This window comes from Nonomuraea fuscirosea (genome assembly GCF_035917475.1).
In the GTDB taxonomy this organism is placed as follows: Bacteria; Actinomycetota; Actinomycetes; order Streptosporangiales; family Streptosporangiaceae; genus Nonomuraea; species Nonomuraea fuscirosea.
The window spans coordinates 341,716-453,851 of the sequence record NZ_CP109074.1 but is presented as its reverse complement, the minus strand read 5'-3'; the positions used below and the strand labels follow the sequence as shown (position 1 = coordinate 453,851).

The following is a 112,136-nucleotide window of genomic DNA, read 5'->3' as shown; positions in this document are numbered from 1 at the left end:
CATGCGGTGCCCGAGCCCCACCCGTTCCAGCGCGACCGCCGCGCGGCGGCGCCGCTCGGCCCGGCCGAGGCCGGTGTAGACGAGGCCGTCTGCCACGTTGTCCAGCGCCGGCACCTTCGCGGCCAGGTGGAAGGACTGGAAGACGAACCCGATGGTGGTCGCCCGCAGCGCCGACAACTGGTTGTCGGACAACGCCGAGACGTCGTACCCGTCGATGTGCAGGGTTCCGGAGGAGGGCCGGTCGAGGGTGCCGACGACGTTGAGCATGGTCGACTTCCCCGACCCGGACGGGCCGGCGATGGCGACGAGCTCGCCGTGGCCGATCCGCAGCGACACCGACCTGAGCGCCGCCACGCCGCCGGGATACGTCCGTGACACGTCCCTCAGGGCGATCATGGGGTACGTCATTTCGCCAGCCCCACGGTCATGCCCTCGCTCAGCCCGTCGCCCGAGACCTCGACCCGGCCGCCCGCGTACAAACCGGTCTCGACCCCGACGTAACGGGACTTCCCGCCCTCGACGACCTCAAGGCCGAACCCGCCCTCCTGCAGCGCCACGAGCGCCGCGATCGGCACGGTCAGCACGTTCTTGCGCTGCGCGGCGGTGAAGGTCACGTCCACCGAGGCCTTGTCGAGCCCCTTCGCGGCCTTGGCGGCGCCGATCGAGATCAGCGCCTCCACCCGCGTCTGCGGCTCCTCCTGCCCCTCCCCCGGCACGATGACCGTGGCCACCTCGGTGACCTTGCCCTTGACGTCCTTGCCGTCCGGCAGCGTGACCTCGACCTTGGCACCCTTCCTGGCCATCCGCTGGTCCTCGGCGTCGAGCTGAACCGTGATCACCTTGGCCGTCCCCGTGTACGTCAGGACCTTCATGCCCGGCGTGACCGGCGCGCCCTCCTCGGTGTCGAGGCTCTCCACGCGCACCTTGCCCGGGGCGAACACGACCCGCCCCAGCTCGACCACGCCGGTCTCCGCCAGGCCGCGATCCTCCTGCCACTCCATGACGGCCTGGGCGGTGTCCCAGGTGAACTCGTCGTCCACGGTGAACCCGTCGTAGCCGAGCTTGTCGAGGTTGCGTTCCAGGTTCTCGACGTCCTTGCCCTCCATGCCGGAGCGCAGGTCGCGGTAGGCGGGCCGGTCGCCGTACATGAGCACGACCGGCTTGTCGTCCACCCGGAACAGCGACCGGCCGCGGCTGATCGTCGCGCCGCTGACGGGCAGCCAGGTGACGGTGCCGGGCTGCCTGCTCACGGCCGTGGTGACGGGGCCGTAGCCGAGCTCGCCGTCGGCGTCCCTGGTGTCGTTCAGCGTCTGCCTGGTCACCGTCGTGGTCGCGGGCGGCAGCACGGCGGCCGCCCTGGTCGGTCCTGCGCCCGCCTCCAGCACGCCCGCGCCGTTCACCGCGACGAGCGCGCCGCCCGCGAGGGCGGCCACCGCCAGCAGCCCGGCCACCAGCCTGCCTCTGCCGCGGCGGCGCCGGCGCGGCGGCGGGGCCGCGCGCTCCGCCGTGCCGTCGAGGGTGCTCCCTTCGGTCACCGGGCCCATCAGGAACCTCCCATACCGGCCTCGGCGGACTCCTTCTGGCACTTCTCCTGCGCGGACTTGAAGTCGGGGTCACCGCCGACGTCGGGGGTGATGCGCATCATGCCGCCCTCGGGGTCGGGGTAGTTCTCGACGCCGTTGTCACGCATGCACTGGGCGAGTTTGCGCAGGTTCTCGCCCATCTTGGGGTCTCCGCCGCCCTTCCGCTGACCGCTCGGGGCGTACTGCTTGCACGCGTCCTGGGCCGCCTGGACCTTCTCCTGGGGCGTGTTCTTGTCGAACCTCATCGTGAACCTGCCGCTGGAGTCGGGGTCGGGCACGTCGATGCCGTTCTCGCGCATGCACTGGGCGAACTTGAGCGCCTTCTCCTGCGGGTCCTCGCTCGGCTTGGCCGCGGCCGTGCCCTGGCTCGCCGCGCCCGTGCTCACCGAGGCCACGTCCGCTCCTCCTCCCCCGCCGTCCGAGCCGCAGCCCGCCAGGACCAGGGTGAGTGTGAGCGGCGCCGTGACCAGCGCGCCGAGGATTCGTCCTCGCATGACAGTTCCCTCCGTCGGACGCCGGCGGGTGAATGCCGGCGGATGAATGCCGTTCGAGGGGAGATGCAATAGCTCCGGGCGTTTCCTCAGCGTTTCCGCCTGGCGGATTATCCGGAACGCGGCGGCTTATCCGGAACGGATATCCGTTCCGTCACACTCGGCTTCGTAAGCAGACGGAAAGGACCTGAGAACGCCATGCGGGTGCTGGTGGTTGAGGACGAGCCGATGCTCGCCGACGCGATCGCCGAGTGGCTGCGCGAGGAGACACACGCGGTCGATCTGGCGCACGACGGCGCGGCCGCTCTGGAGCGGATCGCGGTCAACGACTACGACGTGGTCGTGCTGGACCGCGACCTGCCGCGTGTGCACGGCGACGAGGTCTGCCGGGAGATGGTGGCCTCCGAGTGCGCCGCCCGGGTGCTGATGCTCACGGCCGCCGCCCAGCTCGACGACCGGGTGAGCGGGCTGTCCCTGGGCGCCGACGACTACCTGCCCAAGCCGTTCGCCTTCCCCGAGCTGGCCGCCAGGGTCCTCGCGCTCGGCCGGCGCTCGCGGCCGGCCGTGCCTCCCGTGCTGCGCCGGGCCGGGATCACGCTCGACCCGGCGCGCAGGGAGGTGTTCAGGAACGGGCGGTTCGTGCCGCTGTCGAAGAAGGAGTTCGCCGTCCTGACCGAGCTGCTGCGCGCGAACGGCGCCGTCGTGTCGGCCGAGCAGCTGCTGGAGAAGGCCTGGGACGAGCACGCCGACCCGTTCACCGGGGCGGTCCGGCTGACCATACTCAAGCTGCGCCGCAAGCTCGCCGACCCGCCGGTCGTGCAGACCGTGGCCGGGGTGGGGTACCGGATCGCATGAGACTTTCCCCGTCTGGTCCACCGCGGCCCACGCTCCGGCTGCGGCTCACGGCCGTGTACGGGGCGCTGTTCCTCCTCGCCGGGCTGGCTCTGCTGGGGGTCACGTACCTGCTGTTCAACCAGCAGCTCGACCGGACCTTCGAGGAGCGGTTCGCCTCCTCCGAGCCCGGCAGGACCAAGCAGGTCTTCCTGACCAGGGACGGCGTCACCGTCTACGGCGAGGAGGCGAAGGAGTGGCTGCGGCAGCAGGAAGCGGGGATCCAGTCCGCCGCGCTCACCTCGCTGCTCACACAGGGCGCCGTCGCGCTGGTCGTGGTCGGGGGCGGGGCCGTGGGGCTGGGCTGGGTGGTGGCGGGCCGCATGCTCGCGCCGCTGCGGCTGGTCACCGACACCGCGCGCAGGATCGCCGCGGCCCCCATGGCCGAACGCGGGCTGCACGAACGCATCGCGCTGAACGGCCCCGCCGACGAGGTCAAGGACCTGGCCGACGCCTTCGACACCATGGTGGCGCGGCTCGACCACTCCTTCGACGGGCAGCGCAGGTTCGTGGCCAACGCCTCGCACGAGCTGCGCACGCCGCTGACGCTGAACCGGGCGCTGGTCGAGCTGGCCATGCACCGCCGTACGGCCACGAGTGAGGTCAAGGAGCTGGGCGAGAGCCTGCTGGAGATCAACACCCGGCACGAACGGCTCATCAACGGGCTGTTGCTGCTGGCCAGGTCCGAGCAGGACGTCGCGGACCGCTCGCCGGTGGACCTGGCCGACGTGGTGACGCACGTGGCCGCGCAGAGCGCCGACGAGGCCGCCGACCGCAAGGTCACCCTGTACGAGGTCACCGCGCCCGCCCCGACGACCGGAGACGCGCTGCTGCTCGAACGGCTCGTGCACAACCTGGTGGAGAACGGCCTGCGCTACAACCTCGACGACGGCACCGGGTGGGTGCGGGTCGTCAGCCGGACCGTGTCCGAGCATCGGGTGGAGGTGGAGGTGAGCAACACCGGGCCGAGCGTGGCACCGTACGACGTGCCGCTGCTGTTCAAGCCGTTCCACCGGCACCGGCCCGAGCGGACGGTGACCGGGACCAGCGCGGGGCTGGGGCTGTCGATCGTGCGGTCGGTGGCGGTGGCGCACGGGGGTGACGTCAGGGCGCGGCCCAGGGAGGGCGGCGGGCTGATCGTGGTGGCGGCACTGCCCCGGGCGCGGGACTGACGTGGTCGGGCGCGGGCCTGGTGTGCTGGCCGTCGCTCTCGAACGAAGCTTCGGCGGGTGTGTGACTTCACCACAAATCCTGATCTGAGTCGCTATCGTACGTAAAGATCTACCGCACCCGTCTCAGGAGTCACTTCTCTCATGGCGAACGTCGAACCGCTGCGGGAGGACGACCCACCGGCGGCAGGGCCGTACCGGCTGCTCGGCCGCCTCGGCGCGGGCGGGCAGGGCACCGTCTACCTCGGGCAGGCGCCCGACGGCCGGCGGGTCGCGGTCAAGGTGCTGCGGGGCGGCGCCGGGTTCGGCGCTCGCTTCGCCAAGGAGATCGAGGCGGCGCGGCGGGTGGAGCCGTTCTGCATCGCGCAGGTGCTGGACGCCTCGCCGGACGACCGGCAGCCGTACATCGTCACCGAGTACGTCGAAGGCCCCTCACTCCAGCAGGCGGGCCGCCACACCGGAGCGGACCTGCAGCGGCTCGCGGTCGCCACGGCCACCGCGCTGGCCGCCATCCATCAGGCCGGGGTCGTGCACCGCGACTTCAAGCCCGCGAACGTGCTGCTCGGGCCCGGCGGGCCGCGCGTCATCGACTTCGGCATCGCCCGCGCCATGGACGACCCCGTCACGCACAGCGGCGCGATCGTGGGGACGCTCTCCTACATGGCGCCCGAGCAGCTCGCGGGGGAGCCGCTCGGGCCGGCGGCGGACGTGTTCGCGTGGGCGTCGGTGATGGTGTGGGCGGGGACGGGCGCGCCGCCGTTCGGGCAGGACACGATGCCCGCGATCATCAACCGGATCCTGCACAACGAGCCGCACCTGGGTGAGCTGCCGCACGGGCTGCGCGCGATCGTGTACGACTGCCTGGCCAAGGATCCGAGACGACGGCCGACGATGCGTGACGTCATCCTGCGCCTCCTCAGCGGCCAGAACCCCGGCCCGCCACCGCAGCCCGGGCCGGGGGCGGCGTCGGGCGACTGGGCACAGCACACTCCCCCACCGAGACCGCCGAGCACGGGATCCCAGGATGCGGGATCCCAGGGCGCGGGGTTCCAGGATGCGGGACCCCAGGGTGCGGGACCGGGTCCGTTGGGGCCGGGGCAGGGCCCGCCGATGGGGCCCGGAGTTGGGCCTGGGCATGCGCCGGGACCTGGGCCTGGGCATCGGGGGCGGCGGCCGGGGTCGGCGCTGGTGGCTGTGGCCGGCGGGGTGGGAGGGGTCTTGGTGGCGGCGCTCGTCGCCGGGGTCGTCTGGGCCGCCCCCTGGTCGGGCTGGAAGGGCGCGGCGTTCCTCTCCGCGGGCTCCCCCACCCCGGACGCCACGTCCGACGCGGACCAGGACTCCGACCCGGACTCCGACCCGGACGACACGGCGGACAGGACGGCCGAGCCCGGTCACAAGCCCACGAAGACCACGTCCAAGCCCCGTACCACCGCCCCTAAAACCCAGAAACCCACCCAGAAGCCCACCTCAACCCCCACCTCGACCCCCACCAGGACCCGCACACCGGCGCGCACGAGCGCCCGCCCGACCCCCGCCCCGACCAGGACCACCAGGAAACCGGCCACCAGCGCCAGGATCAGCATCCTGCAGATCGGCCTGTCCGGCGGCCCCGGCCAGTCGGGCGCGAGCGGCTGCTACATGCCCCCGGTGCACTTCCAGACGCAGGTGGAGTCGAGCAGGCCGGGCATCTGGATCTCGTATAAATGGGCCATCGACGGCCGGGTCCGCGTGAACAACAGATCGTGGGTGTCGGAGGGCGAATACACGGCTTTCGTGACGTCCGGGCAGTACATGCTGGACGCCGGCCGCCACACGATCACCCTGAACGTCACCGCGCCCGCCGCCACCAGCAAGAGCATCACGATCGACGTCTGCTCCATGGACGACTACCAATGACGCCCGAGGCCATCGGCCCCTACCGGATCGTCGGCACACTCGGGGAGGGCGGTCAGGGGATCGTCTACCTGGGCTCCGCCCCCGACGGCACGCGCGTCGCCATCAAGGTGCTGCGCGAGGGCGTGATCGGTGACGGCCGCTTCGCCAAGGAGATCGCCGCCGCGCGGCGGGTGGAGCCGTTCTGCATCGCGCAGGTGCTGGACGCCTCGCTGGGCGGGCGGCCGTACATCGTGACCGAGTACGTCGAGGGGCCATCGCTCCAGCAGGCCGGCCCGCACACGGGGGCGGACCTGCAACGCCTGGCCGTCGCCACCGCCACCGCGCTGGCCGCCATCCACCGGGCCGGGGTCGTGCACCGCGACTTCAAGCCGGCGAACGTGCTGCTCGGCCGCGACGGGGCGCGCGTCATCGACTTCGGCATCGCCCGCGCGATGGACGACGCGGTGACCCGTACCAGCAGCATCGTGGGGACGCCCGCGTACATGGCTCCCGAGCAGTTCCTCGGCGCGCCCGCCGGACCGGCCGTGGACGTGTTCGCGTGGGGGTCGGTGATGGTGTACGCGGCCATCGGCGCGCCACCGTTCGGCAACGACTCGCTGCCCGCGGTGCTCCGGCGGATCCAGTACGAGGAGCCGCGGCTGGACGGCGTGCCCGAGCCGCTGCGCTCGATCGTGCACACCTGCCTGGCCAAGGACCCCGCCGCCCGCCCGGCCATGCAGGACGTCCTCTTCCAGCTCATCGGCGCCTCCCCCGTGCGCCCGGCCCAGCCACCCCACCCGGCCCCCTTCCCCGCAGGACCGCCTTTCCCCGGCGCGACAGGCGGGCCCGGGGCGGTGCACGGATCCGGGGCGGGCGGCAGGCCCGGCGCGGTCCTTGGGCCCGGGGTGGCCGGCGGACCCGGCGCGATCCACGGATCCGGCCGTGACGGGGGCTTCGCGCATGGGAGGACCGGTCCCACGCGCACCTCGTCCCGCAACCATCTCGTGCTCGCGCTCCTGGCCGGCGGCACGGCGGTCGTCGTGACGGCGGGGGTGGCCGCGGCGGCGGTGTGGTGGCCTTCCTGGCGCGGCGGCCCCGGCACGAGCGCCGCCATCACCGGCCCGGCCTCCACCCCCGCCTCGACCCGTCCGACCGGCAAGGCCAAGCAGTCGGCCAAGACCCTGAGCCCTCCCAAGACCTCGAAGACGCCGAAGGTTTCGCGGACCCCCACAACCCCGAAGACTCCCAGACACACGCCCACCCCCACGTCCGTCCCCACGAAGAAGACCGCGACACCGACCGTGAAGCCGACCACCGCCAAGCCCACCACCGCCAAGCCGTCCACCGCCGGCGGCGTCAGGTCGGTGGCGTTCACCTATGAGGGCATCAGGCTGGGCGACTGCTGGCGCTACGACATGAACATCTGGGCCAAGGTCTCGGCCACCGGCACCTACAGCTACCGCTGGCTGGTCAACGGCCAGAACCAGGGCCGGCAGTCGGGCACGTCGGCGTCCCGTCCGCTGCTCCCGTCCATCACGTGGAAGCAGGAGGGCACGTACCGCGTGGTCTTCGAGGTGATCACCCCGGCCCGCAGCCAGAAGAGCGTCACGGTGAACATCTGCGACTTCGACAAGGGCTGGTGAGCTTCCCGCGGCGGCGGGTACCTAGTGATCATCTCGGAAAGGAGATTCCCCCTATGACCACGCCCGCACGTCCCCGGTTCCACCTCGCCGTCCCCGTGGACGACCTCGACGCGGCCCGCCACTTCTACGGCGATCTGATCGGTTGCGCCCAGGGCCGCAGCTCGGGCACCTGGATCGACTGGAACCTGCGCGGGCACCAGTTCGTCACGCACCTGGCGCCGTCGCGGGCGCAGCGGGCGCACAACCCGGTGGACGGCCACGACGTCCCCGTGCCGCATTTCGGGCTGATCCTCACGATTCCGGAGTTCCACCAGTTGGCCGGCCGGTTCCGGGAGGCGGGCATCGCGTTCGTCATCGAGCCGTACCTGCGTTTCGAGGGGCTGCCGGGCGAGCAGTGGACGATGTTCCTGCTCGATCCGGCCGGCAACGCCCTGGAGTTCAAGGCGTTCGCGGACGACTCTCAGGTGTTCGCCGTCTGAGGAGAGAGGTCGTGACCGGCGGTGAGACGGACGTCGGCGTCCAGAGCGGCGGCCAGGCGACGCGGCAGGGCCTTCCCGTGATGGAATCAGAGAAGACGCCAGAGTCCATGTTCACCCCACAGGGGAACGCGCCCTGAGTCTGGCGCCGAGACAGTCAGTCGCCGCCCGCACCAGCGTGGGCCCGGCCCACCCGTTTCGCCGACTCGGCCATCGCGCGACAGAGCCGGTCCGCGTCCCAGGCGGGCTCGCGGAGGTCGAGCCGGTTCGTGGGTCGGAAGCCGTCCAGGGCCAGGTGGACGTGGCGTCGCCACAGGGACGGGGCCACCTCCCGGGTGGCCTCGGCGACTCTGCTGCTCGCCCACAGCAGCAGGAGGAGGTCGGCGCCGGTGACGTCAGGACGTACGACGCCGGCCGCCTGCGCCCGTTCCAGCACCCCTTGCGCGAGCGCGCAGATCTCGCGGTGCGCGGTCTCGGTGCGGTCGTCACCGGGGAAGCGGCGCGCCAGGAAGTCGCCGAACGCCCGGTCCCCTGCCTGGGCCGCGCACAGGACTTCGAGCAGGCCGCGGAACGCCTCCCACGGATCCTCCAGGCCGAGAGCGGCCTCCACCTCGTCGATCACGCCGCGCAGTTTCGGTTCGAGCACGGCGCACAGGAGGTCGAGACGGGTCGGGAAGTGCCGGTAGAGGGTGCCGACCACCAAATCGGCGTCCCGTGCGATGCCGTCGAGGGCCGCCTCCGCGCCCTGGTCGGCGAACGCGCGACGGGCGCATTCGAGCAGCCGCTCGCGGTTGCGGCGGGCGTCGCGGCGAGCGGGCGACGGGTTTCCTCCTGATGGCATGAGGCCACCGTAGCAAGGTGCGACATGTCTCAACTTTGAGGGTGTTCTCATGTTCGCTACAGTGAGCAGCTCCAGAAGATGAGACAGCTCTCATTTTCCGACTGACACCAGGGAGACGACATGGCGAAGCTCGACGGGAAGGTCGCGGTGATCACAGGCGCGACCTCCGGGCTGGCACTGGCGACGGCGAAGCTGTTCGTGGCGGAGGGCGCGCACGTGGTCATCACCGGCCGGCGCCAGGACCGGCTGGACGCGGCGGTGGCCGCCATCGGCCACGACGTGACCGGGGTGCTCGGCGACGTCGGCCAGATCTCCGACATAGCGCGCCTGGCCGAGGTGGTGGCGGCCGAAGCGGGCCGGGTGGACGTCCTCGTCGCGAGCGCCGGCGCCTGGACGTGGAACGAGCCCGTCGAGGACGTGACCGAGGCGTCGTTCGACGCCGTGTTCGGGGTGAACGTGCGCGGGACGTTCTTCACCGTGCAGAAACTGCTGCCGCTGCTGTCGGACGGCGCCTCGGTCGTGCTCGTCGGGTCGGGCGCCGCGGACAAGGGCGATCCGGGCACGACGGTCTACGCCGCGAGCAAGGCGGCGCTGCGGTCGTTCGCCCGGACCTGGACCTCCGACCTGAAGGCGCGCGGGATCAGGGTCAACGTGCTCAGTCCCGCCGCGATCGACACCCCCGCGTTCGCCGACCTTCCGCCTGGGTTCAAGGAGCAGATCGCCGCGCGGGTCCCCGTCGGTCGCCTCGGCGACGTACACGAGATCGCCACCACGGCGCTCTTCCTCGCCTGCGCGGACTCGAGCTTCATCACCGGGATCGATCTGCCCGTGGACGGCGGGATCGGTCAGGTCTGAGCGGCTTCCGCGGTCGCGGCGGTCTCCGTCGCCCTCTCTTCACCAACCCTCATCCTTTACGGCGAAGCCGACGGCACCGCCACCCTCCGCACGTGGCTGAGGGCCTCCAGGAAAACGGCCGCTGACCCCGCACAGGGCCGGGCGCCGTCACGTGCGCAACGTTGACCATCCGCGTGGTCACCGGTTCACCACCTGGGGTCCCTCAGGGCGTATTCCGGTGAGGGCGAGGGTGAGCAGTCGGTCGGCCTGGGTGGTGCCGTCGGGGTCGTGTTCGACGGCCAGGCAGATGGCGTTGACGAGGGTGAGCAGGTCTGTGATCGAGACCTCGGGCCGTGCGGCGTTCGCCCGGCAGGCGCGGGCCAGCAGATCGGCTCCGGCGTCGGTGATCATCGTGTGGCAGGTGGCGCCCCAGGTGGGGTCGCCGTCGTGCGCTCCGCGCATCAGCGAGGCGGCCAGGCCCCTGTTGGACACGGCGTGCCGGACGACGGCTCCCAGCCAGGTCGCCAGCGCCCGCCCCGGGTCGGGGTCGGCGGCCAGGTCGGCGGCGACGGCGCACAGGGCCTCGACCTTGTCGCGGAAGACGGCCTCCAGCAGCCGCTGCCGGGAGGGGAAGTGGCGGTGCAGCGTGGCCGAGCCGACGCCGGCCCGCCGCGCGACCTCCTCCAACGACGCCTCGGCTCCCTGCTCGGCGATGGCCTCGGCGGCGGCGGTCAGGATGCGGTCGTAGTTGCGGCGGGCGTCCGCGCGCATCGGCCGCACGGACGCGGTCGTACGGCTGTCGGGCGGCATGTGTGCTCCGGCGGGCTTGCGTAAACGGGGTGGCCCTCCATATCGTACTCACCCATAACCGGGGGGCCACCCCACTTAGGGAGTTGGCCGCCGCGTGCCTAGCGTATGGAGACATTTCGTGAAGACCATCATGGTCGTGGGAGCGACCGGCCTGCAGGGCCGGGCCGTGACAGCGCAGCTGCTCGCCGGCGGCTGGCGGGTACGGGCGGTGACGCGCGATCCGGACGCCCCGGCGGCCCGCGCGCTGGCGCAGGCGGGCGCCGAGCTCGCCCGCGCCGAGATGGACGACCCCGCCTCCCTCGTCGCCGCCGCCGAAGGCGCCCATGGCCTGTTCAGCGTGCAGCCCACCGTCGGCTCCCCGGGCACCCCCGCGGGCTTCTCGGCCGAGGACGAGGTCCGCTGGGGCCGCAACGTCGCCGACGCGGCACACGCCGCCGGCGTCCGGCACCTGGTCTACGCCTCGCTGGCCGGCGCGGGCCGCCACGACACCGAGAGACTGCCGGGCAACGTGATCAGCAAGTGGCGGATCGAACAGCACATCACCCGGCTGGGCCTGCCCGCGACCTTCCTGCGCCCGGTCTCCTTCATGGAGAACTACACCGGCGCGTACCACCTGCACGACAACACCGTCGCGACCGCGTTCGCCGCCGACGTACCGCAGCAGATCATGGCCGTCGACGACGTCGGCGTCTTCGCCGCGCTGGCCTTCGCCGAGCCGGGCGAGTGGATCGGCCGCGCGGTCGACCTGGCCGGCGACGAACTCACCCCGCGCCGGATCGCCGCCGAGATCTCCGAAGCCGTCGGCCGGCCGCTGCCGTACGTGGAGATCCCGATCGAGACGATCGCGCGGATCGGCGAGGAGTTCGCCTACGCCTACACCTGGCTGAACGAACACGGCTACCGCGCCGACGTCGCCTTCACCCGCGCCCTGCACCCCGGCCTGATGGACCTGCGTACCTGGCTGCGACGGACCGGAGCGGCCCAGATCTCCGCCTTCCTGGCCGCCCAGGAAACCGCGGAACGCGCTGGGTGAATCCGAGCAGAAGCCGATCTGAATCGGGTCGTTGTTTGACTGGTCTGGTCCGAACGCTGAGAAAGGACCCGATCATGCGGAGCTTCATGAAGCGACGGCCCGGAGTCGCGTCGGCCTCTGTCGTCGTTCTCGCGCTCGTCACGGCGCTGTCCGCGGGCGCGCCGGCGGCGCAGGCGAAGGAGTCGGAAAGCCAGGGGGCCGGTGCCGGCACGGCGGCGTGGGAGCCGTGGATGCAGTTCTTCGGTCCGCACGAGACCGTGACCCCCGACGCGTCCACACTGCTCAGAGACACCATGCTGCACAACTGCGACAGCGAGTACGCGTGCCTGGCCGCCGGTGAGGGCGACGGCGAGCACACCGTCTTCGAGGTGACCTACTGCAAGCCGGACGACCGCTGGGTGTCCAACTTCATCGGCGACGGTGCCGTCTCCAACCACCAGGTCGACAACGCGAAGGTCGTCCTGATGGACAAGAACAAGAAGACGCTGCGGACCATCGACGCGGGCAAGATCGTCCGCGTCGACTGGGATCCGGTCTACTACATCGACGTATGCTGACGCACGCGTTGTATGTGATCGGTCTTCTCGCCCGGCCAGGACGACCGGCATTCTGTGACAACCGAGTGCACGTTCACCCCGTCTCCCTTGTGCACCGTCCGTCGCAGAGGAGCCGCCGTGCGTGTCCCGCTGGCCGTCTTAGCCGCCGCCATGATCCTGTTCTTACCGGCCCAGGCCGACGCGGCTGAGAAACGCCGCGTGCTCGCCACCGATGTCGTCGAGTACGCCTGCAAGGCCGGGTCGGAGACGCAGAACGTCAAGGTGCGGATCACCCTGACGATGCCGGCGAGCACTGCCGTAGACGATCAGCTGTCCATCGGCTGGCAGGGCGCCTATGAGGGCACCGCACTCAAGGCTCCCCTCGCCGGGCTCGACGACGGCACCAAGCTCTACGCCTATGCCGGCATCAGCAAGTATCCCGGCCTCACGGTCGCCATCGGCGTCGGCACCCTGGAGGCGATCACCCCTGGAGCGGACATCACGCTGCCCCCGACTCGCGTGGACCTGCTGACCACGCCGAACAAAGCCGGCACCGGCGTCGTGCGGCCGGGCGCCATCAACTTCGGCACCACCCCGACGTCGCCCGCCATCCGGTGCGAGGTGCGTAATCGCGCGGCCCTGACCACCTACACGCTCAAGGTCCCCACGAGCGGGCAGGACGACGAGCCCGATCCGGACGCCACCGACGGTGAAAGCCCCGAACCAACCGAAACGGAAACCCCAACGGAAACCCCCGCCGAAACCCCTGAGGAGACCCCCACCGGAGGGGTGGCGACGGGGGCCGGTGGGGAGGCGGGGCCGGATGGGCGGATGGTGGCGGCGGCGGGGCTCGTGATCACGGTGGCCGCGCTCGCCGGTCTCCGCCGGCGCAGGCCGAAGAGAGCCCTGTAGCGGCTCTGTAGTCACTTTGTAGGGCCTGAACTGATCGTTGCCGTGTGAGAGGGGGCGTCGAGCCCCGTCCTGGGAACGAGAGGGAGAGCCCATGATCAAGACCGCTCGCCGTTACGCCAAGTACGCCGTCAGCGCCCTGTCCACCGCGGTGTTCGTGCACATCGGCTGACCCGCCGGGCAGGTTCACGCCCCCCGGGGGATCAGCCCCCGGGGGGAACGGCGGAGGAAGGTGAGGCGTGTTCGGCACAGCGATGCGGCAACTGGGCTACGCGTGGACGATGATGTCCGGCCGGCGGTTCCGGATCCGGGACGTGCGCGCGCTGGTGGACGACACGCGGGCCACCATGGAGGCGTTCGGGTCGCCCGGTGAGGGCTCCGACGACATGCTGGCCGCCGCCGATCCGGAGATCCAGGAGGATCTCACGAAGCGGCGCCTGCGCAGGACGATGAAGCACGCGCTGGCGGAGGTCCCCTACTACCGCCGCCTCGGCGAGCCTGGCATGGCCCTCGCCGATCTGCCCCCGACGCCCAAGCAGGCGCTGCGCGGCATGCCGGCCGCCTTCGTGTCGGACCGGGCCCGTCCGGCCGTGCTGGCTCACACCACGGGGACGACGGGCAGCCCCACGCTGGTCTGGTTCTCCGCGTACGAGGTCGAGCTGATGTCCTCGATGGCGGCGCTGGCGCTCATGCTGACCGGCGGGGTGCGCGAGGAGCATCTCTGGGCCAACGCCATCAGTTCGCGGTCGATCGCCCAGGTGGTGGCCGAGCGGGCGGTGCCCATGACGGGCGCCGGGTTCGTGCATCTCGGCATGATCGATCCGCGCGCCGCCCTCGACCGGCTGGCCACACCGCTGCACGTGCCCGGCAAGCGTCCGCTGATCAGCCATGTCAACGTCACCGCGTCCTATCTCGCGGCACTCGTCCAGGAGGCCGAGCGGGGCGGCTGGAGCCCGCGCGACTTCGGGCTGATCGAGGTGTGGTCGGGCGGCGAGGTGCTGACCGACGCGCTGCGGGTGCGGGCCGAGGAGGTGCTGGGCGCCAAGGTCTTCGACGGCTACTCGATGACGGAGATCGCCCCGGTCACCGGGCAGGTGTGCGATGACGGGCACCTGCATCTGCCGGCCGACCAGGGGCTGGTGGAGGTGCTGGACCCGGTCACGCTGGAGCCGGCCGCGCCGGGCACGACCGGGGTCCTCGTCATCACCCCGTACTCCTCCTTCCGCGACACCACCCTCCTGCTCCGGTACGTGACCGGCGACCTGGTCAAGACGCTGCCGGAGTCCGCGCCCGCGACGTGCGCGATGGCGGCGATCCCCGCGACCTCCCGCGTCCTCGGCCGCCTCACCGGGACGGACGGCCTGACCACCCGCGACGTCCTCGACCTGCTCCAGGGGGAGCGGGCGCTGCCGCTGCCGACGAGGTACGCGGTCGAGGACGACGTCCTGTTCGTGGTGTCGGGCAAGGACGACCCGACCCTGCTCAGCCGGTTGGAGGAGCGGGCCGCCGAGCTGCCGATCAAGGGCATCGCCCTGGTCGAGACCCCCGACGACCTGCCTACCCCCTGCCAGGTCAGGGCGGACCTGATCGAGCACAGCTTCGAGCACGCCGCCCCCGTACCGCTAGGAGTCCGGTGATCCCGCACGTCCTCGGCCTGCACGCGCTCATCGCGCTGACGGTCGCGCTGTCCGCCTGGTTCCTGTCCCGTTACACGATCCCGCGCCCGCCGGTGGGCCGGTTCGTCCGCGCGGACATCGCCGTCATGGTCGTCGCGCTGGTGGCCATGCCGTTCGCGTACCTGCACGTGCCGGTCGCGATCGTGGTGTCGGTGTTCGGGGTGGTGGTGTTCACGTTCACCCAGCTGACGCTGGCCCCGGTGCTGGGCGGGCGGGTGGCCGGGTTCGCCGCGCTGGTGCTGTGCGGCGGGGACGTGGCGGCGTACTTCGCCGGGTGGAGCGGCGTCGTCCTGGTGCTGAACGACGTGGCGGTCGTCCTGCTGGTCGTGGGCGCGGTCAACCTGTGGGTGCAGACGGCCATCAGCCCCGCGCAGGTGGCGGCGCTGGCCGCGGCGCTGACCCTGTACGACACGCTGGCCACGGGGCTCACCTCGCTGACGCTGGAGTTCGTGGCGCGGCTGGACGGGCTGCCGTTCGCGCCGGTGCTGGCCACGCGGGGCGCTCCCGAGCCGTCGCTGGTCGGGCTCGGCGACTGTCTCATGCTGACGTTGTGGCCGCTGGTGGCGTACCGGAGTTACGGGCGGGTCGCGGGGTGGACGGCGGCCGGCGTGGACGCGGCGCTGCTGGCGGTCGTGGTGGCGGCCTTCCTCGGCGGGGGCGGCGCGGTGCCGCTGCTGACCACGCTGGGGCCGCTGATCGTGGTGCAGTGGCTGTACTGGCGGTCGCGTCCCGTGCCCGTGCCGAGCCGGCCCGAGGTGGAGCGGGCGCTGGAGTTCGTTCCCGAGCCGGCGCACGCCGCCGCGGCGCAGGGCCGGTGGGTGGCGCTGGCGGACGGCGGCGTCGTGGGCGAGGGGCCGACGCCGGGCGCGGCCCGGCGGGCGGCCAGGCAGTCGGGGGCCGAGACGGTGCCCGTGGTCACGTTCCTGCAGCCGGTGGAGCAGGGCGCCCGTACGAGTCACCCAGGACCGGCGAGGTAGGCGGACACCTGGGCGGCCTCCGGCCCGTGTTCGAACAGCCGCAGCGCTTCCCGCCACACCGCCTCCGCCCGCTCGCGTTCCCCCACCCCGGCGTGCGCCCGGCCGAGCTCCCTGAGCACCCGGGCCCGCCACACGGGCGGCCCGTCGGGCCCGAGCCGCTCGTACGCGCCGGCCAGCAGCGCGAGCGCTTCCGCCGCCCGCTCCTGACGCAGCCGCACCTCCCCGAGCGCGTACGTGGCCAGCGCCTCCCCCAGCCCGTCCCCGCTCTCGCGGAAGAGCGAGCGGGCCCCGTCGAGCGCGTCCACGGCCTCGTCGAAGCGCCCGAGCGCGCCCAGCGCCTCGCCCAGCCGGCGCAGCACCTTGCCGGCCGCCACCCGGTGCCCGATGACCTCGCTGATGAGCAGGCTCTCCCGGTAGTAGCGGACCGCCTCGGCCGCCTCACCGCTCAGGTAACAGGCCGTGCCCAGCGCCCGCAGCAGGTCGCCGCGCACCCGCCGGTCGTCGCCGGCCCCGGCCAGCCGGTCCTGGCAGAGCCGCCTGGCCTCGGCGTGCCGGCCCACCTCCATGTGGATCCAGATCGGCCAGGTCCAGGCGTAGTCCAGCCCGCCGGTGTCACCCAGCCGCTCCAGCAGGCCGATCGCCCGCTGGGCGTCGTCGAGCCCTTCGTCCATCAGCCCGGCCCCGTGGTGGCAGGCCGCCCGGTTGATCAGCGCGTACGCGGCCCCGTGCCGGTCCCCGATCCGCTGGAAGCCGTCGTACAGCCGGCTGAAGTGATCCCCGGCCGCGCCGAAGGCGCCACGTGACAGCGGCACCCCCGCCAGCAGCAGCTCAGCCCGCAGCGCGGTGCGCTCGTCGCGGGCGGCCGCGATCACGGCCCGCTGCGTCCGCTCGACGTCGTCGAGGAATCCTTCGAGGTTCAGGTACGCCGACAGGTGGTGCGCCAGCTCGGCCGCCTCCGCGACCAGCCCGAGCTCGACCGCGGCCGAGACGCTGTGGACGAGCGTCCTGCGCTCGGCCGTCAGCCAGCCGATGCCCGCGCCCTCCGGCAGCGGCTCGGGCTTCTCCAGCAGGTACGGCGGCGCGGTCGGGATGGGTAAGTCGCTGGTGGCCGCCCTGATCCGGCGCAGGCACTCCAGCACGTGACGTCCCAGCGCGGCCCGCCGCTCCTCGGGGGCATCCTCGGCCAGGGCGCGCTCCTCGGCGTAGACGCGCAGCAGGTCGTGCAGGCGGTAACGCGGCTGCCCGGCTTCGTCGATCTCCCTGGAGTCGAGCATGCCCGCCGCGACCAGGGTCTCCAGCGCCGCGTCCGCCTCCAGGCCGGTGCAGCCGAGCAGCGCGGCGGCCGACCATTCCGCGATGCTGCCCAGGTCCGCCAGCCCGATCAGCCGGAACGCGCGCCGGGCCGGCTCCGGCAGGGCGGCGTAGCTGCCGCCGAACGTGCCGCGGACGTCGAGCCCGCCCACGACCAGCTCGTCCAGCCGCCGGTCGGCGAGCCGGCCGGCGAACTCGCGGACCGGCCAGGCGGGGCGGATGGCCAGCCGCGCCCCCGCCACCCTGATCGCCAGCGGCAGCATGCCGCAGGCGCGCAGGATGTCCAGCTCGGCGTCCGGCGCGGCCCCCAGCCGGGCCCCGCCGGCGATCCGTTCGAGCAGCAGCCGGGCGTCGTCCTCGCCGGGCAGGTCCAGCGGTAACCGGGTGGCGCCTTCCAGCACGGGCAGGCGCGACCTGGAGGTGACCAGCACGCAGCACCGGGCCGTGCCGGGCAGCAGGGGGCGTACCTGGGTCTCGTCCTGGGCGTCGTCGAGCACGATGAGCACCGCCAGGTCGGCCAGGCGCTGGCGCAGCAGCCTGGCTCGTTCCTCCAGGTGCTCGGGGATGAGCGTGCCGTCCACGCCGAGCGAGCGCAGCAGCTCGCTGAGCAGGTCGGCGGGGCGGCGCGGCCCGGCGGCGTCGCGGCCGAGCCGCAGGAAGACCTGCCCGTCGGGGTAGTCGGCGCGTAACCGGTGGGCGGCGTGCACGGTCAGCGTCGTCTTGCCGACGCCGGGCAGGCCGGAGACGACGACGATCGGCGGTGAGCCGCGCTCCCGCCGCGCCCGCGCCGCCGTGAGCAGCACTTCCAGCTCGGCCTCGCGGCCGACGAAGTCGGAGGTGTCGGCGGGCAGCTGGCACGAAGGGCCCAGGAACGCCGGCGCGCCCGGGCGTACGCTCAGCGCCGGGTCCCCGGCCAGCAGCGCGGCGTGCAGCTCGGCCAGCTCGGGGCCCGGCTCGATGCCGAGTTCGTCGGCGAGCAGCGCGCGGGCCTCGCGGAAGGCGTCGAGCGCCTCGCTGCGCCGGCCGCTGCGGTGCAGGGCGAGCATGAGCTGCGCCCACGACCGCTCGCGCAGCGGATGGGCGGCGACCACGGTGCGCAGCTCGGCCACGAGGTCGTCCCGCCCGAGTTCGAGCCGTACGTCGATCCACTCGGACCTGGCCAGGACGAGCTGCTCCTCCAGCTCGGCGATCCTGGCGGCCATCACACCGCCGAGCCTGGCGTCCTCGGCCGGGCTGCCCTGCCACAGCGCCACCGCCTCGCCGTAGGCGCGCTCGGCGGCCTGCCGCTCCCCCGCCTCCCTGGCCCGTCTGGCCCGGCGCACCGCCTCCTCGAACGCCAGCAGGTCGAGCTGGTCGGGCGGCAGTTCGCAGGCGTACCCGGAGGACTCGGTGCGCAGGCGCAGCGAGGTGCCGCGCAGGGCGTGGCGGAGCTGGGAGAGGTAGGTCTGCACGTTGGCGACGGCGGACCTCGGCGGGTCGTCCCAGACGGCGGCGATCAGGCGCTCGGTGGAGACCACGACGCGGGGGTGCATGAGCAGAGTGGCGAGGACGGCCCGCTGCTTGGCGCTGAGGTGCACGGGTCCGTCGGGTCCGTGCGCGCGCAGGGGGCCCAGAACGGCGAACTCCATGGTGGCAGCCCTCCCGATGCTTCCGGTAGATCACCTTATCCGAGCGGCACGGCCGATGAATCGGCATATATCGGGTTACGTCATTGCATGTCCGTTGGTCAAACCATTGAACTCGCGCCACGCGGGGCGTTACGGTTCACTCCAACGGACTTTTGACCGTCTGTACTATTGTATCGATTGCTACGTGATGAGGTCTGCCCGAGCATGCCAAGACGAGTGACGATCCCCCTGGTGGCGGCCCTGCTGCTGGCCGGGGCACTCCCCGCACTCCCCGCCGCCGCCACATCCCCCGCTCAGACCGTCGTGTACGTCGCCAAGACCGGCAAGGACGACGCCACCGGCACCGAGAAAGACCCGTTCGCCACGATTGAACGCGCCCGCGACGCCCTGACCGGCCGGACCAGCGAACGCAGGCCGGGCGTCGTCCGCATCCGCGAGGGCGTCTACCAGACGTCCAGGACGATCGAGGTGACCGGCCCCGGCCAGTCGTACGTCACCTATGCCGCCTACCCGGGCGAGCGGGTCGAGCTCGCGGGCGTCACCACGCTCGCGCCGGAGAAGTTCCGCAGGCTGAGCGACGTGCCCGAGGGCGAGGCGAAGTGGTCGTCGCGCTCCCGCGTCCCCGCCGCCGCGGCCTCCAGCGTCTACGTCTACGACCTGGGCGCGGAGGGCATCCCCACCGGCACGCTGAACAAGAACGGCTTCAACTGGAAACCCCAGCCCTTCGCCCCCCAGCTGATCACCGACGACGTCGCCCAGACCCTCGCGCAGTATCCCAACGGTGACGCCAAGCTCGACCGCACCCACGTCACCGTCAAGGAGGCCCCGAAGGGCGCCCGCGACTACTTCTCGGACAAGACCGCCGACGGCACGACCCTGCCGTACGAGGACATGCTCAAGCTCCCCGGCCCCGTCTACACGGTCGCCGACCCGGCCGTCGCCGAGCGCCACACCACGTGGGCCAAGCCGGCCGGCGCCACCGAGCCCGACAGCACGCAGGTCGAGACGGACGGCTGGCTGGCCGGCTATTTCGGTAACAACTACGCCAACGACCGCGTCCGCATCGACCAGGCCGGCGGGAACGAGCTCAGGACGACCTACCCCACCATGTACGTCGCCACCGACAAGTGGACCTCGTTCGTGGCCCAGAACGTACTGAGCGAGCTCGACGCCGAGGGCGAGTACTACATCGACCGCTGGCAGGGCCACGACACCCTCTACTACTACCCGCCGGGCGGGACGGTCGAGGGCAGGACCATCAGCCTGACCTCCTTCGACGCCCCGTTCTTCGAGCTGGAGAACGTCAGGGGCGTCACGCTTGAGGGCCTGAAACTGAACGGCACCACGGGCACCGGCGTGCGCCTGCTCGACGCCGAGTCCTGCACGATCGACGGCCTGGAGATCCTCAACGTCAGCATGGACGCGGTCCAGATCGGCGAGGCCAACGACGCGATCACCGCCATCGCCGAATACCGCACGAGCCGGGGCGGCCACCGCAACCGCGTCGTCGACAGCAGGCTGCACGACCTGGGCGGCGGCGGCGTCTTCACCGCGGGCGGCGACCGCGACTCGCTCGAACGCGGTGACCACGTGGTGGAGCACAACGAGATCTACGACTTCTCGAAGCTGGCCACGTACACGCCGGCCGGCTACATGTACGGCGTCGGCAACACGTTCCGCTACAACGACGTCCACGACGCGCCGCACATGGCGATCCAGATCATGGGCAACGACATGGAGGTCAGCCACAACAGGTTCGAACGGCTGGTGACGCACGCGTCCGACCAGGGCGTCATCTACGCGGGCCGGGACTACACGTACCTGAACAACGTGATCTCCCACAACCTGTTCAGGGACATCGGCGCGGACGGCAACCAGGCCGTCTACATGGACGACGGGATGTCGGGGATGGTGGTGCACCACAACTTCTTCGACACCGTCCAGCACGGCCTGTTCTACCAGTCGGGCCACAGCAACGTCGCCGCGGACAACGTGTTCAAGGACGTGCGGTACATCGGCCACGACAAGCTCTACCACGAGGGCGGCAAGCGGCTGCCGGTGGCCAACGCGAAGGTCGTGGTCGAGCGGTTCAACGACATGCTGAAGGTCGGCGACGGCACCGGCTTCACCAACACCCGGCGCAACGTCGAGAAGTGGTACCGCCACTACGCCAGGCAGTATCCGAACATCCGCGCCTGGTACGTCCCGTCCACCGCCGACGGCCGGGTCTGCACCGAGGTCGGCGCCACGGAGTGCACGGACGAGCAGGTGTGGAGCAACCCCGACTCCGTCTACGTGCCGGCGAACAACGTGCTGACGCGGTCGGTGAGCATCGGCACCGGGGACTTCGCCTACACCGACGACGCCGGGGGCCTGAGCGTGAAGACGTTCAACCCGGACTTCGACTCCTACAACGTGAAGGGGGCCGGCGCCGCCGAGCTCGGCTTCGATCCGGCCACGGGCAGGTTCGACGCCCGTACCACGCCGCTGAACTCGGCCGAGGGGTTCGGCCGGGCGTGGGTGAAGGAGTGGAACAGGACGTTCACCCTGGACGGCATCGGGCCGGCCGCGAGCTGACAACGGTAAGGCCCAGGCCGTCCTGGCCTGGGCCTCTACCACGTTCGCGAGCCACCCCGAGGGGCTCGCAGGGTGCCGTGCCGATCAGCGGCCGTACGTCTCCAGCAGCCGCAGCCACACCTCGGAGATCGTGGGGTACGACGGGACCGCGTGCCACAGCCGGTCCAGCGGCACCTCGCCGACGACCGCGATCGTCGCGGCGTGCAGCAGCTCGGCGGTGTCCGGGCCGACGAGCGTGAAGCCGACGATCACCTTGCGATCCTCGTCGACGACCATGCGGGCGTGCCCCCGGTAGCCGTCGGCGTGCAGCGAGGAGCCGGCGACGGCGCCGAGGTCGTAGTCGACGACGCGGGTCCTGATCCCGGCGGCCTCGGCGGCGGCCGCGGTCAGCCCCACCGACGCGAGCTCCGGGTCGGTGAAGACGACCTGGGGCACCGCGCGCTCGTCGGCCGTGGCCACGTGCCGGCCCCAGCGGCCGTCGTCGACCGCCTCGCCCTTCGCCCGCGCCACGATGACGTCGCCGGCCGCGCGGGCCTGGTACTTGCCCTGGTGGGTGAGCAGTACCCGGTGGTTGACGTCGCCGGCCGCGTACAGCCAGCCGTCCCCGACCGGGGTCCCGTCCGCTCCGAGCACCCGCAGCGTGTCGTCCACCGTGAGCCAGGCGCCCGGCTTCAGTCCGACGGCGCCGAGGCCGATGTCCTGGGTGTTCGGCGTGCGGCCGACCGCCACCAGGACCTCGTCCGCCTCGACCTGACCGCCGTCGGCTGTGGTGATGCGCACCGTTCCGGTCTCGTCGCGGTGCACCGACGCGGCCTCCGCGCCGAGGCGCACCGAGACGCCGGCCTCACGCAGCGCCTCGGTGACCCGCTCTCCGGCGAACGGCTCGGCCTGCGGCAGCACGCCGTCGCGGGCCAGCATCGTCACCGTGGAGCCGAGGGCGGCGTAGGCGGTCGCCATCTCCGAGGCCACCACGCCACCGCCGATGATCGCGAGCCGGCCGGGGACCGCGGCCGCGGCGGCCGCCTCCCTGCTGGTCCACGGGGCGGCCTCGCGCAGGCCGGGCAGGTCCGGCAGCAGCGCGCCGGTCCCGGTCGCGACGACCACCGCGTGCCGCGCCCTCAGCGTGACCTGGACGCCGTCGGCGCCGGTGACCTCGACCGTCTTCTCGGCCACGATCCGGCCCTGGCCCCTGTGCAGGGCGATACCGGCCGATTCGAGCCAGGCCACCTGGCCGTCGTCCTTCCAGTGCGAGGCGAAGGAGTCGCGCCGGCCCAGCACCGCGGCCGCGTCGAGCTCACCGGTCACCGCCTCACGCGCTCCGGGCAGCTGCCGCGCCGCCCTTAACGCCGCCGCGCTGCGCAGCAGGGCCTTGGTCGGCATGCAGGCCCAGTAGGAGCATTCTCCGCCGACCAGCTCGCGTTCGACGATGGCGGCGCTCAGCCCGCCCTGCACCGCCCGGTCGGCGACGTTCTCGCCGACAGGACCCGCCCCGAGAACGATGACGTCGTAGGTGTGCTCGCTCAAGTCACTTGCCCTTCGCGGCGCGGCCGAGACGCAGGGCCGAGATGAGGAAGAAGATGCCGCCGGGGATGGCGTAGCCGGCCGCGTTGGCCAGCGTCGGGTTGGCCGCGGAGGCGCCGAGGATGAACGAGGAGCCGGCGAGGACGGAGATGCCGCCGCTGAGGATCATCGGCCACTGGCCGCCCATCTTGCGCCGGGGGACGGCCACGATGAGCTGGACCAGCCCGGCCACGATCGCCCAGGCGCCCCACACGCGCAGCACCGCGGGGATGCCGGAGGTGCTCGCGACGGCGACGGCGATGGCGGTGATCGAGCTGACCGCGACGTTCACGTACAGGAGCGTCGGCGATCCGGTGGAGCGGGACGAGCGGGCGTCCACGATGGCGGCGCCGACGTCGAACAGCGGGTAGAGCACCAGCAGGGTGACAGCGAGCGGTCCCAGGTTCATCGCGGTGGTGAACATCACGAGGGCCCAGATGATGGCGAACGCGAAGCGGACGAAGTAGAGCCGCCGCAGTGCGGACGCGGTGGTGGAGATGCCGGATGAAGCAGCGATGGCGCTCATGACGAGCCTTTCCGTGGGGGTTTCCACAAGACCGAACGTTCTATCGCCCCCGAGTATGGTCCCGTCGCGCGGACACTGTCAAGACCGAACGTTCTACCGCTAGAATGACGGACATGCGCAGCCCCACCGAAGCCCGGCCGTCCGAAGCCCGAAACCGGCTGCTCAGCACGGCCACGCGGCTCTTCTACACGGAGGGCATCCACTCCGTCGGCATCGATCGCATCGTCATGGAGGCGCAGGTCACCCGGGCCACCCTCTACCGGCACTTCACCGGCAAGGAAGAACTCGTCCTCGCCTACCTGAACGAGGCCGACCGGGCCCTGCGCGGCCAGGCGGAGGAGGTCATCGCCGCCGGCCTGCCCCCGGCCGACACCATCAGGGCCATCAGCGCGTCCATCGCCCAGGGCATCCAGTCCCCCGGCTTCCGCGGATGCGCCTTCCTCAACGCCGCCGCCGAATACCCCGACCCCGAGTCACCGGTGCACCAGGCCGTGCTCGCCCACCGCCAGTGGTTCCTGGACACCGTCACGGAGCAGCTGGCCCGGATCCAGAAGCCGGGCGCGGAGGCCGCGGCCCGCCACTTCGTGATGATGCGCGACGGCGCGATGGCGGCCGGCTGCCTGTTCGACCCGGACCTGATCTGCGAAACCCTCCTGCACGGCTCGGAACGCCTCCTGGAGGTCTACACCGCCACCGGCGAGCAGAACCCAGCCTCCTGAAACGCACCCCGGCGCTGGGGCGGACGAGCGCCGGCGGTGGCGGGCAACCCGATCTCGGTCTCCGGGTTCGCCGGCGCCCACACGGGCTCGGAGGCCGAGTCCATCGCGAAGAACCTGACACCGCCGAACTGGGCACCGGGCACCCATGGCCAGGTGGTCACCTTCATGCCCGGGCGTCTCTCGGCTACGGAGTGCATGACGCAATGCGGACGTGTGCCTCTGGCACGCCGAGGTGCCTCCGTGGGTGGCTCGGCGTTCAGGATGGGGTGATGTCGATGAGCTGGCCGTTGGAGACGCGAGCGTCGGAGCGCGTGACGTACACGTTGACGTTGCGGCCGGTCACGACGCCTGCCGGGAGCGTGGCGTTGATCTGGCCTGCCGACTCGTGCCACCACGGGCTGCCCGCTTTGATCTGGTAGGACTTCGCCCCTTGCTTGATCCACACGATGTTGCCCGATGCGGAGAAGCCCGAACCGAAGATGGAGATCACGTCGCCGGGATGGATGACGGGCTTGAACGTCTTGCCGTTGACCACACCGCCGGCGTTGATCGCGGCGCAGGTGGCCGCCGGGACGGTCGGTGTTCCGGTGGCGTACAGGTTCTCGAGGGTCTGGCCGGACAGCGAGAGCGAGCGGTCACGGCGGTAGGCGCCGAAGCCGTCGTAGATGCCGCTGGCTGGATCGTTGTCGAAGGCCTGCCAGAAGATCCCGTACGACGCGCCCCACGATTCAAGCGCCGCAACCGTGGTGCGGACTTGGGCAGCGGCCTTGCATTCGCCGTTGATGTCACGCGCGGCGCCGAATTCGCCGACGAGAAAGTTCGCGTGCGTCACGGCCGGACGTGTGGCCGACACCAGGTCGTAGGCGACGGTAAGGTCCCGGGTCAGGCGGCTGCCGTCGGAGCCGAGCGACTGCCAGGAAGAATAGGAATAGTAGTCGGCGTCCACCCGGGGCGCGACATAGCTGATGACGCACTTGTTGGTGGTCGTGTCGCACGCGGCGCCGCTGTCCAGGCGCTTGATCGCGTTGAATTCCAGCCCTGAAGAGATGCGGCTGGTGGCGGCCGGCACCGCGGCGCGCGCGTCCCTGACGCCGTCGATGCGGGCCGTCGCCCACTTCACATAGCCGTCCCACGCCGTAGCGTCGCTGCCGGGGAAGGCGGACAGCGCGTTGTCGCCCTCCCAGTTCAAGATGATGAACTTCTTGTTCTTGTAGGTCTTCAGCAGATATGTCCCCAGCTGGGCCATCTCAGCTCGTCCGGCGTCCTGCTCGGCCTTCGAGTACCCGTCGGACCAGTTGCCGGTGAGGTCGTCCGCCGAGTAGACGGTCAGCAGGTAGGTCGAGAAGCGTGAGTCGGTGAACAGCTTCGCGTACGCGGGTTGACCCGCGATCGCGCTCAGCGCGCTCTTGCCGTTGTTGACCTTGTAGTCATCGCGGGTGGACAGCGCGACGCGGATCGTCCGGCTTCCGAGCGCGGCGACGGCGTCGGCGCCCCAGGTCAGCTTGTCGGGCGTGCCCGGCCAGGCGGCGGTGGCCGGCCCCCAGTGGTAGACGCCGATCTGATCTCGTGGCGCGGGCACCACCTCGGCCGCCGCGGGCCTTACGGCGCCGGCCACCGTGATGACGGCCAGCAGCCAGCAGGCAACCCTTGACACCAGGCACCTCCGACCGGAGTACACGCAGTCGATCTTCCGCATGAGTGAAGGTCTGATCGTGCCGCACAGCGACAGAACCAAGAGGGAAGTTCATGTTTCCTCGAAATGATGGCTCGTGCGCCGCCACCACTTCCGCACTCGCGCGAAGGCTCGGCTGCGGATCGCGACCTCGATCGCGGGCTGCTCCGACGTCGAACGCAGGCACAGGGCCGACGACGGGCCACCGCTCTTCGAAAACCGAGAAGCCCCAGCTCAACATGGTGAGCTGGGGCTTTCGTCGCGGTGCGCCGCCAGGGACTCGAACCCCGGACCCGCTGATTAAGAGTCAGCTGCTCTGACCAACTGAGCTAGCGGCGCTGGCAGGAAGGAATATACCGGTGATCCGCATCCTGGTCGAATCGGATTCCCCTGGACATGAGCCGCTAGAATAAAGTTCGGCCCCAAGAACAGGAGCATCGATGTTCGACTCGCCCACCGATGTGACGGAGCGGCTCGCCGCCGTGGACTACCTCTCCGACGACGCCATCTCCACCTCGGTGTTCCTGGCCGCAGCGCTGGGCAAGCCGTTGCTGGTCGAAGGGCCGGCCGGGGTCGGGAAGACACAGCTGGCCAAGGCGGTGGCCCTGACGACGGGGGCCGATCTGATCAGGCTCCAGTGTTACGAGGGGCTCGACGAGGCCAGGGCCCTGTACGAGTGGAACTACAAGAAACAGCTGCTGCGGATCCAGGCCACCAGTGCCGACGACGACATCTTCAGCGAGGAGTTCCTGCTGGAGCGGCCGCTGCTCAAGGCGATCAGGTCCGAGCGGCCCACCGTGCTGCTCATCGACGAGACCGACAAGGCCGACGTCGAGGTCGAGGGGCTGCTGCTGGAGCTGCTGTCGGACTTCCAGGTGACGATCCCCGAGCTGGGCACGATCGCCGCGACACGCAAGCCGTACGTGGTGCTGACCTCCAACGCCACCCGCGAGCTGTCCGAGGCGCTCAAGCGGCGCTGCCTCTACCTGCACATCGAGTACCCCACGCCCGAGCGCGAGCGGGACATCGTGCTGGCCCAGGTGCCGGGGCTGCGGGCCGAGCTGGCCGAGCAGCTGGCCAGGACGGTGGCCACGCTGCGCGCCCTGGAGCTGAAGAAGGCCCCGTCCGTGGCCGAGACCGTCGACTGGGCCAACACGCTGCTGGCGCTCGGCCGCGACGAGCTGGACGAGGCGACCGTGGCGGGGACGCTCGGCGTCGTGCTCAAGCACGCCTCCGACCACACGCGGGCGGTCAAGGAGCTGGGGCTGGGCGATGCCTGAGCCGGGATCGCTGGTGGATCGGCACGTCGGCTTCGTGCACGCGTTGCGCGAGGCCGGGGTGCCGGTGTCGGTGGCGGAAGGGCTGGACGCGGCGAACGCGCTGCGGGTGGTCGAGCTGGCCGACCGGGAGTCGCTGCGGGCGGCGTACGCGGCCACGCTGGTCAAGAAGCCGGCCTACCGGCCGGGGTTCGACGTGCTGTTCGACCTGTGGTTCCCGGCCTCCACGAGCGGGATCAGGCCCCACGTCCCGCGTACGGACCTGGCGCAGGCGGAGGTCAAGGAGCTGCGCGAGCACCTGGCGGCGCTGCTGACCGGGGCCACCGACCAGGAGCTGCGCGCGTTCGCCCAGGCCATGGTGGAGCGGTTCGGCCGGCAGGAGTCGGGGCCTGGACGGCAGAACTGGTTCTCCTACAGCGTCATGCGGGCCCTGTCGCCCGAGACGCTGATGGCCGGCATCCTGCGCAGCGTGCTGCAGGGGCACGAGCGCGGCGGGCTGGCGGAGAAGACCCTGCGCCGGCGGGTCGACGACAACCGGCGCCGCTTCGAGGAGGCCGTGGCCACCGACGTGCGCCGCCGCATCGCCGAGGACTCGGGGATCGAGCGCATCGCCCGCTCCGCCGTGCGACCGCCGCTCGACCAGGTCGACTTCCTCCGCGTCACCAAGGCGGACCTGGCCCGGCTGCGCCGGGAGGTGCATCCGCTGGCCCGGCGCCTGGCCGCCCGCCTGACCATCAGGCACAGGAAGGGCAAACGGGGCAGGCTCGACTTCCGCCGGACCGTGCGGGCCTCGCTGCAGAGCGGCGGCGTGCCGCTGACGACCCACTTCAAGCCGCCCCGGCCGCACAAGCCCGAGCTGATCGTCCTCTGCGACACCAGCGACTCGGTCTCGTCGTTCGCGCACTTCACGCTGCTGCTCACGTACGCGCTGAGAGAGCAGTTCACGAAGGTACGGGCGTTCGGCTTCGTGGACACCGTGGACGAGATCACCCGGTTCTTCCTGCCGGGCTCCGACGTGGTGGAGGCCATGACCAGGCTGGCGGACGAGGCCGACATGGTGCGCTTCGGCCGGACGAACTACGGGCACGCGCTGGAGCGCTTCGCCGAACGTCACGGCGACGCGATCGGCCCTAAGACGTCGCTGCTCATCCTGGGCGACGCCCGTTCCAACTACCAGCCGCCCGCGCTCGACGTGCTGAAGTCGCTGACGTCGCGGTGCCGCCACGCCTACTGGCTCAACCCCGAGCCGAGGCAGCAGTGGGACACCGGCGACTCGGTCGCGAGCGACTACGGCACGGTCGTGCCGATGTACGAGTGCCGTAACGTCGCCCAGCTGACCGCGTTCATCGAGACACTGGCGTGAGCCCCGGCTGAACGCGCCGTGAGCCCAGCGCATGAGCCCCCAGCGCGTGAGCCCCGGCGCTAGACGCGCTGGAGCTCGCGGGCCGCGGTGCGGGCCAGCAGCTCGATCTGGGCCTCGTTGAGCGCCCCCGGCTCGGCCGACTTGATGAGCCTGGTCACCGTCCGCGGTTTGACGAAGGTCAGACCCTCGCCCATGACCACGCCCTCCTTGGGCAGGATCCCGCAGTGCACCACGAGCACGGGCATGATGCTCACCGGGACGCCGGTCTCCCGCGTCAGCAGCTCGGAGAACGCCTCGGCCTGCTCCACCAGCGGCTTGGCGACCTTGCTGCCGTACTTCTCGCCGATGAACAGCCGTCCGGCGTAGCAGGCGATCTCGATGTCGGGGGCCCACGACTCGTTGTCGAGGATCCAGACGCCGCCGGGACCGATCACCAGGTGGTCGATCGAGGCCTGGCCGCGGATCGCCCGGCCGTCGAGGACGTGGTAGCCGTGGCGGCTGAGCGACCGGCGCAGGATGCGGCCGGTGATCGCCTCGCCGCGGCGCGCGCCGCGCCACACGGCCGTCTTGTGGAAGGCGTGCCAGTGCAGCAGCCAGTCGCCTCCGGCGACGGCTCCCGCCAGCAGCAGTCCGGTGAACGCGGAGCCGCCGGCGAAGCCGAACCGCAGGCCCAGCGCCACGCCGACGACGAATCCCACAGCGGCCTTGACGTATCGGTACTTACGCCGGGCAGGCGCGTCCTCGCGCCAGAACTTCTCGTACCACCACTGCGGGGAAGATCCTGTGTACTTCTCGTTGGGCTGCACGTAGATAGAGCCACCGGGCACGGCAAACTCCCCGAATGAGTAGGTGTTGCAGGATCTGCCACGCCGAAGATCCCTCGCCGGTCAAGAGATACCCGTTCCCTAACCAAGGCGAGCCTAAGGTGACGGAATTAGTACCCGCAAGACCACTGACCCTGCCGCAACCGACCAGTCGGTACGCTAAGGCGGTGACCAAGGGGGATCGTGTGAAAGAGGAACCGGTCAGACAGCGCCTGCTCGCCGAGGCGACCCGGCTGTTCGCCGAGCGTGGCTTCGAGAGCACCTCGGTCCAGGAGATCGTGGTGGCGGCCGGGGTCACCAAAGGCGCCATGTACCACTATTTCGATTCAAAAGATGATCTGCTGCACGAGATCTACGCCCGTGTCCTGCGCATGCAGATGGACCGGCTGACGCGGATCGCCGACGGGCCTGGCACGCTGCGCGAGCGCCTGCACCGGGCCGCGGCCGACGTCGTGGAGACGACGGCCGCGAACCTCGACGACTCGAAGATCTTCTTCAGGTCCATCCACCTGCTCGCGCCCGAGACGCAGAAGAACGTCCGCGCCGAGCGCCGCCGCTACCACGAGCGCTTCCGCGCGCTCGTGGCCGAGGGGCAGCGCACCGGCATCTTCAGCGACCGCGTCCCGGCGGAGCTGGTCGTCGACTACTTCTTCGGCTCGGTGCACCACCTGGGCACGTGGTTCCACGCGGCGGGGCCGCTGACCGGCGCCCAGGTCGGCCGGCACTTCGCCGACCTGCTGCTGTCCTCGCTCGAAGCCGCACCCGGCGACCGCGGCTCACGCCGGGCCGGGGACGTCCGCCATTGAGGCCAGCGCCTCCCGGTGGTCGCCCGGCGTGCCGAGCGCGATCTCGGCGGCCTTGGCCCGCTTGAGGTAGAGGTGCACGGGATGCTCCCACGTCATCCCGATCCCTCCGTGCAACTGCACCGCCTCCTCCGCGGCGTGCACGGCCACGCCCGCGTTCCACGACTGGGCCACGGCCACGGAGATCGACGAGCCGTCGGCGACCGCGTTCCGCGCGGCGGCCCTGGCCCTGACCACGTCCAGCCACAGATCCGCCAGCCGGTGCTTGATCGCCTGGAAGGAGCCGATCGGCCGGGCGAACTGGTGCCGCTCCTTGACGTAGGCCAGCGTCGTGTCCAGGCACCACTCGGCCACGCCGAGCTGCTCGGAGGCGAGCAGCCCCGCCCCGAACCGCAGCACCCCGGCCAGGTCGCACGCGCCCACGCGCCGGGCCCGCGCCCGCCGCAGCGTGACGGTGGCGACCGGCCTGGTCAGGTCGAGCGAGGTCACCACCTCGACCGTCGCCTCCTCGGCCGGGGCGCCCTCGACCACGTACAGGTCGCCGCCCACCGGCACGAGCAGCACGTCGGCCACCTCGGCCCCGGCCACGCCGGTGACGGCCCCGGACAGCCTCCCGTCGCCGTCCACGCTCACGGACGAGCCCCGCCCCGGCTGGTACGGCGACGCCGCGAACGACACGGCCAGCGCGGCCGTCCTGCGTCCCTCGGCCAGCTCGCCGAGCAGCGCGTCGCGGGTCGGCAGCAGCGCCCGCGTGGCCAGCACCGAGCTGGTGAAGAACGGCACCGGCGTCACCGCCCGGCCCAGCTCCTCCAGCACCACGGCCACTTCGCTGGCCGAGGCGCCGGCCCCGCCCAGCTCCTCGGGGACGAGCAGCCCGGCCACCCCGATCTCACCGGCCAGCGTCTTCCACAGGTCCAGGTCGTACGGCTCGGACTCGATCCGCTTGAGCACCGTCGCCGGCGGGCAGCGGTCGGCGAGCAGCCCGCGCACCGCCGCGCGCAGTTCCTCCTCGACCTCGGAGTAGAGCAGCGTCATCGCGGCAGGTCCTTCCAGGGCACGTCCTTGTCGACACGGGGTTCCGAGGGCAGGCCGAGCACCCGTTCGGAGATGATGTTGCGCAGGATCTCCGAGGTGCCGCCCTCGATCGAGTTGCCCTTGGCCCGCAGGTAGCGGTAGCCGGGGCCGCGGCCGAAGAAGTCGACGTCCTCGGAACGACGGAACGCCCAGTCGTCGTAGCCGAGGTCGCGCCGGAACTCCACGTCGAACCCGGACAGCGCCTGGTTCAGCCGGGCGAACGACAGCTTCATGCCCGACCCCTCGGGGCCCGGCTGGCCCGCGGACAGCTGCTCGCGCAGCCGTGTCCCGGACAGCCTGGTGACCTCGGCCTCCACCCACAGCGACAGCAGCCGCTGGTGCAGGTCGTGGGTGCGCAGCTCCGGCTGCTCGCGCCAGGCGCCGAGCACGGCTGCCATCGCGCCGCCGCCGCGACGGGTGGGGGCGCCGCCGATGGCCACGCGCTCGTTCATCAGCGTCGTCTGCGCGACCCGCCAGCCGTCGCCGACCGCACCGAGCCGCAGGTCGTCGGGGAGCCGCACGCCGGTCAGGAACACCTCGTTGAACTCGGCCTCGCCGGTGATCTGGCGCAGCGGCCGCACCTCGACGCCGGGGGCGTGCATGTCACACACGAAGTACGTCATCCCGCGGTGTTTGGGCACGTCCGGATCGGTACGGGTGACGAGGATGGCCCACCGGGCGTGATGGGCACCCGACGTCCACACCTTCTGCCCGTCCACCACCCACTCGTCGCCGTCCCTGACCGCCCTGGTCGCCAGCGTGGCCAGGTCGGAGCCCGCGCCCGGCTCGCTGAAGAGCTGGCACCAGATCTCCTCCCCCGTCCACAGCGGGCGCAGGAAACGGCGCTTCTGCTCCTCGGTCCCGAAGGCCAGGATCGTCGGGGCGGCCATGCCCAGCCCGATCCCCTGGAGCCCGCCGTTGATCTGCGGCGTGTCGGCCAGCTCGCGCTCCACGACCTGCTGCAGCTCCCTGGGAGCCCCCAGCCCGCCCAGCCCCTCGGGGAACCACACCCAGGCCAGGCCCGCGTCGAACCTGGCCCGCAGGAACTCCAGCCGGTCGCCGCCGGGATCGTGGTCGCCGAGGAACGCGGCCACGCGCTCCTTGATCTCCGCCTCGTTCACATCCACCTCTTGAGCTCGCGATAGGCCAGCGACCGCTTGTGCACCTCGTCGGGCCCGTCCGCCAGGCGCAGGGAACGGGCCCCGGCCCAGAGGGCGGCCAGCGGGAAGTCCTGGGAGACGCCGCCCGCGCCGTGCACCTGGACGGCCTTGTCGAGGATCCACTCCACGGTGATCGGAGTGGAGATCTTGATGGCCTGGATCTCGGTGTGGGCGCCCTGGTTGCCCACCGTGTCCATCAGCCAGGCCGTCTTGAGCACGAGCAGCCGGGCCTGCTCGATCTTGATCCGGGACTCGGCGATCCAGTCCTGGACCACGCCCTGCTGGGCCACGGGCTTGCCGAAGGTGGTCCGGCCCAGGGCCCGCTTGCACATCATCTCGACCGCGCGCTCGGCCATGCCGATCAGGCGCATGCAGTGGTGGATGCGGCCGGGGCCGAGGCGGGCCTGGGCGATGGCGAAGCCGCCGCCCTCCTCGCCGATGAGATTCTCCGCCGGCACGCGTACGTCCTCGAACACGACCTCGGCGTGGCCCCCGTGGTCGGCGTCGGTGTAGCCGAACACGTGCATGCCGCGCTTGACGTGCAGCCCGGGGGTGTCGCGGGGGACGAGGATCATGCTCTGCTGGCGGTGCTTGGGCGCCTCGGGGTTCGTCTTGCCCATGACGACGAAGATCTTGCAGCCGGGGTTCATCGCGCCGGAGATGAACCACTTGCGGCCGTTGATGACGTACTCGTCGCCGTCGCGGGTGATCGAGGTGGAGATGTTGGTGGCGTCGGAGGAGGCAACGTCGGGCTCGGTCATCGCGAACGCCGAGCGGATCTCGCCGTCGAGCAGCGGCCGCAGCCACTCCTTGCGCTGCCACTCGCTGCCGAACATGGACAGCACTTCCATGTTGCCCGTGTCGGGCGCGGCGCAGTTCGTGGCCGTGGGCGCGATGCTGGGACTACGGCCCATGATCTCGGCCAGCGGGGCGTACTGGAGGTTCGTCAGCCCCGAGCCGTGCTCGCCCGGCAGGAAGAGGTTCCACAGGCCGCGCTTCCTGGCCTCGTCCTTCAGGTCCTCCAGCAGCGGTGGCGGGCTCCAGCCGGAGGTGGCCGCCTGCTCCTCGAAGGCGGGCTCGGCCGGATAGACGCATTCGTCCATGAAGCGGAGCAGTCGCTCGCGCAGGTCCTCGGTGACGTGGTCATAGGCGAAGTCCATGCGGTGAGCCTACCGACCGGCCGGTATGAGTGTCGACAGGTGGTTCCCCGCAAAAAGGGACAGGTGGTCATCGACCGGGCTGACCTGGCCTCATAGGGTTGGCCGCATGACCGCGAAGCTGCCCGCGCCTGTGGTGCTCGAGAACGACGTCGTCCGGATCGAGCCGCTCGCCCTGGACCACGTACCCGACCTGTTCGCCGCCGGAGGCGGGGACGACGACGTCTGGCGCTGGCTGCCCATCGACACCCCGCGCACGGAGGCCGCGCTCGGTGCGACCGCGCGGACGCTGATCGAGGACGACCGGCACGTGCCCCACGCCGTCGTCCCCAAGGAGGGCGGGCGGGCCGTCGGCTGGACCACGTACTGCGACGTGCCCGGCTTCGAGGAGAGCATCGAGATCGGCTGGACCTGGTACGGCCGCGCCGCCTGGCGCACGGCCGTGAACACGAGCTGCAAGCTGCTCCTGATCGACCACGCCTTCGCGCTCGGCTACAACCGCGTCCTGCTCAAGACCGACAACCTCAACCTGCGCTCCCAGAACGCCATCAAGCGCATCGGCGGCCTGCACGAGGGCACGCTGCGCCGGCACCGCAAGAGGTCCGACGGCACCTGGCGCGACACCGTCTGCTTCGGCATCCTCGACGACGAGTGGCCGCCGCACCGCGACCGCCTGGCGGCCCGCCTCAAGCTTTCCTAGGAGCGCCGGGTCCAAGCGCCCGCCGGGGGCGCCCGGCGTGCTGGAATGCGTTCATGATCCTGGACCATCTCGTGTACGCCACCCCCGACCTCGACGCCACCGCGGCCGAGCTGGAACGGCTGCTCGGCGTGCGCCCGGCCGAGGGCGGCCGGCACCCGGGCTTCGGCACCCGCAACCGGCTGGTCGGGCTCGGCGGCCGGAGCTATCTGGAGATCGTCGGGCCGGACCCGGAGCAGGAGGACCCGGCCGGGCCGCGCCCGTTCGGGATCGACGGACTGCGGGCGGCCGGACTGGCGGGGTGGGCGCTGGCGGTGGAGGGCATCGACGCGGTCACCGCCCGCGCCCGCGAGCAGGGCTACGACCCGGGAGACCCGCAGGACATGTCCCGCCGCACGCCGTCCGGCGAGCTGCTGAGCTGGCGGCTCACCCCGCCGGACCGGGCCGGGCACGGCAGGCTGGTGCCGTTCCTGATCGACTGGGGCTCGACCCGCCATCCCGCCGACGGGCTGCCGGTGGCCGAACTGGTGTCCGTGTCCGCCGTCCATCCCGATCCCGAGGCCGTACGGCGCGATCTGGCGGCGGTGGGCACCCGGCTCGACCTCGCCGAGGGCCGCCGGCCCACGCTCACCGTGGTGCTGTCCGGCCGGCACGGCCCGGTGACGCTCACCTGAGCCCACGCGGGCAGAGGCGGGCGCGGGTCAGGGGTGCGGGCCGGGGGTGCGGCCGAGCATGCCGGTCAGGAGTTCGCGCAGGTCCGTTTCCAGCTCGTCCCGGTCCGGTACGGCGCCCGCCCCGGCGATGGCGTCGAACATGAGCCCTTCCCCGAACGCCACGAGGCCGCGCGCGTGCCGTACCGGCTCAGGCGAGCCGAGGGCCGCCAGCATGGCGACGGCCGGATCGCGGAAACGCCGCCCGGCCTGGTCGTAGATCGTGCGCAACTCCGGCCGCCGGGTGGCCTCCAGGGCCAGCTCGTAGCGGGCCAGCGTGCGACGGCGGTCCTTGAGCTGGATGTGCAGGGCGTCGGCCATGCGGGCGGCCAGCTCGGCCGGCTCGTACGACTCCGCCCCGTACGCTCCCGCCAGCGCCCGCACCTCCAGCTCGGTGAGCCGCGCCAGCGTCAGCTCCAGCAGCGCCGCCCGCGTGCGGGCCAGGTTGGAGGTGGACCCGGGCGGCAGACCGGCGGCCTCGTCCACGGCCCGGTGGGTCAGGCCGCGCATGCCCCTCTCGGCCAGCAGGGTGATGGCCGCGTCCGCCACGACGTCTGAGCGTTTCACGGAAACCGATACTACAGGGGTAGTGGAAGCGGACTACAGGCGTAGTACAGTGACACTACAGACGTAGTGAGGGAGTGATGCGCGATGGCGAAAGCCGTGGTGATCGGCGGTGGGGTCGGCGGTCTGGCCGCCGGGGTGGCGCTGCGCCGCAAGGGATGGGACGTGACCGTCCTGGAGCGCGTGCCGGTGATCGAGCCGGTCGGATCGGGGCTGGCGATCTCGGCCAACGCGCTCAAGGCGCTCGACGCCGTCGGCCTCGGCGACCGGATCCGCGCGCTCTCGGCGGCGGAGGGTCCTTTCGGCGTGCGGCGCTCGGACGGGCGCTGGATGGTGCGCGCCACCGAGGCGGACGCCGACGCCGATTACGGCGACTCGGTGGTGGTCCTGCTGCGCGCCACGCTGATGGAGGTGCTGCTGGACGCGCTCGGCCACGACCGGCTGCTGCTCGGCACGGCCGTCAAGGACGTGGACGCGGACCGGGGCGTCGTCCGCACGGAGGCGGGCGACCTGGACGCCGACCTGGTCGTGGCGGCCGACGGCATCCATTCGGCCATCCGGCGCGCGCTCTTCCCCGGGCATCCAGGGCCGGCGTACTCGGGGGTGACGGCCTGGCGCGGCCTCGTCCAGCGCGGCGGCCTGACCGTCCCGCGCTCGGAGAGCTGGGGCCGGGGCACGGTGTTCGGCGTCCACCTGCTGGCCGGGAACGTGGTCTACTTCTACGCCACCGACGTGCTGCCCGCCGGGACCGTGCACGCCGACGAGCGGGAGGAGCTGCTGCGCAGGTTCGGCGGCTGGCACGAGCCGATCCCCGCGCTGCTGCGGGCGGCCGACCCCGCGATGATCATCAGGAACGACATCCACCACCACGCCCGGCCGCTGCCCGCCTTCCACCGGGGCCAGGTGGCGCTGGTCGGGGACGCCGCCCATGCGATGACCCCGAACCTCGGGCAGGGCGCCTGCCAGGCGATCGAGGACGGCGTGGTGCTGGCGCACGTGGCCGGGGGCGACCTGGCCGCCTACTCGGCCGCCCGGGTGGAGCGCACCACGAAGATCGTTCAGCGGTCCATGACGCTGTGCCGGATGAGCAAGATCCGCAACCCGGCGGCGGTGTGGCTGCGTGACGCCGGCCTGTCGGCGGCGGCCCGGCTCAGCCCAGGTCTGATGTTGCGGTCGATGGACGAGCTGCTGCGCTGGCGTCCACCTGGGGAACCTGCACGGTGATCGTGCGCTCGACCGGCGGCGCGGCCCGCTCAGGAGAAGGCCGGCCGGCGCGCTGCGCCGAGCCGTCGGCGGGCTTGGCGGCCTGCTGCGCGGAGCCGTTGGCCGGTTGGGCGGCGCGCTGGGCTGCGGGGTGGGCGGTGACCGGCTTGGCGTTGTGGTCGGGGGCGAGGCGGCCCAGCGTGATCGTGCCGCCGATGGTCAGCGCGGCGGCCAGCACGGCGGGCACGGCCGTCGAGGCGTCGGTGGGCAGCGGCTCCCCGAGCAGCAGCGCTCCGGCCAGCACGGAGGTGATGGGGTCGATGACCTGCACCCCGGCGTAGGCGATGCCGAAGTAACCCACGGCGTAGGAGCGCTGCAGCAGCACCACCGCGCAGACCAGCAGCACCGGCACGACCAGGCTGAACCAGTGGATCAGCCGCCCCCAGTCGCCCTGCATGCCGCCGCCGATCACGCGCACGAACGTGGACACGCTCGCCGTGGCGGCGCCCGCGCCGATCGACAGCAGCAGCGCCTTGGCCGGCCCGTGCACCCGGCTCGCGATCACCTGGGTGGCCAGCGTGACCACCCCGATGACGGCGATGAACCCGAGCGCCGCCCCGTCGCCGAGCCTGGGCGTCACGTTGTGCGTGGGCACCAGGAGCATGAGCCAGAGCAGGCCCACGGCCACGGCGATGGAGCCGAGGATCTCCGCGCGGTACGGCCGCCGCCCGTACATGAAGGCGGCCAGCGGCACCGCGAACACCAGGGTGGCCACGCTGATCGGCTGCACGGCGACCAGGGGCGCGAAGCTGAGCGCCACGGCGTGCAGGCACGCGCCGCTGAGGGAGATGGCGCCGCCCACCAACCAGCGCGGACGCTTGGCGAGCTTGAGCGAGGCGCCTTCCGCCACGACCTCGTACTGCTGCAGCGCGGCCCCGAACGCGTATCCCAGCGCGCCCGCGAGGGCGATCAGCATGCCGACCCACGTCATCGCGGCCCGCGCAGACTCGGGGATCCTTTCAAGAGCATTGCTCCAGCTTATGAGGCCGGGGAGGCCGCAGAATCATCCTTTAGGCTGATAAAACATTACAAGTCGGGGGCGACTCGCACGGACATGTGGCTCATCCTTGAGCCCGAGCAGGCGTTTCGCCCCGTTCCAGCCCCCTTACGATGCTTCGGGGCAGACGCAGAAGAGGTGCCCCTGCGGGTCCCGCAGCACGACCCAGCGCGAGCCCTCCTCGGTGACGCCCGGCTGGAACTCGGGCCTGGTGGCCCCCAGCGCGACGTACTCCTTGACCGCCGCCTCCACGTCCGGCACCCGGAAGTCGAGGTGGAACTGCTTGCCGGGCCCGGGCCAGGCGGCCGGCTCGCGCTCGGGCACCCGGCCGAAGTAGATGCTGGTGGTGCCGTCGGTGATGGCGGCGTACTCGTCCTCCGCGTACGTGATCTCCATCCCGGTCACCTCGTGGTAGAAGGTCGCCAGGGCTCGGGGGTCGGCGCAGTCGATGGTGAAGGCCAGCAGCCTTGCTTTCGTTGTCATGACGTTCAGCCTCGCAGCCGTACCTGCCATCTTCTGTCAGGTACGTCGCGGACATATGCCAGAGGGCCGCGCCCTCGGGCGCGGCCCTCCTCTGGCGACACGGCGTCACCCGTGCATACGGCCGTAGTAGTCCCCCAGCCGCGTGCGGTACTCGGGCTCCTTGAACGTGCCCTCGTCGAACTCGGGGGCGTCCTTGATCTCGGCCTTGGTGCGGGACACGAACACGTTCCGCTGCTGCGGATCGATGCTCGTGATCACCTGGGCCGGGAGCATGACCTTCTTGCCGAAGATCCACGGACCGGTGTCGACGATCACGTAGCTCTCGCCGACCTCGTACGTCGCCTCATCGACGGACCCGATCTTCCCGTCGGTGGCCTGGACGTGGAATCCAGCGATGTCCAGTGCCTGCCCACGGTCGTAGACGTCAGGTCGATAGTCCCAGAGCGCCATCGGGCTCTCTTCCTCTCTTCTTCCGTCTTTTCGGGCAGAACATCAACTACCCGTCGGTATTCGTGTAAACCCGTAAGAATGCCTTGGACGTTCGTTAACCAACTTGCAAGCTGATGCCGCCACCCTGTCCACATCAGAAGGGAGATCACCGTGCGAACCAGGCCAGAACGGCTCTATGAGATCGACGGGCTCCGGCTGCTGGCGGCACTTTGCGTCGTGCTGTTCCACTACGTCTTCTCCGGGTGGGCGGGCGGCAAGACCACTGTGACGTTCGTCACCGAGAGCGCCTGGGCCAAGTACGGCTATCTCGGTGTCGACCTGTTCTTCCTCATCAGTGGTTTCGTCGTGCTCATGAGCGCCTGGGGCAGGACGCCCCGGCAGTTCGTGGTGTCCCGCGTGGTCCGGCTCTATCCGGCGTACTGGATCGGCATCGCGATCACCGCCGTGGTGACCGTGACGCTCGGACAGGGGCTGTTCCAGGTCTCGTTACCGCAGGTGCTGGCCAACCTGACCATGTTCCAGTCGGTGCCGAACATCGAGAACGTGGACGTCGTCTACTGGACGCTCTGGGCCGAGATGCGGTTCTACCTGCTGATGCTGGCCTTCACCTTCATCGGGATGACCAAGGGCCGGATCATGGCCGGGCTGTGGGGCTGGCTGGCGCTGACCTTCCTGGTCGAGCTGGGGCTGCTGCCGGGCATCGCGGACCTGGTCGTGCAGTCGGAGTTCTCCCACTACTTCATCGCCGGGATGGCGCTGTTCATGCTCTACCGCTTCGGGCTGAGCGTGCAGATCGCGCTGCTGGTGCCGATCTGCCTGGGCAACGCGGTCTACCGGGCCATCGGGTACGCGGAGGCGGTCGGCACGCGGTACTCGGTGACGTACTCACCGGCGATCATCACGGCCGTGGTCGTGCTGATCTTCCTGATCATGACGTTCGTGGCGCTGCGGGTGACGCGGGTGCTGGCCAGGCCGGCGCTGGTGACGGCGGGGGCACTCACCTATCCGCTCTACCTGCTGCACGCCCACGTCGGGTTCATCCTGTTCGCCCGGCTGGAGGACACGGTCAACAAGTACGTGCTGCTCGTGGCGATGATCGCGGTCATGCTGGGGGCGGCCTACCTGGTGCACCGGTTCGTGGAGCGGCCGCTCGCGCCCCGGCTCAAGCGGCTGCTGTCGAAACGGGAGCCGCCCGCGCACGCCGTGGTCCCGGCGGGCAGCCCGACTGCGTGAACTGACTCTCCTGACAACCGCACGCCAGCCGGAGCGTGGGCGCCCCGGCTCTGGATACGATCCGCGTCACGGATGGCAGAAGGAGCTCGGATGAGTCTCAGCGGCGAGCAGGAGTGGGCCCCTCCGGGCGTCGATCCCGAGCGGCCCAGCGTGGCCCGGGTGCACGACGCCCTGCTGGGCGGCCAGGAGAACTTCTCCTCCGACCGCTCGGTGGCGCGCCGGCTCAAGGACGCGGTGCCCGAGGTCGTCGACCTCATGTGGTGCAACCGGGCCTTCATCGGCCGGGTCGTCGACTTCCTCGTCCGCGAGGCGGGCGTCAAGCAGATCATCGACCTCGGCGCCGGGCTGCCCACGGTCGAGAACACCCACGAGGTGGCCCAGTTCGCCGACCCCCAGGCCCGGGTGGTCTATGTGGACATCGACCCCATGGTGGAGCCGCACGCCCGCGCCATACTCGGCGGCAACCCGAACGCCGACGCCATCACCGCCGACGCCCGCGACGTGGACGCTGTGCTCGGCCATCCGGCCCTGCGCCGGCTGATCGACCTGTCACAGCCGACGGCGATCCTGGTCATCGGCGTGCTGCACCTGTTCTCCGACGAGGAGCAGCCGCACGGCCTGGTCAGGCGGTACATGGACGCACTGGCCCCGGGCAGTCACCTGGCCGCCTCCAACTTCCTGGCCTCGGACAACCCGAAGGCCAAGGCGCTGGAGATCATGCTCCAGGCGACCATGGGCACCGGGCACTTCCGCGACCGCGAAGCCGTCGAGCGCTTCTTCGACGGCCTGACGCTCGTGGAGCCCGGCGTCGTGCACTTCCCCGAGTGGCATCCCGACGATCGCCTCCCCGGCCCGCTCGCGCCCTGGGAGGAACTGCTGGTGGGCGGGGTGGCCCGCAAACCATGAGGCTGGGAACGCCGCGAGTGTGCGGCCCGGAACGCCGTGAACGTGCGGCGCGGATACGCCGTCGCGGTGAGCCTCGTGCGGCCGCTACGCTGTGGCCCATGCCGCGACGTCTGATCTGCTCCCCTCCGCCCGCCCTCTAGCGGGCGGCCTGTCCAGATATCGCCGGGTCTGACGGATCCGGGGGTGGTCGCTGCCCGCATACGGGCCCATTCCGACCACTCCATCCGGAGAACCCCTGTCATGACCCATGTCTCCGCCCGGCGGGGCGCCCTTTACGTGTCCGTGGCCGCGACCGCCTGGGGCACCGGCGGCGCGGCCGGCGCCCTGCTCTTCGAGACGGGCGGCCTCGGCCCCGTCGGCGTGTCACTCTGGCGCTACCTGCTCGGCGCCGCCTTCCTGCTCGCCCTGGCCCGCCGGCGGCCTCGGGGCGGGCTGCTCACCTGGCGCGTCCTGGTCGTCGGCGCCGGGATGGCCGTCTACCAGACCGCGTACTTCGCCGCCATCGCGCACACCGGCGTCGCGCTCGCGACGGTGGTGACCATGGGCGCCACTCCGGTCTTCACCGCTCTGGGCAGCCGTTTCCTGCTGCGCGAGCACCTCGGCCGGGTCGCGCTCGCCGCCCTGGCCGCCGCCCTGGCCGGGCTGCTCCTGCTCACGGGCGAGAGCGTGCTGCAGGCCCGCGCGTCCTCGGTGCTCGGCATCGCCTTCGCCCTGGGCTCGGCCGCCGGGTACGCGGGAGTGACGCTCTTCTCCCGCCGCTACCGCGACGACGACCCCCAGTCCGTGTCGATCGGCGGGTTCGTCGTCGGCGCTGTCTGCCTGGCGCCGTTCGCGCTGGCCGAAGGGGTGGTGCCCGAGCTGAGCTGGACCTCGGCCTGGCTGCTGGTCTATCTGGGCGCGGTGCCGACCGCGCTGGCGTACGGGCTGTTCTTCCGCGCGCTGACCGCCCTGCGGGCCACCACCGTGTCGATCATCTCGCTCGGCGAGGCGGTGGGCGCGGCGCTGCTCGGGGTCGTGCTGTTCGGTGAACAGCTCACGGCGCCGGCCTGGGCCGGCTGCCTGCTGCTGCTGGCCGCCGTCACCGTACTCGCCGCACGGGCCGATGCGGCGTGATGTGACGGCGCAGGCGGCCGGATGAGTTAAGGTCCGGTACGGCGACGCTTGCCGGACCGTCGCTCCGCTCCCCCTGACACGGCAGAAGGCCGGCGGAGCCGGCACAGGGCCGGCCGAGGGAACGGTGTCGGCGAAGCGCGCGTTGGAGGAAGTGTGGCCTCGTTCAAGGGAATACTGAGGAACCTTCTGGATCGGCCGGGAGGCGTTCCTCTGACGCCCTACCAGAAGGTCGTGAAGGCGGCGCACGCGCGCGCCGGCCGGGTCGGCGATCTCGACGAGCTGCCCTCGCCCGGCATGGACGATCTGGCCGAGTTCTGCGCGGTCGCGCGCGAGGCCGCCGACCGCACCCTCGGGCTGCGCCCCTACGACGTGCAGCTGCTCGGCACGCTGGCCCTGCTCGACGGCAAGGTCGCCGAGATGGCCACCGGCGAGGGCAAGACCCTGTCGGGGGCCATGGCGGCGGCCGGCTACGCCTTGCAGGGCAAGCGGGTGCACGTCATCTCGGTCAACGACTACCTGGCCAGGCGTGACGCCGAGTGGATGGGCCCGTTCTACGAGGCGCTCGGCGTGAGCGTGGGCTGGATCGACCAGAACTCCACGCCCGAGGAGCGGCGCGCGGCCTACGCGAAGGACGTGACGTACGGGCCGGTCAGCGAGATCGGGTTCGACGTGCTGCGCGACCGGCTGCGTACCGACGCGAGCGAGATCATCGTGCCCGCGCCCGAGGTGGCGCTGATCGACGAGGCCGACTCCGTGCTCGTGGACGAGGCCCGGGTGCCGCTGGTCATGGCGGGCGCGGCCGATCCGGGCAGCGCGGTGCCGGAGATGGCGGCGCTGGTGCGCCAGCTCGTCCGCGGCTACCACTACGAGATCGACGAGCAGGCCCGCAACGTCTACCTCACCCCCAAGGGCGCCGACAGTGTCGAGAACCTGCTCGGCGTCGAGCTCTACGACGAGCACGAGCCCGGCACGCTGATCGAGCTCAACCTGGCCCTGCACGCCCACGCGCTGCTGGCCCGCGACGTCGACTACATCGTGCGCGACGGCAAGGTGCAGCTGATCAACCCCTCACGCGGCCGGGTGGCGCTGCTGCAGCGCTGGCCCAACGGCCTCCAGGCGGCCGTGGAGGCCAAGGAGGCGCTGCCCCCGAGCCAGAAGGGCGAGATCCTCGACTCGATCACCGTGCAAGGCCTGATCCGCCGTTATCCGCAGATCTGCGGCATGACGGGCACCGCCGTGGCGGTCAGCGAGCAGCTCGGCGAGTTCTACGGGCTCAAGGTCGCGGTGATCCCGCCCAACCGGCCGTGCGTGCGCACCGACGAGCCCGACCGCGTCTACCCGGCCGTGCCCGACAAGGACGCGGCGCTGGTCGAGGAGATCCAGTCCGTGCACGAGAGCGGCCGGCCCATCCTCATCGGCACGCTCGACGTGGCCGAGTCGGAGAACCTGGCCAAGCTGCTGCAGCGGCGCGGCCTGGAGCCGGTCGTGCTCAACGCCAAGAACGACGCCGAAGAGGCCGCGATCATCGCCAGGGCCGGCGAGCGCGACGCCATCACGGTCTCGACCCAGATGGCCGGGCGCGGCACCGACATCCGCCTCGGCGACGGCGTGGCCGAGCTGGGCGGCCTCTACGTGATCGGCTCGGGCCGGCACGCCAGCAGCCGCCTGGACGACCAGCTCCGCGGGCGCGCGGGCCGCCAGGGCGACCCGGGCGGGTCGGTCTTCTTCGTCAGCATGAAGGACGACCTGATCACCCAGTTCGTCCCCGACGAGCGCCCGCCCGCCGCCGACGCCGACGGCCTGGTCCGCCACCGGCGCGGCGCCTACCTCGTCGGCCACGCCCAGCGCGTCGCCGAGGGCGTCAACCTGGAGATCCACCGCAACACGTGGCGCTACACGCGCCTGCTCGAACACCAGCGCGAGCTCATCCTGGAGTGGCGCGACAAGGTGCTGCACGGCGACGCCGCCGCCAAGGCGCTGGCCGAGGCCGACCCCGAGCGCTGGGCGGAGCTGCCTGAGGACACCAGAAACGAGACGGCCCGCCAGATCGTGCTGCACGCCATCGACCGCTGCTGGACCGAGCACCTGGCGTTCCTGACCGACCTGCGCGAGGGCATCCACCTGCGAGCGCTGGGCCGGATGAGCCCGATCGACGAGTTCCACCGCGAGGCGGTCAAAGAGTACAAGTCACTGCTCGCCGAGGTGGAGCGGCGCTCGCTGGAGTCGTTCGAGGCGCCGGAGCCCGATCTGGGGCGGCCGACGGCGACGTGGACCTACCTGGTCCAGGACAACCCGTTCGGCACCGAGTGGGACCGCATCCTCAAGCGCGTCACCGCCGCCACCCGCAGGGGCTGAGCGCGCTCACGGCCAGGTGGGGTCGCCGGAGGCGACCACCGGGCCGTCCAGCACGCCCAGCCGTTCCAGCAGGGTGATGAACGTGGCCGCGTACGGCGACTTGGCCGTCACGGCGGCCACCCGGGACCAGTCGACCTGCTCGCGCAGCGCCCGCACCTGGGCCAGCAGCGCGCCGTAGTCGCAGGCGTGCTCAGACAGCGGCAGCAACCACGAGATGACCAGGTCGGTGGCCTCCAGCACCGGCACGATCACCGCCGACGCCTTCAGCGGCTCGGCCCGGTCGAGCAGCTCGTCGGTGATCGGCAGGTCGGACACCCGGAAGATGAGGTCGACCAGGCGGCCCTCGTCGTAGGCCTTGACCAGCCAGTCCTCCGGCGGCTTGGCCGTCTGGAAGCCCAGCCCGCGCAGCGCCTCCAGCGCGGCGGGCACGTCGTGCTCGGTCAGCACGAAGTCGACGTCGTGCAGCGAGGGCGCCGCCCCGCGCGCGTAGGCCGCGCAGCCGCCGGCCAGCGCGAACTTCACTCCGGCGTCCTTCAGCCCAGAGCTGGCACGCTTGAGCGTGTCCAGGATGGCGTCGGTGACCGCGTGACCGTGGCTGCTCATGTGACCGGGCTACCCAGCCCATCGGCGGCTAGACGTTGGAGGGTAAGGCTTCCGGGTAGCGCCAGGGCGTATGACCGAAATACTGGAAAAGACGGAGCGCGCGTACGAAGGAGAGCACGATCGCCCGCTCCGCGGCTACCTCGGGCTGCTCAGCGCGTACGGCGGCACGGTGGCGATGGCCGCCGCCGCGGCGCTGCTGGCCGGCCGCCGCGCGCCCGACCACGTCGGGGTCATGGACCTCGTGCTCATGGCGGCGTGCACGCACAAGGTGTCGCGGCGCCTGGCCAAGGATCCCGTCACCAGCCCGCTGCGCGCCCCCTTCACCGAGTACGAGGGCCAGGGCGGCCCCTCCGAGCTCCAGGAGAAGCCCAAGGGCGCCATCGGCGAGCTGCTCGCCTGCCCGTTCTGCCTGGCCCAGTGGGTGGCCACCGGGTACGCGGCGGGCCTGGTGCTCGCCCCCAAGGCGACCAGGCTCGTGGGCGCGACCATGACCGCGGTCGCGATCTCCGACTGGCTGCAGCTGGGTTACGCGAAGCTGATGAAGTCGGCCGGCGAGTGACGAACGGGCGAGAAGATCTTCTTCCTCTTACCGGAAGGAAAAGACGTTAAGGGGTGACCGCTGAGGGCAGTTGGTGCGCATGGCTACTTTGCTCTGGATCATCGCCGTCATTCTCGTCATCTCCGGGATCTACGTGATCCTGGCCCGGCGCGACCTGCTCTGGGGGATCGTCCTCATCGTGATCGGTTTCCTGGTCGGGCCTGGTGGGGTCAGCATCTTCAATGTCTAGGGGCGCCCGTCACCGGCCGCCCACCCGTTCCCGACCGCTGGGCCGATCTCCGAGAACGGTCCAGCGGTCTCTCATGCCCGTCGGAAAAGCACCCGGAAAAGCGCACAGGCTCCTCATTTCCGAGGAGCCTGTGCGCTTCGGTGTCCGCGCCGTTCAGCCGCCTTCGGCGGCGAAGCCGTTCTCACAGTCGAGGCAGTAGACGGCGTAGGCCCGGTTCAGCACCGGCAGCGCCACGTTGCGCACCCTGATGCCGCCCGGCGTCATGCCCTTCTCGCTGCCCTTGTGCGCGTGCCCGTGCAGGATCAGGTCGGCGCCCGCCGTGTCGACCGCCTCGGCCAGCAGGTAGCTGCCCAGGAAGGGGTAGATCTCGTGCGGCTCCCCCTCCAGCGTCTCCTTGGTCGGGGAGTAGTGAGAGAGCACCACCCGCTCGTCGGCCACGATCTCCTTGAGCGCCACCTTCCACTTCTCGGCGATCTGGCGCGTGTGGGAGACGAAGTTCTTGATCTCGCGCTCGCCGAACTCGCTGGCGCACTTGCCGGCGAACCCGCCGCCGAAGCCCTTCCCGCCGACCACGCCCAGCTTCTTGTCGCCGCACTGGATCACCACGCCGTCGTCGTCCAGGACGATGACGCCGGCGTCGCGCAGTTCGGCGGCGATCTCGTACTGGAGGTCCGAGTGGTAGTCGTGGTTGCCGAGCACCGCGACGGTGGGGATCGGCAGGCCGCGCAGCTCGTCGGCCACCAGCCTGCCCTCCTCCAGCGTGCCGTGCCTGGTCAGGTCGCCCGCCAGCATGAACACGTCCGCGCGGTCCTCGATGCCGTCGAGTTTCTTGCGGTAGCGGCCTCTGACGTCTTCGCCCAGGTGGATGTCCCCCACCGCGGCTATGCGCAGGTCAGTCAAGATGTTCATCCTCCCCCGGCGCGGTCGCCTCCACGATGTTGATCTCGTTGTGCACATGGAGCTCGGGCGCGGCCTCGTGCGCCACCTGGCCGAGCCGTTCGCGCTGCTCCGTCCCGCTCACCTGGCCGCGCAGGAACAGCTGGTCACCTCTGATGTCGACGCGAATTCCGAGCTCGTGCGTCCGTCCGTCCTCGGCCAGCGCCTGCTGGACGCGGGCCGCGACGTACTGCGGAGCTTCCATCGCAAGCCTCCCTCTCCTGTCGCCGCATGCCCGGGTTAGAACCCCTCAAACGGCACGAATCAGCTCAATAGTTGCCTGTTCCACCCGGCCCGCCGTGGCGAGCTGCCCGAAGTCGGCGTCCGCGCCCAGCTCGGTCAGCGCCGCGGCGATGGTCCTGTCCCGCTCGTAGGCCTCCACGACGCGCGGATCCACGTACGACGCCCTGGCCACGGTCGGCGTGTTGCCCAGGTACTCGGCGACCTCGCGCATCACCCGGGTCACCGCGCGCTGCTTGCCGGTGCGGCCGTGAGTCCTGGCCGGCCGCGACACCGCCAGCCCGACGGCCGCGAGCACGGTGGCGTGCCAGGTGCGGAAGTCCTTCGCGGTGACCTCGTAGCCGATGATCTCGCGCAGGTACTCGTTGATGTCCTCGCTCCTGATGTCGCTCCAGCCGCCGGAGTGCCGGTAACGCAGCAGCTCGCCCTGCACGCCGAGGCCCTTGAGCGCCCTGAGCACCTTGCACGCCGCCGGGTCGGCCACCTCGACCTCGCGCGCGATGTCGCCCTTGGCCTGGTAGGAGCAGACGATGATGCCGCTGGAGCAGGTGATGTGCTCCATCCGCAGCGTGGCCAGCCCGTAGGTGTCGTAACTCTCCCCGCCGATGCGGAAGAAGCCGATGTCGAGCAGCCTGGCCGCGACGGCCAGGACCCGCTGCCTGGTCAGCCCGCGCCCCTCCAGCTGGTCGTCCACGGCCTTCCTGAACGCGGGCAGCCGCTCGGCGACGTCCAGCACCCGGTCGAACTTGACCCGGTCCTGCTGCTCACGCCACACGTCGTGGTAGCGGTACTGCCGCCGGCCCGCCGCGTCCGTCCCCACGGCCTGCAGATGGCCGTCGGGCGAGCCGCAGATCCACACGTCCTGCCAGGCCGGCGGGATGGCCAGCGCCTTGATCCGGGCCAGCGTGTCCGGGTCGCGCACCGGTGCGCCGTCGGGGCCGAGGTAGCTGAACCCCCGGCCGCGCCGCCGGCGGACGATCCCCGGCTCGTTCTGGTCGCTCGGGCGCAGCTCCGGCCCGGGGGACGACTCCATACGAGGATCACCATCAGGCACGGGAGGCGGCTACCCCGGACGTTAGGCGGCAAACGGTACGGGCAGGTGAGGCGCATGTCTGATAACGGAGAGTGGCACGAGCAGCGGGATCGGCGAGGTCATGCCATGGTGCCCGCCACGCCGCGCGACGTGGTGCACATCAGGGTGGGCTCGTTCCTCCTGGTCTTCCTGTTCGCGTTCACGGTGCTCGGCATCATCGCCCGAGCATGGGTACTGGCGGGGATCGCCGTCCTGCTGGCGGTCGCGACGGTGGTCGACATCACGCTGGCGGTGAAGCGGCAGAAGAACAAGGGCGCACACGGAGAGGCGGGCTGATCTCGACATGGCACCACTTCGAGGGCGGGTAGTGGTGGTGACGGGCGCGAGCGGCGGAGTCGGGCGCGCGGTCGTCCGCATGCTCGGCGCGCAGGGCGCGAAGGTGGCGCTGATCGCCCGCGGCACCGCGGGCCTCGGCGCCGCCGCCGTGGACGTCGGCGCCGAAGGCGGCACGGGTCAGGTCTACGAGGCCGACGTGGCGGACTACGAGCAGGTACGCCACGCCGCCGAGCGCATCGAGAAGGAGATGGGCCCCATATCCGTATGGATCAACACCGCCTTCTCCTCGGTGTTCGCCAAGTTCACCGACATATCCCCGGAAGAGTACGAACGCACCACCGCGGTCACCTACCTGGGCTACGTCTGGTGCACGAAAGCAGCCCTGGACGTCATGGGCCCGCGCAACGCCGGCGCCATCGTCCAGACGGGCTCGGCCCTGTCCTATCGCGGCATCCCCCTGCAGTCCGCGTACTGCGGGGCGAAACACGCGATCAAGGGCTTCACCGAGTCGGTCCGCACGGAGCTCATGGGCGACGGCAGCGGCATCGACATCACGCTCGTCCAGCTCCCCGCGGTCAACACACCCCAGTTCGACTGGGTCCTGTCCAAGCTGCGCCGCCATCCGCAGCCCGTACCCCCGATCTACCAGCCCGAGGTGGCGGCCAGGGCGATCGTGTACGCGGCCGAGCACCCGGAGCGCAAGGAGTACTGGGTCGGCACCAGCACCGCGCTCACCCTGCTCGCGCAGCGCGCCGCCCCGGCGCTGGTGGACCGCTACCTGGCCAGGTCGGGCGCGAAGTCCCAGGTGACGGAGGAGAAGGCGCCCACCGGCGTGGCCAACCTGTGGGAGCCGGCCGACGAGTCCACGGACTACGGCGCGCACGGCTCCTTCGACTCCCGCTCCCACAAGCGCAGCCCTCAGCTCTGGCTCTCCCAGCACCGGCGGCCGGTCCTGCTGACCCTGGCCGCGGGCACGGCCGCCGCCATCGCCGCCGTGGTCCGGTTCAGGCGCTCATAGCGCAACTCCGGCACGCCGCGTCACCGCGCGCTCCCGATCGCTTTAACGGGATCGCGCGGGGGTAGGCGCCGCAGAAACCGCTTTCGAGGAGGCGATGATGCCTGAACGCGATCTCCAGTACCTTGCCGAACTGGCGGCACAGCTACGCGTCGACTCCGTGCGAGCCGCCGCCGAGGCGGGCTCCGGCCACCCCACCTCGTCGATGTCCGCGGCCGATCTGATGGCGGTGCTGTTCGCCTGCCACCTGCGCTACGACTTCGACGACCCGGCCAATCCGGCCAACGACCATCTGATCTTCTCCAAGGGGCACGCCTCTCCCCTGCTCTACTCGCTGTACAAGGCCGCGGGCGTGATCGACGATGAGGAGCTGCTGACGTTCCGGCGCCGGGGCAGCCGGTTGGAGGGGCATCCGACACCCCGGCTGCCCTGGGTGGACGTCGCCACCGGCTCGCTCGGGCAGGGCCTGCCCGTGGGCGTGGGCGTGGCGATGGCCGGGCGGCTGGAACGGATGCCGTACCGCGTGTGGGTGCTCTGCGGTGACAGCGAGCTGGCCGAGGGATCCATCTGGGAGGCCGCGGAACACGCGGGGACCGAAGGACTGGCCAACCTGATCGCCATCGTGGACGTCAACCGGCTCGGGCAGCGCGGCCCCACCCGGCACGGCTGGGACACCGGCGCGTACGCGCGCAGGTTCGGGGCGTTCGGCTGGCACACGATCGAGATCGACGGGCACGACCCAGGACAGATCGACTACGCCTTGAACGACGCCTGCAACACGCGCCGGCGGCCTACCGCGATCCTGGCCAAGACCCGCAAGGGCGAAGGGGTCCTGGAGGTCGAGAACCGCGAGGGCGCGCATGGCAAGGCGCTGAAGGACCCCGACAAGGCCGTGACGGAGCTGGGCGGCAGCAGGAACGTACGGGTCGAGGTGCACAGGCCCGAGTCCGACGCGACGCCGTACCGGTTCGCCACCAGCGGGATGCAGGTGCCCGCCTGGCCCGTCGGGGACCAGGTCAGCACGCGGGCCGCGTACGGGGAGGCGCTGAAGGCGCTCGGCACGGCCAGGGGCGACGTCGTGGCGCTGGACGGCGAGGTCGCCGACTCCACCAAGACCCAGGCGTTCGCCGAGGAGTTCCCCGAGCGCTTCTTCGAGATGTACATCGCCGAGCAGCAGCTCGTGGCGGCGGCCGTCGGGATGCAGGTGCGCGGGTGGAAGCCGTACGCGGCCACGTTCGCGGCGTTCCTCACCAGGGCGCACGACTTCATCAGGATGGCCGGGGTGAGCGGGGCCTCCATCCGGCTGGTCGGCTCGCACGCGGGGGTGGCGATCGGCGAGGACGGCCCCTCGCAGATGGGCCTTGAGGACCTGGCCATGCTGCGCACCACGTACGGCAGCACCGTGCTCTACCCGTGCGACGCCAACCAGACGGCCGCGCTGCTCTCCGAGATGGCCGACCTCGAAGGCGTGTCCTACCTGCGTACCACGCGGGGCGACACCCCGGTCATCTACGAGCCGGGCGAGCGGTTCCCCGTCGGCGGGTCACGCGTGCTGCGGCAGAACCCCGGCGACCGGGCCACCATCGTGGCGGCCGGCGTGACCGTGCACGAGGCCCTGGCCGCGGCCGACGAGCTGCGGGCCAGCGACATCCCGGTCGGCGTCATCGACCTGTACTCGATCAAGCCCGTCGACGCGGCGGCGCTCATCGAGGCGGCGACCACCACCGGCACCCTGATCACGGTCGAGGACCACCGGGCCGAGGGCGGGCTCGGCGACGCGGTCTCGGACGCGGTGAGCGAGCTGGGGCCGCGAGTGGTGAAGCTGGCCGTGACCGACCTGCCCGGATCCGCGACCCCGCGGGAACAGCTCGCCGACGCCGGCATCGACCGCGCCGCCATCGTCGCGGCGGTCAAGCGGCTGCTGTGACAGCCGGGCGGCGGCACGGTGAAGGGCCGGTGGTCTCCCGACCACCGGCCCTTCTTTCAGGACTGACGGGGGCTCTCAGCGGGACTTGGCCGTGGCCTTCCTGTTGGCCTTCTTGATGGCCGCCACCAGCTCCTGCTTGGTCATCTTCGACCGGCCCACCACGCCCAGCCTGGCCGCCACGCCCCGCAGGTGCTCCTTGCTCGCGTTGGCGTCCACCCCCTCCTGGGTGCGCCCGGACCGGTCCGTGGCGCCCTTGTCGGAAGGGCCCTTCTCGTCCTTCGGCTCCCAGTGGTCGCCGACCTTCTCGAAGGAGTGCTTGAGCGCGGCGAACGCCGTCATGTGGGCGCGCCGGCCCTCGCCGTACTCCTCGACGGCCGAATCGTGCGCCTTGATCCAGGTACGCTGCGCTTTCTTGGGAGAACGCCTGACGGTCGATGGCAGCTCTTCAACGCCTGGCATGTCGATCTCACACCTCCTAGAGGGGCGGTTCGTGGCGGCGCTCCTCGTACACGGTGGTCCTGCGCGCCTCGGGCTCCTCGTAGATCTCGTGGCGGTGCACCGGCTCCTCGATCGGGCCGACCGCTCGCCGGGTGACGCGGATCCTGTAGATGCCGAACAGGAGTCCGACGATGCCGCCGAGCATGAGGATGACACCCACTACGTTGATGTCGAGACCGGCGAGGTCGAACTCGACGGCCCAGGTGAGGATCGCACCGAGCATGATGAGGATGATGCTTCCGGCGATGGTCATCAGATTTACCTCCTTGACACGAAGGAACCTCTATCCACATGGCGAAAAACAAACCCGTCGTAATGATTGGGCTGATGGGATCAGGCAAGACGACCTCGGGACGCCTGATCGCGGCGGCTCTCGGGCTGCCGTTCACCGACAGCGACCAGTACCTCCAGGAGCGCTACGGCGCCACCTCGGCGCCGATAGCCGCCCGGGAGGGCAAGGAGACGTTGCACCGCTACGAGGCCGAGCACGTGCTGGACATGCTGGCGGGTGAGCCGAAGGTGATCGCGGCGGCGGCTAGCACGCTGGAGAGCCCCGAGGTTCGGGCGGCGATGGGCCGGGCGTTCGTGGTCTGGGTCGACGCGACGGACGACGTGCTGGCGCGGCGGATGCGCACGAGCGATCACCGTCCCGACTACGACCCGGCGACCATGCGGGCCCGGCGCGAACACTTCTTCCACGAGGTGGCGGACCTGATCTGCGACGTCGGCGTGCTCAGCCCCGAGCAGGTACGCGACGAGGTGCTGCGCAAAATGGGTTTGCCCGACGGCGATCACACCTGATAGCCAAAGGGGATGCCAGAGAGCATGTTCGCCGAGAAACCCACGCTGAAGGGCGAGCGCGTGACGCTGTGCCCGATCGGCCTCGAACACCTCGACGGCCTCGTCGAGCTCGTCTCCGACCCCGAGGTGGGCCGGCTGACGGGCTCGCACGGCACGTTCGAGGTGGATCGGCTGCGGGCCTGGTACGCCACGCGCGGCGAGCACGCCGACCGGCTCGACCTGGCGATCATGGCGGACGGCGAGGTCGTGGGCGAGATCGTGCTCAACGAGCTCGACGCCCACAACCTGTCTTGCAACCTGCGCATCGCGCTGGTCGGCCCGCGCGCCTTCGGCAAGGGCTACGGCACGGAGGCGATCGAGCTGCTGCTGGCCCACGCCTTCACCGCGACGCCGATCCACCGGATCAGCCTGGGCGTCTACACCTTCAACGAGCGCGCCCGCCACGTCTACAAGAAGATCGGCTTCGTCGAGGAGGGGGTCGAGCGCGACGCTCTGCTCTGGGACGGCGAGTGGCACGACGCCGTGCTGATGTCCGTGCTCCGGCCCGAGTGGCAGTCAAGATCCGGAAGCCTGGCATAATGATCATGACTCATGGGTCCCCCGAGGCGCGCGGGGGACCTGTGGCGTCTTTCCTGGCAACCAAAGGGCGATGTCGTGCATCTAAGCATCAGTGACGATGCGCTTGGTGCCCGGTGATCCCGAGAGGCTCGGCGGCTTCTGGCCGGCGGCCAGGCTCGGCGCGGGCAAGCGCGGTGTCGTCTACGACGCCTACGACGACGAGGGCCGCCGCTTCGCGGTCACCGTGCCGAGGGGCGAGATCGGGCACCGGTTCGAGAAGGTGACCTGCCGCCATCTGGCGGAGGTGGTGGCCGTCGGGTCCGACGGAGGCGTCCCCTACGTGGTCAGTCAGTTCGTCAGCGGGCCCGACCTGCGTGAGGCGGTCGCGCTGCACGGCCCCTACTGCGGTGACGAGCTCGTCGCGCTGGCCGCCGCGCTCGCCTCCGCGCTGCGGGCCCTGCACGAGGCCGGGCTGACGCACTCCGGGCTCAACCCGGAGGCCGTGCTGCTGGCCGCCGACGGGCCCCGGGTGATCGAGCTGGGCCTGCCCGCGGGCGACCCGACCGGCGACACGTGCACGTACCTCGCCCCCGAGGTCCTGACCGGGCAGCCCGCCGGGGCGGCGGCCGACGTGTTCGCGTGGGGCGCGGTGGTGCTGTTCGCGGCCACCGGCCGCGACCCCTTCCAGGGGGAGAGCCTCGGCGGGATCATGCACCGGCTGCTGACCGTCGACCCCGACCTGAGCTGCCTGCCCGCCCCCCTGCGCGAGCTGGTGGAGCGGGCGCTGTCGAAGAACCGCGCCGACCGGCCGGCGGCGGCCGAGCTGCTGATCGACAGCGAGGCCCGGCTGCGCCCGCCCGAGACGTGGGCCCCGACGCGCTCGCTCGGCGAGGTGGCCGAGGAGGTCTACCTCTCGCTCACCCCGAGGCAGCAGGAGGAGGTGCCCGGCCTGCTGCTGCGCCTGCTCGACGGCGACGACCCGCACGACGAGGGCCAGGCGCTCACCCCGCTCATGGAGGCCGGCCTGCTCGTGCGGCGCAGCGTCCGCGTGCCGCCCGCCGAGACGTCCGTGGGCAAGCTCGTGGCCGTCAGCGACAACCGGGTGGCCGCCGCCAGCGCCGCCCTCTATCGGGCCTGGCCCCGGCTGCGCGGCTGGGTCGCCGACGAGCGCGACGGCATGCCGTCGCACCGGCGCATCCGCGAGGCCGCCAGGACCTGGTCCGAGCACCGCCGCGACCGCAGCCACCTCTTCCGCGGCCATGAGCTCGACTCCGCGCTCGGCTGGGCCGCGACCAAGCGCCGCCACCTGCGGCTCAACCAGCTCGAACGCGACTTCATCAACGACAGCGTGACCCTGTCCAGGCAGCGCAGGAAGCTCATGGTGCCCGCGCTGGCCACGGTCGCGGCCGTGCTGGCCGTCGCGGTGACGATGAGCGTGGTGTCCGTGCACGGCCAGAACGACCTGCGCGGACGCCTCATCGAGGCCGACGCCAGGGCCGTGGCGGCCAGGGCGGAGACCATGCGCGACTCCGACCCGCGCACCGCGATGCGGCTCAGCGTGGCCGCGTGGCGGCTGGCGCCGGTGTTCGAGGCGCGGGCCGCGCTGCAGGCCTCGCTCGTGCAGCCGGAGCTGGGGGTGTTCACCGACCCGGGCGCCGACGCGCGGGCGCGCTACCTGCTGCGGGGGGACGAGCTCGTGCGCTGGGACGCCGACGCCGTCACCGTCTGGGACGTGGCCGGCGGGCGGCGGACGGCCACGTACGAGCTGCCGGCCGGAAGCACCGCGCTGAGCGACGACGGCCGCCACGCGGAGGGGGCCGACGGGCGGCCCATCGACGTGACGACGGGGCAGGCGCCGGCGGGCGATGCCGTGTACGCGATCAGCCGGGCCGGCAGGACGGTCGTCTACCGGGGCGGCCGGGTGCTGTTCGACGTGAGCGACAAGAAAGTGGCTTTGTCCCCCGACGGTTCCAGGGCTGCCGTGTCGGGGCTGACGGGGCGGGTGGAGTTGTGGGACCTGGTGCCCCGGCGGGTCAGGACGGGGGTCGTCGCCGTCGAGCCGCTCACCGGTGTCGACGCCGGGGCGCCGGCCCTCGCCTTCAGTCCTGACGGGGGGACGCTGGCGGTGGCGGGACGCGACGGGGTCACGCTCGTGGAGGACGAACGGACCCGTACCGCTCGTTCGGCCCCCGCCCAGCCCCTCAAGGCCCGAACCCCCTCCCCCACCGGCGCTCTGGGAGGCGAAGCCGGATGGCCCAGCACCCTCGCGGCCCCACCCACCGGCGACTCGGCGGCCCAGACGGCACCCTCCGCCCCTCTCGCGGCCCCTCTCGCGGCCCTGCCCACCGGCCCCCTTGCAGGGCAGGCCGCACGTCCTGGTGCCCTCGCGGCCCCGCCCGCCGGCCCCGTGGGGGCGCAGGCTGCGCCCTCCGAGGGTTCGGCGGCGCAGGGTGCGGTTCCCGGGCCTGGGTTGCGCGCGCTTCCGGCGCCGCCGCCACCGTCCGCGCTCAAGGCCGTCACGCCATCGCCCGTGCCCAAGCGCGACGCCGGGGCCGAGTCGGCTGTGCCCAAGGTGGATGCCGGAGCGCGAACGGCTGTCCCTGGGCTCGATGCCGGAGCAGCCGCGCAGGAGCCCGACGGCGGAGCTTCGGCGGCGTCGCCTGAGCCCGATGCCGAGGTGGGGGCGCGGGAGCGTGATCCCGATGAAGGGCCGGCGAAGGAGCGGGGCTGGGGGGTCGAGATCGTGGACGGGCTGGAGACGCCTGCTGGCGCTCTGGCCGGGCCTCTCGTGTTCAGCCCCGACGGCCGCCTGCTCGCCCTCCCCGGCGACGGCGAGGTACGCGTCTGGAACGTGGCCGAACGCCGCCTGGCGGGCGCGTACCCCCTCAAAGACCCCAGCCACGGCCTGGCGTTCTCCCGGGACGGCCGGACGCTGCGCTACCTCAGCGGCACCGGCTCGGTCGTCTCGCTCGACGTCTCCGGTCTGCCGATGCCCGCCCAGGACGGTCACGTCGCCGCCTTCTCCGGCAACGGCCGCGTCGCCGCCAAGGAGGTCGGGGACACGATCGAGCTCACCGACGCCGAGGCGCGCAGGACGCTGGGCCGGATCGCCGCCGCCGGCGACCTGGCCTTCGACGCGAGCGGCCGGCTGCTGGCCGTCGCCGGGGACCCGGTGACCGTGTGGGAGGTGACCGGGGGCAGGCAGGTGGCCACGATCAACGCGGGTGGCGACGTACCGGCCGTGGCGCTCTCCCCCGACGGCGGCACGCTGGCCACCGCTCGCGGCAGCATCCTGGAGACGTGGGACGTGCGGACGGGCCGTCGGATCAAGACGTACGAGAGCGCGGGTGACCTGGCCCTGGCCTTCAGCCCCGACGGCAGGACGCTGGCCGCCGGCGACAGCCTGCTCGACCTGCCCACCGGCCGGCTCACTCCGCTCAGCCTGGCCGCCGAGGCCGGTGGGGGCGCCGCCGCGACCGCGCTGTCCTTCTCACCGGGTGGCGACAGGCTGGCGTTCGGGCTGGAGGGCGGCAGCGTGCTGCTGTGGGACGTACGCGAGCGCCGGCCGCTCGGCACGATCGAGGCCGGCACCACCCCGGTGGACGAGCTGCGGTTCTCCCCGAAGGGCGACCTGCTGGCCATCGACGGCTCCCGCACCTCGCTCTGGGACACGAAGACGCTGCGTGAGGTCGGCCAGGTGGGCTCGTGGGCGGCGGGCCTGGCCTTCAGCCAGGACGGCAGGCGGCTGCGCGGCGTGGCGCTGGACGGGACCGTACACGAGATCGCGGTCGATCCCGCCCTGACGGCGAGCGAGGTCTGCACCCGGGCGGGCGGGGCGCTGAGCCGGCAGGAATGGGCCCGGCTGATCCCCGAGACCGGCTACCAGGACGTCTGCTGACGACGGGCCGCACCGGCCACCCCGGGCAGCAAGATCACCCGGCCCGGCTAGTACTCCAGTGACACTTCGCGATCTTGAGGAGTGCGAGGTCACATAGCGACGGCCACCGCGAGATCATTCGGAGTTTGTGAAGACAACCAAAGATCATGCGGTGGCCGCGAGCCACAGCGTAGACCCTGACGGCTGGATGGTCACCTTCAACGAGCTGATGGCCCGGATCGCCGGCCGGTTCGGCCGCGTGGAGCCACGTCGCGCCGTGACCGCGTACGTGCGTGGGCTGCTGGCTGACCTCGACCGCAAGAACTGCTGGAACCTGGCCGAACACGCCGGGCTGGGTGGCCCGCAGGTGCTGCAGCGGCTGCTGCGCACCGCCCGCTGGGACGCCGACAAGGTGCGCGATGACGTCCGGGATTTCGTCGTCGACCGGCTCGGCCCCGGCGGCGTGCTGATCGCGGATGAGACCGGGTTCCTCAAGAAGGGCGCCGGTTCGGCCGGGGTGCAGCGGCAATACAGCGGCACCGCGGGCCGGATCGAGAACTGCCAGATCGGCGTGTTCCTGGCCTACGCCACCCCGGCCGGGCGGGCACTGCTGGACCGGCGGCTCTACCTGCCCGAGCACACCTGGATGGCCGATCCTGATCGGTGCCGCGCGGCCGGCGTCCCGGACGAGATCGCCTTCGCCACCAAGCCCGCCCTGGCCACCGCGATGATGCTGGCCGCCCTGGAGGCCGGCGTGCCCGCACACTGGTTGACCGGCGATGAGGTCTACGGCCAAGACCCGCGCCTGCGCGCCGCCTTGGAGGAACGCCGGATGGGATACGTACTGGCGATCGCGGGCAACCGGCGCATCGAACTCGAGGGCGTCCAGGTGAGCGCGGCCGAGGTCGCCGCCAGGGTGGCCGATCGGCACTGGCACCGCTACCGCGCCGGTCAAGGAGCCAAGGGCCCGCGCTGGTATGCCTGGGCGTGGGCCCGTATCGATGAAGGCGAGGCCCAGGGGTATCGGTGGCTGCTGATCAGGCGCAACCTGACCACCGGTGAGCTGGCGTTCTACCGCTGCTACGCCCCTGCCCGGCAGCCGCTGATGGCCTTGGTCAAGATCGCTGGGATTCGGTGGGCGGTTGAGGAGTCTTTCCAAGCCGCCAAGGGTCAGGTCGGGCTGGATCACTATCAGGTGCGCGGCTGGACGGCCTGGCATCGGCACGTCACCCTGGCCATGCTCGCCCTGGCCCTACTCGCGGCCATCGCCGCCGTCCAGCCGTCCGACACCACAGAGGACCGCATCCCGCTGACACTGCCCGAGATCCGCCGGCTACTGGCCACCCTGCTGCTGACCCGGCACCGATCAACCACCGATGTTCTGCGCTGGTCAGACTGGCGCCGCCGGCACCAAGCCATCGCCCGACGCTGCCACTACCAGCGCAGATCCAAACCATGATCGCGAAGTGTCACTGGAGTACTAGGCGTGCTGGAGGGCCGGACGGCGGCCCCACGTGGCCCAGCGCCACAGCCACTCCAGCGGACCGAACCGGTAACGGCGCAGCCAGAGCGTGGAGAACAGCCACTGCGCGGCGAGAACCCCGATCACGAGGGCCAGTTGCACGGGCCCGGTCCAGTCCTGCGGGCGACCGTGCAGGTGCGCCACCGCCAGCACCAGCATCGAAGCGGTGAGGTAGTTCGTCAGCGCCATCCTCCCCAGCGGCGCGAAGAGCGCGTGCAGCGCCGCCCGCAGCGGCGTCCTGAGCAGGAGCAGCAGTACGCACACGTACACCCCGCCGATCACCATGCCGGCGACCGCCGTCACAACGCCGGCGGTCCGGCCGACGGGATCGTTCAGCTGGAAGACGACCTGCAGCGCCAGCGTCGGCACCGCGGCCGCCGCGAGCAGGACCCCCGTCATGGCCGGCCCCTTCGCGGACCGCTCGATCCGGTCGATCACGCCGTATCTGACCAGGGCGGCGCCCGCCAGCACCAGTCCGGGGGCGAGCAGGTAGCCGTCGGTGACGAACAGGGATGCCACGAGGACCACGGCGGCGAGGACCGCGACCGCCCACCGCGGCAGCCAGGTCGACGGCAGCAGGACCAGCAGCCCGGAGGCCGCGTAGATGGCGAGCACGTCACCCGGCCAGATCAGGAACATGTGCAGGAGGCCGATCACGAGCAGCACGAGCAGCCTGCGCACCAGGAGCAGCCGCGGACTCGCCGTACGGCCCTCCGCCGACTCCAGCAGCAGCGCGAACCCCACACCGAACAGCACGGCGAAGATGGGGAAGAAACGATGATCGACGAGGTAACCCGTCCAGCCGCTCGTACCGTCGCTCGGGCCGGGCGGCACGATCCTGCCGCTGATGTTGGAGATCGGCCCGACATTGGCCAGCAGGATCCCGCAGAGCGCGAATCCGCGGATCACATCGAGCGCGTCGATGCGCCGTCTTCTCTCTGACATGAGGCCCAAGTGTGCGGGGCCGTGCCCTAGCCGCGGCATCGGTCGAAAGTGCCGTCCACAACCCTACTTTCGGCCGGTTGGTGATCACCCCACTAGTCGCCGACGAGCCTGAGCACCTTGCCCTGGGGGTTGGCCACCAGGTAGCCGCCGCGGCCGTAGTCGTCGGAGGCGTAGACGAGCAGCACCTCCTTCGTGGCGGTGAACACGTAGTTCGGGTCCACGATGACGTAGACCGTCGTGGGGTTGGAGGCGCCGAGGTCCTTCTTCGCCCGTTTGATCAGGTTGGGGAGGGCGTTCCAGTTGTACTTGGCCAGGTCCGCCGTGCCGGTGCGCACCTGGCTGCCCTTCCTGGACTCCGAGACGGCGCCGTCGCGGTAGTCGTAGCTGTCGTAGAGGTCGGGATCGCGTTTGAGCGGGGCGTCGACGGAGGCGTACGTCGGGTACACGACCATCCTGACGACCTTGGTGCCGCCGATGGCCGGCTTGAGCTTGGCGATCATGCCTCGCATGCCGGCGGGGGTCAGCAGGTTCTCCTCGACGGCCTGCTCGGTGGGGTCGTCCGTCTGGTCTTCCGTTCGGTCGTCCGTCGTGTCGCCCGTACGATCGCCGGTCGTGTCGTCCGTGGCGGGGACGCGCGGGGTCCTGCCGGTGTCCGGGGCGTCCGACGCCACCAGCCGGTCGGTCTGCGGACGGCCGCCGCCGAGGTCGCCGATGGCGGGGAGTAAGCGCCATCCCACCACGCCCGCCACGACGACCACCGCGACGATCACCGCGACCAGCATCGTCCCGCCGCGCCGGGGCCGGCGCCGGTTCATGGTGTCGTGGTGCGAGACCGGCGCCTTGCCCCACGGGCCCCCGTGACCGGGCGGCACGGTGTGCCCGGCCTGAGGCGGCACGGTGTTCCCCGCGTACGCGCCCGGCCCCGCCCCGGACGGCCCTGATCCAGGTGGCATCGGCCCGCCGGGCGGGAACGCCGCCGCGCCCCACCCGGGACCACCGGCCTGGGCACCGGCCCCATGGGGACCGGCGCCGTGGTGGCCGGCGCCATGAGGGCCGGAGCCCTGAGAGCCGACGCCGTGAGGACCTGCGCTGTGAGGGCCGGAGCTGTAGGGAGCGGACGGCTGCGGGCCCGGCGCTTGGGGGGTGAAAGCCTGCGGGCCTGACGACTGAGGCCCTGACGGCTGCGGGACGGAAGTTTGTGGGGTGGGTGGATGAGGGGTGTAGGGGTGGAGAGGCGGGGGTGTGCGGCCTGATTCGGCCGCGGCCAGCATCCGGTCCAGGGTCTCGGCGTCCGGTCTGGCCGCCGTGTCCCGGGTGAGCAGGGCCGCGAGCACGGGCCCGAGCGGCCCCGCGCGCTCGGCGGGCGGCACGTCGGCGTTGAGCACCGCCGCGAGCGTCGCCAGGGTGGTGGCCCTGCGCAGCGGATGCCGTCCCTCCACCGCCACGTACAGCATCATCCCGAGCGACCACAGGTCAGAGGCCGGGTCGCCTTCCACACCGTTGATGCGTTCGGGCGCCATGTACTCGGGCGAGCCGATGAACGACCCCGTGGCCGTCAGGCTGGTGGACTCCCGTACGGCGGCGATGCCGAAGTCGGTCAGCACCGAGCGCCCGTCCTCGCGCAGCAGCACGTTGGCCGGTTTGACGTCGCGATGCTGGATGCCGACGGCATGGGCCGCCCGCAGCGCGGACAGGACCTCCCGGCCCAGTTTGGCGACCTGCTCGGGCGGCATGGGACCGTGCTGGATCCGGTCCTGCAGCGAGCCGCCGAGGACCAGCTCCATGACGATCCACGGGTAACCCTGCTCGCCCGGGTCGACGATGTGGTGGATGGTGGCCACGTGCGGGTGGTTGAGCCGGGCCAGCGCGCGGGCCTCGCGCAGCACGCGGGCACGCAGGTCGCGGGCGCCGTCCGGGTCCTGCTCGTCCATCGACGGGTCGGGCGGGCGTACCTCTTTGAGCGCGACCTCGCGGTGCAGGGCCACGTCCCATGCCCGCCACACCAGGCCCATGCCCCCGCCGCCGAGCCGCTCCACGAGCTCGAAGCGGCCGTCGATCACGCGCTTGTGCATGCGCAGCAGCGTAGGGCCGCGCCGTCGCCCCCGCCATCGGGGGCGGCCGGCCGGCGCTGCTGTCAGAGGGCGGTCAAGCGCTGGTGGCGAGTTCCGCGGCGGCCACGCCGTGCTCGAAGGGCAGCCCCTTGGCGTACCTGACCAGCTCGTCCACGGCCAGGTCGGCGATGCGGGCCAGCTCGCCGCCGAGCGAGCCGGCGATGTGCGGGGTGAGCAGGACGTTGGGCAGGTCGTAGAGGGGCGAGTCAGGCGGCAGCGGGTCCGGCTCCGTGACGTCGATCACGGCGTACAGCCGGCCGGAGGTCAGCTCGGCGGTGAGCGCGCCGGTGTCCACGAGCGCGCCGCGCGCCGTGTTGATCAGCGTGGCTCCGTCGCGCATGCGGGCCAGCCTGGCTGCGTCGACGAGGTGCTCGGTCTCGGGCAGCGCGGGCGCGTGCACGCTGATCACGTCGCACCGCTCGAACAGCTCGTCCAGCCCGACGTGCGGGACGCCCAGGTCCTCGGTCAGGTACGGGTCCGCGACCAGCACGTCCAGGTCGAACGGCCGGAGCAGCTCGATCACCCGCCGCCCGATCCTGGACGCGCCGATGATCCCGATCGTGCGCCGGTAGTTGCCGATGCCGCTGGACAGCCCGTACACGTCGAGGGGTGCGCGCCTGTCCCGGTAGAGCGCGGCCAGCTCCAGCACCCGTTTGTTCGCGAAGAGGATGGAGGCCAGCGTGTACTCGGCGACGGGCTCGGCGTTGGCCGCCGCCGCGGAGGAGACGAGCAGGCCGCGCTCCCAGCAGGCCCGGGTGACGTGGTGCTTGACGGAACCGGCCGCGTGCACGATCGCCTTGAGCCGGGGCGCGGCGGCCAGCACCTCGGCGGTGACGGGCGGGCAGTACCAGCTGGTGTAGAGCACCTCGGCCGCGGCCAGCGCGGCCGCCACGGCGGGGTCGGCGAAGTCTGCGGCCACCAGGTCGGGGTCCACGTCGGCGACGGCGGTCAGGCGGTCGCGTACCGGGCCGGTGACGAGCCGTCCGGCGATCTGCGGGCTCATGGCGAGCAGGGTCTTGGGCCGGTATTCGGTCATTTCGCTCCCCCGAACTCACATCAGATCAAAACGATCATAACCAAGGCGATCCCGGCGGCTCGCGTGCACCCGTCATCCCCAGGGCGTTCCCTGGTGCTCGCGGCGGAGCCCGCTCATAGCGTCCAACGTGGACGAACGCCCTCGTGCACCGGAAGACCTCGCTCCCCGTGAAGCGGCAAGAGCGGAAGGGCGAAATCTCCATAACGCGCGTACCATCAGGCGGTAGAGGCCACACGTCGGCATCCGCCGGCGCCGTTGGGGCTATTGCGGCCCGGGACCGGCCGCAATAGCCCCTACCTTGGTGTCATGGATCCCCTCATCAGTCGCCGGGCGCTCAACCGGGCCACCCTGGAACGACAGCTCCTGCTACGGCGCACCGGCCGGCCCGTGATGGAGGTCGTGGAGCGCCTGGGCGGGCTCCAGGCGCAGACCCCGCACACCTGGTACACCGGCCTGTGGACCCGCATCGAGGGCTTCGCGGCCGCCGACGCGGCCGACCTGCTGGCCTCGCGCGCTCTGGTGCGCATCGCGCTGCAGCGCTCCACCATCCACCTGGTCTCGGCCCGCGACTGCCTCTCCATGCGGCCGCTGCTGCAGCAGGTCACCGAACGCGGGACGCGCACGACGTTCGGCAAGCGGCTGGCCGGGGTGGATCTCGACGAGCTGGAGGCGGTGGGGCGGGCGCTGCTGGAGGAGCGGCCGATGACCTTCGCCGAGCTGGGCCGGGCGCTGAACGAGCGCTGGCCCGACCACGACCCGCACGCCCTGGGCCAGGGGGTGCGCTGGCTGGTGCCGCTCGTCCAGGTGCCGCCGCGCGGCCTGTGGGGCAGGAGCGGGCCGGTCGCCCACACGAGCGCGGAGTCGTGGCTGGGCTTCGAACAGGCCCCCATGACGCCGGCCGAGCTGGTGCGGCGCTATCTGGCCGCGTTCGGGCCCGCGTCGGTGCAGGACGTGCAGACGTGGTCGGGGCTGACCCGGCTGGCCGAGGTGGTCGAGCCGCTCGACCTGCTCAGGTTCAGGGACGAGAGCGGCAGGACCCTGTACGACCTCCCGGACACCGTACGCCCCGACCCGGACGTGCCCGCCCCGCCCCGCCTCATGTACGACTTCGACAACCTGTTCCTCTCCCACGCCGACCGCTCGCGGGTCATCACCGAGACCGGCCAGGCCGCGTTCCAGGGCTTCATGGGCACCAACGTGATGCCCAGGGTCATCCTGGTGGACGGCGTCACGGCCGGGGACTGGACGATCACCCGGGCGAAGGGCGCCTCCACCCTCGGCCTGCACCTGTGGGAGCCGGTCAAGGACCTGGACGCGGTCGAGGAGGAGGGCCGGCGGCTGCTCGCGTTCCTGGCCCCGGACGACACGCACGAGGTCACGGTCTCGGACGGCCCCTCCCGACCCTGATCTGTTGCCCTGTTGTGCAGTGCACAACGACGTGTTGCAGATGAGCATCGGCCGGTATGTTGGGGCGCGTGCCAGAACGTAACCAGTCCGCCTCCCTCAGACGCGCCCTGGCCGTGCTGGAACACGTGCGCGAGCATCCGGGCGTCTCGCTCACGCAGCTGTCCGAGGCCGTGGGCCTGTCCAAGAGCACGGTGCTGCGCCTGTCCGCGCCGCTCATCGAGGCCAGGCTCCTCGAACGCGACCGCGAGACGGGCGCCTACCGGCTGGGCCACGGCACGCTCAGCCTCGGCCAGTCCTACCTGGCCACGCTCGACCTGCGCTCCGTCGCGGCCGAGGAGTCGCACCGGCTGATGAGCGAGGTGCGCGAGACCGTCCACCTGGTCGTCCACGACCCGCCGCACGTCGTCTACATCGACAAGGTGGAGAACGCGGCCAACGTCCGGATGGCCTCGCGCATCGGCAGCCGGGGCGCCCTCCACTGCACCGCGGTCGGCAAGGCCGTGCTGGCCTGGCTGCCCGATCAGACCGTGGCCGGACTGACCCTCGAACCGCGGACCAAGCACACGATCACCGACGCCGAGCGGCTGCGCGCGGACCTGGCGCACATCAGGCGGCGCGGTTACGCGGTCGACGACCGCGAGAACGAAGCCGAGGTGCGCTGCGTGGCCGCGCCGATCTTCAACCACGACGACGCCGTGACCGCGGCCATCTCCGTCTCCGGCCTCACCTCGCGGATCACCGCCGCGCGGGTGCGCGAGCTGGGGCCGCTGGTGGCCGGGGCGGCGGCGCGGATCTCCAGAAAGCTGGGTAGCCAGAAGCGATGACGAGGCCGACGACCGAGCTGGTGACCTTCGGCGAGACCATGGCGTTGTTCGCCGCCAGGCGCACGGGGCCGCTGCGCTTCGCCCGTGACTTCGACCTGGGGCTGGGCGGCGCAGAGTCCAACGTCGCGATCGGCGTGGCCCGCCTCGGGCACGGCGCGGCGTGGGTCGGCCGGGTGGGTGCCGACGAGTTCGGCGACCTCATCAGAGCCACGCTGGCCGGCGAGGGCGTGGACGTGCGCGCCATCCCCGACCCGGCCGCGCCCACCGGGCTGATGATCAAGGGCAGGCGCACGGCCGACCTCATCGACGTGCGTTACTACCGCAAGGGCAGCGCCGGCTCGCGGCTGTGCGCCGCCGACCTCGACGACGACCTGATCAGGTCCGCCCGGGTGCTGCACGTCTCGGCCATCACGCCCGCGCTCTCGGAGTCCGCGCGTGAGGCGGTACGTCACGCGATCGCCGTGGCTCGGGCCGCGGGCGTGCTGGTCTCGCTCGACGTCAACTACCGCAAGGCGCTGTGGACGCCCGAGGAGGCCGGGGCCTGGCTGCGCGAGACGGCCGGGAGCGTGGACGTGCTGTTCGCCACCGAGGCGGAGGGCCGGCTCATCGCCGATGTCGAAGGGGCGGAAGAGCTGGCCAAGGCGCTGGTGGGGATGGGACCGCGGCACGTGCTGATCAAGTTCGGCGCCGAGGGGGCGATGGAGCTGTCCGGCGGCGTCGTGCGGCGGGCGGAGCCGTACCGGGTGAGCGAGGTCGACTCCGTCGGGGCCGGCGACGCCTTCGCGGCCGGCTGGCTGGCGGACTGGCTGGCCGGGGCCGAGCCGGAGCGGCGGCTCAGCACGGCGTGCGCGGCGGGGGCGTTCGCGGTCACCTCACAGGGCGACTGGGAGAGCCTGCCGCGCCGCGCCGACCTCGACCTCCTGCGCCGCCCCGCCGACGGCGTCAACCGCTGACCACCGTGACCCCGCGGTCCGGTTGTAACCGGTTGTGGCCGGCTGCAACCCGTAGCATGTGGGCATGAAGCGGTCTCTGGGAGAGCTCGAGTCCACGATCATGGACAGGATGTGGTCCTACCGCAGGCCCGCCTCCGTCCGTGACGTGCTCGAAGACCTCCGTACGGAGCGCGAGATCGCCTACACCACGGTCATGACCGTGATGGACAAGCTCCACACCAAGGGCCTGCTCAAGCGCGAGCCGGTCGGCCGGGCCTACGTCTACGAGCCGATCGCCACCAAGGAGGCCTACACCGCAGAGCTGATGCGCCACGCGCTGGCCGGCAGCGGCAACCAGGCCGCCACCCTGGTCCACTTCCTCGAACGCCTCACCCCTGAGGAGGCCACCGCGCTGGAGGCCGCCCTCCAGGTCGTCCCGCCGGGCAGCCGCCGCGGTTAGCGGATCTTTGCCCGTTTCCGTTCCGGCCTTGAGGGCAGGCGGGGAAAACCTCGTCCGGGGGAAGGGAAATGCGATGACAGACGTCTCTGGCCAGGGCTCGCGGCCCGACGACCAGCGTGAGGTGCTCACCAACAGGCAGGGGCACCCGGTCTACGACAACCAGAACCAGCGCACGATCGGCCCGCGCGGGCCGGCGACGCTGGAGAACTACCAGTTTCTGGAGAAGATCAGCCACTTCGACCGGGAACGCATCCCCGAGCGCGTGGTGCACGCGAGGGGCGCGCTCAGCTACGGCTACTTCGAGGCGTACGGCAAGCTCGGCGACGAGCCGATCGCCCGCTACACGCGCGCCAAGCTGTTCCAGGAGGCGGGCAAGCGCACCGACGTCGCCCTGCGCTTCTCCACCGTGATCGGCGGGCGCGACTCGGCCGAGACGGCCCGCGACCCGCGCGGCTTCGCGATCAAGTTCTACACCGAGGACGGCAACTGGGACCTCGTGGGCAACAACCTGGCGGTCTTCTTCATCAGGGACGCCATCAAGTTCCCCGACGTCATCCACTCGCTCAAGCCCGACCCCGTCACCTTCAGGCAGGATCCGAACCGGATCTTCGACTTCATGTCGCAGACGCCCGAGTGCATGCACATGCTGGTCAACCTGTTCAGCCCGCGCGGCATCCCCGCCGATTACCGGCACATGCAGGGCTTCGGCGTGAACACCTACCGGTGGGTCAACGCGCAGGGCGAGACGCATCTGGTGAAGTACCACTGGATGCCCAAGCAGGGCGTGCGCAGCATGACCGCGGCCGACGCCGCCGCCGTGCAGGCGGAGGACCTGGGGCACGCCACGAAGGACCTGTACGAGGCGATCGAGCGCGGCGACTTCCCCGAGTGGGAGCTGCTGGTGCAGGTCATGAGCGACGACGAGCACCCCGAGCTGGACTTCGACCCGCTCGACGACACCAAGACCTGGCCGGAGAACGACTTCCCCGCGCTGCCGGTCGGGCGGCTGGTGCTGGACCGCAACGTGGAGAACCAGTTCGCCGAGAACGAGCAGGCGTCGTTCGGCACCGGCGTGCTCGTGGACGGGCTCGACTTCTCCGACGACAAGATGCTGGTCGGGCGGACGTTCTCCTACAGCGACACGCAGCGCCACCGGGTCGGCCCGAACTATCTGCAGCTCCCGGTCAACCAGACGAAGGCGACCTGCCGGACCAACCAGCGCGACGGCCAGATGACGTACTTCGTCGACTCGGGCGGCGAGAGCCCGCACATCAACTACGAGCCCTCGCTGCGCGACGGCCTGCGCGAGGCCCACTATCCGCATCCGGACGAGGTCGGCCCGCAGGTCAGCGGGCGGCTCACGCGCAAGCGGATCCCGCGGACCAACGACTACAAGCAGGCCGGTCAGCGCTACCTGCTGATGGAGGAGTGGGAGCGCGACGATCTGGTGCTCAACTTCGTCACGGCGCTCAAGCAGTGCGACCGGGCCATCCAGGAGCGCATGGTCTGGCACTTCCTGCTGGTCGAGGACGACCTGGGGCTGCGGGTGGGCGAGGGTCTGGGCATCACGCCCGACGACGTCGCCGGCCTGGAGCCGCTGCAGAGCCAGGATCTCACCGACGAGGACCGCGACCGCCTGGCCAAGCTGGGCAGGAACGGCCCTCGTGACGTCGAGGGCCTGAAGATGACGCACTGCGTGCCGAACGAGCGGGCCACGCACGCCTGACCCGCCGTCCCTTCACGTCCGCCTCTCCCTCCGGGGAGGCGGGACGTGAACCCCTGAGAACAGGCCGTCAGAGCAGGCCGGCGCCGGCCAGCAGCTTGCCGATCCGGCCGATCTCGTCCTCGTTCAGCGGGATCTGCGGCAGCGCGGTCACCGGGCAGTCGATGACGCCGCGCAGGTGCAGCGCGGCCTTGAACGCGCCCAGCCCCGACGAGCTGCCGCCCATGCGCGCGCCGCCGACGTGCACGATGCCGAACAGCCGGGCCAGGCGCTCCTGCTCCGCCCTGGCCGCCTGCCAGTCGCCGCGCGAGGCGCAGCGGTAGAGCTCGACGTAGCCGTGCGGATCCACGTTCCCGAGTCCGGGCACGACGCCGTCGGCGCCCATCCACAGCGCGGAGTCGACGGTCACCTCGGACCCGGTGAGGACGCTGAAGGGCGGCCGGCGGCCCAGGATGACCGCGCGCAGGCCGCCATCGTCGCCGCTGGAGTCCTTCACCCCGGCCAGTACGCCTTCCGCGGCCAGTTCGAGCAGCAGGTCCGCGCTCAGCTTGGTGTGCACGGACACCGGCAGGTCGTAGGCGTAGACCGGCAGCCCGGTCCGCGCGGCGAGGGTCCTGAAGTGGGTGCGGATCTCGTCGGGATGCGTCCGTGTGTAGAACGGCGCGGTCGCCACCAGCCCGGCCGCCCCTGCCTCGATCGCGACCCGGGCGTGCTCCAGCACCCGCGGCGTGGTCATGTCGATCACCCCGGCCAGCACCGGCACCTGCCCGGCGACGTGCCCGACCACGGTGTCCAGCACCGTGCGCCGCTGCGCGTCCGTCAGGTACGCCACCTCCGACGACGACCCCAGCACGAACAGCGCGTCCACCCCGCCCCCGACCAGATGATCGACCAGCCGGACCATCGAGGCGACGTCCACCTCGTAGTCGGGGGTCATCGGGGTGCAGACCGGGGGGATCACTCCGGTCAGGGCGGCGTCGGTGATCATCATCAGAAACCTCCGAGGAAACCCCCGCCTTCAGGCGGGGGAGGAATCGGACCCTTGTGGAGCAGGGCAGGAACAGGCGATTCGCCAACAGCCGAACCGCCGTATCGAACACACGCGCGATTTTCAGCTGATCGCGCGGTAGGCTGCCAGGCATGGCGCAGATCGTGAAGCGGGCCTGCAAGTACCGCTTCTACCCGACCCCCGAGCAGGCCTCGCAGCTTGCCCGGACGTTCGGCTGCGTCCGCCTCGTCTACAACAAGGGCCTGGAAGAACGCACCCGCGCCTACACCCAGGAAGGCAAGCGGGTCTCCTACGCCGAGTCGTCGGCGATGCTCACGGCGTGGAAGCGCAGCGACGAGTTCGCCTTTCTGTGCGAGGTGTCGTGTGTGCCCTTGCAGCAGGCGTTGCGCCATCTGCAGTCGGGGTTTGCGAACTTCTTCGCCAAACGCGCCAAATACCCGGTGTTTAAGTCCCGTAAGAAGTCGCGGGCGTCGGCGGAGTACACCCGCTCGGCGTTCCGCTGGTGCGACGGTGAGTTGACGCTGGCGAAGATGGACGCCCCGCTGGCGATTGTGTGGTCGCGTCCGCTGCCTGAGGGCGCGCAGCCGTCCACGGTGACGGTGTCGAAGGACGCGGCCGGGCGCTGGTTCGTGTCGATCCTGGTGGAGGAGACGATCGCCCCGCTCGCTCCGGCAGAGCAGGCGGTGGGTGTGGATGCGGGCATCACGGTGCTGGCCACCCTGTCCACCGGAGAGAAGATCGTCAACCCCCGGCATGAGCGCCGCGACCGGCGCAAGCTTGCCAAAGCGCAGCGGGTGCTGTCGCGCAAGGAGAAGGGCAGCGCCAATCGGGCCAAGGCCTGCCTGAAGGTGGCCAAGGTGTACGCCCGCATCGCCGACCGGAGAAGGGATCATCTGCACAAGGTCACGACACGGCTTGTTCGCGAGAATCAAGCGATCGCCGTGGAGGACCTGAACGTCCGCAACCTGATCAAGAACCACCGTCTGGCCCGAGCCATCTCCGACGCGGCCTGGCGCCAGATGCGGTCGATGCTGGAGTACAAAGCGCGCTGGTACGGGCGCACGCTGGTGGTGGTGGACCGCTGGTTGCCCTCCTCCAGGCTGTGCTCGGCCTGCGGCGCCTTGCAAGAGACGATGCCGCTGAACGTCCGAGAATGGGAGTGCGCGTGCGGCGCGGTCCACGACCGGGATGTGAACGCGGCCAGGAATGTGCTCGCCGCCGGGCTGGCGGAGAGCTGAAACGCCTGTGGAGCCGGTGTAAGACCTCAACGAGACTCCTCTCGAGCGGGCGACTGGCTATGTAGCAGGAAGGCCCATGGGTGACCATGGGGAACCCCCTCCTTCAAGAGGGGGAGGATGTCAAGCATGCTCCTGGATCAGTTCGAGGTCGGTGGCGCCGGCCGCCACCGGGTGATGGCAGTGGAAGAGGTGGCCGTCCTGGGTCTGCGCGGCCGGCCATTCGGCCGCGCAGACGTCGTCCGCCCGCCAGCACCGGGTACGGAACGGGCATCCGCTGGGCGGCCTGGTGGCCGAGGGCACGGCGCCCACCAGCGGGATCGGGTTGATCGGCGAGATCAGCCCGGGCGTGGCCGAGAACAGCGCCCGCGTGTAGGGGTGCCGCGCGCCCAGCGGGACCGCGGCGGCGGGGGTCTGCTCGACGATGCGCCCCAGGTACATGGTCACGACCCGGTCGCTCATCCGGCGTACGGTCTGGATGTCGTGCGAGACGAACACCAGGGCCAGGCCGAGCCGTTCCTTCAGGTCGAGCAGCAGGTTGAGGATCTGCGCGCGGACGGACACGTCGAGCGCGCTGGTCGGCTCGTCGGCCACGACCAGCTCGGGTTCGAGCGCCAGCGCCCTGGCCACGGCCACCCGCTGCCGCTGGCCGCCGGAGAGCTGGCTCGGCAGCGCGTCGGCCGCGCTGGCCGGCAGGCCGACCAGGTCGAGCAGTTCGCGCACGCGGGCGTCGCGCTGGGCGGGGGTGCCGCGCCCGTGCACGTTGAGCGGGTCGCGCAGCACCTGACGGATCGGCAGCCGCCGGTTGAGCGCCGTGGCCGGGTCCTGGAAGATCATGCCCACGCTGGAGCCGATCAGCGCGCGCCGCTCGGACTCCTTCAGCCCCCACAGCTCGCGCCCACGGAAGGTGACGCTGCCCGAGACCGGCCGCTGCAGCCCGACCAGCACCTTGGCCAGCGTGGATTTGCCGCAGCCCGACTCCCCCACGATCCCGACCGTCTCGCCGGCGCCGACCGTGAGGCTGGCGCCGGTCAGCGCGTGCACGCGGTCGCGTGCGAACAGGCCGCCCGAGCGGGCCTTGTGCACGACGTGCACGTCCTTCAGCTCAAGCATGCTGCTCACTCCTCACCAGTGCCTGCGCGGGATGGTGACAGGCGACGCGATGCGTGGCGTCCCCGTCCAGCGCCGGGCTCTCGGTACGGCACACGTCGGTGGCCATCGGGCACCGGTCGGCGAACCGGCAGCCGGGCGGGAAGTCGGCCGGGGCCGGCACCACGCCGCGGATCTGGGTCAGCCGCTCGGCCCCCGACTCCAGCGACAGCACCGAGCCGAGCAGGCCCCGGGCGTAGTGGTGGGCGGGCGCCCCGACCAGGGCGGCGGTGACGCCGGTTTCGACGATCTGGCCGCCGTACATGACCACGACCCGGTCGGTCACGTCGGCGACCAGCGCGAGGTCGTGGGAGACGAGGATCAGCGCGAAGCCCAGCTCCTCCCGCAGCTTCAGCAGCAGCTCGATGACCTGCGCCTGGACGGTGACGTCGAGCGCGGTGGTGGGCTCGTCGGCGACGATCAGCTTGGGGTCGCGCGAGAGCGCCATCGCGATCAGCACCCGCTGCCGCTGCCCGCCGGACAGCTCGTGCGGGTAGGAGGTCAGGGTGCGGCGGGCGTCGAGGCCGACGAGTTCGAGCAGCTCGGCGGGGCTGCGCCGGCCACCGCGCCGGGTGAGCTGCTTGAGCTGGGCCTTGATGGTCATGGCCGGGTTGAGCGAGGAGAGGGCGTCCTGGTAGATCATCGCCATCTCGTGCCCGAGCAGCCGGCGGCGGGCCCGCTTCGGCTCCGCGAGCAGTTCGCGCCCGTCGAAGCGGATGTGGCCGCTGACGCGGGCGTCGCGGGGCTGCAGGCCCATCACGGTCAGGGCGGTCAGCGTCTTGCCGCAGCCCGACTCGCCGACCAGGCCGAGCACTTCTCCCGGGCGTACCTCGAAGCCGATGCCGTCCACGATGTCGACGCCTTCGGCGAACCCGATCCGCAGCCGTTCGACGGTGAGGATCGGCGTGCCCTGCGGCAGCGGGCGGGCCCGCTCGGCCAGCCTGCGCGCGGCCTCGGCCAGTCCCGGCAGCTCGACGACCTCGCCGGAGCCGGGGGTGGCCCGCTCGAAGGCGTCGTCCTTGCGGGCGACCGGCTTGCGCGCGGCCGGGGCGGCCCAGGCGTCGGAGATGCCCTCGGACAGGATGTTGAGCGCGAGCACGGTGACGAGGATCAGCAGGCCGGGGAAGACCGTGGCCCACCAGCCGCCGAGCAGCACCATGTTCTTGCCGTCGGCGATGACGCTGCCCCATGAGGGGTTCGGCGGGCGTACGCCGGCGCCGATGAACGACAGCGACGCCTCGAACACGATCGCGTCGGCCACCATGACCGTGCAGAACACCAGCACCGGCGCGGCGCAGTTGATCGCGACGTGTTTGATCAGGATGTGCGGGGTGCGGGCGCCGATGATGCGCTCGGCGGCGACGTAGTCCTCGCCGTACTGGGCGATCACGTTGGCCCGCACGACCCTGGCCACGGACGGCATGTAGAGGAAGGCCATGGCCATGACCAGCACCGGGATGCTGCCGCCGAACACCGCCACGAGCACCGCGGCCAGGGCGATGCCGGGGAAGGCCATGACGACGTCGAGCAGGCGCATGACGGTCTCGTCCACGGCCCGGCGCGAGGTGGCCGCGACCGCGCCGACGATCGCGCCGGCGACCAGCGCGAGCCCGGTGGCGCCGAGGCCGATGATGAGCGACCAGCGGGCGCCGTACAGGAGCCTGGACAGGATGTCGCGGTTGGCGCTGTCGAGCCCCATCCAGTGCTGGGCGGAGGGGCCGCCGCCGGCGGCCTCCTGGAAGTACGGCGAGTGCGGCGCGATCCACGGTGCCAGCAGCGCCGCCAGCACGACCACGGCGACGATGCCGACCGCCACCCACGACAGCGGCTTGAGCCGGCGGAAGCCGACGCCCGGCCTGGACAAGCGCTCGGCCAGTCCCCCTCGCAGCTGGAACCGGTTCATGTGGCGCTCCTGAGGCGGGGATTGACCAGCAGGTAGAGGACGTCGACGATCAGGTTGACGACCATGAAGCCGATCGCGATGGTCAGCACCACGCCCTGGACGACCGCCGGGTCACCGTCGCGGACCGCGTTGATCATGAGCTGGCCCATGCCGGGCAGCCCGTAGATCGTCTCGATCACGACCGTGCCGCCGATGAGGTAGCCGATGCGCAGGCCGAGCACGGTCAGCGGGTTGATCAGGGCGTTGCGCAGCACGTTCCGGCCGACGACCACGATCATCGGCAGGCCGCTGCCGATCGCGGTGCGGACGTAGTCGCGGTCCAGCTCCTCCACCATCGACGTGCGGATGACGCGGATGAGCTGGGCGGCGATCGGCAGCGACAGCGACAGGGCGGGCAGCGTCATCGACCGCAGCCACCCGGTCACCGAGTCTGCCGGGTTGATGTAGCCGCCGGTCGGGAAGAGCCCCTCCCCGACGGCCAGCCACTGGATCATCAGCAGCGCCAGCCAGAACGCCGGCGCCGCCACCCCGATCAGCGACACCACCCGGATCACCTGGTCGGGCCAGCGGTCGCGGAACAGCGCCCCCGTCACTCCGAACGCCAGCGACAGCACCACGGCCACCACCAGCCCGAGCAGCGTGAGCTGCAGGGTCAGCGGCAGCGCGGTCATGACCGACTCGATGACCGGCTTCTTGGTCAGCACGCTGGTGCCCATGTCGCCCTGCGCGAGGTCGGCGACGAAGCGCACGTAACGCACGGGCAGCGGGTCCAGCAGGCCGTTCTCGAGCTGGAACTGGTGGATCTGCTCGGGGGTCGGGTTCGCGCCCTGGAAGTAGGCGTACTCCGGCTTGCTGCTGGAGAAGCGCATGACGATGAACACGAACGCGATCACGCCGAGCACCAGGGGGATCAGGATGAGGAGCCGCCGCAGCAGCATCCGGATGACGAGTGTCATGTCCTCTTGGCCTGCAGCAGGGTGATGCCGGGGTACGGCTGGGCGCGGACGCCGGACAGCTTCTTCGGGTCGTAGGCGGTCATCAGCTCGTTGTGCACGACCGGGTAGAGGACGGCCTGCTCAGCCACGAAGTCCAGATATTTGTGGATCAGCTCGGTTCGCTGGGCCTTGTCCGTCTCCTTGCCCGCCTCGTCCATCATCGCGAACAACTTCTCGGCGTCCTTGGTGCCGTCCCAGTGGGCGTACTTCATCCACAGGCCGCCGGGCACGTAGTTGTAGTGCAGGATCAGGTCGGCGTCCATGCCGAACTGGTTGGGGTTCGAGGCCGCGGCGACGGCCTGGTAGTCCTGCATCTGGTCCATCTTGGTGAACAGCGCGGCCGTGTCCTGCGGCTCCAGCGTGGTCTTGACGCCGACGGCCTCCCACGAGGCGGCGATCGTGGGCAGGCAGTCCACGATCCAGCTCACGTTCACCGCCATCAGGTTGATCGTCAGGTCGGTGACCCCCGCCTCCCTCAGCAGCGCCTTGGCCTTGTCCGGGTCGTAGTCGTAGACGACCGAGGCGCGCTGGTGGTCGGGGTGACCCTCGTTGAGGAAGGAACTGGAGGCCGTGCCGTGGCCCTTGAGCGCCACGTCGATCATCTTCTGCTTGTCGATGGCGTAGTGCAGGGCCTGGCGCACCCGTACGTCGTCGAACGGCTTGGTGCCGGTGTTGAACATCAGGAACATGTGGTTCATGCCCTTGCCGCCCTCGACCGTCAGGCCCTGCTGCTTGAGCTGGTCGACGTTGGCGTACGGGATGTTGTCGGCGATCTGCGCCTCGGCCGAGCCGCCGGAGATCTTGGCCACGCGGGCGGCGGCGTCCACGATCGTCAGCCAGTTCATCTTCTTGACCGTGGCCGGGCGTGGCCCGTTGTAGCCGTCGAACGCCTCGAACGCGGTGTTGGACTTCGGGTTGTGCGCGGCCAGCTGGTAAGGCCCCGACCCCACCGCCTTGCCGCCCTTGGCCTGGTCCCAGGCGCCCGGCTGGCCGAACACGTGCTTCGGCATGATCTTGGCGATGGTCAGCCGCGGCGCCGCGTCGGGGAAGGCGTACTTGAACACCAGCTCCACGTTCTTCTCGTCCACCTTCTTCACCTCCTTCAGCCAGGTCCTGAAGAAGTTGCCGATGAGCACGTTCGCCTCGGGGTCGAGCACCCGCTCGAACGTGAAGACGACGTCGTCGGCGGTGACGGGCTGCCCGTCGTGCCACGTGGCGCCGTCCCTGAGGGTGAACGTCCACGTGGTCGCGTTCAGGTCGGACGGCAGTGCGGTGGCCAGCGCCGGGTACGGCTCGCGGGTGATCGGGTCGGTGTCGAGCAGGCCCTCGTAGACGTGGTTGATCCCGGCCATGGCGAAGGCCGAGGCCGTCTGGGTGGGGTCCCAGCTCTGGTCGTTGCCGTACCCGATGACGGCGGTGATGAGGTCCTTGTCGGATCCGGCGCCGACCGACCCGGTCGAGGCCGGGCCTCCTGAACAGGCGGAGAGCGTGGCCGCGATGAACGCCGCCGCCCCGCTCGCCCCGCTGTAACGCAGGAAGTCGCGGCGGCTGAACTCAGAGCTCACGGATGCCTCCAAGGGGATGATGTCGCGCGCTGGCGCGCGCTCCTTGCGTTCGCCCGGTGAACGCCGGCCGAATGTAGAACGTGGGACATCCCATGTCCTATGTTGTGCGTAAAGTGGACGCTAAACGCCGCACCTGCGTCAGGTCAACGGAAGATTTCCGGATTGTTACCTACGACGAAAGGAACCTTCATGACCACAGTCCCGCGCCCGGCGCGCCCCAGCCGCGCCGTCGAGGCCCAGGAGGGCGTCAAGGACCTCATCGTGCGGCGCGGGCTCATCGCGGGCGACCCCCTGCCCACCGAGTCGGAGCTCATGGAGGAGCTTCGCGTCAGCCGCAACTCGATCAGGGAGGCGCTGAAGGCCCTCCAGGCGGTGGGCATCGTGGACATCCGCCATGGTTTCGGGATGTTCGTCGGCCGGATGTCCCTGGCGGGCCTGGTGGACGAGCTGACCTTCCACAGCCGCATCACCCTCCAGAACGGCGCCAACCACCTGGCCCATCTGATCGACATCCGCGAGATCCTGGAGAGCGGCCTCGTGGTGCGGCTGATCGAGCTCGGCCCCGACGCCGACCTGACGCCGGTCGCCGAGGTCATGGCCAGGATGGAGAGCGAGGCGCGGGCCGGCCTGGTCTCCCCCGAGACCGACCGGCTCTTCCACGACCTGCTCTACCGCCCGCTGGGCAACCCCCTGGTCACCACGCTGCTGGGCGCGTTCTGGGACGTCTACTACCAGCTCCGCGACGCCTTAGGAGCGCCGGACGAGCCCGCCGCCGACGTGGCCAGACGGCACCGCGAGATCTACGCCGCCGTCCTCGCGGGCGACCGCGCCGCCGCGCAGGTCGCCGTGAAGGCGCACTTCCTGGGCGTACGCAACCGCGCGGCCCGCATCGAGGGGTGACGGCGCTCAGGCGGGCCAGCGCTCCACCCGCCGCCAATGCCCCCGCCACTCGCTGAACCACTTCGCGTACCACGGATGCGCGCCCGCCAGCGGCATGACGTACGCCACCGTCTCCATGTAGTAGCGCCGCTGGAACCGCCACGGCATCCGCTGCAACTCCTGCACGTTGCTCACCCGATCGGACAGCTTGACCAGCACGGCCCCCTGCGGCGCCCGGACCAGCGAGGCGAGATAGTCGACCTTCGCCCCGCCGCGGGGCTTGGTCACCCACCGCACAAGCGCCGCCACCTCCAGCCCGAACCTGCGCGCGATCTCCGCCTCGGTGCAGGACGTGTCCTCCAGGACGTCGTGCAGCACGATCGCGACCAGCACGTCCCGGTCGACCAGCCCGGCGCCCGCCACCGCCACCTCCAGAGCCTCCAGCAGATGCTCCAGGTACGGGCGCCCGGTGGGCCGCTGCTGCACCCCGTGCCGGCGCCCGGCGAACGTGACCGCAGCGCGCAGGTCGCGCACCGTGGGCTCGGGCAGCGCCGCGCTCAGAGGGCCCTCCGCGTGCGCCCAGGACGGCCAGCTCGTGAAGATCTCCATCGGGCTCCTTCGTCTGCGATCGTGCCGCGAGCGTGTCCTAGGCTGAGAATATGGCCGAGATCGCCGTCCCCGACGGGTCATGGACGTTCGACGGGGAGATGCTGCGCATCGTCCCGGGCAGCGACAAGGACGTCGACGAGCTGCGCAGGACGCTCGGCGAGGTGAGCGTGCCGCTGGAGGCCATCGCCGGCGTGACGTTCGAGCCGGCCCGCAAGGGCGGCCACCTGCGGTTGCGGCTGCGCAAGGGCGCCGACGCGCTGTCCGACGTCGTGGCCGGCACGCTGACACCGCCCGCCGACCCCTACCGGCTGGCCGTGCCGAAGACCCGCGTGGGCGCCGCCGAATACTTCGCCGACGAGATCCGCGACACCCTGCTCGTCAACCGCACGCCCGCCGGCCCCTGCGACGGCTACCTCTTACGCGTCCCCGACGTGCCGGTCTCCGCCACGGCCGGCGACGGCACGGCTCTCTTCGACGGGGAGCGGGTGCGGCTGGAGTGGACCGGGTGGGCCGGGTCCGAGAAGGAGAAGGCGGGGCCGCAGGAATATCCGCTGTCCGGCCTGACCGGCGTGGAGTGGAAGCCGCAGACCGGCATGAGCTACGGCACACTGCGCTTCCGGATCAAGGGCGAGGGCCCGGTGCAGCAGCCGCAGAAGGACCTGCGCTGCGTGTCGTGGGGCATCCAGCGCTTCGGCGGCTCGACCGCCCTGGTCGCCGCCGCCGTGCTGGCCCGGCTGCCGCGCGAGGCGCCGGAGCCGCCCGCGCTTCCGGTGGCCGACGACGTCCACGACGCGGTCCTGCGCCGGCTGGCCGAGCTCGGCCGGTTGCACCAGTCGGGCGTGCTGACCGACGAGGAGTTCGCGACGGCCAAACAGGCCATGATCCGCCGCCTCCAGGAGTCCTGACCCGCACGCGCAGGCCGTGATCCGCCGCCTCCGGGAGTCCTGCCCCGCAGGCGCAGGCCATGATCCGCCGCCTCCGGGGAGTCGTGAGCGGCACGCTGTGAGCCTCTCGTGGCAGTCTGGTCACCTCACGCGAACCGTGAGATCCGTACCACCCGAGGAGCGAAGGACACCGTGACCCACGACGAGGAGAAGCTGCTGCGCCGCGCGATCGAACTGGCCGCGCAGGCCCGGGCGGGCGGCAACCCGCCGTTCGGCTCGCTGCTGGCCGGCCCCGACGGCGCCGTGCTGGCCGAGGAGCGCAACAGCTCGCTCACCGACCGCGACATCACCGCCCACCCCGAGCTCAAGCTGGCCCGCTGGGCCGCCCGCGAGCTCACCCCCGAGGTGGCGGCGGCCACCACGATGTTCACCAGCTGCCAGCCCTGCGGCATGTGCGCGGGCGCCATCGCCCGCTCCGGTCTCGGCCGGGTGGTGTACGCGCTGTCCGGCGAGCAGCTCGACGGCCTCAAGCCGCCCGGCACCGCCTTCACCGACGCCCCCGCCGAAGGCCCGGCCCTGTACGAGGAGGCCCGCGTCCCGGTCGAGGGCTACTACAGCGAATAATCGATTTCCCTCCGGAGACTCTCCGCGTACGATCGGCAACGGAAAGTGATCGTCGATCTCTGGTCCAGGAGGGGCAATGTCCAAGGGAACGCGTATCGCGGCGGCCGTGGCCGGTTCCGTCGCACTGCTGTCGGCGGGGCTCACCGCACCGGCGACAGCGGCGGCGGCCACGGTGCTGCACTGCGACACCTTCGTCCACCACAACGACGACTACGTCGGCATCGCGATGTGCGACAACCCCACCGGCCAGACGTGGCGGTTCCGGGCAGTCGTCACCTGCGGCTGGGCGCCGGACGTCGTCGGCGAGTGGGTGACGCTGCGGCCGCGTGACTCGGGGCAGTCGCAGGGCGCCTGCGGCCGCCTCGGCACCGGCGTCGGCGCCGTCGGCGTCGACGAACGCCTCGTCTGAGGACGCGGAAACGACAACGGGCACTGTCCCAGAAGTGGACAGTGCCCGATGACGATGGCTGGTGCGCCGCCAGGGACTCGAACCCCGGACCCGCTGATTAAGAGTCAGCTGCTCTGACCAACTGAGCTAGCGGCGCAACAAGGAAAACTCTATCAGCCACCGGACAGTGCCCGCACCGCGTCACCCGCTACCCAGCCGGCCCGCACCGGCCGGCCTCAGCCCAGCCGCACCGCCAGCTTCTCGTACGCCCCCACCACCAGGTCCCAGAACCGCGGCACGTCCACGGCGGTCGCCACCAGCGCGTTGGGCCTGCGGTCCCCGACGTTGAAGTCGGTCACGGTCATGCCCCTGGTGAACTGCCCCATGGTCTCCACGTTCACCACCGCCGGCACGCAGGTGAACAGGGACGGATCCACCACGTACGCCACCGCGCACGCGTCGTGGACGGCCGGCCCGCTCACCTCGGTCACCACCCCGTACGACTGCGCCGCGGGCACGAGCAGGTCGGACAGCCGCCCGAGCGGCCGCAGGCGTTCCAGCACGGCCGACGTCACCGCCGCCGTCAGCGTCACGTCGAGCCCCAGCATGGTGACCGTCCACCCGGCCTCGAACACGATCGCGGCCGCCTCGGGGTCGGCCAGCATGTTGAACTCGGCCGCCGGGTTGTGGTTGCCGCGGGTGTAGGAGCCGCCCATGATGACCAGGTCGCGGGCCCATTCGACGATGCGGGGCTCACGGCGTACGGCGAGGGCGAGGTTCGTCAGCGGGCCGACGGCCACCAGCGTGATCTCACCGGCGGCGGCCCGCAGCGTCTCCACGAGGTAGTCGACGGCGTGCCCGTCGGCCGGTCCCCGCTCGGGCGCGGGCAGCACCACGTCGCCGAGCCCCGTGACTCCGTGGACGTGGGTGGCCCTGACCGTGTGCCGCAGCAGCGCGCCCGCGCTGCCCGGCGTCACCGGCACCTCGTCCAGTCGCAGGAACTCGCGCAGCGCCAGCGCGTTGGCCGTGGTCAGCTCCAGGTCGACGTTGCCGCCCACCGTGGTCACGCCGACGAGGTCGAGGGAGTCGGAGCAGCCGGCCACCAGGGCGAGGGCGAGCGCGTCATCGATGCCGGGGTCGCAGTCAACAACTATCTTCTTCACGTCACCGGAGGATACGCATGGATCGGGCCGGGCAGTTCCCCCAAAGCTGCCCGGCCCGATCGGCGGCGGTCCAGGCCGGCGCTTTCCCCCAAAAGCGCCGACGGGCCCGCACTCGCGAACCGCGGTCCCCCTCCGCGTCCGCTTCGGTGAAGGTCTCTCGGCCAGTCGCGGTGCTCCTGACCTGCTACAACGCTACCGAGACGAATGCAACGCTCGCGTCATAACGGGGTCGAATATCTGTTTAATCCGCCTACGGAAGCTCCAATCGAACCTCCGTGCCCTCCTCCAGCGACCTGCTCACCGTGCAGTACTTCTGGTGCACCCGCTCGGCCACCGCCCGGAACACCTCGTCGGCCTCCTCGGAGGGCAGCTCGACGTCGTACGTGACCGTGACCGGGCCCAGCCGGTTCTGCTCGACCTTCTCCGCGCCGACCGTCATGGCCAGCCGCACCAGCCGGTGCCCTCGTTTCGCGGTGAGCGGCTCGACGGTCACGATGTTGCACCCGCCCACCGCCGCCAGCAGCAGCTCGACCGGAGTGAACACCCCTTCCTGGTCGCCGCCACCGATCGCCACCTCGGCGCCACGGGCGTTGGTAGCCCGGAATCCGCCCTCTTCAGTCCGTTCGACACGCACGTTAGCCATGTTTCAGACCCTACTCAGGTTGCTTTCATGTTCGTTCAGCATCGTGAAGGCATGGCTAGCGAGGCGAATGCTCATCAGGGTCCGATCCTCTTCTGGTCCGGGGTCGCGGTCGCCGAGTTCGGCGCGATCCAGCCGGCTTCCGGCTACCCGTGGACCCCGGCCGCCTATCCGGTCGTGGCGCTCGTCGTGGCGCTCGGCTGGCTCAGCGTCAAGGCGGCCGACAGTCTGCGTACGGCGGAGGCCAGGCAGCGGCTGCGCCTCGGGAGCTACCTGGCGGGCGCGCTGCTCGTGGCCCACCAGTTCAGCTCCACCGCCTACGTGACCGGTCCCTTCCGCGTCGGCGCGCTCCTGCTGTACGCGCTGGCCGCCGTGATGGCCGTACGGAGCCACCGCGTCCCCGGCACCGGGCGGCCGGTCCTGCTGATCGCCACCGGGCTCGACCCGCGCGCGTTGCGTGAGCGCCTGGTTCCGCAGGCCGACGCCGCCGGCGACATCGTGGCCGTCTACCGCGCCGACCGCGTCACCGACGAGCTGCGCGAGCTGGAGTCCCGCTTCGGCCTCATCCTCGTCGTGGGCGACGAGCACGACCCCGCGGTCAAGGAGCGGGTGAGCGCCTCCGGGCTGCGCCGGCAGATCCCCGACATCGCCGAGCGCGAAGTGGTGGTGGCCGGGCCGCGCCCCTTCAAGCGGTACGTGGCCGGGGCGTTGTCACGCCTTGCCATCCCGAAGTCACAGATTCATTTCGAAATCGGCCATGGTGTTTAGGCCCACCATACGGCCGGTCTGAGAGCGTGGACGCCGGACAAGGAGGAGGCACGATGACGATCTCTCAGCACGCCGAGTCCACCACGACCGCCTTCATAGCGAGTTCCGACGTCGCGGAGACCGCGGCGGCTTTCCCCGGCAGCGCCCGGGTAGAACTGATCATGGGCATGCCGGTCAGCGTCGACATCCGCACCGCCCTGCCGGCCCGTGAGCTGAACCCCCTGCTGGACGACGCGTTCGCCTGGCTGCGCTGGGTGGACGACACCTTCAGCCCGGTCAAGGAGGACAGCCAGATCGGCCGGCTCAACCGCGGCCGCACCCTGAGGCAGATCCCCGAGCTGGTCGAGGTCCTGCACCGCTGCGACGAGCTCAGCGAGGCCACCGAGGGTTACTTCGAGGCCCGCATCGACGGCGTGACCGACCCGTCCGGCTACATCAAGGGCTGGGCCCTCGAACGGCTGTCGCGCGCCCTGTCCAACGCCGGCGCCGGCGACCACCGCATCAGCGCGGGCAACGACATCAGGGTGCGCGGCTCGGCCGCGCCCGGCGTGCGCTGGCGGGTGGGGGTCCGCGATCCGCGCGACGGCGTCGTCCGCAAGGTCGTCTGCGCCCACGACCTCGGCATCGCCACCTCGGGCGGCGCGCCGGTGGTCAACCCCCGCACCGGCGAGATCCAGGACGGGCTGCGCGCGGTCACGGTCATCGGCCCCGATCTCGGCCTGGCCGACGCCTACGCCACCGCCGTCTTCGCCATGGGGCCCATGCCCGGCCGCCGCTTCGCCGCCGACCTGGCCCGCTCGGGGCCGTACGAGACGATGATCGTCCTTCCGGACGGGCAGGAGGTGACGACGCCCGGCTTCGCCGAGCACGGCGGCGCCCGGTCCCGCCTGGCCGGCTGAGCGCGGACGCCGCCGGGGAGCACCGGAGCGGACGGGACGCCGGATCGGGGTCAAGCGTCGGGATGCTTGCGCAGATAGTCGATGTAGATCGGCCGCAACGCCTCGCCCAGCTTGCCCTCACCGGCCGCGAGAGCGTCGCTGAGCAGCGCCGAGACCTTGCTGAGGTCGTTGGCGCTCTCGTTGGGGTGACCGCTGGCGGCCTCGGCGGCCGGGATCACCTTCAGCAGCTCCCACAGAAACCCCAGGTCCCCGTGGCGTACGGCGTAGCGCACCGCCCGTTCGTGCAGCTCGGCGGCCGGCATCGTCTCAAGCCCGTTGGCGTCCATCTCACTCCTCCCCCTGCAGCCTCTTCCCCGATGGGCCCACGATAACCGGCGACTACGCACGGTAACCGATGGGCATCGTAGTGACGGCACCCCTATCGAGCGGCGATCTCTAGTGGGAGGATCAACCAGCGTGAGATTCATCATCAGAACCATCGCAGCGGCGGCGGCCCTGTGGGTGGCCATCCAGTTCATCGACGGCATCGACGTGAACGCCCCCACCAACACGGCCAGATACTGGGGCGTCCTGCTGCTCGTAGCCTTGATCTTCGGTCTGATCAACGCGATCGTCAAGCCCATCGTGAAGGCGCTCGGCTGCGCGATCATCGTCTTGACGCTGGGCCTGTTCCTGCTCGTCATCAACGCGGCCATGCTGCTGCTGACGAGCTGGATCTCGGGCCAGCTCGACATCCCCTTCCACGTCGACAACTTCTATCCGGCCGCGTTCTGGGGCGCGATCATCATCAGCGTCGTCAGCTGGCTGCTCGGCCTGTTCATCCCCGACAACGACTGATCCCGCTGTGGAGCTCGACGGCGCCGGCCTGACCTGCGCGAAGGTCCACCAGGCCGGATACGACGGCGCACGGGTCACGATCGCCTCCCTCGATCGGGCCCGGGCCGCGTGGGCCGTCGCGCAGGGACTGACCGGCCCGGTGTACGGCAGGAGCACCGGTGTGGGTGCCAACAGGGACGTGGTGATGGAGGGCGCGGGGCTCGACCTGCTGCGCAGCCACGTGTGCGGGGCCGGGCCGCCGATCGAGCCGGCCAGGGCCAGGGCGATGCTCGTGGTCCGGCTTAACCAGCTGCTCGCGGGCGGGTCCGGGGTGGATCCGGCCGTGTGCCGGGCGCTGGCGTACGCGATCAACCACGGCTACACCCCGCCGCTGCGTACGTACGGCGCCATCGGCACCGGCGACCTCACCGCGCTGGCCACCACGGCCCTGTGCCTGCACGGCGAACTCCCCTGGCACCACGAGCCCCCGACCCCTTCCACCCAGCCCGGCCCCGCCGGGGCGTCCGCTCTTTCGGAGCCTGTCCGTCCCGGCGGGGAGCCCGGTCCCGCCGAGCTCACCCACCCCGGCGGGGAGTCCGGCCACGCCGGGTTTGTCCGTCCCGGCGGGGAGCGCCGGCACCCGCCATCCGAGCCGCCGCACCACGCCTTCGCCTCCGGGGACGCACTGCCGTTCATCAGCTCGGGGGCCGCGACGCTCGCCGACGCGGCCATCGCCTGTCACCGTCTGCGCCAGCTCCTCGACGCCGCCGTGGACGTGGCCGCGCTGTCGTTCACCGCCGTGGACGCCTCCGCCGAACCGCTCGCCGCCGTCGTCCAGGAGGCCCGCCCGCATCCGGGCCAGGCCGTCGTGGCCGCACGGCTGCGCGGGCTGCTCGCGCACGAGCCGACCACCCGCGTCCAGGACCCGTACGGCTACCGCGCCTTCGCCCAGGTGCACGGCGCGGCCATGGACGCCCTCGACCGCGCCGCCACCACGGTGGAGATCGACCTCAACGCCTCCACCGAGAATCCGCTCTTCGCCGACGGCCTGGCCTGGCACAACGGCAACTTCCACGCGGCGCCCGTGGCGCTGGCCCTCGACGCGCTGCGGGCCGCGCTCGTGCAGACGGCCCAGCTCAGCACGGCCCGCCTGGCGACCCTCATGGACCCCGCCTACACCGGACACCTGCCGTTCCTCGCCGACCGCCCCGGGGCGTCAGGGGTGCTGATCCTGGAGTACGTGGCCCAGGACGCCCTGGCCGAGCTGCGTCACCTCGCGAACCCGGTGACGACGGGCACGGCGGTGATCTCGCGCAGCGCGGAGGATCACGCCGGTTTCGCCACGCAGGCCGCCCGGCACGCGCTGCGCTGCCTGGAGCCGCTGGAGCTCGTGCTGGCCTGCGAGCGCACGGCCGCCGCCCGCGCCCTGCACGCCTCGGCCCCCGACCGCCCCCTCACCGCCGACCTGGAGACCTCCCGCCAGGCCCTCGCCCGGCACCTCTGAGCCACCGGCTGCCCCGGCCGGTCAGGAGGCCAGCCGGGTGACCGAGCCCCGTTCGCGCAGCGTGGGGGTCTGCATGACGCGCCGCCGCCGGGTGCCGCCGTCGGCCGCCGCCGAGATGAGCCGGACCGCCGCGCGGACGATGCCGTCGATGTCCCAGTCGACGGTGGTGAGACCCGGCGAGAGCAGGCCCGACATCGGATGGTCGTCGTAACCCATGACGGACACGTCGTCCGGCACCGACAACCCCAGCTCCTGCGCGGCCGCGTAGACCCCGTAGGCGATCGAGTCGGCGAAGCAGAAGACGGCGCTCGGCCGCTTGCCCGCCAGCAGCTCGCGGGCCGCCTCGGTGGCTCCGGCCAGCCCGTGGGGCGCGGTGGCGACCTCGATGTCGAGCCCCAGCCGGTCGGCCTCGGCCGTGACGTGCACGTCGGCGGGCCGGTCGGGCGTGCTGGCCATGGTGGGCGTCAGGACGGAGATGCGGCGGTGGCCGGAGGCGCGCAGGTGCTCCAGGGCGAGCGTCACCCCGCGCCGGTTGTCGAAGACGACCTCGCCCGCCGTGCCGGCGATGGAGTCGCCGATCGCGACCACCGGCACCGACTCACACAGCTCGGGCCAGAACCCGGCCGCCGGATCGATCGACTGCACGATCAGCCCGTCGACACGCTGGTCACGCAGTTGCTGGGCCAGCGCCCGCTCCCTGGCCGGATCGCCGACCGCGTCGAGGATCAGCGCGTAACGATCCTTCTCCCGCAGACCGCGGCTGATGCCGACGGCCAGCGCCTGCTGCCACAGGTCCTCAAGGGAGCCGCAGAGCAGGCCGATCATCCCGGTGCGGCCGCTGGCCAGCGCCCTGGCGATGGGGTCGGCCTCGTAGCCGAGCTCGGCGGCCGCCGCGCGCACCCGCTCCTTGGTCTCCTCCGACACCTGCAGGCCGCGTAGCGCGTAGGAGACGGCCGCCGGTGACAGGCCGGTGGCCTGGGCCACCTCACGGATGGTGGCTCTCTTGCGAGGCATTCAGCCAGCTTATTGCGTGGCACCGACAGAAGCCGATTTCCCGACACCCTTCTGTCGGGTTTCCGAGCTGGGCGGACCGTTGACAAGCCTCTTGTGAAGCGGTTCACTGAAACGTATCAGTGAAACGGTTCACTTCCAAGACGACACAGCGCAGAGCGTTTACATGTATTGTGAGTAGGAAATAGCGGGAGAGGGGGGCCGCCATGAGCGTCGACGTGCATCAGCACCTGTGGACCAGCACGTTCGTCGATGCTCTGCGCGCCCGGACGAAGCCGCCCTACCTCGACGGCTGGACGCTCATCCTCGACGGCGAGCCCCCGTACGAGGTCGATCCCGCCGACCACGAGCACCGCGACACCACCGGCCTGGAGCTGGCGCTGGTGTCGCTGTCGAGCCCGCTGGGCATCGAGTTCCTGCCGCCCGAGGAGTGCTGGCCGCTGATCGACGCCCACCACGACGGCGGCCTGTCGCTGGGCGAGCCGTTCGGGGTGTGGGCGGCCACCTGCCACAGCGAGCCCGACCCCGACCGCCTGGCCGGGGACCTCGACCGCGGCCTGGCCGGCCTGCAGATCCCGGCCACCGCGATCCCGGACGACCGGCTCCTCGACGTGCTGACCGCCAGGGACCTGCCGCTCTTCGTGCACCCTGGGCCGGCCCTGGCGCCGGCGGGAACGCCGTCGTGGTGGCCCGCGCTGGTGCCGTACGTGCAGCAGATGCACGCGTCGTGGCACTACTTCCACGCCGTCGTCCGGCCGCGCCATCCCCGGCTGCGGGTCTGCTTCGCGCTGCTCGCCGGGCTGGCGCCGCTGCACTCCGAGCGCCTGATCGCCCGCGGCGGTGGCGGGCGCGGCCTGGTGGACCGCGACTTCTTCGTGGAGACCTCCTCGTACGGCCCCCGCGCGATCGACGCGATCGTCCGCGAACTCGGCATCGACGTCGTCGTCAACGGCTCCGACGCCCCGTACGCCACCGCCCCCGACCCCGGCCTGGGCGCAGCCGCCGCCCACGCCATCAGGACCGTCAACCCAGCCCGCTTGCTTGGCGAGGGAGTGCCGTCGTCTGGAGGAGCGGAGGGAGCGCAGCGACCGGAGCGGGGGAAGACGGCGGCATCTGGCGACCGAGCCCGCCGCCCGCAGGGCGGCAAATCAGACGCTGACAACAAACGCGAAGGGAGACTCCGTAAGTGAGCACCACCACTGACCAGATCCAGGGCGGGGGCACCTGTGCCGGGCTCCCTGAGCGCACGCTCGACCGTCGTGAGCTGCGCGACCTGGTGAACGACCTGGCCGCGCATCCTGAGGAGTGGCGTGATCAGGTGGAATTCCCCGCCGACGGCGGACGCCACTACGCCTCGCTCTACCGCGACGCGTACGTGGACGTCTGGCTGCTGTGCTGGCGGCCCGAGGACGACACGGGCTGGCACGACCACGACATCTCCTCGGGCGCCGTGCACGTGGTGCGGGGCGCGCTGCGGGAGTGCAACCCGCGGATCGGCGGCGAGCACCTGGAGACGGTGGTGCCGGCGGGTCAGTCGTTCTCGTTCGGGCCCGACCACATCCACCGGCTGACGGGCGCGGTGGACGAGAGCGTGTCGATCCACGCCTATTCGCCGCCGCTGTGGCGGCTGGGTCAGTACTCGATCGACGGGACCGGCGTCATGCGCCGCGTCTCGGTCAGTTACGCCGACGAGCTGCGCCCGATGGACGACCCGATCACTTCGGTGGCCTGAGGTTCGCCGGGTCTCAGGCGCTACGGGGACCCGGCGGCCGCAGGACGCAGCAGCTGCCGCAGGGCTCCACGTCGGGCAGGGTGATCCACAGGCAGCAGGTCCGGCGGAAGTAGTCGTCGCCGACGGGCTCGATCAGCCCGTCCACGGGCCGGCCGAGCTCGTGCAGCAGTCTCATGTAGTCGCCGGGCACGATCGAGGTCAGCGGGTGGGCGATCGCCTCCGCCGTGGATCCCCACAGCGTGCGCTCTCCCACCTTGGCCAGGACGCCGATGGCCTCGACGAGCGGCCGCTGCGACTCCTCCAGCGCCCTGGAGATCGCGGCGGCGCCGGCGTCCCAGCTCACGTGCGTGGCCGCGAGCGTGACCCCGGCCCCGGACACCTTGAACCACGTGTCCGCCAGGCGCATGATCGGCACCCGCCCGTCCAGCGCCCAGCCGAGCGCCATCGGCAGCGTGTGCCAGTAGCTGTAGGTCTTCCAGAACAGCGCCGCGCCGACGTGCCGTGGCGCGTTCCAGCGCGCGGCGGTGTCGTCGACGAGCCGCCCGAGCAGCTCGTACGGCTCCCGCAGCAGCTCCGCGACCGGCGTCCAGCTCTCGTCGGGTTCGATGACCAGGCGGGGCTCCACGCCGAGCACCCCGCCGCGCGAGTCGGCGATCCGCTGGAGCGTCTCGGTCAGCACGCTGCCTCTCCCGGGGAAACTAGGGGGCGGACCTGATCAACGTACCAGGGCGTCCGGCGAACCAGCCGGCCACGAGCTGCACCCCGACCACGCCCAGCCCCACCGTCAGCGGCACCGTCCAGGACCCCGACACCTGCCGCAGGTACCCGAACAGCAGCGGCCCCAGCGCGGCGATCACATATCCGACGGACTGGGCCACGGCCGACAGCGCGGTCACCCCGGCGGGGTCGGCCGGGCGCAGCGCGATGATCAGCAGGGCCAGCGCGAACGAGGCCCCCTGGCCGATCCCGAGCACGATCATCCACAACCACGGCAGGGTGGTCGGGGCCAGCAGCACGCCCAGATACCCGAAGACGGTCAGCACGCCGGCGCCGATCACGTACGGCACCTGCGAGGCCCGCCGCCCGGCCAGCACGGGCACCGCCAGGGAGGTGCCGACCTGGACCAGGTTCGTCAGGCTGAGCAGGTAGCCGGCCTGGTCGGCGGCGAGGCCGGCTTCGAGGTAGATCGTCGGCAGCCAGGCCAGCATGACGTAGAAGGTCAGGGACTGCAGGCCCATGAGTGCGGTGACGTACCAGGTGACGCGGCTGCGCAGCACCGCGCCGAAAGGGCGGGGGCCGTTCTGCCCGCCGGCCCGCCCGCGCAGCGCCTGCGGCAGCCAGAGCAGCGCCGCCAGCAGCGCGGGGACGGCGAGGAGCGCGGAGACGCCGCGCCAGCCGTACCCGGTGGTGTGCTCGATCGGGACGACGAGAGCGGACGCGGCCGCCGCGCCGGCCACCACGCACGAGACGTAGACGCCGGTCATCAGGTTGATCCGGGCGGGGAAGTGCTGTTTGACGATGCCGGGCATGGAGACGTTCATGACCGCGATGGCCGTGGCTGCCAGAGCCGAGCCGAGGTAGAGCACGGGGGCGCCGTCGAGACCGCGCAGCGCCAGGCCGGCCGCGATGACCAGCAGCCCCGCCAGCAGGGTGCGGTCGAGCCCGAAGCGGCGCGCGAGCATCGGCGTGAGCGGCCCGAACACCCCGAGGCAGACCACCATGACCGTGGTGATCGCGCCGCCGCCCGCGGGGCTGAGACCCACGTCGTCCATGATCTCGTCGAGCAGCGGCGAGAGCCCCGCGATGGCCGGTCGCAGGTTCAGCGCGGCCAGGGCGAACCCCGCCACGAGCAGAGCGGATCTGAACGACATAGAGGACCACTCTCGCATAACCTCTTGACAACGTTGTCTACCGGTCCCGATTAGGGAATGATCCAGACGTGAGACCGACGATGAAGGACGTCGCCTCGGCGGCGGGCGTGGCGCTCAAGACCGTCTCCCGGGTGGTGAACGGCGAGCCCGGCGTGCATCCGGAGACGGCCGAGCGGGTGCGGGCGGCCATCGACCGGCTGGGCTACAGCCGCAACGAGAGCGCCCGGGTGCTGCGCAGAGGCACGACCGCCACGATCGGGCTGGTCATCGAGGACGTGGCGGACCCGTTCTACGCGGGGCTGAGCCGGGCGGTGGAGACCGTGGTGATCGACCATGGCTGCCTGCTGCTGAGCGGGTCGTCAGGGGAGCAGCCCGGCAGGGAGCGCGAGCTGGTCGAGACCTTCTGCGCGCGACGGGTGGACGGGCTGATCATGGTGCCGGCCGGGGACGACCACACCTATCTGCGGCCCGAGCTGGAGGCGGGCACGCCCGTGGTGTTCGCCGACCGGCCGCCGGGCGCGGGGATCGACGTGGACACCGTGCTCAGCGACAACGTGGGCGGCGCCAGGCAGGCGGTGCGCCACCTGCTGAGCCACGGTCACCGCAGGATCGCCTTCCTCGGCGACGACCCGGCCATCTTCACCGCGGCCGGGCGGCTGCAGGGCTACAAGGAGGAGCTGGGCGGGCTCTTCGACCAGCGGCTGGTCTCGATGCGGACGCCTGCGCCCGAGGCGGTGCGGGCGGCCGTGGAGCGCATGTTCGGCCTGGACGACCCGCCGACGGCGCTGTTCACCGGCAACGGCCGCTGCACCGTCACCACCCTGCGGGTGCTGGACGGGCGGCGGCCGGCGCTGGTGGGGTTCGACGACTTCGAGCTGGCCGACCTGCTCGACCCGGGGGTGAGCGTGGTGGCGCAGGATCCGTCCTGGATGGGGCGGGTGGCGGCCGAGCTGCTGTTCCGCCGCCTGCGCGGCGACACGGGCCCGTCGGAGCACATCGAGCTCCCGGTACGCCTCATCCCCCGCGGCTCGGGCGAACTCACCCCGGAACACCTGTAGCAACCGCACGGGCGCCAAGCCGCGATCCCACAGGCTTGAGGCCGCGAACCGTGCGGGCCTCAAGCCGAGCCGTGCGGGCCTCAAGCCACGACGCGTGCGGGCGCGGGCCGCAGCACGCGGGCCAGGGCGAGGGCGACCACCACGCCCGCCGCCCCCGACAGCGCGATGGCCTGCCCCGGCGCGACCACCTCCCCCAGCACGCCCACCACCGCGGCCCCCGCCGCCTGTCCCGTCATCAGCCCGGCGGACTGCAGCCCGAACGCCTGCCCCCGCACCTCCTCCGGCACCGCGTCCACGAACCGCCGCTGCAACCCCAGCTGGTACGACAGCCCGGCCGCCCCGATCGCCGCCAGCACGGCCGCCCAGGCGACCCCGGGCGAGAGCGCGAACGCCAGCCAGGGCACCCCCAGCAGCACCGCCAGCGGCAACGACAGCCGCTCCCGCAGTCCTGGGGCCGCGAACCGCCCCACCGCGAACTCGCCGGCCGCCATCCCGCAGGCCGCCACCGCGAGCACCACGCCCGCCTGTCCCTGCCCGCCCATGTACGGCACGACCATGGCCTCGGCCCCCGCCAGGCACACACACGGCAGCCAGCCGGCCAGCAGCAGCCCGCGGACCCGGCCGTCGGCCAGCAGCCGCCGGTTGACCCGCAGCGTCTGCCGGACCGCGCCGCGCCGTTCCCCGCCCCGTGCCGCCCGGTACGGCAGCCCGAACCGCAGCACCAGCGCGGCCACCACCGACAGCCCGGCCGTGACGGCGAGCGCGCCGGCCGGCCCGGCGAAGGCGAGGAACGCGCCCCCGGCCGCCAGCCCGACGACCTGCGCACTGGCCGAGGCCACGTTGAGCATCGACCGCCCGAGCACGAACGCGTCCCCCGGCAGCACCTCGGGCAGCATCGCGGCCCGCGCCGCGAAGAACACCGGCGAGAACACGCCCGTGACCAGCACCAGCGCCAGCATCGCCCAGACCGGCAGCCCGGCATAGGCGAGCAGCAGGCACGTGACGGCCCTGATCAGCTCGCCCGCCACCATCAGCGCCCGCGGCGCCAGGCGGTCGGCCAGCGAGAGCAGGAGCAGCCCGCCCACGATGAACGGCAGCCACCCGGCCATGTACGCCGCCGCGGACAGCCCGGGTGAGCCGGTCCGCGTGTAGACCAGCACCGACAGGGCCAGCATCTTGATCGAGTCTCCGCCGACCAGCAGCACGAAGCTGCCGAACAGCACCCGGAACTCCTTGACGGCGAACACCTCGCCGAACGTCGCGCCTTTCACACGCCAGATGGTGCTGGCCCGCTCCCTCCCCACGCGACTTATTCGGATATAACCGAAACATGGTGACGATTGAGGTCGTACCTCAGGACGTGATGGCGAGCAGGTTCGCGATCTCACCGCTCATCGAGACCATGCACGCGCAGTGGGTGCTGGCCGGCCGCTACCCCGCCGGCGCCAACGGCCCGTGGGCGGCGCGGTGGCGCGAGACGTACCAGGAGCTCGTCGGGGAGCATCCCGTGCTGCGGGCGTCGGCCGTGATCAGCGGCAACAAGGGGGACGCCAACGTCGACTTCGTCGCGCCCCCGCCGACGGCCGTGGACGTGCCGTTCGAGGCGGAACTGGCGGCCATGCGCGCGACGCCGCTGGAGACGGCGCACGGGGAGATCCGGCGGGCGCTGTCCGCCCGGCCGCCCGTGCCGGACTGGATCAGGGAGCTGCTGCTGGGGCCCGACGTGGTGCGGCGGTTCGCGGCGGCGTACGAGGCGTTGTGGCGCGAGATCCTCTCCCACGACTGGCCCCGCTTCCGCGCGGTGCTCCAGCGCGACGTGGCGCAGCGGGCCGGGCGGCTGGCCGCGTACGGCTGGCAGGCTGCCCTCGAAGACCTGCGCCCGAACGTGCGCTGGCACCGCAGCGGCCGGATCGAGGTCGAGCTGACCACCAGGCGGGGGACCCACCGGCTCGACGGCAAGGGCCTGCTGTTCCTGCCGTCGGCGTTCATGGGCGTCATCGGCACCTATCTGGAGGACGCCTGGCCGTACGCGCTGGTCTATCCCGTCAGGGGCCTCGCGGCCGCTCCGCCCGCGCCCGACGCGGACCTGGCGGCGCTGATCGGCCGCAGCCGGGCCCGCATCCTCGCCGAGCTGGCGGAGCCGGCGACCACCACCCAGCTCGCCGCGCTGCTCGGGCAGAGCCTGGGCACCACAGGCGGCCATCTCGCGGCGCTGCGCAGGACGGGCGTGATCGTGGGCACCCGCGTCGGCCGGAGCGTCCTGTACACGCGCACCCCTCTGGGCGAGGCCTTGATCAACGGCTAGCCTGGGCACGCAGGTATAGTCGTTGGGCATCCATTCTGCAACTTTGTTCACAAGCCGTATCAGGAGCGCGCGCATGAATGCCGCCGACGTCGCCCCCGAGGCACAGCCGAGGTTCGCCCCCGAGCTGATGTACGCGGCGGCCCAGCAGTACTACATGGAGGACGCCACACAGGGCGACATAGCGGGGCGCTTGGGCGTCAGCAGGGCGACCGTGAGCCGGCTGCTCACCGAGGCGCGCCGGCAGGGCATCGTCGAGATCAAGGTGCACCGGCCGGCCGCGCTGGAGGACGGCCCGCTGGCCGACGAGGTGGCGCGGGCGCTCGGGCTGGCGCGCGTCTATCTCGTCCCCAAGGTCAGCGGCCCCACGCTGGGCCCGTGGCTGGCGCCCGGCGTGACCCGCGCGCTGGCCGCCGTCGGCCTCGAATCCGGCGACGTCGTGCTCGTCTCCTCGGGCACCACGGTGTACGAGTGCGCCCGCGAGGGCCTGGGCCAGTACCCGGGCGTCACGATCGCCCCGGCCGTGGGCGGCCAGGAGGAGCCGCAGCCCTGGTTCCAGACCAACGAGACCACCCGCATCCTGGCCGAACGCGCGGGCGGCGTGCCCGCCTACCTCTACGCCCCCGCGCTGCCCGGCCCCGAGTTGTTCTACTCGTTGCAGCACGAGCCGTCCGTGCGCCGGGTGATGGACCTGTGGGCGCACGCCAAGTGCGCGATCGTGGGCGTCGGCTCGGCCCCGCTGATGCGGCAGATGGTGCCCTCCCTCATGCCGCGCGACGCCGAGAGCCTGCGCCAGGCCGTGGGCGACGTGTGCATGCGCATCTACGACCGCGACGGGGCCCCGGTGACCTATCCGGGCAGCGAGCGCCTGGTCGCGGCGAAGCCGGAGGAGCTGCGCCGCATCCCCCACACGATCGCCGTCGCCGTCGGCGCGGAGAAGGTGCTCTCGATCGTCGCCGGAGCCAGGGGCGGCTACTTCAACCAGCTCGTCACGGACACCCCGACCGCGGAGGGCCTGCTGGCAGCCGCCCACCAACTCTGAACACATTTGCTGGACAAAGTTTCTGAACGCGCGCTAACGTGAGCCGCACCACGGGACATGCCCTCCCGTGAGGGCGTGTCCCCTTCTCGGGGGCCGGCGAGCGTCAAGGAACCTAAGGAACACCCGTGAACAGAGCTAAGATGCGGACCTCCGCGTTCGCCGCAGTGGCGGTGCTCGCGACCTCGGTGCTGGCCGCGTGCGGCGGCGGCTCCGGCGGCAGTGGCGATGCCGGCGGCACCGGCGGCGGCGACCTGCAGAACGCCAAGGTCGCCTTCCTCATGCCCGACCTCGCCTCGACCCGATACGAGCTGCAGGACAAGCCGCTGTTCGAGGCCAGGATGAAGCAGCTCTGCCCGACCTGCGAGGTCATCTACCAGAACGCCGACTCCGACGCGGCCAAGCAGCAGCAGCAGGCCAACTCCGCGCTCGCCCAGGGCGTCAAGGCGATCGTGATCGACCCGGTCGACTCCGCCGCCGCGGCCACGATCGTGAAGTCGGCCCAGTCGCAGCAGGTGCCGATCATCGCCTACGACCGGCCGATCCCGGCCACGCCCGCCGACTACTACATCTCGTTCGACAACGAGAAGATCGGCTCGATGATCGCCCAGTCCCTGGTGGACCACCTCAAGGCCGAGAAGGCCGAGGGCGGCATCCTCCAGGTCAACGGCTCCCCCACCGACGCGGCAGCCCAGCTGATCAAGAAGGGCATCCACAGCGCGGTCGACCCGAGCGGGTTCAAGCTGCTCGCCGAGTACGACACCCCCGACTGGCAGCCGGAGAAGGCCCAGACCTGGGTCAGCGGCCAGATCACCCAGTTCAAGGACCAGATCGTCGGCGTGGTCGCGGCCAACGACGGCACCGGCGGCGGCGCGATCGCCGCGTTCAAGGCCGCGGGCGGGAAGGTGCCGCCGATCACCGGCAACGACGCCGAGATCGCCGCCGCGCAGCGCATCATCGCGGGCGACCAGTACAACACGATCTCCAAGCCCATCAAGATCGTCGCCGAGGCTTCGGCCAACGTGGCCTGGGAATTCATGCAGGGCAAGAAGCCCGCCGGCAAGACCACCCTCTACGACACGCCCTCCGAGCTGTTCGTCCCCACGGTCGTGACCAAGGACAACACCAAGGAAGTGCTGTTCGACAGCGGCATCATGAAGGCCGCCGACGTGTGCACGGGCGCGTACGCCAAGGGCTGCGAAGAGCTCGGCATCAAGTAGGAGCGGACCGATGACCGTCCTGTCGCTGCGCGGCATCAACAAGACCTTCGGCGCCGTGGCCGCGCTCACCGACATCGAGCTCGACGTCGCCGCCGGCCAGGTCGTCGCCGTCGTGGGTGACAACGGCGCGGGCAAGTCCACGCTGGTCAAGATCCTGTCGGGGGTGCATCCGCCGGACTCGGGCACGATCACGTTCGAGGGCCGTCAGGTGGAGATCCCGACCCCGGCCGCCGCCCACAAGCTCGGCATCGCCACCGTCTTCCAGGACCTGGCGCTGTGCGAGAACCTCGACGTCATCCAGAACCTCTTCCTCGGCCAGGAGATCCGTCCGCTCCGGCTGAACGACGTGGCCATGGAGACCCGCTCGTGGGAGCTGCTGCGCCAGCTCTCCGCCAAGATCCCGAGCGTGCGGGTGCCGGTGGCGGCCCTGTCGGGCGGGCAGCGGCAGACGGTGGCCATCGCCAGGTCGCTGCTCGGCGACCCGAAGGTCATCATCCTCGACGAGCCCACCGCCGCGCTCGGCGTGGCCCAGACGGCCGAGGTGCTCAACCTGGTCGAGCGGCTGCGCGAGAACGGGCTGGGCGTGATCATGATCAGCCACAACATGGCGGACGTGAAGGCCGTCGCCGACACCGTGGCGGTGCTGCGGCTCGGCCGCAACAACGGGGTGTTCGCGGTGGACCAGGTCTCCACCGAGGACATCATCGCCGCCATCACCGGTGCCACGGACAACGTGGTGTCCCGCCGCAACCAGAGGGGGCAGCAGTGAGCGCCGTGACGACCGACCGCCAGGACGAGCGGTTGCAGAGCCGTGACGGGTGGCGCGGCGCGATCACCGACGTGGTCGAACGGGCCCGCGGCGGCGACCTCGGGGTCATCCCGGTCGTCGTCGGGCTCATCGTCATCTGGTCGGTGTTCCAGGCGCTCAACCCGATCTTCCTGTCCAGCGCGAACCTGGTGAACCTCACTCTGGAGTCGGCCGCCGTCGGCGTGATCGCGCTCGGCATCGTGTGCGTGCTGCTGGTGGGCCAGATCGACCTGTCCGTCGGCTCGGTCAGCGGGCTGTCGGGCGCGGTGCTGGCCGTGCTCTTCGTCGGCCAGGGGCTGCCGGTCTGGGTGGCGATCCTGGCCTCGGTCCTCATGGGCGCGGTCATCGGGTGGCTGTACGGGCAGTTGTTCAACCGGTTCGGGGTGCCCAGCTTCGTCATCACGCTGGCCGGGCTGCTCGCCTTCCTCGGGCTGCAGCTGTACGTGCTGGGCACCAAGGGGTCGATCAACCTGCCGTTCGACTCGGCGCTGGTGAACTTCGCCCAGCTCGACTTCGTCCCGGCTCCGCTGTCGTACGCGTTCGCCGTGATCGCCTCCGCCTGGCTGTTCCTCAGCGGCTACCTGCACGCCCAGGCGCGGCGCAAGGCCGGGCTGTCGGCCAAGAGCCTCTCGACGCTGGTCGTCAGGAGCGTGGCGCTGCTGGCGGTGCTGGCCTTCGTGGTCTGGTACCTCGGCCAGACGCGCGGCGTGGGCTGGATGTTCGTCTTCTTCGTCGCGCTCGTGCTGATCATGCACTACCTGCTGTCGCGGACGAAGTGGGGCCGCTCGGTCTACGCCGTGGGCGGCAACGTGGAGGCCGCGCGCCGGGCGGGCATCAACGTCAAGGCCGTCTTCACCTCCGTGTTCGTACTCTGCTCGACGTTCGCCGCGGTCGGCGGCATCATGGCCGCGGCCCGGCTGGCGGCGGCCAACCAGAGCAGCGGCGCGGGCGACGTCAACCTCAACGCCATCGCGGCGGCCGTGATCGGCGGGACGAGCCTGTTCGGCGGGCGCGGCACCGCGTTCGGCGCGCTGCTCGGCATCATCGTCATCCAGTCCATCTCCAGCGGCCTGACCCTGCTCAACCTCGACTCCTCGATCAGGTTCGTGGTCACGGGGGCCGTGCTGCTGCTCGCCGTGATCGTCGACTCCGTGTCGCGCCGGTCGCGCACCTCCCACGGCAGGGCCTGATGGCGATCATCTGCGTGGACGCGGGCACCACGGTCATCAAGGCGGTCGGGTACGACTCCTCCGGCGCCGAGGCGGCCGTCGCCCGGCGCGCGACCGTCGTGTCCAGACCCGCCCCCGGCCACGCCGAGCAGGACATGGACGCGGTCTGGGACGCGGTCGCGGCCACCGTGCGCGAGGTCGCCGCCCAGGTGGGCGGCGCCGACCTGGTGGCGGTCACCGCCCAGGGCGACGGCTGCTGGCTGGTGGACGCCGCCGGTGAGCCGACCGGCCCCGCGATCCTCTGGAACGACGCCAGGGCCGCCTCATACGTGGACGCCTGGACGCGCGACGGGCTGGCCGAGGCCGCCTTCCGGCGCAACGGCTCCGCCGCCGCCTCCGGCCTTCCGCACGCCATCCTCACCTGGCTGCACGCGAACGACCCCGACAGGCTCGCCCGCTCGCACGCGAACCTGACCTGCGGCGGCTGGATCTACTCCCGGCTCACCGGGGAGCTGGTGGCCGACGAGTCCGACGCCTCGGCGCCGTTCATGGACCTGCGAACGCGGGCGTACGCGCCGGACCTGCTGTCCCTGTTCGGCCTGGAGTGGGCAGAACGGCTGCTGCCCCCGGTCCGGGCCTGCCCGGTCGCCGAGCTGACCCGCGACGCCGCCGCCGCGCTCGGCCTGGCCGCCGGGACGCCGGTCGTCATGGCCCCGTACGACATCGCTTCGACGGCACTGGGCTCGGGCGCGGTGTCGGCGGGGCAGGCGTGCGGCATCCTCGGCACCACGCTGTGCACCGAGGTCGTCGTGGACGCCCCCGACCTGGACGGCGCGCCGACCGGCATCACCATCGCGCTGCCCGGCGGCTACCTGCGGGCCTTCCCCACGTTCGCCGGCACCGAGGTGGTGCAGTGGACGTGCCGCCTGCTCGGGCTGGACGGCCCGGCCGACCTGGGCGAGCTGGCGCTGCTGAGCGAGCCGGGGGCGGGCGGGCTGGCGTTCCTGCCGTACCTGTCGCCGGCCGGTGAGCGGGCGCCGTTCTCCGACCCGCTGGCCAGGGGCTCGCTGCTGGGCATGTCGTTCGAGCACGGCCGCGAGCACGTCGCCAGGGCCGTGCTGGAAGGGCTCACCATGGTCATCCGCGACTGTCTCGCGGCCACCGGGGCCGACCCCACGGAGCTGCGGGTGTGCGGCGGCGGCTCTGCCAGCGCCACCTGGCTCGCGCTCATCGCCGACGTCACCGGGCTGCCCGTGCGGCGCTCGGCCGACACCGAGGTGGGGGCGCGCGGGGCCTGTCTGGTCGGACTGGCCGCCACAGGTGCCGCGCCGTCCATCGCCGAGGCCGCCGGGCAGCACGTACGGCTGCGCGAGGCGGTCGAGCCCGACCCCTCGCGGCGGGCCCGCTACGACCAGCTCTACGAGGACTTCCTGACCCTGCGCGCGAACAACGCCGGCGCCTGGCCGCTGCTCGGCGCGATGAGAGGCCGTACATGAGCGTGTGGATCGGCATCGACCTCGGCACGCAGAGCGTGCGTGCCCTGGCCGTCACCGGCGACGGCACGGTGCTCGGCACCGGTAGCCGCCCCCTGACCAGCCACCGCGACGGCCCCCGCCATGAGCAGGACCCCGAGCAGTGGTGGCGCGAGCTGGCCGCGGCGACCCGCGAGGCGCTGCGCGGCGTGCCGGCCGGCGAGCGGGTCGAGGGCGTGGCGGTGGACGCGACCTCTGGAACGATCCTGCTCACCGACCCCTCGGGCCGGGCGCTGACGCCCGCCCTCATGTACGACGATCGCCGCGCCGGCGCGGAACGGGCGAACGAGGCGGGCGCGGCCGTGTGGGAACGGCTCGGCTACCGGCGGATGCAGCCCAACTGGGGGCTGCCGAAGCTGCTGTGGCTGCTGCCCGGCGCTCCGGCCGGCGCCCGCCTGGCCCACCAGAGCGACTTCGTCAACCGCCGCCTGGTGGGGCGCGAGGTGGCCACCGACCTGAGCAACGCGCTCAAGACCGGCGTCGACCTGATCGGCGAGCGCTGGCCGATGGAGGTGTTCGACGCGCTGGGCGTGCCCGCCGGGATGCTGCCCGACGTCGTACGTCCCGGCGCCCGGCTGGGCGAGGTGTGCGCGGCGGCGGCCGGGGAGACCGGCCTGCCCGAGGGCACCCCGGTGATCGCCGGCACCACGGACGGCTGCGCGGCCCAGCTCGGCGCGGGCGCGCAGCGGGCCGGCAGCTGGAACTCGGTCCTGGGCACGACGCTGGTGCTCAAGGGGGTCACGAAGGAACTGATCCACGACCCGCTGGGCGTCGTGTACTCGCACCGCGCCCCCGACGGCTCGTGGCTGCCCGGTGGGGCGTCCAGCACGGGTGCGGGCGTCCTGACCCGCGACCTGCCCGGCCGCGACCTCGACGCCCTGAGCACCCAGGCCGCCGCCCGCTACGGCCCCCAGCCGGGCCGCACGACCCGCCGCACGCCCGGCCGCGCCCCGAGCCCCGGTGCCCCAGGACCAGGCGTCCCAGGATCAGGCGTCCCAGGATCAGGCGTCCCGGGCGTGCCACCGGCTGTCACCTATCCGCTGGTCTCGCGTGGTGAGCGGTTCCCCTTCGCCGCGCCGGACGCCGAGTCGTTCACGCTCGGCGAGCCGGCCGACGACGTCGAGCGGTACGCCGCGATCCTGCTCGGCGCGGCCTTCGTCGAGCGACTCTGCTTCGACTACCTCGACCTGCTCGGCGCCCCGGTGGACGGCGAGATCATCCTGACCGGCGGGGCCACCAGGAGCGCGTACTGGACCCAGCTGCGCGCCGACGTCCTGGAGCGGCCCGTGACGCTGCGCGAGAACGCCGAGCCCGCCCTGGGCATGGCCGTGCTGGCGGGCGGCGACCCGGCCCGCATGATCAGGACCCGCGCGGTGGTCGAACCGTCGGAGGCCCGCCTGGGCGAGGCGTACGTCCGTTTCGTCACCGAGCTGGAGCGGCGCGGCTGGCTCGACCCCGAGGCCGCCACCCACGCCCGCGAGAGGACCACCGCATGACCTGCCTCGTGCGCACCCGCGAGAGGACCCCCTCATGACCGACCTCGTGCTCACCCACGAGAGGACGACCCCATGACCGACCTCGTGCTCGTCCGTCACGGCGAGACCGTCTGGCACGCCGAGAACCGCTACGCGGGCATCAGCGACATCGAGCTGACCCCGCGCGGCCACGAGCAGGCCGCCCGGCTCGCCGGATGGGCCGCGGGCGCGGGCCTGGCCGCCGTGTGGGCCTCCACGCTCAGCCGCGCCCGCATCACCGCGCAGGCCGCCGCCGACGAGGCGGGCCTGCCGGTGCGGACCGACGCCCGGCTCCGCGAGCTGGACTTCGGCCAGGGCGAGGGCCTCACCTCGGCCGAGATGACGGCCCGCTTCCCCGAGGCCCGCACCGCCTTCGAGGCCGACCCCGCCGCGAACCCGCTGCCGGACGGCGAGGACCCGCACGAGGCCGCCGCCCGCTTCGCCGGCGCGCTGCACGACGTCGCCGCCGCGCATCCCGACGGCCGGGTCCTGGTGGTCGCGCACACGACGGCCATCAGGCTGACCCTGTGCCGGCTCATCGGGGTGCCGCTCGGCGAGTACCGGCGGCTGTTCCCGCGCCTGGACAACTGCGCCCTGACCGAGCTGCGCCTGAGGGCGGGCCGGGTGGCGCTGCTGCAGTACAACTCCCCGATTGGAGCCGTTCGTTGACCATCCGGATCCTTGCCGCCGGTGATCACTTCGTCCGCAACAGCCTGTTCGGCGACGCTCTCAGACGCGAGGTCCCCGGCGGGGTGGACCTCAGCGAGCTGACGCTGCCGTGGCCGGTGCAGCCGTTCGGCCGGGTCGGGGAGGTGGACGAGGCCTCCGACGTGGAGGACGAGCTGATCGAGGCGCTGCGCGGCGTCGAGGTGTGCGTGACCCAGATGGCGCCGCTGACCAAGCGCGTCCTGGACGCCTCCCCCGACCTGCGGTTGTTCTGCGTGAGCAGGGGCGGACCGGTCAACGCCAATCTGGAGGCCGCCGCGCGGGCGGGGGTCGCGGTGACGTACGCGCCGGGCCGCAACGCCGTCGCCACCGCCGAGCACACGCTGGCGATGCTGCTGGCCGCCACCCGCCGCATCCCCCAGACCCACGCCGACCTGGCGGGCGGCGTGTGGCGGGGCGACTACTACACCTATGACAACGTCGGCCCCGAGCTGGACGGCAGCACCGTCGGCCTGGTCGGCTACGGCGCGATCGGCAGCCGCGTGGCCCGCATGCTGGAGGGTTTCGGCGCGCGGGTGCTCGTGCACGACCCGTACGTGGACCTGCCCGGCAAGGTCGAGCTGGACGAGCTGCTCCGGCGCTCCCGCTTCGTCTCCCTGCACGCCCGCGCCACCCCCGAGACGGCCGGCATGATCGGCGCCGCCGAGCTGGCGGCCATGCCCAGGGGCTCGGTCCTGGTCAACTGCGCCAGGGGCGCGCTGCTCGACTACGACGCCCTGTGCGACGCCCTCGACTCCGGCCACCTGTTCGGCGCGGCGACGGACGTCTTCCCCGAGGAGCCCATCCCGGCGGGCTCACGCCTGCTCACCACGCCGAACCTGGTCATGACCCCGCACCTGGCCGGGGCGAGCAAGGAGACCGCGATGAAGGCGGCCTCGATCGTGGCGGCGGACGTGGCCCGCTACGTACGCGGCGAGCCACTCGCCCATCTGGCGACCCCCTGAAGAGGTCCGCATGGGGGCGCTCGGGGGTCGCTGTGGGGTCACCCCTTGAGTGCCCCCGCCATCAGGCCGCGCATGAAGAACCGGCCCAGCACGACGTAGATCACCATCGTCGGGACGGACGCCAGGATGGCCGCCGCCATCTGCTGGCTGTACGGGGTGGCCTGCGCGCCCGCGATGTTGTTCAGCATCACGGTGGTGGGCCAGCTCGTCGGCCCGGTCAGGAAGACGGCGAACAGGAAGTCGTTCCACAGCGAGGTGAACTGCCAGATGATCACCACGGCGATGGCCGGCGCGGACACCGGCAGCACCACCGACCAGTACGCCCGCAACATCCCGGCCCCGTCGACCCGTGAGGCCTCGATCAGCTCGTCGGGGATGGTCACGTAGTAGTTGCGGAAGATCAGCGTGCAGATCGGGATGCCGTACACGACGTGCGCCAGCACCAGCCCGGGGATGCCGCCGTAGAAGACGCCCTGCAGGCCGGCCTGCTCGTCCACCCACACCAGCAGCTGCACCAGCGGGATCATCACCCCCTGGTACGGGATGAACATGCCGAACAGGAACAGCGTGAACAGCACGTCCGCCCCGGGGAAGCGCCACTTGGACAGCACGTAGCCGTTCATGGAGCCCAGCGCGCACGACAGCAGCGACCCCGGCACCGCCAGCAGCACGCTGTTCCACAGGCCGGGGGCCAGTTTCTCCCAGGCCACCCGCCACGCCTCGGTCGTCCACGTCTGCGGCAGGTTCCACGCCTGCCCCGGGTCGGCCTCGGTGAGCGGCTTGAAGCTGGTCACCAGCAGCACGTAGATCGGGATGAGGAAGACGAACACGAACAGGATCAGCAGGCCGACCTTCGTCCAGCCGAACACCGCCGCCCTGCGCCCGGCCACCGCCGTCATCAAATACCTCCGAGGAAGACCCCCGCTTTCAGGCGGGGAAGAAATCGGACCCCTGCGGAGCAGAACAGGGGCAGGCGAGTCCCCAGACGGACCGCCGCAATCGAACAAACGCGCGATAATTGGCTGATCGCGGCGATAACATGTGAGGCGTGGCGCAGATCGTGAAGCGGGCCTTCAAATACCGCTTCTACCCGACCTCTGGGCAAGCCGTGGAGCTGGCCCGGACGTTCGGCTGCGTCCGCCTCGTCTACAACAAAGCCCTGGAAGAACGCACCCGCGCCTACACCCGGCAAGGCCGCCGCGTCTCCTACGCGGAGTCCTCGGCGATGCTCACGGAATGGAAGCGCAGCGGCGAGTTCGGCTTCCTGTCGGAGGTGTCGTGCGTGCCGTTGCAGCAGACATTGCGGCATCTGCAAGAGGGGTTTGCGAACTTCTTCGCCAAGCGCGCCAGATACCCGACGTTCAAGTCCCTCAAGAAGTCGCGGGCGTCTGCGGAGTACACCCGGTCGGCGTTCCGCTGGCGCGACGGCAAGCTGACGCTGGCGAAGATGGACGCCCCGCTGGCGATCGTGTGGTCGCGTCCGCTGCCGGAAGGCGCGCAGCCGTCCACGGTAACCGTGAGCCGGGACGCGGCCGGCCGCTGGTTCGTCTCCATCCTGCTCGAAGAGAAGATCGCCCCGCTGCCGCCCGTCACGTCGAAGGTGGGCATCGACGCCGGGATTACCGCGCTGGCCACCCTGTCCACCGGCGCCAAGATCGTCAATCCTCGTCACGAGCGCCGCGACCGGCGAAAGCTGGCCAAGGCTCAGCGGGCGCTGGCCCGCAAGGAGAAAGGCAGCAACAACCGGGCCAAGGCGAAACAGCGGGTCGCCCAGGTGCACGCCCGAATCGCCGACCGCAGAAAAGACCACCTGCACAAGGTCACGACACGGCTTGTTCGCGAGAACCAAGTGATCGCTGTGGAAGACCTGACCGTTCGTAACCTGGTGAAAAACCGCCGCCTGGCCCGCGCCATCTCCGACGCCGCATGGCGAGAACTCCGCTTCATGCTGGAGTACAAAGCGCGGTGGTACGGGCGCACGCTGGTGGCGGTTGACCGCTGGTTCCCCTCCAGCAAACTGTGCTCCGCGTGCGGGGCCCTGCGCGAACAGATGCCGTTGCGCGTGCGGGAATGGGGTTGCGCCTGCGGCGCGGTTCATGACCGGGACGTCAACGCAGCCAGGAACGTGCTCGCCGCCGGGCTGGCGGAGAGCTGAAACGCCTGTGGAGCTGGTGTAAGACCTCAACGAGAACCCTCTCGGGCGGGCAACCGGCAGTGAAGCAGGAAACCTCACGGGCGACCGTGAGAGTCCCCCTCCTCCAGGAGGGGGGAGATGTCAAGATCGCCTCTCCTTACGCACCGACCAGACCAGGTACGGGATCACGAAGATCGCCACGCTGAGCACGATGTAGGAGGCGATCGTGGCCCCCTTCGCCGGATCGTTCGAGTCGAACACGGCCACCCACATGAACACGGCGGGCACGTCCGTGATGATCTGCTTTCCGGACACCGCCACGATGAGGTCGAAGACCTTGAGCGAGATGTGCCCCAGGATGATCAGCGCGGAGAGCGTGACCGGCCTGAGCAGGGGCAGTACCACGTGCCGGTAGACGCCCCACTCGGTGCAGCCGTCCACCCGCGCGGCCTCGCGCAGTTCCTCGGGCACGCCGCGGAACCCCGCCAGGAAAAGTGCCATGACATATCCGGACATCTGCCAGATGGCCGGCAGCGCCATCGCGGCCATCCCCCAGTCCGGATCCCGGAACCACTGCCACTGCGGCAGCCCGATCCAGTCGAACAGCCGGTTGAGCCCGACCGCCCGCTCCCCCGTCCCGGAGTTCATCAGCCAGCGCCACACGATCCCGGTCGCCACGAACGAGATGGCCATCGGGAACAGGTAGATCGCGCGGAAGGTGCCCTCGCCCCTGATCCCCTTCTCCATGAGGAACGCCAGCAGCCACCCGAGCAGCAGCGCCCCCAGCACGAACACGACCGTGAACATGATCGCGTGGTTCACCGACAGGTGCCACCGGGGCAGGTCCCAGATGTCGACGAAGTTCTGCAGCCCGACGAACTTCCCCTCGGACACGGCATCGTGCTGGTCGGTCATGGCGACCCGGAAGTTCCAGCCGAGCATGCCGTACACGAAGACGCCGATCAGCACGATCGACGGCGTGACGAGGAGGAGTCCGGGCAGCCACGTACGCGCCCGCCTCACAAGCATTCCCTCTCACGGATGCGGCAGGCGCGCACCGGCGCCCGCCGCATCCTGCAGTGATCTTGCGGTTTGACCCGACCTACTGGGCGTTGGCCGTGGCCGCGTCGGCCAGGCCCTGCTGCAGCGCCTTGACGTCCTTGCTGGCGATGAACAGCCCGACCGCCTCGTTGATCGCGGCCAGCCACGGCTGGTTGACCGCCACGCCGTGCTGGATGGAGCCGGCCAGCTTGTTGCTGGACCAGTCCTTCAGCGCGTCGCCCAGGTAGTCGGTGTAGAGCGACTGGTCGGCGTCCTTGCGGGCGGGGATGGAGCCCTTCTTCGGGTTGAAGGCGTCCTGCCCCTCCTTGCTGGCCGCGACCTTGAGCCAGGCCAGCGCCCCTTCCCGGTTCTTGGCGCCCTTGGGCAGCGTGAAGCTGTCGGACAGCCACAGGTAGGTGCCCTCGGTGCCGGGAGCCGGCGCCCAGTCGAAGTCGGTCTTCGACGTCTTGCCCAGCCCGCCCTCCGGCGGGTTGTGGAAGTAGCCGTACGCCCAGTCGCCCATGATGTTGAACGCCGCGTCGCCGTCGGCCACCTGCTTGGCGGCCGGCTGCCAGTCGTCCTGCGGGTCGCCCGCGTACGACAGGATCTTGGCGAAGTTCTCCAGCGCCTTCGTCACCTCGGGGCTGTTCCAGTCGGCGCCCGGCTTGAACAGCGCGTTGTAGGCGTCGGTGCCGAGCGAGCCGAGCAGCACGCTCTCCATCAGGTGGGTGACCGTCCACTCCGACCCGATGGACAGCGGGACCTTGCCCTTGGCCTTGACCTTCTCCAGCGCCGCGATGAACTCCTCGATCGTCTTCGGCGCGGCGGCCACCCCGGCGTCCTTGAGCACGGCCGGGTTGAACCACAGGACGTTGGAGCGGTGGATGTTCACCGGCACCGAGTAGATCTTGCCCTCGACGCTGATCTGCTCGACGAGCTGCGCGGGGAAGACGTCCTTGAGCTTCAGCTCGTCGTAGAGCGAGGTCAGGTCCTCAAGGTTGCCCGCCTTGATGTAGCCCTGCAACTCCGCGCCCGCGTGCCCCTGGAAGGTGTCGGGCGGGGTGCTGGCCTGCAACTTCGACTGCAGCAGCGCCTTGGCCTTGTCACCGGAGCCACCGGCAACCGCCGCGTCGAAGAAGGTGTAGTTCGGATTCTTCTCTTCGAATATCTTCCTCATGGCCTGGAGGCCGTCGGCTTCGCCGGGGCCCGTCCACCATGAGAAGACCTCAACCTGCTGCTTGCCGCCGCTCGCCGCGGGCGACTGTCCGGCCGGCGCGATGCTCCCGCCTCCGCCGCCGCAGGCAGCCAGGCCAAGCACGCTCACCATCGTGATCGATACGGCCGCTAACCACCGTCGCATCCCACACCATCCCTTCGAAGCCCCCCGAAGTCGGTGATTTTGACAACGTTGTCAACAACGGCTATCAACCCACTTCCGGCAGCCGTGCGTCAAGGGATGAGCGGTAACAGCTCCGCATATTCCGGCCTCAGCGCGAAGAAGGAGCGCGGCCATGAGTAAGGGCGGGCTCGAGCCCTGCGCGGCCCGAGCCCGCTGTCACGCGCCCGGGGCCGGGCCCCCACCCCTCCGAGAAGGCCCGGCCCCGTGCTGACGCGTGACGTCCCCGACCGATCGGCCGCGACGCCCCCGACGCGAGGGGCGAGGAACGCGCGGTGCGGTCGATCACACGTAGAACGGTAGATGTGCAGAAGGGGTCGGCACATGCGCTGACATGGCCATTCGAGGATGTAAGCGCGGCAGGCATGACCATGTGTAGACGTGTACACAAGGCCGTGATGGCCGTTCGTCCATACGACGATCTGTGTATGCCCGCTCTTGTGCGTACGTGAAAGCCGGCGCCGGCGGGAACACTCATCCCATGGCTGATGAGCCGCTCGAACTCGGCGAGATCTCCTTCTCCGACTGGCACGCCCACATGGACAAGCTCGCCGAGGTGGGCTTCCTGACCATCGCCCGCCGGTTGCCCGCGCTCGTCGGCCAGGCGATGCGCACCGCCTGGCGGGCCAGCCCGCGCGACACCGTGGCGACGATCTCGCTCAACCTGCTGACCGGGGTGTTCACCGCGTTCGGCCTGCTGGCCACCACGGGCGTGCTGACCGCGCTGTTCAGCCAGGGCCCGACCCCCGACCGCGTCGTGGCCGCGCTGCCCAGCCTGGCGCTGGTCGCGGGCGCGGCGGTGCTGCGCACGACGGCGCAGGCGGGCGCGGGCTTCGCGCAGTCCCGCCTCACCCCGCAGGTGTCCCGGCTGACGGAAGAGCGCCTGTACGGCCTGACCAGCCGCGTCGACCTGGTGGCCTACGACGACCCCGAGTTCCACGACGCGCTGCAACGCGCCAGGCTGCGCGGCGTGGCCATGTCCGACGCGGTGGTCCGCAGCGCCATCGACGTGGTCACCGCGGCCGTCGGCATCACCGCCGTGGCCGGCGTGCTCGGCGTGCTGCACCCGGTGCTGCTCCCGCTCCTGCTGCTGGCCGTGCTGCCCGACGCCTGGGCGCTGGTCCGCAGCGCCAAGATGCGCTACGCCACCCTCTACGCCCTGATCCCCGTGCACCGCCGCAAGTGGATCGTGGCCGAACTGCTGGCCGACCGGGAGCCGGCCGCGGAGGTGCGCTCGTTCACCATGCGCGGTTTCCTGCTGCGCGTGTACGACGCCGTCGCCCGCGCCGAGCAGGACGTCATGCTGCGCCTGGCCCGGCGGCAGATGACGGCCAGGCTGGTCGGCGAGGCGCTCGGCGGCCTCGGCGCCGCCCTGGTCTACGTCGCGCTCGGCGTGCTGCTCGCCGTCGCCGCCATCCCGCTCGCGGTGGCCGGCACCGCCGTCCTCGCCATCCGCTCGGCCCAGAACTCGCTCGGCAACCTGGTCTACGCCACGAACGAGCTCTACGAGGAGGGCCTCTACTTCACCGACTTCGTCACGTTCTGCGAGGACGCGGAGCAGCGGCTGACCGGCTCCCGCCCGCTGCCCGTCCCCGACACCTTCGAGCGCATCACGGCCGACGACATCACCTTCACCTATCCAGGAGCCGAGACCCCCGCCCTCAGCGGCGTCTCGGTGGAGATCAAGCAGGGTGAGGTGATCGCGTTCGTCGGGGAGAACGGCTCGGGCAAGACCACCCTGGCCAAGATCCTTTCCGGCCTGTACGAACCCGACACCGGCACCGTCCGCTGGGACGACACCGACCTGTCCCAGGTCAGCCCCGAAGACCTGCGCACCCGCACCGCCGTCATCGCCCAGGACCACACCCGCTGGCCCCTGGCCGCCCGCTACAACATCACCATGGGCACCGACCGCGGCGAACCCGCCCTGCACGCCGCCGCCACCGTCGCCGGCGCCGACGAAGTCATCGCCGAACTCCCCCACGGCTACCGCACCCTGCTCGATCGCCGTTTCAAAGACGGCTGCGAACTGTCCGGCGGCCAATGGCAGCGCATCGCCGTCGCCCGCGGCTTCCACCGCGACGCCGACCTGCTCATCTGCGACGAACCCACCGCAGCCCTCGACGCCCGCGCCGAACACGCCCTCTTCGAACGCATCCGCACCCACGCCGACGGCCGCACCGTCCTGCTCATCACCCACCGCCTGGCCAGCGTCCGCTACGCCGACCGCATCTACGTCCTCGACCACGGCCACATCACCGAACAAGGCGACCACGACACCCTCATGACCCTCAACGGCCTCTACGCCGACCTCTACACCCTCCAAGCCGACGCCTACCGCTGAGCTTCCGGTACTCAGGCCGGTCGCTGCCGTGCGCAACCCGGCGCAGGCCGGTCGCTGCCGTGCGCCCTCCGGCGCAGGCCGGTCGCCGTCCCGCGCCGGACGGCGGGGCTCAGGACAGCGCGGCCTCGATCATCGCGCGCGCGACGGCCCCCACCGCGCCCGCCCGCGACCCCGGCCGTTCCAGCACCACCCCGACCGCCACCTCGGGCGCGCGCGCCGGCGCGAAGGCCGTGACCAGCGCGTGCTCGCCGCCGCCCGGCACGGTCGCGGCGGTGGCGGCCCTGGAGGCCACCCGCACCCCCGGGATCGCCGCCCCCAGGCCTCTGGCGGGCGTCGCGATCGTCATCATCGCCGCCAGGTAGCGGGCCAGCAGCGGCGGCACGGCCGTCCGGTACACCACGGGAGCGGCCCGGTTGATCATGGTGCCGTCCCGCAGCCGTACCTCCTCCACCAGGTACGGCCGCATCAGCACCCCGTCGTTCGCCACCGCCGCCGACAGCATGGCCACCATCAGCGGCGTCACCCTGTCGTCGTGGTGCCCGACGGCCGCCAGCGCCGTCTGGGCCCGGTCCAGGGCGAGCGGATACCGGCTCGGCACCGCGACCAGCGGGATCCGCAGGCTGCCCCCGTTGAAGCCGAACGCCTCCGCCTGGTCCCGCAGCAGGTCCTGCCCCAGCTGCAGCCCGATGCCGGCGAACGCGGTGTCGCAGGACCTGCGGAACGCCAGCGCCAGCGTCGGCCGCCGGTGCGCGCAGTCACCCGGATTGCGCAGGTACGTCGGCGTCCCTGGAAGGCGCAGCCGGGCCGGCGCGTCCACCAGGGCCGTGGGCGTGTACTCCCCCGACGCCAGCGCCGCCGCCGTGGTGACCAGCCGGAACGTGGCCCCGGGCGGATAGACGCGGTGCAGCGCCCGGTTGAGCAGCGGCCGCGCGGGAGCCTCGCGCAGCCGCCGCGCCGCCTCCTCCAGCCGCGCCCGGTCGAAGGTGGTCAGCGCGTTGGGGTCGTAGGAGGGATACGTGGCCAGCGCCTGGATCGCCCCGGTGGCCGGATCGATCGCCACCGCCGCTCCCGGCACCCCCGCGGCCGCGAGCCCCTGGTAGGCCGCCCGCTGCACCCGGTCCCTGACCGTCAGCCTGATGTCGGCCCCCTCGACGGTGCCGTGCCGGACCAGCGACCTGACCCTGACCTTGGGGTCGTCCCCCGACAGCACCGCGTCCAGGGCCTGCTCCATCCCCGTCGAGTGATGCAGCGACACGTGCCCGGTGAGCGCCGCGTACGGCTCGCCCCGCGGGTAGGCGCGCCGGTACCGGTAGGGCCCGGCGGCCGTGGGCAGGCTGGTGGCGACGAGGGTGCCGTCGTAGGTGCGGATGTCGCCGCGCGGGTGGCCGTACCTGGCGATCAGCGGGCGCTCGTTCCTGCGGTCGGCGTTGAGCGGGTACGTGCCGAACGCCTGGATGAGCGTGATGTGCGCCAGCAGGACGAAGAGCATCGCCGCGCACACCCTGGCCACGCGGCCCAGGGGTACGTTGATCCACCTCGCCCTCGATCCAGCCATGGATCTTGGTCTACCCGCCAGGGCGCAATGGGGAGCTAGAGGACGCTTCGGTAGTAGGAAATCTTGTTCTTGATGTACTGCTGCCGCGCGGCGAGGTTCTGGATCTGACCCTGGACCTGCTGGTCGTGCTCCTCCAGCAGCTTGATCCGGTCGGGGATCGTGTGGTCGCCGGCGCGGACCAGCTCGGCGAAGCGCAACATCTGGGCGATGGGCATGCCGGTGTCGCGCAGGCACCTCACCGTGCCGAGCCAGCCGAGGTCCTCCTGGCTGAACCGGCGCTGGCCGGCCGCGTTGCGCCCGACGCGCTCCAGCAGGCCGATCTTCTCGTAGTAGCGGAGGGTGTCGATGCTGAATCCGGTCTCCTCGACGACCTCGGCAGGAGTGTAAACGCTCACGTCTCAAAGTATCCGACCTGGAGCGCACTCCAGGTCAACCGGATCCCGGCACCCGCCCGCCGAACCGGCCGCTCGCCCCCGCCCTGACCGGCCGGACAGCACGCCGAAGCAGTCCGATCCGGCGGCTTGACATGGAGCGCGCTCCAGCTCGCACGATCGGCGCATGAACATCGCACTCGGCACCATTCCGTTCGGCACCACCGTCGGCACGCGGGAGACCTTCGCCATCCTGGACCGGTTCCTCGACGCCGGCGGCACCATGATCGACACGGCCGACAACTACCCGTTCTGGGTCGAGGGCTGCTCGGGCGACGAGAGCGAGGAGGCCATCGGCGCCTGGCTGGCCGCCCGCGGCGTACGGGACCGGGTCTTCGTCAGCACGAAGGTCGGCGCCCGGCCGACCGTGCCCGGCGACCTCACCCTCGACTCGGCCGAGGGACTGTCCGCGGCGACCGTCACGCAGGGTGCAGAGGGCAGCCTCAGGAGATTGCGGACAGACTACATCGATGTGTATTGGTCGCACATCGAGGACCGGTCCGTCCCGCTGGAGGAGACTCTGGGCGCATTCGACCAGCTGGCCAAGGCCGGCAAGGTCCGCGCCGTCGGCGCCAGCAACATGGCCGCGTGGCGGCTGGAGCGGGCCAGGAACGTCTCGGCGGCGCACGGCTGGACGCCCTACACCTACATACAGCTGCGTCACACTTATCTGCGCCCGCGTCCCGGCACCAGGCCGGCCGAGGCGGGGCACCGGTTGGTCTCCGACGACCTGCTCGACTACCTGGCCGCCGAGCCGGACCTGACGCTGTGGGCGTACAACACGCTGATGTTCGGCGCGTACACGCGGCCCGACCGCTCGATCGCGGCGATCTACGACCACCCGGGCACCGCCCGGCGGCTGGCCGTGCTGCACGAGGTGGCCGGCGAGCTGGGCGCGACCGCGAACCAGGTCGTGCTGGCCTGGCTGATGGCCGACGGCATCGTCCCGATCGTGGGCGTCTCCACGATGGAGCAGCTGGAGGAGGCCATCGGCGCCGCGGACCTGAAGCTGGACGCCGACCTGCGCGCCCGCCTCGACGACCCGAGCTGAGCCGGACGGCCGGGCACGGCACCGCTCGCCCGGCCAGGACCGGCCGCCGGACACGGCGCCGTCGGCCGGGGGTCAGGACAGGTGGCCGGCCAGGTAGCGGTGGACCAGTTGCTTGCACTCGGCGATGAGCCGGGGATCGCCCGCGGGATCGGCCCTGAAGGCGAGCTTGAGCACCGCGTCCGCGGCCTCGACGGCCACCAGCAGGGCCCGGTCGAGCCCTGGGCCCATGGGGGCGTCCAGGAAGTCCATGGTCAGCGCGCGCAGGCGCTCGGCCACGACGACGTTGTTCTCCTGCGTCCCGTCGAGCGCCCGCCGGCTGCCCGCCACGATGGGCCCGCCGGGGGCGATGAGCACCTCGCCGAAGTCCACCACCGCGAACCCGGGCGTACTGCGCTTCATGTCGACGAACTCGTCGATGGCGAGGTCGACCAGGTCGGTCCAGTGGCCGAGCGCGGCCTCGGGGATGCGTTCGACGATGCGCTGGAGGAAC

The 112,136-nt window shown here is 71.4% G+C and carries 104 protein-coding genes, 2 tRNA genes and 2 pseudogenes (2 of these 108 only partly in view); 61 read left to right on the top strand and 47 right to left on the bottom strand.

Features of this window, described 5'->3' with window-relative positions; translation table 11 throughout:
* The 3 genes in view from OIE67_RS02085 to OIE67_RS02075 are tightly spaced (at most 8 nt apart) and all read right to left on the bottom strand, a layout consistent with a single transcriptional unit that may run on beyond the window.
* Window positions 1-396 carry the 5' portion of an ABC transporter ATP-binding protein gene (locus OIE67_RS02085; protein WP_326636093.1) on the bottom strand. It extends 354 nt beyond the left edge of the window, so only the first 396 of its 750 coding nucleotides appear in the window; it begins with the start codon at window positions 394-396; the stop codon falls past the left edge of the window.
* Between the two features lie 8 nt (window positions 397-404).
* A complete protein-coding gene (locus tag OIE67_RS02080) occupies window positions 405-1,535 on the bottom strand; it encodes an efflux RND transporter periplasmic adaptor subunit (RefSeq protein ID WP_326636091.1) in 1,131 nt (376 codons plus the stop codon).
* Between the two features lie 8 nt (window positions 1,536-1,543).
* Window positions 1,544-2,077, bottom strand: a complete 534-nt coding sequence (locus OIE67_RS02075) for a hypothetical protein (RefSeq protein WP_326636089.1) — start codon at window positions 2,075-2,077, stop codon at window positions 1,544-1,546.
* A gap of 195 nt (window positions 2,078-2,272) precedes the next feature.
* Between OIE67_RS02075 and OIE67_RS02070 the strand changes: the two genes are divergently transcribed.
* The 5 genes from OIE67_RS02070 (at window position 2,273) to OIE67_RS02050 (ending at window position 8,131) form a co-directional block, all read left to right on the top strand.
* Window positions 2,273-2,929 carry a response regulator transcription factor gene (locus tag OIE67_RS02070; protein WP_106248980.1) on the top strand — a complete coding sequence of 219 codons (657 nt, stop codon included), beginning with the start codon at window positions 2,273-2,275 and terminating at the stop codon, window positions 2,927-2,929.
* On the top strand, window positions 2,926-4,137 hold the full coding sequence (locus tag OIE67_RS02065; protein WP_326636087.1) for a sensor histidine kinase: 1,212 nt from the start codon (window positions 2,926-2,928) through the stop codon (window positions 4,135-4,137). The genes OIE67_RS02070 and OIE67_RS02065 overlap by 4 nt, the downstream gene beginning before the upstream one ends.
* Window positions 4,138-4,278: 141 nt before the next feature.
* Entirely contained in the window at window positions 4,279-6,030 is a 1,752-nt protein-coding gene (locus OIE67_RS02060) for a serine/threonine protein kinase (RefSeq protein ID WP_326636086.1), read from the top strand.
* Window positions 6,027-7,652, top strand: a complete 1,626-nt coding sequence (locus tag OIE67_RS02055; protein WP_326636084.1) for a serine/threonine protein kinase — start codon at window positions 6,027-6,029, stop codon at window positions 7,650-7,652. Before OIE67_RS02060 ends, OIE67_RS02055 begins: the two co-directional genes overlap by 4 nt.
* Before the next feature lie 53 nt (window positions 7,653-7,705).
* Window positions 7,706-8,131: a VOC family protein gene (locus tag OIE67_RS02050; protein ID WP_106248977.1), complete on the top strand. Its 426-nt coding sequence runs from the start codon at window positions 7,706-7,708 to the stop codon at window positions 8,129-8,131.
* A gap of 154 nt (window positions 8,132-8,285) precedes the next feature.
* Here the strand turns inward: OIE67_RS02050 and OIE67_RS02045 are convergent, their stop codons facing one another.
* Window positions 8,286-8,969 carry a TetR/AcrR family transcriptional regulator gene (locus OIE67_RS02045; RefSeq protein ID WP_326636080.1) on the bottom strand — a complete coding sequence of 228 codons (684 nt, stop codon included), beginning with the start codon at window positions 8,967-8,969 and terminating at the stop codon, window positions 8,286-8,288.
* 120 nt (window positions 8,970-9,089) lie between these two features.
* Between OIE67_RS02045 and OIE67_RS02040 the strand changes: the two genes are divergently transcribed.
* On the top strand, window positions 9,090-9,824 hold the full coding sequence (locus OIE67_RS02040) for an SDR family oxidoreductase (RefSeq protein WP_326636078.1): 735 nt from the start codon (window positions 9,090-9,092) through the stop codon (window positions 9,822-9,824).
* A 177-nt stretch (window positions 9,825-10,001) separates the two neighbouring features.
* Here OIE67_RS02040 and OIE67_RS02035 read toward each other — a convergent pair whose 3' ends face one another.
* Window positions 10,002-10,613 (bottom strand): TetR/AcrR family transcriptional regulator, encoded by a 612-nt coding sequence (locus OIE67_RS02035; RefSeq protein WP_326636076.1) that lies wholly within the window; start codon window positions 10,611-10,613, stop codon window positions 10,002-10,004.
* Window positions 10,614-10,731: 118 nt separating this feature from the next.
* Here OIE67_RS02035 and OIE67_RS02030 point away from each other — a divergent pair, with 118 nt between their 5' ends.
* From OIE67_RS02030 to OIE67_RS02010, 5 genes are all read left to right on the top strand, one after another.
* Window positions 10,732-11,646, top strand: coding sequence for an NmrA/HSCARG family protein (locus tag OIE67_RS02030; RefSeq protein WP_326636074.1), 915 nt, complete (start codon window positions 10,732-10,734; stop codon window positions 11,644-11,646).
* A gap of 74 nt (window positions 11,647-11,720) precedes the next feature.
* Complete coding sequence (locus OIE67_RS02025; protein ID WP_326636072.1) at window positions 11,721-12,203, top strand: hypothetical protein; 483 nt, start codon at window positions 11,721-11,723, stop codon at window positions 12,201-12,203.
* A 117-nt stretch (window positions 12,204-12,320) separates the two neighbouring features.
* On the top strand, window positions 12,321-13,094 hold the full coding sequence (locus OIE67_RS02020; protein WP_326636070.1) for a hypothetical protein: 774 nt from the start codon (window positions 12,321-12,323) through the stop codon (window positions 13,092-13,094).
* Window positions 13,095-13,330: 236 nt separating this feature from the next.
* Window positions 13,331-14,728 (top strand): phenylacetate--CoA ligase family protein, encoded by a 1,398-nt coding sequence (locus OIE67_RS02015; protein ID WP_326636068.1) that lies wholly within the window; start codon window positions 13,331-13,333, stop codon window positions 14,726-14,728.
* Window positions 14,725-15,744, top strand: coding sequence for a hypothetical protein (locus OIE67_RS02010; RefSeq protein ID WP_326636066.1), 1,020 nt, complete (start codon window positions 14,725-14,727; stop codon window positions 15,742-15,744). The genes OIE67_RS02015 and OIE67_RS02010 overlap by 4 nt, the downstream gene beginning before the upstream one ends.
* Here OIE67_RS02010 and OIE67_RS02005 read toward each other — a convergent pair.
* Window positions 15,723-18,683, bottom strand: a complete 2,961-nt coding sequence (locus OIE67_RS02005) for an AfsR/SARP family transcriptional regulator (protein WP_326636064.1) — start codon at window positions 18,681-18,683, stop codon at window positions 15,723-15,725. The two genes, OIE67_RS02010 and OIE67_RS02005, sit on opposite strands and share 22 nt — an antisense overlap.
* Window positions 18,684-18,887: 204 nt before the next feature.
* Here OIE67_RS02005 and OIE67_RS02000 point away from each other — a divergent pair, with 204 nt between their 5' ends.
* Window positions 18,888-21,260, top strand: coding sequence for a right-handed parallel beta-helix repeat-containing protein (locus OIE67_RS02000; RefSeq protein WP_326636062.1), 2,373 nt, complete (start codon window positions 18,888-18,890; stop codon window positions 21,258-21,260).
* Between the two features lie 84 nt (window positions 21,261-21,344).
* On the opposite strand, the gene OIE67_RS01995 is transcribed toward OIE67_RS02000, so the two are convergent.
* Entirely contained in the window at window positions 21,345-22,784 is a 1,440-nt protein-coding gene (locus OIE67_RS01995; RefSeq protein WP_326636060.1) for a dihydrolipoyl dehydrogenase family protein, read from the bottom strand.
* Window position 22,785: 1 nt separating this feature from the next.
* The gene (locus tag OIE67_RS01990) at window positions 22,786-23,346 is read right to left on the bottom strand and encodes a hypothetical protein (RefSeq protein ID WP_106248958.1); all 561 of its coding nucleotides are present in this window, start codon (window positions 23,344-23,346) and stop codon (window positions 22,786-22,788) included.
* A gap of 113 nt (window positions 23,347-23,459) precedes the next feature.
* Between OIE67_RS01990 and OIE67_RS01985 the strand changes: the two genes are divergently transcribed.
* Window positions 23,460-24,065, top strand: coding sequence for a TetR/AcrR family transcriptional regulator (locus tag OIE67_RS01985; RefSeq protein ID WP_106248957.1), 606 nt, complete (start codon window positions 23,460-23,462; stop codon window positions 24,063-24,065).
* Between the two features lie 256 nt (window positions 24,066-24,321).
* Here the strand turns inward: OIE67_RS01985 and OIE67_RS01980 are convergent, their stop codons facing one another.
* The gene (locus tag OIE67_RS01980) at window positions 24,322-25,647 is read right to left on the bottom strand and encodes a hypothetical protein (protein ID WP_326636057.1); all 1,326 of its coding nucleotides are present in this window, start codon (window positions 25,645-25,647) and stop codon (window positions 24,322-24,324) included.
* A 355-nt stretch (window positions 25,648-26,002) separates the two neighbouring features.
* A tRNA-Lys gene (locus tag OIE67_RS01975) sits at window positions 26,003-26,076 on the bottom strand.
* Between the two features lie 101 nt (window positions 26,077-26,177).
* On the opposite strand from OIE67_RS01975, the gene OIE67_RS01970 reads away from it, so the two are divergent.
* Both OIE67_RS01970 and OIE67_RS01965 read left to right on the top strand, forming a co-directional pair.
* Entirely contained in the window at window positions 26,178-27,017 is an 840-nt protein-coding gene (locus OIE67_RS01970; RefSeq protein ID WP_326636055.1) for an AAA family ATPase, read from the top strand.
* The gene (locus tag OIE67_RS01965) at window positions 27,010-28,377 is read left to right on the top strand and encodes a vWA domain-containing protein (RefSeq protein ID WP_326636053.1); all 1,368 of its coding nucleotides are present in this window, start codon (window positions 27,010-27,012) and stop codon (window positions 28,375-28,377) included. Before OIE67_RS01970 ends, OIE67_RS01965 begins: the two co-directional genes overlap by 8 nt.
* Window positions 28,378-28,436: 59 nt before the next feature.
* Here OIE67_RS01965 and OIE67_RS01960 read toward each other — a convergent pair whose 3' ends face one another.
* Complete coding sequence (locus OIE67_RS01960; RefSeq protein ID WP_326636050.1) at window positions 28,437-29,204, bottom strand: nuclease-related domain-containing protein; 768 nt, start codon at window positions 29,202-29,204, stop codon at window positions 28,437-28,439.
* Between the two features lie 182 nt (window positions 29,205-29,386).
* Between OIE67_RS01960 and OIE67_RS01955 the strand changes: the two genes are divergently transcribed.
* Entirely contained in the window at window positions 29,387-30,007 is a 621-nt protein-coding gene (locus OIE67_RS01955) for a TetR/AcrR family transcriptional regulator (protein ID WP_326636048.1), read from the top strand.
* Here the strand turns inward: OIE67_RS01955 and OIE67_RS01950 are convergent.
* From OIE67_RS01950 to OIE67_RS01940, 3 genes are read right to left on the bottom strand one after another with little or no spacing between them, the layout of a single operon-like run.
* A complete protein-coding gene (locus OIE67_RS01950) occupies window positions 29,978-31,039 on the bottom strand; it encodes an acyl-CoA dehydrogenase family protein (RefSeq protein ID WP_326636046.1) in 1,062 nt (353 codons plus the stop codon). The two genes, OIE67_RS01955 and OIE67_RS01950, sit on opposite strands and share 30 nt — an antisense overlap.
* Window positions 31,036-32,199: an acyl-CoA dehydrogenase family protein gene (locus tag OIE67_RS01945; RefSeq protein ID WP_326636043.1), complete on the bottom strand. Its 1,164-nt coding sequence runs from the start codon at window positions 32,197-32,199 to the stop codon at window positions 31,036-31,038. Before OIE67_RS01945 ends, OIE67_RS01950 begins: the two co-directional genes overlap by 4 nt.
* A complete protein-coding gene (locus tag OIE67_RS01940; RefSeq protein WP_106248941.1) occupies window positions 32,196-33,398 on the bottom strand; it encodes an acyl-CoA dehydrogenase family protein in 1,203 nt (400 codons plus the stop codon). The genes OIE67_RS01945 and OIE67_RS01940 overlap by 4 nt, the downstream gene beginning before the upstream one ends.
* A gap of 106 nt (window positions 33,399-33,504) precedes the next feature.
* Here OIE67_RS01940 and OIE67_RS01935 point away from each other — a divergent pair, with 106 nt between their 5' ends.
* Window positions 33,505-34,095: a GNAT family N-acetyltransferase gene (locus OIE67_RS01935; RefSeq protein ID WP_326636041.1), complete on the top strand. Its 591-nt coding sequence runs from the start codon at window positions 33,505-33,507 to the stop codon at window positions 34,093-34,095.
* A 53-nt stretch (window positions 34,096-34,148) separates the two neighbouring features.
* Entirely contained in the window at window positions 34,149-34,766 is a 618-nt protein-coding gene (locus OIE67_RS01930; protein WP_326636039.1) for a VOC family protein, read from the top strand.
* A 27-nt stretch (window positions 34,767-34,793) separates the two neighbouring features.
* On the opposite strand, the gene OIE67_RS01925 is transcribed toward OIE67_RS01930, so the two are convergent.
* Window positions 34,794-35,369 carry a TetR/AcrR family transcriptional regulator gene (locus tag OIE67_RS01925; protein ID WP_326636038.1) on the bottom strand — a complete coding sequence of 192 codons (576 nt, stop codon included), beginning with the start codon at window positions 35,367-35,369 and terminating at the stop codon, window positions 34,794-34,796.
* Window positions 35,370-35,453: 84 nt separating this feature from the next.
* Between OIE67_RS01925 and OIE67_RS01920 the strand changes: the two genes are divergently transcribed.
* On the top strand, window positions 35,454-36,590 hold the full coding sequence (locus tag OIE67_RS01920; RefSeq protein ID WP_326636036.1) for an FAD-dependent monooxygenase: 1,137 nt from the start codon (window positions 35,454-35,456) through the stop codon (window positions 36,588-36,590).
* On the opposite strand, the gene OIE67_RS01915 is transcribed toward OIE67_RS01920, so the two are convergent.
* From OIE67_RS01915 to OIE67_RS01905, 3 genes are all read right to left on the bottom strand, one after another.
* Entirely contained in the window at window positions 36,517-37,545 is a 1,029-nt protein-coding gene (locus tag OIE67_RS01915) for a DMT family protein (RefSeq protein ID WP_326636034.1), read from the bottom strand. The genes OIE67_RS01920 and OIE67_RS01915 overlap by 74 nt on opposite strands.
* 189 nt (window positions 37,546-37,734) lie before the next feature.
* Window positions 37,735-38,109, bottom strand: a complete 375-nt coding sequence (locus tag OIE67_RS01910) for a VOC family protein (protein WP_326636032.1) — start codon at window positions 38,107-38,109, stop codon at window positions 37,735-37,737.
* A gap of 105 nt (window positions 38,110-38,214) precedes the next feature.
* Window positions 38,215-38,559, bottom strand: coding sequence for a hypothetical protein (locus OIE67_RS01905; protein ID WP_106248932.1), 345 nt, complete (start codon window positions 38,557-38,559; stop codon window positions 38,215-38,217).
* Window positions 38,560-38,709: 150 nt separating this feature from the next.
* Here OIE67_RS01905 and OIE67_RS01900 point away from each other — a divergent pair, with 150 nt between their 5' ends.
* From OIE67_RS01900 to secA2, 4 genes are all read left to right on the top strand, one after another.
* Window positions 38,710-39,792, top strand: coding sequence for an acyltransferase family protein (locus OIE67_RS01900; protein ID WP_181308350.1), 1,083 nt, complete (start codon window positions 38,710-38,712; stop codon window positions 39,790-39,792).
* 90 nt (window positions 39,793-39,882) lie between these two features.
* Window positions 39,883-40,698, top strand: coding sequence for an SAM-dependent methyltransferase (locus OIE67_RS01895; protein WP_326636028.1), 816 nt, complete (start codon window positions 39,883-39,885; stop codon window positions 40,696-40,698).
* Between the two features lie 240 nt (window positions 40,699-40,938).
* Window positions 40,939-41,811: a DMT family transporter gene (locus OIE67_RS01890; protein WP_326636026.1), complete on the top strand. Its 873-nt coding sequence runs from the start codon at window positions 40,939-40,941 to the stop codon at window positions 41,809-41,811.
* A 231-nt stretch (window positions 41,812-42,042) separates the two neighbouring features.
* The gene (gene secA2, locus OIE67_RS01885) at window positions 42,043-44,166 is read left to right on the top strand and encodes an accessory Sec system translocase SecA2 (protein ID WP_326636024.1); all 2,124 of its coding nucleotides are present in this window, start codon (window positions 42,043-42,045) and stop codon (window positions 44,164-44,166) included.
* A 6-nt stretch (window positions 44,167-44,172) separates the two neighbouring features.
* Here the strand turns inward: secA2 and OIE67_RS01880 are convergent, their stop codons facing one another.
* A complete protein-coding gene (locus OIE67_RS01880) occupies window positions 44,173-44,769 on the bottom strand; it encodes a nucleotidyltransferase (RefSeq protein WP_106248923.1) in 597 nt (198 codons plus the stop codon).
* Window positions 44,770-44,839: 70 nt separating this feature from the next.
* Here OIE67_RS01880 and OIE67_RS01875 point away from each other — a divergent pair, with 70 nt between their 5' ends.
* Complete coding sequence (locus tag OIE67_RS01875) at window positions 44,840-45,328, top strand: DUF1360 domain-containing protein (RefSeq protein ID WP_106248921.1); 489 nt, start codon at window positions 44,840-44,842, stop codon at window positions 45,326-45,328.
* 79 nt (window positions 45,329-45,407) lie between these two features.
* Window positions 45,408-45,557 carry a GPGG-motif small membrane protein gene (locus OIE67_RS01870; RefSeq protein WP_181308348.1) on the top strand — a complete coding sequence of 50 codons (150 nt, stop codon included), beginning with the start codon at window positions 45,408-45,410 and terminating at the stop codon, window positions 45,555-45,557.
* 153 nt (window positions 45,558-45,710) lie between these two features.
* On the opposite strand, the gene OIE67_RS01865 is transcribed toward OIE67_RS01870, so the two are convergent.
* The 3 genes from OIE67_RS01865 to OIE67_RS01855 are packed head-to-tail and all read right to left on the bottom strand — an operon-like array spanning window position 45,711 to window position 47,766.
* Window positions 45,711-46,457 (bottom strand): metallophosphoesterase family protein, encoded by a 747-nt coding sequence (locus OIE67_RS01865; RefSeq protein ID WP_219912285.1) that lies wholly within the window; start codon window positions 46,455-46,457, stop codon window positions 45,711-45,713.
* Window positions 46,450-46,698 (bottom strand): BON domain-containing protein, encoded by a 249-nt coding sequence (locus tag OIE67_RS01860; protein ID WP_326636017.1) that lies wholly within the window; start codon window positions 46,696-46,698, stop codon window positions 46,450-46,452. Before OIE67_RS01860 ends, OIE67_RS01865 begins: the two co-directional genes overlap by 8 nt.
* A 45-nt stretch (window positions 46,699-46,743) precedes the next feature.
* Window positions 46,744-47,766: a DNA topoisomerase IB gene (locus tag OIE67_RS01855; protein ID WP_326636015.1), complete on the bottom strand. Its 1,023-nt coding sequence runs from the start codon at window positions 47,764-47,766 to the stop codon at window positions 46,744-46,746.
* Between the two features lie 75 nt (window positions 47,767-47,841).
* On the opposite strand from OIE67_RS01855, the gene OIE67_RS01850 reads away from it, so the two are divergent.
* The 3 genes from OIE67_RS01850 (at window position 47,842) to OIE67_RS01840 (ending at window position 51,044) form a co-directional block, all read left to right on the top strand.
* Window positions 47,842-48,102, top strand: a complete 261-nt coding sequence (locus tag OIE67_RS01850; protein ID WP_326636013.1) for a hypothetical protein — start codon at window positions 47,842-47,844, stop codon at window positions 48,100-48,102.
* A 7-nt stretch (window positions 48,103-48,109) separates the two neighbouring features.
* On the top strand, window positions 48,110-49,120 hold the full coding sequence (locus OIE67_RS01845; RefSeq protein ID WP_326636012.1) for an SDR family oxidoreductase: 1,011 nt from the start codon (window positions 48,110-48,112) through the stop codon (window positions 49,118-49,120).
* Between the two features lie 94 nt (window positions 49,121-49,214).
* Window positions 49,215-51,044, top strand: a complete 1,830-nt coding sequence (locus tag OIE67_RS01840) for a transketolase (protein WP_326636009.1) — start codon at window positions 49,215-49,217, stop codon at window positions 51,042-51,044.
* Between the two features lie 75 nt (window positions 51,045-51,119).
* On the opposite strand, the gene OIE67_RS01835 is transcribed toward OIE67_RS01840, so the two are convergent.
* Both OIE67_RS01835 and OIE67_RS01830 read right to left on the bottom strand, forming a co-directional pair.
* Complete coding sequence (locus tag OIE67_RS01835) at window positions 51,120-51,503, bottom strand: ChaB family protein (protein WP_106248912.1); 384 nt, start codon at window positions 51,501-51,503, stop codon at window positions 51,120-51,122.
* A gap of 16 nt (window positions 51,504-51,519) precedes the next feature.
* A complete protein-coding gene (locus OIE67_RS01830; protein ID WP_106248911.1) occupies window positions 51,520-51,795 on the bottom strand; it encodes a hypothetical protein in 276 nt (91 codons plus the stop codon).
* 38 nt (window positions 51,796-51,833) lie between these two features.
* On the opposite strand from OIE67_RS01830, the gene OIE67_RS01825 reads away from it, so the two are divergent.
* The 4 genes from OIE67_RS01825 (at window position 51,834) to OIE67_RS01810 (ending at window position 58,237) form a co-directional block, all read left to right on the top strand.
* Entirely contained in the window at window positions 51,834-52,343 is a 510-nt protein-coding gene (locus OIE67_RS01825; protein ID WP_407674826.1) for a shikimate kinase, read from the top strand.
* A 12-nt stretch (window positions 52,344-52,355) separates the two neighbouring features.
* Window positions 52,356-52,922 carry a GNAT family N-acetyltransferase gene (locus OIE67_RS01820; protein WP_326636002.1) on the top strand — a complete coding sequence of 189 codons (567 nt, stop codon included), beginning with the start codon at window positions 52,356-52,358 and terminating at the stop codon, window positions 52,920-52,922.
* A 106-nt stretch (window positions 52,923-53,028) separates the two neighbouring features.
* On the top strand, window positions 53,029-56,799 hold the full coding sequence (locus OIE67_RS01815) for a protein kinase domain-containing protein (RefSeq protein WP_326636000.1): 3,771 nt from the start codon (window positions 53,029-53,031) through the stop codon (window positions 56,797-56,799).
* Window positions 56,800-57,007: 208 nt separating this feature from the next.
* Complete coding sequence (locus OIE67_RS01810; RefSeq protein ID WP_326645176.1) at window positions 57,008-58,237, top strand: IS701 family transposase; 1,230 nt, start codon at window positions 57,008-57,010, stop codon at window positions 58,235-58,237.
* Window positions 58,238-58,258: 21 nt separating this feature from the next.
* Here the strand turns inward: OIE67_RS01810 and OIE67_RS01805 are convergent, their stop codons facing one another.
* The 3 genes from OIE67_RS01805 to OIE67_RS01795 all read right to left on the bottom strand — a co-directional run bounded on the left by OIE67_RS01805 (window position 58,259) and on the right by OIE67_RS01795 (window position 62,392).
* Window positions 58,259-59,245 (bottom strand): DUF418 domain-containing protein, encoded by a 987-nt coding sequence (locus OIE67_RS01805; protein ID WP_326635998.1) that lies wholly within the window; start codon window positions 59,243-59,245, stop codon window positions 58,259-58,261.
* 92 nt (window positions 59,246-59,337) lie between these two features.
* Window positions 59,338-61,317 carry a serine/threonine-protein kinase gene (locus OIE67_RS01800; protein ID WP_326635997.1) on the bottom strand — a complete coding sequence of 660 codons (1,980 nt, stop codon included), beginning with the start codon at window positions 61,315-61,317 and terminating at the stop codon, window positions 59,338-59,340.
* 73 nt (window positions 61,318-61,390) lie between these two features.
* Window positions 61,391-62,392, bottom strand: a complete 1,002-nt coding sequence (locus OIE67_RS01795; RefSeq protein WP_326635995.1) for a hydroxyacid dehydrogenase — start codon at window positions 62,390-62,392, stop codon at window positions 61,391-61,393.
* A gap of 306 nt (window positions 62,393-62,698) precedes the next feature.
* Here OIE67_RS01795 and OIE67_RS01790 point away from each other — a divergent pair, with 306 nt between their 5' ends.
* The 5 genes from OIE67_RS01790 (at window position 62,699) to OIE67_RS01770 (ending at window position 67,741) form a co-directional block, all read left to right on the top strand.
* The gene (locus tag OIE67_RS01790; protein ID WP_326635993.1) at window positions 62,699-63,799 is read left to right on the top strand and encodes a winged helix DNA-binding domain-containing protein; all 1,101 of its coding nucleotides are present in this window, start codon (window positions 62,699-62,701) and stop codon (window positions 63,797-63,799) included.
* Between the two features lie 68 nt (window positions 63,800-63,867).
* Complete coding sequence (locus OIE67_RS01785) at window positions 63,868-64,623, top strand: IclR family transcriptional regulator (RefSeq protein ID WP_326635991.1); 756 nt, start codon at window positions 63,868-63,870, stop codon at window positions 64,621-64,623.
* The gene (locus tag OIE67_RS01780; RefSeq protein ID WP_326635989.1) at window positions 64,620-65,576 is read left to right on the top strand and encodes a sugar kinase; all 957 of its coding nucleotides are present in this window, start codon (window positions 64,620-64,622) and stop codon (window positions 65,574-65,576) included. The genes OIE67_RS01785 and OIE67_RS01780 overlap by 4 nt, the downstream gene beginning before the upstream one ends.
* A 64-nt stretch (window positions 65,577-65,640) precedes the next feature.
* On the top strand, window positions 65,641-66,015 hold the full coding sequence (locus OIE67_RS01775) for a BlaI/MecI/CopY family transcriptional regulator (RefSeq protein ID WP_326635987.1): 375 nt from the start codon (window positions 65,641-65,643) through the stop codon (window positions 66,013-66,015).
* Between the two features lie 73 nt (window positions 66,016-66,088).
* Window positions 66,089-67,741, top strand: a complete 1,653-nt coding sequence (locus OIE67_RS01770) for a catalase (protein WP_326635985.1) — start codon at window positions 66,089-66,091, stop codon at window positions 67,739-67,741.
* A gap of 67 nt (window positions 67,742-67,808) precedes the next feature.
* Here the strand turns inward: OIE67_RS01770 and OIE67_RS01765 are convergent, their stop codons facing one another.
* Complete coding sequence (locus OIE67_RS01765; RefSeq protein WP_326635983.1) at window positions 67,809-68,729, bottom strand: dihydrodipicolinate synthase family protein; 921 nt, start codon at window positions 68,727-68,729, stop codon at window positions 67,809-67,811.
* Between the two features lie 149 nt (window positions 68,730-68,878).
* On the opposite strand from OIE67_RS01765, the pseudogene OIE67_RS01760 reads away from it, so the two are divergent.
* Window positions 68,879-69,982, top strand: a pseudogene (locus OIE67_RS01760) (RNA-guided endonuclease InsQ/TnpB family protein); the annotation flags it as partial.
* Between the two features lie 123 nt (window positions 69,983-70,105).
* On the opposite strand, the gene OIE67_RS01755 reads toward OIE67_RS01760, so the two are convergent.
* From OIE67_RS01755 to OIE67_RS01740, 4 genes are read right to left on the bottom strand one after another with little or no spacing between them, the layout of a single operon-like run.
* Window positions 70,106-71,095, bottom strand: coding sequence for an ABC transporter ATP-binding protein (locus OIE67_RS01755; protein ID WP_181308342.1), 990 nt, complete (start codon window positions 71,093-71,095; stop codon window positions 70,106-70,108).
* Window positions 71,088-73,034: a dipeptide/oligopeptide/nickel ABC transporter permease/ATP-binding protein gene (locus OIE67_RS01750; protein WP_326635981.1), complete on the bottom strand. Its 1,947-nt coding sequence runs from the start codon at window positions 73,032-73,034 to the stop codon at window positions 71,088-71,090. Before OIE67_RS01750 ends, OIE67_RS01755 begins: the two co-directional genes overlap by 8 nt.
* Entirely contained in the window at window positions 73,031-73,990 is a 960-nt protein-coding gene (locus OIE67_RS01745) for an ABC transporter permease (protein WP_326635980.1), read from the bottom strand. Before OIE67_RS01745 ends, OIE67_RS01750 begins: the two co-directional genes overlap by 4 nt.
* The gene (locus tag OIE67_RS01740) at window positions 73,987-75,594 is read right to left on the bottom strand and encodes an ABC transporter substrate-binding protein (RefSeq protein WP_326635979.1); all 1,608 of its coding nucleotides are present in this window, start codon (window positions 75,592-75,594) and stop codon (window positions 73,987-73,989) included. The genes OIE67_RS01745 and OIE67_RS01740 overlap by 4 nt, the downstream gene beginning before the upstream one ends.
* A gap of 189 nt (window positions 75,595-75,783) precedes the next feature.
* Here OIE67_RS01740 and OIE67_RS01735 point away from each other — a divergent pair, with 189 nt between their 5' ends.
* A complete protein-coding gene (locus OIE67_RS01735; protein WP_326635978.1) occupies window positions 75,784-76,494 on the top strand; it encodes a FadR/GntR family transcriptional regulator in 711 nt (236 codons plus the stop codon).
* Between the two features lie 6 nt (window positions 76,495-76,500).
* On the opposite strand, the gene OIE67_RS01730 is transcribed toward OIE67_RS01735, so the two are convergent.
* Window positions 76,501-77,082 carry an HD domain-containing protein gene (locus OIE67_RS01730; protein WP_326635977.1) on the bottom strand — a complete coding sequence of 194 codons (582 nt, stop codon included), beginning with the start codon at window positions 77,080-77,082 and terminating at the stop codon, window positions 76,501-76,503.
* Between the two features lie 50 nt (window positions 77,083-77,132).
* On the opposite strand from OIE67_RS01730, the gene OIE67_RS01725 reads away from it, so the two are divergent.
* From OIE67_RS01725 to OIE67_RS01715, 3 genes are all read left to right on the top strand, one after another.
* On the top strand, window positions 77,133-77,987 hold the full coding sequence (locus OIE67_RS01725; RefSeq protein ID WP_326635976.1) for a DUF4429 domain-containing protein: 855 nt from the start codon (window positions 77,133-77,135) through the stop codon (window positions 77,985-77,987).
* Window positions 77,988-78,158: 171 nt separating this feature from the next.
* On the top strand, window positions 78,159-78,590 hold the full coding sequence (locus tag OIE67_RS01720; protein ID WP_106248882.1) for a nucleoside deaminase: 432 nt from the start codon (window positions 78,159-78,161) through the stop codon (window positions 78,588-78,590).
* Window positions 78,591-78,666: 76 nt separating this feature from the next.
* Window positions 78,667-78,999 carry a hypothetical protein gene (locus OIE67_RS01715; RefSeq protein ID WP_106248880.1) on the top strand — a complete coding sequence of 111 codons (333 nt, stop codon included), beginning with the start codon at window positions 78,667-78,669 and terminating at the stop codon, window positions 78,997-78,999.
* A gap of 59 nt (window positions 79,000-79,058) precedes the next feature.
* Here OIE67_RS01715 and OIE67_RS01710 read toward each other — a convergent pair.
* The 3 genes from OIE67_RS01710 to OIE67_RS01700 form a co-directional block, all read right to left on the bottom strand.
* Window positions 79,059-79,135: transfer RNA gene (locus tag OIE67_RS01710), tRNA-Lys, on the bottom strand.
* Window positions 79,136-79,214: 79 nt separating this feature from the next.
* Complete coding sequence (locus OIE67_RS01705) at window positions 79,215-80,141, bottom strand: nucleoside hydrolase (RefSeq protein WP_326635975.1); 927 nt, start codon at window positions 80,139-80,141, stop codon at window positions 79,215-79,217.
* 250 nt (window positions 80,142-80,391) lie between these two features.
* Window positions 80,392-80,784, bottom strand: a complete 393-nt coding sequence (locus OIE67_RS01700) for an OsmC family protein (RefSeq protein ID WP_106248876.1) — start codon at window positions 80,782-80,784, stop codon at window positions 80,392-80,394.
* Window positions 80,785-80,835: 51 nt separating this feature from the next.
* Here OIE67_RS01700 and OIE67_RS01695 point away from each other — a divergent pair, with 51 nt between their 5' ends.
* Window positions 80,836-81,549 carry a hypothetical protein gene (locus OIE67_RS01695; protein ID WP_326635974.1) on the top strand — a complete coding sequence of 238 codons (714 nt, stop codon included), beginning with the start codon at window positions 80,836-80,838 and terminating at the stop codon, window positions 81,547-81,549.
* 53 nt (window positions 81,550-81,602) lie between these two features.
* Entirely contained in the window at window positions 81,603-82,448 is an 846-nt protein-coding gene (locus OIE67_RS01690; protein ID WP_326635973.1) for an FAD:protein FMN transferase, read from the top strand.
* Window positions 82,449-82,498: 50 nt separating this feature from the next.
* Here the strand turns inward: OIE67_RS01690 and OIE67_RS01685 are convergent, their stop codons facing one another.
* Entirely contained in the window at window positions 82,499-82,774 is a 276-nt protein-coding gene (locus OIE67_RS01685) for a hypothetical protein (RefSeq protein ID WP_106248872.1), read from the bottom strand.
* A gap of 130 nt (window positions 82,775-82,904) precedes the next feature.
* On the opposite strand from OIE67_RS01685, the gene OIE67_RS01680 reads away from it, so the two are divergent.
* Window positions 82,905-83,285, top strand: coding sequence for a phage holin family protein (locus OIE67_RS01680; RefSeq protein ID WP_106248870.1), 381 nt, complete (start codon window positions 82,905-82,907; stop codon window positions 83,283-83,285).
* A gap of 7 nt (window positions 83,286-83,292) precedes the next feature.
* Window positions 83,293-84,768, top strand: coding sequence for an aromatic amino acid lyase (locus OIE67_RS01675; protein ID WP_326635972.1), 1,476 nt, complete (start codon window positions 83,293-83,295; stop codon window positions 84,766-84,768).
* Between the two features lie 21 nt (window positions 84,769-84,789).
* Here OIE67_RS01675 and OIE67_RS01670 read toward each other — a convergent pair whose 3' ends face one another.
* The gene (locus tag OIE67_RS01670) at window positions 84,790-85,782 is read right to left on the bottom strand and encodes a LacI family DNA-binding transcriptional regulator (protein WP_326635971.1); all 993 of its coding nucleotides are present in this window, start codon (window positions 85,780-85,782) and stop codon (window positions 84,790-84,792) included.
* Window positions 85,783-85,985: 203 nt separating this feature from the next.
* On the opposite strand from OIE67_RS01670, the gene OIE67_RS01665 reads away from it, so the two are divergent.
* Together OIE67_RS01665 and OIE67_RS01660 are read left to right on the top strand one after the other, a co-directional pair.
* Window positions 85,986-86,969 (top strand): amidohydrolase family protein, encoded by a 984-nt coding sequence (locus tag OIE67_RS01665; RefSeq protein ID WP_326635970.1) that lies wholly within the window; start codon window positions 85,986-85,988, stop codon window positions 86,967-86,969.
* Complete coding sequence (locus OIE67_RS01660) at window positions 86,966-87,511, top strand: cysteine dioxygenase (protein ID WP_326635969.1); 546 nt, start codon at window positions 86,966-86,968, stop codon at window positions 87,509-87,511. Before OIE67_RS01665 ends, OIE67_RS01660 begins: the two co-directional genes overlap by 4 nt.
* A 13-nt stretch (window positions 87,512-87,524) precedes the next feature.
* On the opposite strand, the gene OIE67_RS01655 is transcribed toward OIE67_RS01660, so the two are convergent.
* Both OIE67_RS01655 and OIE67_RS01650 read right to left on the bottom strand, forming a co-directional pair.
* On the bottom strand, window positions 87,525-88,190 hold the full coding sequence (locus OIE67_RS01655) for a hypothetical protein (RefSeq protein ID WP_326635968.1): 666 nt from the start codon (window positions 88,188-88,190) through the stop codon (window positions 87,525-87,527).
* A gap of 19 nt (window positions 88,191-88,209) precedes the next feature.
* Complete coding sequence (locus OIE67_RS01650; RefSeq protein WP_326635966.1) at window positions 88,210-89,382, bottom strand: CynX/NimT family MFS transporter; 1,173 nt, start codon at window positions 89,380-89,382, stop codon at window positions 88,210-88,212.
* Between the two features lie 68 nt (window positions 89,383-89,450).
* Here OIE67_RS01650 and OIE67_RS01645 point away from each other — a divergent pair, with 68 nt between their 5' ends.
* The gene (locus OIE67_RS01645) at window positions 89,451-90,440 is read left to right on the top strand and encodes a LacI family DNA-binding transcriptional regulator (RefSeq protein WP_245956343.1); all 990 of its coding nucleotides are present in this window, start codon (window positions 89,451-89,453) and stop codon (window positions 90,438-90,440) included.
* Window positions 90,441-90,520: 80 nt separating this feature from the next.
* Here OIE67_RS01645 and OIE67_RS01640 read toward each other — a convergent pair whose 3' ends face one another.
* Complete coding sequence (locus OIE67_RS01640; RefSeq protein ID WP_326635962.1) at window positions 90,521-91,711, bottom strand: MFS transporter; 1,191 nt, start codon at window positions 91,709-91,711, stop codon at window positions 90,521-90,523.
* Window positions 91,712-91,770: 59 nt separating this feature from the next.
* Between OIE67_RS01640 and OIE67_RS01635 the strand changes: the two genes are divergently transcribed.
* From OIE67_RS01635 to OIE67_RS01595, 9 genes are all read left to right on the top strand, one after another.
* A complete protein-coding gene (locus OIE67_RS01635) occupies window positions 91,771-92,745 on the top strand; it encodes an ArsR/SmtB family transcription factor (RefSeq protein WP_326635960.1) in 975 nt (324 codons plus the stop codon).
* A 73-nt stretch (window positions 92,746-92,818) separates the two neighbouring features.
* On the top strand, window positions 92,819-93,784 hold the full coding sequence (locus tag OIE67_RS01630; RefSeq protein ID WP_106248857.1) for a sugar-binding transcriptional regulator: 966 nt from the start codon (window positions 92,819-92,821) through the stop codon (window positions 93,782-93,784).
* A 125-nt stretch (window positions 93,785-93,909) separates the two neighbouring features.
* Entirely contained in the window at window positions 93,910-95,001 is a 1,092-nt protein-coding gene (locus OIE67_RS01625; RefSeq protein ID WP_326635956.1) for an ABC transporter substrate-binding protein, read from the top strand.
* A gap of 10 nt (window positions 95,002-95,011) precedes the next feature.
* On the top strand, window positions 95,012-95,770 hold the full coding sequence (locus tag OIE67_RS01620; RefSeq protein WP_106248855.1) for an ATP-binding cassette domain-containing protein: 759 nt from the start codon (window positions 95,012-95,014) through the stop codon (window positions 95,768-95,770).
* The gene (locus tag OIE67_RS01615) at window positions 95,767-96,999 is read left to right on the top strand and encodes a sugar ABC transporter permease (RefSeq protein WP_326635953.1); all 1,233 of its coding nucleotides are present in this window, start codon (window positions 95,767-95,769) and stop codon (window positions 96,997-96,999) included. The genes OIE67_RS01620 and OIE67_RS01615 overlap by 4 nt, the downstream gene beginning before the upstream one ends.
* Window positions 96,999-98,474, top strand: coding sequence for an FGGY-family carbohydrate kinase (locus OIE67_RS01610; protein ID WP_326635952.1), 1,476 nt, complete (start codon window positions 96,999-97,001; stop codon window positions 98,472-98,474). Before OIE67_RS01615 ends, OIE67_RS01610 begins: the two co-directional genes overlap by 1 nt.
* Window positions 98,471-100,006, top strand: coding sequence for an FGGY-family carbohydrate kinase (locus tag OIE67_RS01605; RefSeq protein ID WP_326635950.1), 1,536 nt, complete (start codon window positions 98,471-98,473; stop codon window positions 100,004-100,006). The genes OIE67_RS01610 and OIE67_RS01605 overlap by 4 nt, the downstream gene beginning before the upstream one ends.
* Before the next feature lie 72 nt (window positions 100,007-100,078).
* Complete coding sequence (locus tag OIE67_RS01600) at window positions 100,079-100,693, top strand: histidine phosphatase family protein (protein ID WP_326635948.1); 615 nt, start codon at window positions 100,079-100,081, stop codon at window positions 100,691-100,693.
* On the top strand, window positions 100,690-101,694 hold the full coding sequence (locus OIE67_RS01595) for a 2-hydroxyacid dehydrogenase (RefSeq protein WP_435876062.1): 1,005 nt from the start codon (window positions 100,690-100,692) through the stop codon (window positions 101,692-101,694). The genes OIE67_RS01600 and OIE67_RS01595 overlap by 4 nt, the downstream gene beginning before the upstream one ends.
* 38 nt (window positions 101,695-101,732) lie before the next feature.
* Here OIE67_RS01595 and OIE67_RS01590 read toward each other — a convergent pair whose 3' ends face one another.
* Window positions 101,733-102,593, bottom strand: coding sequence for a carbohydrate ABC transporter permease (locus OIE67_RS01590; protein ID WP_326635946.1), 861 nt, complete (start codon window positions 102,591-102,593; stop codon window positions 101,733-101,735).
* A gap of 149 nt (window positions 102,594-102,742) precedes the next feature.
* Here OIE67_RS01590 and OIE67_RS01585 point away from each other — a divergent pair.
* Window positions 102,743-103,935, top strand: a pseudogene (locus OIE67_RS01585) (RNA-guided endonuclease InsQ/TnpB family protein); the annotation flags it as partial.
* A 34-nt stretch (window positions 103,936-103,969) separates the two neighbouring features.
* On the opposite strand, the gene OIE67_RS01580 reads toward OIE67_RS01585, so the two are convergent.
* Window positions 103,970-104,857 carry a carbohydrate ABC transporter permease gene (locus OIE67_RS01580; protein WP_106248846.1) on the bottom strand — a complete coding sequence of 296 codons (888 nt, stop codon included), beginning with the start codon at window positions 104,855-104,857 and terminating at the stop codon, window positions 103,970-103,972.
* A gap of 73 nt (window positions 104,858-104,930) precedes the next feature.
* Window positions 104,931-106,196, bottom strand: a complete 1,266-nt coding sequence (locus OIE67_RS01575) for an ABC transporter substrate-binding protein (RefSeq protein WP_326645172.1) — start codon at window positions 106,194-106,196, stop codon at window positions 104,931-104,933.
* 550 nt (window positions 106,197-106,746) lie between these two features.
* Between OIE67_RS01575 and OIE67_RS01570 the strand changes: the two genes are divergently transcribed.
* On the top strand, window positions 106,747-108,609 hold the full coding sequence (locus OIE67_RS01570; protein ID WP_326635941.1) for an ABC transporter ATP-binding protein: 1,863 nt from the start codon (window positions 106,747-106,749) through the stop codon (window positions 108,607-108,609).
* 109 nt (window positions 108,610-108,718) lie between these two features.
* Here OIE67_RS01570 and OIE67_RS01565 read toward each other — a convergent pair whose 3' ends face one another.
* Both OIE67_RS01565 and OIE67_RS01560 read right to left on the bottom strand, forming a co-directional pair.
* Complete coding sequence (locus OIE67_RS01565) at window positions 108,719-110,164, bottom strand: penicillin-binding transpeptidase domain-containing protein (RefSeq protein ID WP_326635939.1); 1,446 nt, start codon at window positions 110,162-110,164, stop codon at window positions 108,719-108,721.
* Window positions 110,165-110,199: 35 nt separating this feature from the next.
* Entirely contained in the window at window positions 110,200-110,559 is a 360-nt protein-coding gene (locus tag OIE67_RS01560) for a MerR family transcriptional regulator (protein WP_106249211.1), read from the bottom strand.
* A 163-nt stretch (window positions 110,560-110,722) separates the two neighbouring features.
* Between OIE67_RS01560 and OIE67_RS01555 the strand changes: the two genes are divergently transcribed.
* Window positions 110,723-111,646 (top strand): aldo/keto reductase, encoded by a 924-nt coding sequence (locus tag OIE67_RS01555; protein ID WP_326635934.1) that lies wholly within the window; start codon window positions 110,723-110,725, stop codon window positions 111,644-111,646.
* Window positions 111,647-111,718: 72 nt separating this feature from the next.
* Here OIE67_RS01555 and OIE67_RS01550 read toward each other — a convergent pair whose 3' ends face one another.
* A protein-coding gene (locus OIE67_RS01550) for a TetR family transcriptional regulator (protein WP_106249214.1) crosses the window boundary here: on the bottom strand, window positions 111,719-112,136 show its 3' portion. 221 nt of this gene lie beyond the right edge of the window; only the last 418 of its 639 coding nucleotides appear in the window; its start codon lies beyond the right edge, outside the window; the stop codon is at window positions 111,719-111,721.

Coding starts and splice junctions, on each gene's coding strand:
- OIE67_RS01695 (WP_326635974.1), top strand. CDS start 80,836: ATGGCTAGCGAGGCGAATGCTCATCAGGGTCCGATCCTCTTCTGGTCC.
- OIE67_RS02060 (WP_326636086.1), top strand. CDS start 4,279: ATGGCGAACGTCGAACCGCTGCGGGAGGACGACCCACCGGCGGCAGGG.
- OIE67_RS01580 (WP_106248846.1), bottom strand. CDS start 104,857: ATGCTTGTGAGGCGGGCGCGTACGTGGCTGCCCGGACTCCTCCTCGTC.
- OIE67_RS01845 (WP_326636012.1), top strand. CDS start 48,110: ATGGCACCACTTCGAGGGCGGGTAGTGGTGGTGACGGGCGCGAGCGGC.
- OIE67_RS01635 (WP_326635960.1), top strand. CDS start 91,771: ATGGTGACGATTGAGGTCGTACCTCAGGACGTGATGGCGAGCAGGTTC.
- OIE67_RS01765 (WP_326635983.1), bottom strand. CDS start 68,729: ATGATGATCACCGACGCCGCCCTGACCGGAGTGATCCCCCCGGTCTGC.
- OIE67_RS01600 (WP_326635948.1), top strand. CDS start 100,079: ATGACCGACCTCGTGCTCGTCCGTCACGGCGAGACCGTCTGGCACGCC.
- OIE67_RS02045 (WP_326636080.1), bottom strand. CDS start 8,969: ATGCCATCAGGAGGAAACCCGTCGCCCGCTCGCCGCGACGCCCGCCGC.
- OIE67_RS01890 (WP_326636026.1), top strand. CDS start 40,939: ATGACCCATGTCTCCGCCCGGCGGGGCGCCCTTTACGTGTCCGTGGCC.
- OIE67_RS01935 (WP_326636041.1), top strand. CDS start 33,505: ATGACCGCGAAGCTGCCCGCGCCTGTGGTGCTCGAGAACGACGTCGTC.
- OIE67_RS01775 (WP_326635987.1), top strand. CDS start 65,641: ATGAAGCGGTCTCTGGGAGAGCTCGAGTCCACGATCATGGACAGGATG.
- OIE67_RS01755 (WP_181308342.1), bottom strand. CDS start 71,095: ATGCTTGAGCTGAAGGACGTGCACGTCGTGCACAAGGCCCGCTCGGGC.
- OIE67_RS01920 (WP_326636036.1), top strand. CDS start 35,454: ATGGCGAAAGCCGTGGTGATCGGCGGTGGGGTCGGCGGTCTGGCCGCC.
- OIE67_RS01860 (WP_326636017.1), bottom strand. CDS start 46,698: ATGGAAGCTCCGCAGTACGTCGCGGCCCGCGTCCAGCAGGCGCTGGCC.
- OIE67_RS01840 (WP_326636009.1), top strand. CDS start 49,215: ATGATGCCTGAACGCGATCTCCAGTACCTTGCCGAACTGGCGGCACAG.
- OIE67_RS01670 (WP_326635971.1), bottom strand. CDS start 85,782: ATGCCTCGCAAGAGAGCCACCATCCGTGAGGTGGCCCAGGCCACCGGC.
- OIE67_RS01880 (WP_106248923.1), bottom strand. CDS start 44,769: ATGAGCAGCCACGGTCACGCGGTCACCGACGCCATCCTGGACACGCTC.
- OIE67_RS02050 (WP_106248977.1), top strand. CDS start 7,706: ATGACCACGCCCGCACGTCCCCGGTTCCACCTCGCCGTCCCCGTGGAC.
- OIE67_RS02035 (WP_326636076.1), bottom strand. CDS start 10,613: ATGCCGCCCGACAGCCGTACGACCGCGTCCGTGCGGCCGATGCGCGCG.
- OIE67_RS01805 (WP_326635998.1), bottom strand. CDS start 59,245: ATGTCAGAGAGAAGACGGCGCATCGACGCGCTCGATGTGATCCGCGGA.
- OIE67_RS02040 (WP_326636078.1), top strand. CDS start 9,090: ATGGCGAAGCTCGACGGGAAGGTCGCGGTGATCACAGGCGCGACCTCC.
- OIE67_RS01850 (WP_326636013.1), top strand. CDS start 47,842: ATGTCTGATAACGGAGAGTGGCACGAGCAGCGGGATCGGCGAGGTCAT.
- OIE67_RS01555 (WP_326635934.1), top strand. CDS start 110,723: ATGAACATCGCACTCGGCACCATTCCGTTCGGCACCACCGTCGGCACG.
- OIE67_RS01665 (WP_326635970.1), top strand. CDS start 85,986: ATGAGCGTCGACGTGCATCAGCACCTGTGGACCAGCACGTTCGTCGAT.
- OIE67_RS01795 (WP_326635995.1), bottom strand. CDS start 62,392: ATGACCGAATACCGGCCCAAGACCCTGCTCGCCATGAGCCCGCAGATC.
- OIE67_RS01930 (WP_326636039.1), top strand. CDS start 34,149: ATGATCCTGGACCATCTCGTGTACGCCACCCCCGACCTCGACGCCACC.
- OIE67_RS02070 (WP_106248980.1), top strand. CDS start 2,273: ATGCGGGTGCTGGTGGTTGAGGACGAGCCGATGCTCGCCGACGCGATC.
- OIE67_RS01690 (WP_326635973.1), top strand. CDS start 81,603: ATGACGATCTCTCAGCACGCCGAGTCCACCACGACCGCCTTCATAGCG.
- OIE67_RS01825 (WP_407674826.1), top strand. CDS start 51,834: ATGGCGAAAAACAAACCCGTCGTAATGATTGGGCTGATGGGATCAGGC.
- OIE67_RS01750 (WP_326635981.1), bottom strand. CDS start 73,034: ATGAACCGGTTCCAGCTGCGAGGGGGACTGGCCGAGCGCTTGTCCAGG.
- OIE67_RS01730 (WP_326635977.1), bottom strand. CDS start 77,082: ATGGAGATCTTCACGAGCTGGCCGTCCTGGGCGCACGCGGAGGGCCCT.
- OIE67_RS01940 (WP_106248941.1), bottom strand. CDS start 33,398: ATGGACTTCGCCTATGACCACGTCACCGAGGACCTGCGCGAGCGACTG.
- OIE67_RS01700 (WP_106248876.1), bottom strand. CDS start 80,784: ATGGCTAACGTGCGTGTCGAACGGACTGAAGAGGGCGGATTCCGGGCT.
- OIE67_RS01985 (WP_106248957.1), top strand. CDS start 23,460: ATGCGCAGCCCCACCGAAGCCCGGCCGTCCGAAGCCCGAAACCGGCTG.
- OIE67_RS01570 (WP_326635941.1), top strand. CDS start 106,747: ATGGCTGATGAGCCGCTCGAACTCGGCGAGATCTCCTTCTCCGACTGG.
- OIE67_RS01970 (WP_326636055.1), top strand. CDS start 26,178: ATGTTCGACTCGCCCACCGATGTGACGGAGCGGCTCGCCGCCGTGGAC.
- OIE67_RS01870 (WP_181308348.1), top strand. CDS start 45,408: ATGGCTACTTTGCTCTGGATCATCGCCGTCATTCTCGTCATCTCCGGG.
- OIE67_RS02005 (WP_326636064.1), bottom strand. CDS start 18,683: ATGGAGTTCGCCGTTCTGGGCCCCCTGCGCGCGCACGGACCCGACGGA.
- OIE67_RS01830 (WP_106248911.1), bottom strand. CDS start 51,795: ATGACCATCGCCGGAAGCATCATCCTCATCATGCTCGGTGCGATCCTC.
- OIE67_RS01630 (WP_106248857.1), top strand. CDS start 92,819: ATGAATGCCGCCGACGTCGCCCCCGAGGCACAGCCGAGGTTCGCCCCC.
- OIE67_RS02025 (WP_326636072.1), top strand. CDS start 11,721: ATGCGGAGCTTCATGAAGCGACGGCCCGGAGTCGCGTCGGCCTCTGTC.
- OIE67_RS01715 (WP_106248880.1), top strand. CDS start 78,667: ATGTCCAAGGGAACGCGTATCGCGGCGGCCGTGGCCGGTTCCGTCGCA.
- OIE67_RS01965 (WP_326636053.1), top strand. CDS start 27,010: ATGCCTGAGCCGGGATCGCTGGTGGATCGGCACGTCGGCTTCGTGCAC.
- OIE67_RS01685 (WP_106248872.1), bottom strand. CDS start 82,774: ATGGACGCCAACGGGCTTGAGACGATGCCGGCCGCCGAGCTGCACGAA.
- OIE67_RS01820 (WP_326636002.1), top strand. CDS start 52,356: ATGCCAGAGAGCATGTTCGCCGAGAAACCCACGCTGAAGGGCGAGCGC.
- OIE67_RS01605 (WP_326635950.1), top strand. CDS start 98,471: ATGAGCGTGTGGATCGGCATCGACCTCGGCACGCAGAGCGTGCGTGCC.
- OIE67_RS01620 (WP_106248855.1), top strand. CDS start 95,012: ATGACCGTCCTGTCGCTGCGCGGCATCAACAAGACCTTCGGCGCCGTG.
- OIE67_RS01810 (WP_326645176.1), top strand. CDS start 57,008: ATGGCCCGGATCGCCGGCCGGTTCGGCCGCGTGGAGCCACGTCGCGCC.
- OIE67_RS01745 (WP_326635980.1), bottom strand. CDS start 73,990: ATGACACTCGTCATCCGGATGCTGCTGCGGCGGCTCCTCATCCTGATC.
- OIE67_RS01875 (WP_106248921.1), top strand. CDS start 44,840: ATGACCGAAATACTGGAAAAGACGGAGCGCGCGTACGAAGGAGAGCAC.
- OIE67_RS02075 (WP_326636089.1), bottom strand. CDS start 2,077: ATGCGAGGACGAATCCTCGGCGCGCTGGTCACGGCGCCGCTCACACTC.
- OIE67_RS02000 (WP_326636062.1), top strand. CDS start 18,888: ATGCCAAGACGAGTGACGATCCCCCTGGTGGCGGCCCTGCTGCTGGCC.
- OIE67_RS01565 (WP_326635939.1), bottom strand. CDS start 110,164: ATGGCTGGATCGAGGGCGAGGTGGATCAACGTACCCCTGGGCCGCGTG.
- OIE67_RS01650 (WP_326635966.1), bottom strand. CDS start 89,382: ATGTCGTTCAGATCCGCTCTGCTCGTGGCGGGGTTCGCCCTGGCCGCG.
- OIE67_RS01735 (WP_326635978.1), top strand. CDS start 75,784: ATGACCACAGTCCCGCGCCCGGCGCGCCCCAGCCGCGCCGTCGAGGCC.
- OIE67_RS02055 (WP_326636084.1), top strand. CDS start 6,027: ATGACGCCCGAGGCCATCGGCCCCTACCGGATCGTCGGCACACTCGGG.
- OIE67_RS01855 (WP_326636015.1), bottom strand. CDS start 47,766: ATGGAGTCGTCCCCCGGGCCGGAGCTGCGCCCGAGCGACCAGAACGAG.
- OIE67_RS01990 (WP_106248958.1), bottom strand. CDS start 23,346: ATGAGCGCCATCGCTGCTTCATCCGGCATCTCCACCACCGCGTCCGCA.
- OIE67_RS01590 (WP_326635946.1), bottom strand. CDS start 102,593: ATGACGGCGGTGGCCGGGCGCAGGGCGGCGGTGTTCGGCTGGACGAAG.
- OIE67_RS01800 (WP_326635997.1), bottom strand. CDS start 61,317: ATGCACAAGCGCGTGATCGACGGCCGCTTCGAGCTCGTGGAGCGGCTC.
- OIE67_RS01575 (WP_326645172.1), bottom strand. CDS start 106,196: ATGGTGAGCGTGCTTGGCCTGGCTGCCTGCGGCGGCGGAGGCGGGAGC.
- OIE67_RS01905 (WP_106248932.1), bottom strand. CDS start 38,559: ATGGCGCTCTGGGACTATCGACCTGACGTCTACGACCGTGGGCAGGCA.
- OIE67_RS01610 (WP_326635952.1), top strand. CDS start 96,999: ATGGCGATCATCTGCGTGGACGCGGGCACCACGGTCATCAAGGCGGTC.
- OIE67_RS01950 (WP_326636046.1), bottom strand. CDS start 31,039: ATGACGCTGCTCTACTCCGAGGTCGAGGAGGAACTGCGCGCGGCGGTG.
- OIE67_RS01725 (WP_326635976.1), top strand. CDS start 77,133: ATGGCCGAGATCGCCGTCCCCGACGGGTCATGGACGTTCGACGGGGAG.
- OIE67_RS01770 (WP_326635985.1), top strand. CDS start 66,089: ATGACAGACGTCTCTGGCCAGGGCTCGCGGCCCGACGACCAGCGTGAG.
- OIE67_RS02065 (WP_326636087.1), top strand. CDS start 2,926: ATGAGACTTTCCCCGTCTGGTCCACCGCGGCCCACGCTCCGGCTGCGG.
- OIE67_RS01835 (WP_106248912.1), bottom strand. CDS start 51,503: ATGCCAGGCGTTGAAGAGCTGCCATCGACCGTCAGGCGTTCTCCCAAG.
- OIE67_RS01780 (WP_326635989.1), top strand. CDS start 64,620: ATGACGAGGCCGACGACCGAGCTGGTGACCTTCGGCGAGACCATGGCG.
- OIE67_RS01910 (WP_326636032.1), bottom strand. CDS start 38,109: ATGACAACGAAAGCAAGGCTGCTGGCCTTCACCATCGACTGCGCCGAC.
- OIE67_RS01790 (WP_326635993.1), top strand. CDS start 62,699: ATGGATCCCCTCATCAGTCGCCGGGCGCTCAACCGGGCCACCCTGGAA.
- OIE67_RS01915 (WP_326636034.1), bottom strand. CDS start 37,545: ATGCTGATCGCCCTCGCGGGCGCGCTGGGATACGCGTTCGGGGCCGCG.
- OIE67_RS01895 (WP_326636028.1), top strand. CDS start 39,883: ATGAGTCTCAGCGGCGAGCAGGAGTGGGCCCCTCCGGGCGTCGATCCC.